The organism is Kitasatospora sp. NPDC001132 (assembly GCF_053598415.1).
In genome coordinates this window covers 57,672-166,907 of record NZ_JBSFKF010000016.1, presented here as the reverse complement: position 1 = coordinate 166,907, position 109,236 = coordinate 57,672, and the positions used below count along the sequence as shown (strand labels likewise).

Genomic DNA, 109,236 nt, shown 5'->3' with positions numbered 1-109,236 from the left:
GCGAGGACGGCGGTGAGCAGCACCTGCTCGGTCGCGCCGACCGAGGGGTACGGCAGCTCGATCTTGGTGCCGCGCAGCCGCTGCGGGGCGACCAGGTAGGTGCCTTGCGGGTGCTTCTCGATGGTGGCGCCGAACTGGCGCAGCACCTCGAAGTGGAAGTCGACGGGGCGGCCGCCGATGTCGCAGCCGCCGAGGCCGGGGATGAAGGCGTGGCCGAGGCGGTGCAGCAGCGGGCCGCAGAACAGGATCGGGATCCGCGAGGAGCCGGCGTGCGCGTCGATGTCGGCGACATTGGCGCTCTCGACGTGCGAGGGGTCGAGGATCAGCTCGCCGTCCTCGTCACCGGTGCGCACGGTCACGCCGTGCAGCTGCAGCAGGCCGCGGACCACCTTGACGTCGCGGATGTCCGGGACGTTGCGCAGTCTGCTGGGGCCCTGCCCGAGGAGGGCGGCGACCATGGCCTTGGGCACCAGGTTCTTCGCACCGCGGACGCGGATCTCGCCTTCGAGCGGGTTTCCGCCATGGACCAGCAGGACGTCGTCGGTCATCGTTCTCGCAATCCGGGGTGCCAGAGGAGTGGGGAAGGGGGCTCCGGGAGAGAGCCGGTGGTGGACCGGTCGTACGGGCGCGTTCGGACCCCCGGCGAAACCGAGTCGGCACCGTGAAGGGCGTCCACCAGACGTAGATGGTAGTAGGCGCGCCGTTGGTTCCCGTGAGCCTCTCCCGTGATGGTGCTCTCTCCGGGCCCGCGCCCGCCCCCCGGTACGGCCGTACGGGTGTTCGTCGCGGTGGCCGGTTTCCGGGCGTTGCGGTGTCCGAGCGGTGCCGTTCTGCGGGATCATGTGGGCATGACGGCGGCCCATTCGCACGGAGGCCGGTCCCACACCGGCAGTCTGCTCGTCGCGACGCCCCTGCTCACCGACCCGAACTTCGCGCGGGCGGTGGTGCTGCTCCTCGACCACGACGTCGAGGGGGCGCTCGGCGTGGTCCTCAACCGGCCGACACCGGTCGAGGTGGGAAGTGTGCTGGACGGCTGGAACAGACTCGTCGGACAGCCCGCCGTGGTGTTCCAGGGCGGCCCGGTGGCGCTGGACTCGGCGCTCGGCCTCGCGGTGGCCCCGGGGGAGCCCGGCACCGGCGAGCCGCTCGGCTGGCGCCGGGTGCACGGCGCGATCGGCCTGGTGGACCTGGAGGCGCCGCCCGAGGTGCTGGCCGGCGAGCTGGGCAGCCTGCGGATCTTCGCCGGGTACGCCGGCTGGTCGCCGGGGCAGCTGGAGGCGGAGCTGGAGACCGGCGCCTGGTACCTGGTGGACTGCGAGCCCGGGGACGTCTCCAGCCCCGAGCCGGAGCGGCTGTGGCGCTCGGTGCTGCGCCGCCAGCGGGGCCCGCTCGCCCTGCTGGCGACCTACCCGGACGACCCGACGATGAACTGAGCCGACCGGCCCGGTGCGGCGACACTGGCCGGGTTTCCGGGGGCGCCCATAGACTTGGCACCCATGAGCACTCTTGAGCCCGAGCGCGGCCTCGGCACCGGCACCCTGGTCGAGCCCGTCCCGCAGGTGTCCAACGGGGACGGCGACCACGAGCGCTTCGCGCACTACGTCCAGAAGGACAAGATCATGGAGAGCGCGCTCTCCGGGTCTCCCGTGGTGGCGCTCTGCGGCAAGGTGTGGGTGCCCGGTCGCGACCCGAAGAAGTACCCGGTCTGCCCGATGTGCAAGGAGATCTACGACGGCATCGGCAAGCCGCAGGGCGGCGACGGCGAAGGCAAGTAGTCCGCGGCGCTCCGCGCGACGCCGTTTTGCATAGCACCCGGTTTCCTGGGTGGTCTATGCCAATCGTTCCGGGCGTGGGCAGGATGTCGGAATGGACCTCATTCCCGCACCTTCGAGTGCCGCCCGCCGCCCGGACGAGGACTATCCGCTCGACGCCACCACGACGCTGACCGCACCCCCCGCGCTGGCCGACGCCGAGCGCTGGCTGCGGGCCGCCCTGTCCGCCGCCACCGGGCTGCCGCTCGGCCCGGGCCGGCCGGGCGCGGGCATCGAGCTGGTGCAGGACGCGACGCTCGCCGCCGAGGCGTACCGGCTCACGGTGCGCCCCGGCCACGCCCTGCTCACCGCGGGGGGGCCGGCGGGCGCGCTGTGGGGCGCGCAGACCCTGCGGCAGCTGCTCGGGCCGGACGCCTACCGGCGGTCGCCGCTGCGCCGCGAGGGCTGGGTGCTGCCCGGCGCCGACATCGAGGACGCCCCCCGGTTCGGCTGGCGCGGCGCGCTGCTCGACGTCGCCCGGCACTTCCTGCCCAAGTCGGACGTGCTGCGCTTCGTCGACCTGCTGGCCGCGCACAAGCTGAACGTGCTGCACCTGCACCTGACCGACGACCAGGGGTGGCGGGTCGAGATCAAGCGCTACCCGAGGCTGACCGAGCGCGGTGCCTGGCGGGACCGCTCGATGGTCGGCTACCGGGCCGGGCAGCGCCGCGACGACCGCCCGCACGGCGGCTACTACACCCAGGACGACCTGCGCGAGATCGTCGCCTACGCGGCCGCCCGCGGGGTCACCGTCGTCCCGGAGATCGACCTGCCCGGCCACACCCAGGCCGCCGTCGCCGCCTACCCCGAGCTGGGCAACACCGACGTGGTGGACACCGCCGCGCTCGGGGTCTGGACCGACTGGGGGGTGAGTCACAACGTGCTCAATGCCTCCGAGGAGACCCTGCGCTTCTTCGAGGGCGTGCTGGAGGAGGTCCTGGAGATCTTCCCGTCCGAGTTCGTCCACCTCGGCGGCGACGAGTGCCCCAAGGAGCAGTGGAAGGACAGCGCCGCCGCGCAGGCCCGGATCCGCGAGCTGGGCCTGGCCAACGAGGACGAGCTGCAGAGCCACCTCATCCGGCACTTCGACCGCTGGCTGGCCGAGCGCGGCCGCCGGCTGATCGGCTGGGACGAGATCCTGGAGGGCGGGCTCGCCCCGGGCGCCGCCGTCTCCTCCTGGCGCGGCTTCGGCGGCGGGATCGCCGCCGCGAAGGCCGGGCACGACGTGGTGATGTGCCCCGAGCAGCACGTCTACTTCGACCACCGGCAGGCGGACGGACCGGACGAGCCGATCCCGGTCGGCTTCGTGCGCACGCTGGAGGACGTCTACCGGTTCGAGCCGGTCCCCGCGCAGCTGGACGAGGCCGCCGCCCGGCACGTGATCGGCACCCAGGCCAACCTGTGGAGCGAGTTCATGGACAGCGCCAGGGACATCGACTACCGGGCCTTCCCCCGGCTGGTCGCCTTCGCCGAGGTCGCCTGGTCCGAGCTGCCCGCCGCGCCGGCCGAGCGGGACTACGCCGGTTTCGAGCAGCGGTTGACGGTCCACCTGAAGGTGTTGGACGCGCTCGGCGTCGAGTACCGCCCGGCGGACGGGCCGCACCCCTGGCAGCGCTGGCCCGGAGTGGCCGGCCGGCCGATCGAGGGCCCTCCGCCGGTGCGCTAGTCCTACTCACCGGGAACTTCTGAGCGGTCATCCGACGTCAAGAACTGATGAACATCTGCCCTGGCCCGGAGCGGGCCGGGGCAGATACCGCCCGGTATCGGTCCCAATCGGGCAGTCCCGTTCACCGGTCCCGAGATGATCATCGAGCATTGTGTGCCAGAGTTGCCCAACCCGGCCCGATCGCCCGTACCCTACGGGCCAGGCCGGGCTGCTGACGCAGGACGGCACGGCCGAAGGCCGGCGGGCGGCAGGCGATCGATGAGCAAGTGGAGCACGGTGGGACCCAGGTGAACCGGACGATCATGCTGCCGGCCTCCCTCGACGAGGCCGTCGACGCGCTGGCCGCCGCCCCGGCCGCGGTACCGGTGGCCGGAGCCACCGACCTGATGGAGGCCGTCAACGCCGGCCGCCTGCGCCCCGCCGCCCTGGTCGGCCTCGGCCGGATCACCGAACTGCGCGGCTGGCGCTACGAGGACGGCGGCACCGCCGTCCTCGGCGCCGGACTCACCCACGCCCGGATGGACCGCCCCGACTTCGCCGCGCTCATCCCCGCGCTCGCCGACGCGGCCCGCACGGCCGGCCCGCCGCAGGTCCGCAACGTCGGCACGCTCGGCGGGAACATCGTCACCGCCGCCGCCGCGGGCGACACCCTCCCGGTGCTCACCGCGCTGGAGGCCAGCGTCACCCTGGCCCGGGCCGGGGGCACCCGCGAGGTGCCGGTCAGTCACCTGCTCACCGGGCTCGACCCGGTGCGCCCTGGCGAACTGCTCACCTGGGTGCGCGTCCCGCTGCTGCACGCCCCACAGGTCTTCCTCAAGGCCACCGGCCGCAGCGGCCCGGCCCGCGCCACCGCCTCCGTCGCCCTCGTCCTCGACCCGGCCCGGCGCTCGGTGCGCTGCGCCGTCGGTGCCGTCGCGCCGGTGCCGCTGCGCCCGCTCGAGGCCGAGGCCTGGGTGGCCGGCTGCATCGACTGGGACGGCAGCCGGGAGATCGACCCGGCCGCGACCGCCGCCTTCGGCGAGTACGTGGCCGGCGCCTGCGTCCCCGACAACTACGGCGCCGAGGGCGCCTGGGAGGCCGTGACCGAGGGGCCGACCGCGGCCGCCGTTCGGCTGCGGCGTACCGTATCGGTGCTGGCCCGACGGGCACTGGGAAGGGCGCTGAAGTGACCACAGACCCCATCGAGACCCTCGACGCCGACCCGCTCGGCCTCTCCCCGCAGGTCAGCCGTGAGCTGCGCCCGTGCGCCTCGTACACGCTGCGGGTCAACGGTTTCGAACGGCCCGTCACCGACGCCTGGATCGGCGAGAGCCTGCTCTACGTGCTGCGCGAGCGGCTCGGCCTGGCCGGCGCCAAGGACGGCTGCGAGCAGGGCGAGTGCGGGGCCTGCTCGGTGCAGGTGGACGGCCAGCTGGTGGCCGGCTGCCTGGTGCCCGCGGCACTGGCCGCCGACAGCGAGATCAACACCGTCGAGGGCCTGTCGGCCGCCGGCGGCGCGAGCGACGTCCAGCAGGCGCTGGCCGCCTCCGGCGCCGTCCAGTGCGGCTACTGCACCCCGGGCATGGCGATGGCGGTGCACGACCTGCTCCAGCGCAACCACCGGCCCACCGAGGTGGAGGCCCGCCAGGCGCTGTGCGGCAACCTCTGCCGCTGCACCGGCTACCGGGGCGTGCTGGCCGCCGTCCAGACCGTCGCGGACGCCCGCGCGCTGGACACCGAGAAGGCCGAGGAGGCCGCGCAGGCGGTCGAGACCACCGCCGAGGCGCCGGTCGAGCCGGTCGCCGAGCCGTCCGCGGGGGCGCCCGTCGAACCCGGGCACGCCGTCGAGCCGCCGGTCTACGCCGACGCCGGGGCCTGGATCGAGCACGTCCCCCAGCAGGCCGCCCCCCAGCAGCCCGTCGAGCAGTCCCACCCGGTCGCCCACCCAGTGGAGCAGCACGCCGCGGAGCAGCACGCCGCGGAGCAGCACGCCGCGGCGCAGCACCTCGTCGGGCAGCAGCCCGTCGATCAGCACCCCGTCGACCGGGCCCCGGCCGGGATGCCCTACGGCGACCCCCAGGGCGGGTACGACAGCGGCGTGTACGACACCACCGTGCTGGCCCCGATCCGGGACGGCATCCCCGCCCAGGCCGCCGACGACCAGGTGTACTACCCGCCCCAGGGCTACCCCGAGCAGCCGTACCAGGCCACCCCCGCGCACGGCACCCACCTGCTCTTCCCGGACGGCCACCAGCAGCAGAGCGGCTACGACACCGGGTACGACGCCCCGGTCTACGAGTCCACCCCCGCGCACGGAACCCCGCTGCCCGGCGCCGTCTACGACGGCACGCCGCCGCACGGCACCCCGTACGCCGCCCCGCACCCGCACGGTGCCCCGGCCGAGGGCGGCGCCCCGGTCGGAGTCCCGTACGGCGCCACCCCCGCCCACGGCATCCGGCTCCCCGAGGACGACCACGCATCATGACGTCGCCTACCGACATCGGCGCAGCACTGCAGCAGGACGGCGGCGAGGGCGGCGCACCGGAGCCGATCGGCCTGGGCAGCTCCCCGCTGCGCAGCGACGCGCTGCCCAAGGCGCTCGGCATCTACCCGTACGCGGCCGACCTGTGGGCCGAGGGCCTGCTGTGGGGCGCGGTGCTGCGCTCGCCGCACCCGCACGCCCGGATCCGCGGCATCGACACCTCGGCCGCGCTGGCGCTGCCCGGGGTGCACGCCGTGGTCACCGCCGCCGACCTGCCCCCCGGCCCGGACGGCACCGCCGACGGCGCCCCGGCCGGGCCGATCGTCGCCGACCGGCCGGTGCTGGCCGCCGGTGTGGTGCGCCACCACGGCGAGCCGATCGCCGCGGTCGCCGCCGACCACCCGGACACCGCCCGGCTGGCGGTCGGTCTGATCGCGGTCGACTACGAGCCGCTGGAGGCCGTCACCGACCCGGAGCAGGCCTTCACCGCGCCGCCGCTGCACCCGGACGGCAACCTGTTCCGCCACCTGCCGCTGCGCACCGGGGACCCGGACGCGGTCGGCGAGATCGTCGTCGAGGGCCTCTACCAGGTCGGCCGGCAGGATCCGGCCCCGCTCGGCGCCGAGGCCGGGCTGGCCGTGCCGCGCCCGGACGGCGGCGTGGAGCTGCACCTGTCCTCCACCGACCCGCACGGCGACCGCGACCGCACCGCCGCCTGCCTCGGTCTGGAGCCGGACCGGGTCCGGCTGGTGGTCACCGGCGTGCCCGGCGCCACCACCGACCGCGAGGACCTCTCGTTCCAGGTCACCCTGGCCCTGCTGGCGCTGCGCACCGGCCGTCCGGTGAAGATGACGCTCACCCGCGAGGAGTCCTTCCACACCCACGCCTCACGCCACCCCGCGCTCCTGCGCTACCGCCACCACGCCGACGCCGAGGGCACGCTGGTGAAGGTCGAGGCGCAGATCCTGCTGGACGGCGGCGCCTACGCGGACGTCTCCGCCGAGGCGCTGGCCGCCGCGACGGCCTTCTCGGCCGGTCCGTACGTCTGCCCGAACGTCTTCGTGGACGCCTGGGCGGTGCGCACCAACAACCCGCCGGCCGGCCGGATGCGCGGCGAGGGCGCCCTGCAGGCCTGCTTCGCGTACGAGTCGCAGCTGGACCAGCTGGCCGCCCGGATCGGCGTGGACCCGGTGGAGATCCGCCGCCGCAACGCGATGTCCACCGGCGACCCGCTGCCCACCGGACAGGCCGTCACCTGCCCGGCGCCGGTGCGCGCCCTGTTGGACGCGGTGGCGGCCGAGCCGCTGCCGGCCCTGCCGGTGGACGACCCGGACGCCGAGTGGCTGCTGCCCGGCGGGCCCGGCGGCGCGGGCGACCCGGCGGCGGTGCGGCGCGGCATCGGCTACGCCGTCGGCATGGTGCACATGCTGGGCGCCGAGGGCGAGGACGAGGTCTCCACCGCGACCGTGCGGGTCAGCGGCGACCACGCCACCGTGATCTGCGCGGCGGTCGACGCCGGGCAGGGCTTCGCCACGCTGGCCCGGCAGATCGTGCAGACCGTACTGGGCGTCAGCGAGGTCTACATCGCGCCGGCCGACAGCGACCAGTCGATCGCCGGGCCGTCCGCCCGCGGCCGGCACACCTGGGTCTCCGGCGGCGCCGTCGAGCGGGCCGCGCTGATGGTCCGCCACCAGTTGCTGCAGCCGATCGCGGCGAACTTCGGGATGTCGGTGGAACTGCTCCAGATCGCCGACGGCAAGATCACCTCGTACGACGGGGTGCTCGGCATGCCGGTCGCCGAGGCGCTGGAGGGCAAGGAGCTGTGGGCCACCGCGCAGTGCCGCCCGCACCCCACCGAGCCGCTGGACGAGGCCGGGCAGGGCGACGCCTTCGTCTCCATCTCGTTCTGCGCGATGCGCGCCGTGGTGGACGTGGACATCGAGCTGGGCGCCGTGCGGGTGGTCGAGATGACGGTCGCCCAGGACGTCGGCCGGGCGCTGAACCCGCGCCAGATCGAGGACCGGATCGAGGCGGGGGTGGCCCAGGGCGTCGGCCTGGCGCTGCTGGAGGACCTGCGGACGGAGGGCGGGGTGCTGCAGAACCCCTCGCTCACCGGCTACCGGCTGCCCACCGCGCTGGACACCCCGGAGGTGCGGATCGCCGCGCTGCTGGAGGAGCGCGACGTGGTGGCCCCCTTCGGCGCCAAGGCGGTCGGCGCCGTCCCCGCGGTGGTCGCCCCGGCGGCCGTCGCCGCGGCCGTGCGCGCCGCCACCGGCCTGCCGGTCGGCCGGCTGCCGATCCGGGCGGAGGACGCCGTCACGGCCTGACCGGATTCCCCGGGAAATACCGGGAACGGCGAAAAGGAATTGCCGGCCGACTTTCGGAGTCGACCGGCAATTCCTTTTCCGCGGAGGCCATGGCGGGAATCGAACCCGCGTGTACCGCTTTGCAGACGGTTCCCTAAGCCACTCGGGCACACGGCCAGTGAATTCATGGTGGCCGATCCGGGGGAGCGGGGTCAATGCTCCTTTGTAAATTCTGTATGGCAGTGTGTGCTACCGTCGGAGACCGGTGGCGGCATTCCCGCCACCCCGGACGAGCGCGTCGTACCCGGTGACGACAAGACGGCGCAGTTCAGCGGCAATCCGGCCGCTGTGGACTGCGGAGGCATCACCGTCATGGCCTGGTTCGTTCTGATCGTCTCGGGTTTCCTGGAGACCGTGTGGGCGGTCGCCCTGGAATCGTCCAAGGGCTTCACCCGCCTCGTTCCCAGCGCCGTCTTCGGCGTCGCGCTGCTGGTCAGCATGGGCGGCTTGGCGTACGCGATGCGCACCATTCCGATCGGCACCGGCTACGCGGTCTGGGTCGGCATCGGCGCGGTCGGCACCGCGGTCTACGGCATGGCCGTCCTGGGGGACCCGGCGACGGTGGCCCGGATCGCCTGCCTGCTGCTGATCGTCTCCGGCGTGGTGGGCCTGAAGGTGCTCCACTGAGCCCGTCCCAGGCCTCGGGGCCGAGTCGTTCACCGACCGAGGTCAGGGGTCATCGAGGCAGACGCCACTTACGATGATACGTATGACCACTGCCTCCCCCACCTCGGTCGACCCCGTACCGATACCCCTCGACGACGACCCCGGCGGCGGGGTCCTCGGCGGCCGCTACCGCGCGCTGACGCTGGGGATCGTCTCGGTGGTCCTGGTGATCGCCTTCGAGGCGACGGCCGTCAACACCGCGATGCCGACCGCGGCCCGTGAGCTGCACGGGCTGGGGCTGTACGCCTTCGCCTTCTCCGGCTACTTCACCACCACGCTGTTCGCCCTGGTCGTCTCCGGCCAGTGGTGCGACCGGAGCGGCCCGCTGCGGCCGCTGTTCAGCGGCATCGCGGTGTTCGGCGTCGGACTGGTGGTGGCCGGGACGGCACCCGGGATGTGGGTGTTCGTGGCCGGGCGGGCCGTTCAGGGCCTGGGCGGCGGGCTGGTGATCGTCGCCCTGTACGTGGTGGTCGGCCGGGCCTACCCGGAGCGGCTGCGGCCTGCGGTGTTCGCGGCCTTCTCCTCGGCCTGGGTGCTGCCCTCGATCATCGGCCCGCTGGTCTCCGGGGCCGTCACCCAGCACCTGGGCTGGCGCTGGGTGTTCCTGGCCGTGCCGGTGCTGATCCTCCTGCCGCTGGCCGTGATGGGCCCGGCGCTGGCCCGCTCGGAGCGGGAGAACCCGGTGGTCAGGGGCGCGGCCTTCGACCGCCGTCGCACCCTGCTGGCCGCGATGGCGGCGGTCGGCGCGGGCCTGCTGCAGTACGCGGGCCAGCGGCGCGACCTGATCGGCCTGGCCCCCGGGATCGCCGGGGCGGCGCTGCTCGTGCCGGCCGTCCTGGGACTGCTGCCGGCGCGGACCCTGCGGGCCGGTCGCGGGCTGCCGGCCGTGATCCTGCTGCGCGGGGTGGCCGCGGGGGCGTTCTTCGCGGCCGAGGCGTTCATCCCGCTGATGATGACCACCCAGCGCGGGCTCTCGCCGACGCTGGCCGGCCTGACCCTGACCAGCGGCGGCCTCACCTGGGCGTTCGGCTCCTGGCTCCAGGGCCGGCCCGGGGCGGAGCGCTACCGCGCGGTGATGATCCGGGGCGGCTTCGTGCTGACGGCGGTGGCCATCTCGGGTGCCGCGCTGGTGCTGTTCCCGGCGGTGCCGGCCTGGGCCGCCGCGGCGGCCTGGGGCGTCGGCGGCGTCGGGATGGGGATGGCGGTCGCGAGCGTCAGCGTGCTGATGATGAAGCTCTCCACGCCGGAGGACGCCGGGGCCAACTCGGCGGCCCTGCAGGTGAGCGACGCGCTGGGCAACGTGCTGCTGACCGGCCTCGCCGGAGTGATGTTCGCGGCGCTGGGCGGCGGCTCGCTCGCCGCCGCCCACGAGGACGGCGGGGTGGCGGGCTCGCCCGGCGCCTTCGCGGTGATCCTGCTGTCGATGGCCGGGGTGGCGCTGGTCGGCGCGCTGCTCTCCGGCCGGGTGCGGACGAAGGCCTGAGGGTCAGCCGGCGGCGGGGGCTCCGGCCCCCGCCGGGGCGCCGAGGAAGGACTCCCAGCCGCCGGCCGGGGCCTGGCCAGGGGCGAGGGTCCGGAGCTTGCGCAGCACCGCCGGGTCCTGGGCGTCCAGCCAGTCGACCAGCTGTCGGAAGGAGACCAGCCGGACCTCGGGCTTGCTCGCGATGGCCCCGAGGACCTCCTCGACGGCGTTCATGTAGATGCCGCCGTTCCACTCCTCGAAGTGGTTGCCGATGACGTACGGCGCCCGGTTCCCGTTGTAGGTGCGGTCGAAGCCCATCATGTAGGCGTCGCGGGCCTGGGTCTGGAAGCCGGGGTGGAGCGCCGGGTCGGCCTTGGTGTTGGGGCCGCACTGGTTGTACATGATGTTGTAGTCCATCGAGAGCACCTGGAAGGTGTGCCCGGGGAACGGGATGGACTGCAGCGGGAGGTCCCACAGCGCGCCGCCCTGGATCTTCTGCGGCCACACCTGGGTGCCGTTGCCGCTGCTGTCGTAGCGCCAGCCGCGCCTGACCGCGGTGGGCAGCAGGTTGCGCTGGCCCTCCAGGCAGGGGGTGCGGCTGCCGATCAGCTCCTTGCGGTAGTCGAAGGGCAGCGCCGGCAGGTCGGTGAAGCCGGTGTTGGTGCGCCAGTTCATCACGAAGTCCATCGCCTGCTGGATCTCGCTGTCCCACTCCTCCGGGGACCACTTGCCGACGCCGGTGGAGCCGCAGAAGTGGCCGTTGAAGTGGGTCCCGATCTCGTGGCCCTCCAGCCAGGCCGCGCGCACGTTCTCCAGGGTGTCGCGGATGTGCTGGTCGCTCAGGTAGCCGATGTCGGAGGCGCCGGCCTTGTGCTGGGGCGGGCGGTAGAGCTCCTTCTTGGACTCGGGCAGCAGGTAGAGGCCGCTGAGGAAGAAGGTCATCTTCGCGTCGTGCTCCTGGGCCAGCCGGCGGAAGCGGGCGAACAGGCCGTTGTCGAGCTCGCCGGCGCCGTCCCAGGAGAAGACCACGAACTGCGGCGGCCGCCGGCCGGGCTCCAGCCGTTCGGGGACGGGCTGGTGCGGCTGGGCGCCGGTGTCCGAGGTGGAGCCGTCGCCGATCACGACGGTCCGCTGCTCGGGGGCCGGGGCCGGGACGGGAGTGGCGCCCTGCTCGTCGGCCGCGCCGGTGGCCGGGACGGCGGCGTCGGTCGCCCGCTCCCCGCCGGTGGCGTGGTTGCTGCCGCAGCCGGCCGCCAGGGCGGCGGCGGCGCCGGCGCCGGCCGCCAGCAGGGAGCGGCGGGAGAGGGCGTCCATGGTCACTCCGTTTCGTTGGGCGGTGGGCGGGAGTGCGCGGTCCCGTCGGACACGTGGGTGGGGAACCGTAACCGGGTCAGCATGGCACGAGGGCGGGGCCGTTCGGAGAGGCGCAGCGGGCGGTCGTGAGCGATCGCTCGAACGACGCAACCGATCGGGTCCGTTGAACCGTCGGTAGCTCGTGTCGGGTGTGTTCCCGGGGGGATCGTGTGTGGAAGGTGTCCGTCGCACTCCGCTACCGGATGCCCACGAGGCGCAGGGAAAGGGCGATCGCCCCTGCCGATCGGCGGGTGCCGGTACGACCGTCGTATGGACGTGCCTTACAGTCCGTTCCGGTTGAATTGTTCCCAGGAAACTCCCAGGAAGCGGGGTTCCGTCGGCAGAGGGGAGCGCCCGTGGGCGTCCAGCAGAGCGGGGGGCCCTGGCCGGGCACCCTGGCGGCGGGGGCCGCGCTGGTGCTCGGTGCCTGGCTGCTGCACGACGGAAGCCCGTCGCTGCCGCCCGCGCCGGGGGCCGGCCAGGCCCAGGCCGGGATCGCGCCGGTCTCGATCGTCCCGCCGCTTGGCCCGTCCGCGCCGACCCGGATCCGCATCCCCGCGGTGCGGTTGGACGCCCCGGTCACGGCGCTCGGACTGGACGCCGACGGCCACCTCCAGACCCCTCCCGAGGGGGACCGGAACCTGGCGGGGTGGTACCGCGGCGGGGCCAGCCCCGGCCAGCGCGGCACCGCGATCCTCGCGGGGCACGTCGACAACAAGGCCGGCCCCGCGGTCTTCTACCATCTGGGCGCGCTCCGTCGGGGGGACCGGATCGAGATCGCCCGGGCGGACGGCGCCACCGCCGTCTACCAGCTCTACGCCATCGAAGTGCACGACCGAAAGGACTTCCCGGACGATCGGGTCTACCGTCAGGCCACTGACGCGCAGCTGCGGGTGATCACCTGCGGCGGCTCGTACAGCGAGGAACACGGCTACGACGGCAACGTCGTCGCCTACGGTTTCCTGGCCGACACCACCCCGCCGGGCCGAGCCGCATGAGCACGTTGACCCTTGCCTCCCGCTGGAATCCGATCGACTGGCCGCTCACCGAGGGCCTGATCCCGCACGCCGTGCTGGCGGCCGGCTGGGCGGCGCTGTTCGCGCTCGCCGTCGGCCGCGGCCGGAGCTGGTGGCGGGTCCGCCTGCCCGCCGCGCTGGTCACCGCCGCGGCGCTCAGCTGGCTGCTGGACGTCGTGGTCGACGGCTGGTGGCACCCCTTCCCGGAGGGCACGCCCCGGTACGTCACCTGGTGGATAGCCGTCGCCCTGCTCGGGCTCTGCCTGGCCGGTTACCGGATGCGGCGGCTCACCTGGCGCCGCCGGGGCGGCGCGCTGGCCCTCAGCGGCCTGGTGCTGCTGATGTCCTCCTCCGAGGTCAACATCGGCTTCGGCCAGTTCCCGAGCGGGCGCGTGATGCTGGCGCCGTGGCTGACCAAGACCGACGGGCTGGTCGCCACCAAGGCGGGCCAGACCGTGACCGCCCCGCCGGGCAGGTCGCTGGAGGAGGTCTGGAAGCCCCCGGCGGACCTGCCCGCGAAGGGCACCGTCTCGGTGGTGCCGATCCCCGGTACCAGGTCGGGCTTCCAGGCCCGCGACGCGTACGTCTACCTCCCGCCCGCCTACCAGGCCACCCCGCGGCCGCTGCTGCCGGTGGTCGTGATGATCACCGGTCAGCCCGGAATCCCGGGGGACTGGGTGCTGTCCGCTCAGATCAACGAGACGCTCGACGCCTACGCCGCGGAACACGGCGGCCTCGCGCCGATCGTGGTGATGCCCGATCAGCTCGGCTCGACCTGGGCCAACACGCTCTGCCTCGACTCCAAGATCGCCAAGGCCCAGACCTACCTCGCGGTGGACGTCCCCGAGTGGGTCCACCAGAACCTCCAGACCGCCACCGGCCGCACCGCCTGGGCGATCGGGGGCGCCTCGATGGGCGGCACCTGCGCGCTCCAGCTCGGCGTCAACGCGCCCGATGTCTACGGCACCGTCCTCGACATGTCCGGGCAGGAGGAACCGACCCTGGGCAGCCGGGAGCAGACTGTCAAGGCCGCGTTCGGTGGTGACGAGAAGAAGTTCGACGAGGTCGATCCGCTCCAGGTGATGGCCCGCAAGAAGTTCCCGGACACCAACGTCGCGTTGGTCGTCGGCGAGACCGACGAGGAGTTCAGACCACAGATGGAGAAGGTCTACCACGCCGCTCAGGCGGCCGGAATGAAGGCCAAGTTCGATCTGATGCCGGGCGGCCACGGATGGGTCGTCTTCCGGCCCGGCATCGGCCAGCAGCTGCCGTGGCTCGCCCAACAGACCGGGCTGACCCGGTGACCGGGGCGACCGCGCTGGCCGCCGTCAGCGAGCAGCGCGGGTCCGGGCCGGAGCCGGAGCGCGCCGCCGAGCGGGGCGCCGACCGGGCCCCGGTCACCCGGACGCCGGAACCGGGTCCGCAGAAGCTCCGGCGGGCGGCCGGGGCGCTCGGCGACCGGCTGCGCTCGGCGCCGCTGACCCTGACCCTGCTGGCCGGGCTCTGGCTGCTCGGCGCGGCCACCGGCAGCCTGGACCACGGCCCGTCCGACCGGCTGCTCGAGCGGGCCGGGGTCGGGCTGTCCACGCTGGCCGAGGGCCACTGGTGGGCGCCGGTCACCTCGATGCTCTGGTGCTCGGGCACCGGCTCGTACGTGTTCACCAGCCTGCTGCTGCTCCTGGTCGGCCCGGCCGCCGAGCACCGGCTCGGGCGGCCGCGCACCCTCGCGGTGCTGGTCGGCGGGCAGGTCGTCGGCACCCTGCTGGGCACCGCCCTGGTCGCCTTCGGCTCCTCGGCGGGGGAGCAGTGGACCGCCTCGGTGGCCGACCAGATCTCGGTCGGCCCGGGCGTCGGCGTGTTCGCGCTGGCCGGGGTGCTCGGGTACCGGCTCACCGTGCTCTGGCGCCGCCGGCTGCACCTGCTGGTGCTGCTCGTCCCGCTGGTGATGACGCTGTACGTGGGCCACCTGCAGAGCGTCCAGCGGTGCGCCGGCGCGCTGGCCGGGCTCGCCCTGGGCGCCCTGGCCAGCCGGGGCCGCCCGCACCTGCGCACCCACCGCTCCTCGCACTCCGAGACCCGGGTGCTGGTCGCGCTCTGCCTGGTCGCCGCCGCCTTCGGGCCGCTGCTCGCCTCGCTGTACGACAACGCCAGCGGGCCCTTCAACACCTTCTCCGAGCTGTACTTCTCGCACCGGCTCAGCCCGGACGAGGTGGCCGACTTCTGCGCACTGTCGGCGCACGACTGCGCCCGGGCGCACGCCGTCGTCCGGATCTTCGACACCCCGGGCCGGATGATGGCCGCGCTGTTCCCGGCGCTGCTGCTGGTGCTCGCCGAGGGATTGCGCCGGGGGCTGCGGTTGGCCTGGCTGGTCACCGTGGCCACCGAGTTGCTCTGGGCGGCGCTGCTGTGCTGGCTGTACCTGGACGCCGGGCCGGTCAGCCGGGACGTGGTGCAGTACTTCGTCGAGGCGCTGCTGCTGCCGCTGCTGACCACCGTCCTGCTGGTCGCCACCCGCAAGCGGTTCCCGCTGCGGCTGTCCGGCCGCTCGGTGCGCCGGCTCGCCCTGGTGCTCGGCGGCGCGGCGCTCGCCTCCGCGGCCGCCTACGTGGGGGTCGGGCGGCTGGTCGCCGGGGAGTTCGAGCCGGGGGCGACTGCCCGCAGGCTGGTGGCCGGGCTGCCGGCCCAGTTCCTGCCGCCCGCGTACAACGACCTGCTGCCGGACTACCCGATCGCGGTCGGGCCGGTGGCGCGCCTGCTGGAGACGTACTGCGGGCTGGTGTTCTGGGTGGTCGCGCTGGCCGTGCTGCTGTCGGTGTTCCGCCGTCCGGTGCTGCACACCGACGCGGCGGCGGCCGGCCGGGCGCGGGCGCTGCTGGCCGAGCACGGCGGCGGGACGCTCTCGTTCATCGCCACCTGGGACGGCAACCACTACTGGTTCGACGAGGGCGGCCGGGCGGCCGTCGCCTACCGGGTGGTGGGCACCGTCGCGCTGACCACCGGCGACCCGTTCGGCGCCCCGGACGACCGGGCCCGGGCGGTGGCCGGCTTCGCCCGGTACTGCGACGCGCGCGGCTGGACGCCGTGCTTCTACAGCGTCTGCGGCGACACCAGGGCCGCCGCCGCGCAGCTCGGCTGGCGCTCGGTGCAGGTCGCCGAGGACACCGTGGTGCCGCTGCCCGAGCTGGCCTTCACCGGCCGCAAGTGGCAGGACATCCGCACCGCCCTCAACAAGGCCGGCAAGCAGGGCATCTCCGCGGAGTGGTGGGCGTACCACGAGGCGCCGCTCGCGCTGCGGGAGCAGATCCGGGCGATCTCCGAGGAGTGGGTCTCCGAGAAGGGCCTGCCGGAGATGGGCTTCACGCTCGGCGGGCTGGCGGAGCTGGACGACCCGGACGTGCGGGTGCTGGTCGCGGTGGACGAGCAGCGGGTGGTGCACGGGCTGACCAGCTGGATGCCGGTGTACGAGGACGGCGTTCCGGTCGGCTGGACGCTGGACTTCATGCGCCGGCGCTCGGACGGCTTCCGCGGGGTCAGCGAGTTCCTGATCGCCTCGGCCGCGCTCGGGTTCAAGGAGGAGGGCGCGCGCTTCCTGTCGCTGTCGGGCGCTCCGCTGGCCCGCACCGGGCAGGACGAGGAGCCCACCGGGCTGCAGCGGATGCTGGACTGGATGGGCAGGGTGCTGGAGCCGGTGTACGGCTTCCGCTCGCTGCTGGCGTTCAAGGCGAAGTTCCAGCCGGAGTACCGGCCGATGTACATGGCGTACCCCGACCCGGCCGCGCTGCCCGGCATCACCAGGGCGATCGGCAAGGCGTACCTGCCGCACCTGACGGCGGCCCAGGGCGTGCGGCTGATGCGCAGGCTGTCGGGCTGAGCGGAGGTCACAGTCCCCGGGCCCCGGACCCGGGAGACCGTGCGCCGCTGCCCCGGCCGTGGCGCCGGGCCGCCCGTCAGCCGAGCAGCTGGGCGAGCGCGCGGTCGGCGTCCAGGTGCAGGTGCTCCTCGCCCTCGGGGACGAGCAGCCGGCTGCGCCACAGGAAGCGGCGCAGGTCGGCGCTGTCGAAGCGGAGCAGCGCGGTGCCCTCGGGGGCCCGCAGCTCGACCATGGTGCGCCGGCCGACCGCGGGCCGGACGTGGACGTCGCCGACGCCGGCCGGCAGCTCGATGCCGGCCGACAGCAGCTGGCGCGCGAAGATCCAGACGATGTCCTCGGAGTCCCGGCGTTCGGCGGGGTCGTCCAGCGAGAACTCGGAGGGGAAGGCCATCCGGACGGCCAGCGGGTCCTCCGGCAGGTAGGAGAGCACCACCCGCAGTCGGACGGAGCGGTGGGTGGAGAGGATCAGGCGGGCCTGGACGGTCTCTTCGACGGTGCGCACGGGGGGATCCCTTCGGTTCGGTGCGAGGCCGCGCTTCGGCAGGTGGGGTTGGTGCGGCCTCACCCTGGTGAGAGTCACGGGGCGCCTGGTGCTTACCGGGTTTCACGGAGCATTCGATGTGATCCGGGTCACATCGATTTCCGGCCGCGCGGGCCCGACGTGGAGCCTCGCCTGGAGGCTCGAACGGCGTCGGGCCGGTACGCTGGGCGGGTTGTCCGATCGCCGCCCGACCGCGGGGCGAGGCCGCAAAACCGCCTCTGACCTGCGATGATCCCCCTCGGAGACCGTGAGTACTGCCGCCGCCTCCTCGATGCCGCTGTTCTCCGACGCACCGGAGTCGCAGGCCCCCGTCCGATCCGTCGGCCATGCCGCGCCCGCCGGCTCGCACCACCTCTCCCCGGCCTTCCCCGGCCGCGCCCCCTGGGGCACCGCGGGCAAGCTGCGGGCCTGGCAGCAGGGCGCGCTGGACAAGTACATCGAGACGCAGCCGCGTGACTTCCTCGCGGTCGCCACCCCGGGCGCAGGCAAGACCACCTTCGCGCTCACCCTGGCCTCGTACCTGCTGCACAACCACCTGGTGCAGCAGGTGACCGTCGTCGCGCCGACCGAGCACCTGAAGAAGCAGTGGGCCGAGGCCGCCGCGCGGATAGGCATCCGGCTGGACCCGGCGTACTCCTCCGGGCCGCTGTCCCGGGACTACCACGGCATCGTGGTCACCTACGCGGGCGTCGGGGTGAACCCGATGCTGCACCGCAACCGGACCGAGGCCCGCAAGACCCTCGTGATCATGGACGAGATCCACCACGCCGGTGACTCCAAGTCCTGGGGCGAGGCCTGCTTCGAGGCCTTCGAGCCGGCCACCCGCCGACTGGCGTTGACCGGTACGCCGTTCCGCTCGGACACCAACCCGATCCCGTTCGTGGCGTACGAGGCGGGCGGCGACGGCATCCGCAAGTCCGTCGCCGACTACACCTACGGCTACGGGCACGCGCTGGCCGACCACGTCGTCCGCCCGGTGATCTTCCTCAGCTACAGCGGCAACATGCGCTGGCGCACCAAGTCCGGCGACGAGCTGGAGGCCCGGCTCGGCGAGCCGATGACCAAGGACCTGATCGCCCAGGCCTGGCGCACCGCGCTGTCCCCGCAGGGCGAGTGGATCCCGGCGGTGCTCCAGGCCGCCGACCGGCGCCTCACCGAGGTCCGCAAGGCGATCCCGGACGCCGGCGGGCTGGTCATCGCCACCGACCAGAACGTCGCCCGGGCGTACGCCAAGATGCTGCGCGAGATCAGCGGCGAGAAGGTCACCCTGGTGCTCTCGGACGAGACCGAGGCGTCCAAGCGGATCTCCGACTACGCGGCGGGGACCTCGCGCTGGATGGTCGCGGTCCGCATGGTGTCCGAGGGCGTCGACGTGCCCCGGCTGTGCGTGGGCGTGTACGCGACCTCGATCTCCACCCCGCTGTTCTTCGCCCAGGCCGTCGGCCGCTTCGTGCGCGCCCGCAAGCGCGGCGAGACCGCCTCGGTGTTCCTGCCGACCATCCCGCTGCTGCTGGGCTTCGCCAACGAGATGGAGCTCCAGCGCGACCACGTGCTCGACCGGCCGAAGAAGGAGGGCGAGGGCCTCTTCGACGAGGAGGACCGGCTGCTCGCCGAGGCCGAGCGGGCCAACGACGGGCCGGACGGCGCCGGCGGCGAGGAGTTCTCGTACGAGGCGCTGGGCTCCGACGCGGTCTTCGACCGGGTGCTGTACAACGCCATGGAGTTCGGTATGCAGGCCCACCCGGGGAGCGAGGAGGAGGAGGACTACCTCGGCATCCCGGGCCTGCTGGAACCGGACCAGGTGCAGATGCTGCTGCAGAAGCGCCAGCACCGGCAGATCCAGCGCAGCAAGGCCAAGCCCGCCGAGGAGGCCGACCTGCTGGAGCTGCCGGCCGAGGAGCGGCCGGTGGTCACCCACCAGGAGCTGCGGGAGCTGCGCAAGGAGCTGAACGCGCTGGTCGCCGCCTGGCACCACCGCACCGACCAGCCGCACGGCACCATCCACAACGAGCTGCGCCGCCAGTGCGGCGGGCCGCTCACCGCGCAGGCCACCGCGAACCAGCTCAAGGCGCGGATCGCGAAGATCCGGGAGTGGGCCAGGTAGCGGGGCCGGAAGCGGGCGCGGCTCCGTCCGCCGCGCCCGCTCCGGGGCGCTCGCTCCGGCGTGTCCGGTCACCGGACCGGGGGCGCGGCCGCGGCCCTGCGCACCCGGCGAAATGCGGGGGTTCGTCCGGAATTCGAGACGGTGTTGAAGTCGATCACGCCCGAATTTTGGACAACCACTTCCGCCGCGTCATTTCCTTCACTACCTTTCCCCCACGCTCTTCCGTCGGGCAACCCCCGCGGGACGGCGTCGCAGGGCCGCACGCGTCAAGGACGACGCCGTACGGACCGAGCGCGGCCACCCCCACCTGCGCGCGACACCGACCTTGGAACGGCGCCGCCCGCCCCGCGAGCGCCGCGGAAAGGATTGCCCGTCGTGACTGCCGAGACCTCCCAGACCCTGGACCGCGGCGTCCGGGTCCTCAAGCTCCTCGCCGACTCCGAGCGCGGACTCACCGTGACCGAGCTGGCCGCCCGGCTGGCCGTCAACCGGACGGTGGTCTACCGCCTGCTGGCCACCCTGGAGCAGCACGGACTGGTCCGACGGGACATCGGCGGGCGCGCCCGGGTGGGCCTCGGCGTGCTGCGCCTCGCGCACCGGGTGCACCCGCTGCTGCGCGAGGCCGCCCTCCCGGCCCTGCGCAGCCTGGCCGAGGACCTCGGCGCCACCGCCCACCTGACCCTGGTGGACGGCAACGAGGCGCTGGCCGTCGCCGTGGTCGAGCCCAGCTGGACCGACTTCCACGTCGCCTACCGGACCGGCCTGCGCCACCCGCTCACCGAGAGCGCGGCCGGCCGGGCGATCCTGGAGGCGCGCACGTTCCCCAGCCAGCGCAGGCCCGAACAGGGCTTCGTCATCACCCGTGCGGAGGAGCAGTCCGGGGCGAGCGGGGCGGCCGCCGCACTGGTCGGACTCAGCGGCATCGAGGGCAGCGTCGGTGTGGTGATGCTGAACGGCATGGTGCCCGAGCGGGTCGGCCCCCGGGTGGTGGAGGCGGCGACCGAGGTGGCCGACGCCCTGAGGTAGCACCCGCGCGGGTCGTCGGGTGTGTTTGGATTTCCCTTGTGTCCGACACCAAGCTCACCAAGGCCCTCACCTCCCCGCGGACCCGCGCGCTCACGCTGTGCGGGGTGCTGGTCGCCGCGCTGTTCGGCGTGGCCGCCTTCGTGCCGCTGCCGTACACCGTCACCTGGCCGGGGCTGACCGCGGACACCCTGGGCACGTACGAGGACAAGCCGGTCCTCACCATCACCGGGGCGCCGCTGCGCACCACCGAGGGCGAGCTGCGGATGGTCACCATCACGGCGACCAACCCGGGGCAGAAGAACACCTTCTGGCGCTCGCTGCAGGCGTGGTTCGACCCGAAGGAGGCGGTCCGCCCGACCGAGACGGTCTACCCGGAGAGCAACCCGGCGAAGGCCGACGAGGCGACCGCCCAGCAGATGGCCGAGTCGCAGGACGCCGCCACCGCGGCCGCGCTGGACTACCTCCACCTGTCGCCGGACCAGGTGAAGGTCAAGGTCGACCTGGGGGCGGTCGGCGGCCCCAGCGCCGGCCAGATGCTGGCGCTGGGCATCGTCGACAAGCTGGCCGGCGACGGCAAGGGCGGCGACCTCACCGGCGGGCGCACCATCGCCGGCACCGGCACCATCGCCAAGGACGGCACCGTCGGTCCCGTCGGCGGCGTCCCCCTGAAGACGCAGGCGGCCGCCCGGGACGGCGCGACGGTGTTCCTGCTGCCCAAGGACGAGTGCACGGACGCCAAGGTGAACACCCCGGCGTCGCTGCGCCTGGTGCCGGTCGGCAACCTCGCCGAGTCGGTCTCCGCCCTCCAGGCGCTGAGGAGCGGCGGCACCGTCCCGTCCTGCTGACCGTCCCCCACTGCGCTGCCGGCCGTTCCCGCCGGGGCGCCGGGGCTGGCCGGCCCCGGCGCGGTCAGATCCCGAAGGCCACCGAGGCGAAGTCGTCGCCCAGCCGGGTGTGCAGCTGGGCGGCGATCCCGGCCAGCCGGTGGGCCTGGGCCATCGGCAGGGAGACCGAGATCGCGCCGATGCCGGTGCCCGCGACGATCGGCACCGCCGCACCGGCCGAGCCGATCTCGTACTCCTGGAACTGGGTGATCGGGACGACCCGGCGCGGGCCCTGGCGCGGCAGCAGCGGCAGGCACGCCGGGTCCCGAAGGGTGTACGGGGTGAACGGCACCATCGGGTAGCGGGCCAGGTGGTCCCGGCGCTCCTCGGCGGTCATCAGGGCCAGCACGGTCTTGCCGGCCGCGGTGGCGTGCGCGGCGGCCCGGAAGCCGGCCCGGTCGATCAGCGGCGCGCCGGGGGCCTCGGCGGCTTCGACCAGCTCCACCTCGCCGTGCCGGTACCAGGTGAAGTAGACGGCGGCGGACAGCTCGTCGGCGAGCATGCCCAGCAGCGCCTTGAGCCGGGCCCGGCCCGTCGCCGGGCCGTCGTACCGGATCAGCCCGGCGACCGCGGGGCCGGTCAGGTAGAGGCCGCTGTGGCGTTCCAGGTAGTGGTCGTGCACCAGGGTGCGCAGCAGGTGGTACGTGGTGCCCAGGGCCAGGCCGGTGTCCCGGGCGAGCTGCTTGGCGGTGGCGCCCTTGGGGTAGCCGGCGGCCGCCTGCAGCAGGCGCAGGGCGCGCTGGGCGGAGGCGATGAGGGTGGGGGCGGTTCCGTCGGCCGCGACCGCGTTCGTCATGCGGGGGCCGACCCGGGAGAGGGCTCGGTCGGCACGCGTTTCAGCGGATCGGAGGGCGGCGCGAGGGTTAGTAGAACGTTCATATATAAATCTTGCGGCCATCGACGCCTCACGGATGTGCCAAATCGGCGCGTCGGGCCGTGTCTCCCCTCCTACTCGGCGGCGGCCTGGTCCACCAGCGGCAGGATCCGGTACGGAACCGGGTTCTCCAGCACGATCGCGGTGGACGAGCGGACGATCCCGTCGAAGCCCAGCACCCGGTCGATCACCCGCTGCAGATCGGCGTTGGACCGGGCCACGATCCGCACCAGCATGTCCCCGATCCCGGTGATGGTGTGCAGCTCCAGCACCTCCGGAACGCTCGCCAGGTGCGCCCGCACGTCCGCGCCCTGGCCCTGGGAGATCTCCAGGGTGGCGAAGGCCGTCACCGGGTAGCCGATCGCCGCCGGGTCCACCTCCGGGCCGAAGCCGCCGATCACGCCCTTGGCCTGGAGCCGGTCCAGCCGGGCCTGCACGGTTCCCCGGGCGACCTGCAGCCGGCGCGAGCACTCCAGCACCCCGATCCGGGGCTCCTCGGCGAGCAGCCGGATCAGCCGGCCGTCCAGGGGGTCGATGGCGTCGTTGGTGCCGGCCGGCGGGGCGGCGGAAGCGCCTTGCGGGGCGGGGGAGTTGGGTGCGCCGGGGGAACCCGGGGAGTTCGGGGAGTGGGCGGGGGGCATTCGCGGCACCGTCCTGGGGTGGGCATTCTGTACAGCTGCGCGGCCGATTCTTCCGCTCCGGGGCACAGCTTGACCAGGAGGAAACGGAACAGTTGCGCGCGGGTCGGCCCGGCGCCACCCTCCAGCCACACCCCCCGCTCCCAGGGCCCCACCCCCGGGTGCCGGGGCGGCCAGGATGGTCCGTACGCCAACCGGGAGGGCAGTCATCATGACCGACACCGCCGCCGAACCAGCCCTGTTCGGGGCAGGCCTCGCACCGTTCGGGGCAGGCCTCGCAGCGGACCCGGCGGAGGCGGGGCCGCTGCCGATGGGCCGTGCGGACGCGGTGGTCTTCGCGGTCGCCGACGCCGAGCGGGCGGCCCGCCGCTACTGCGCCGCGCTCGGACTGCGCTGCACCGCGTACGCCGGGCCGGAGACCGGCGAGCCGGAGACGCTCTCGTACGTCCTCGCCGCACCGGGGACGCGGATCGTGCTCACCTCCCCGGTGCGGAGCACCGGCCCGCGCGGCCGGGAGCTGACCGCGCATCTGGACCGCCACGGGGACGGGGTGCTGGACCTCGCAGTGAGCGTGCCGGACGTCTACTACGCGTACGACTACGCGGTGGACCGGGGCGCGCTGTCGCTGGCCGAGCCGTACGAGGCGCGGGACGACTACGGCGCGGTGGTGCTGGCCACCATCGCGGTGCCGGGCGGGACCAGGCACACGCTGGTGGACCGGGCGGGGTACGCGGGGCCGTACCTGCCGGGATACGTGCCGTGCGAGGACTTCTGACGAACCGCGGCCTGACGGGGCGTCGAGAAGCGGGCCTCAGCGGATCACCGTCTCCACGATCGGCGGGTGGCCGTTCCAGGAGGCGATGACCGAGTTGGTCTCGGTGTCCCGGACGAAGTCGACCCGCAGCCACTGGCCGTCCGTCCACACCAGCATCTGCCAGCCCGGGTCCGGGGTGGCGGAGACCAGGGTGGCCCGGTCCGGCTTCAGGTCCAGTGCGACCTTGCCGCCCGGGATCGGATAGCTCTTCACCGTGGACGTCGTGGTGGCGGTGGGGGCGGGCCGGCGGGTCGGTGACGCCGCGGTGGTGGCGGGAGCCGGGCCGTGCGGGGTGGTGGCGGCGGTGGAAGTGGCGGCGGTGGTCGGTGAGGCCGCCGGGGAAGGGGGCGTCGACTGTGCGCCGGAGCGCGGCGGGTCCGGGGTGGCGGGCGCCGGGTGCGGCGTGCCGTCGGCCTTCGGGGAGGGCAGCGGCAGCGCCGTGGGCTGCTCGAACGCGGCGCCGGTCAGCACCGCGTGCACGCCGAGCCAGGACAGCGCCACCGCCGCCCCGGTGGCCGCCGCCCAGGCGCCGAGCTGTACCAGTCCGTTCCGCATCGTCCGCACATCCTGCCGTATTTCCATTCGGAAGGAGACCGGCACCCCCGGTATTCAGCAGGGCAGTTGCACAATGTCCGGACCCACCCCCGAGGTACAGACCACTCGCCGGCGATGGCGTACCGTGCAGGCCCATGGCAACAGTGCTCGTGGTCGAGGACGACCCCTTCGTACGTTCCGCCCTCATCCGCCACCTGACCGACACCGGTCACGCGGTCCGCAGCGTGGGCACGGCTCTGGAGGCGCTGCGGGAGGTCGCCCAGGTCGGCTGCGACCTGGTGATCCTCGACCTCGGCCTGCCCGACCTGGACGGCAGCGAGGCGCTCAAGATGATCCGGGGCCTGACCAACGTGCCGGTGATCGTCTCCACCGCCCGGGACGACGAGGCCGAGATCATCCGGCTGCTCAACGACGGCGCCGACGACTACCTGGTGAAACCTTTCTCAGGGGAGCATCTCAGCGCCCGGATGACCGCCGTGCTGCGCCGGTTCGGCGGCGGCGCCGCGCCCGTCGCCCAGGTGCTGCGGGTCGGCGGACTGGCCATCGACCTCCAGCGGCGGGAGGCCGCGCTGGACGGACGGCCGCTCGACCTGACCCGCCGTGAGTTCGACCTGCTGGCCTTCCTGGCCGCCCGGCCCGGCGTCGTGGTGCCCCGCAAGGAGATCCTCGCCGAGGTCTGGCAGCAGACCTACGGCGGCGACCAGACCATCGACGTCCACCTCTCCTGGCTGCGCCGCAAACTCGGCGAGACCGCCTCCAACCCCCGCTACCTGCACACCGTCCGGGGCGTCGGGGTCCGGCTGGAGGCCACCGGGGGCCTGGCGGAGCACCGGACATGAGGCGGTTCGGGCGCTCGCTGCGCTGGGCCCTGATCAAGGCCGCCGTGGCCGGCACCACCATGGTCGCGCTGGCCTTCCTGATCCCGCTCGGGATGATGGTCCAACAGACCGCGCGGGACCGGGCGTTCACCGCCGCCGAGCGGCAGGCCGCGGCGCTCGGACCGGCGCTGGCGATCACCACCGACGAGGACGCGATCACCCGGGCCCTGGCCAGCACGGACGCCGGCGGGCAGGGGCGGATGGCGGTCCACCTCCCGGCGGCCGGGCAGCCCGCCGGGGCGGGGGGCGGCGACGCGCTCCACGACGGCGGTGGCGGGGGCGCCGGGGCGGGTGGTGCTGTTACGGGTGGTGCCGGCGTGGGTGGTCCCGCCGCGAGTCCGGGCGCGGGGAGTCCTGGTGCGAGCGGTCCCGGTGTGGCGGCCGCCGCGATCGGCGGGCCCGGGGGGCCGATGCTGGGGGAGGGGCGCGCCGCGGCGGCCGACGTGGCCACGGCCGGCGGGCAGGGCCGCTCCTTCACCGTGCAGGTGGCCGGCGGGTACGCCCTGCTCCAGCCGGTCGCGGTGGACACCGGGCGGACCGCGGTGGTCGAGGTGTTCGTGGCCGAGAACGACCTCACCAGGGGCGTCGCCACGGCCTGGCAGGTGCTCTCCGCCGTGGCGCTCGGCCTGGTCGCCATCTCCGTGCTGGTCGCCGACCGGATGGGCAGCCGCATCGTCGCCTCCGCGCGCAAGCTCGCCGCCGCCGCCCGCTCGCTCGGCGCCGGGAACCTCTCGGTGCGGGTCCCGGTGGAGGGCAAGCAGGTCGAGGGCAGCCCCGAGGAACTGCGCGAGGCCGGCCAGGCGTTCAACACCATGGCCGACCGCGTGGCCCAACTCCTCGCCGCGGAAAGGGAACTGGCCGCCGACCTGTCGCACCGGCTGCGCACCCCGCTGACCGTGCTGCGGCTCAACGCCGCCTCGCTCGGCGAGGGCGACGCGGCCGAGGCCACCCGGCACGCGGTCGCCCAACTGGAGCGCGAGGTCGACCAGATCATCCGCTCGGCCCGCCGCGCCCCCGAGGACGCGCCCGCCGTCGCGGTCGGCTGCGACGCCGCCGAGGTGATCCGGGAGCGGGTCGCCTTCTGGTCGGCGCTGGCCGAGGACGAGGGACGCCGCTGGCAGCTGGCCGGCGCCGAGCAGGCGGCGCCGGTGCCCGTCCAGCGCGGGGACCTGGCGGCCGCCGTCGACGCACTGCTCGGCAACGTCTTCCGACACACCGCCGTCGGCACCGCCTTCTCGGTCGACGTGCTGGCCACCGGCTGCTCGGTGATCGTCCTGGTCGGCGACGCCGGACCGGGGTACAGCGACCCGGCAGCCGCCCTCAGACGCGGCGAGGGACACGGCGGCGAGGGCTCCACCGGCCTCGGCCTCGACATCGTCCGCAAGCTCGCCGAGTCCACCGGCGGGGACGTCGCGCTCGGCCGCTCCGCGGTGCTCGGCGGTGCCGAGACCCGGCTGCGGCTGCGCACCGGGCCGCAGGAGGCGCCGCCCGCGCGGGGCGGCCGGCGGCGGACCCGGGGCGTGCTGTTCCAGAAGTGACGGCAGGGCGCGGCGACGGCGGTGGCTTGAGCGGCCCGGGTGGTGGGGCGACGGGGCGACGGGACGGCTGGACGGCTGGGCGGCTGGGCACTTGGGGCGGCTGGGCGCGTCGGGCGGGTCCTTCTCGTACGGGCCCATCCTTAACGGCGACCTAAGGGAGTTCTACCCCTCGCTCAGCCCGGCGGTCGCGGCCCCGGGCCGCGGCTAGCGTCGGTCGTGCCGGCCACCCGACCACCCCGGCGCCGACCCGCACCCCGACCGTCACCCCCACGGCGACCGGTGTGCCCTTCCCCCAGGTCGGCGCCGGGGCCGGTCAGGGCCGACGCGTCACGCTGCGTAGTTGATCGTGTCCGATCCCAGTCGGGCGGCATCCGGTATCGTCGCTGGTTGGCCGAGCCGTGGACGGAGTGGACAGTGACAGCGGTGCAAGACGAGCGCAGCCCGGTGCGGACCGCACCCGACCCCTCGCCCGCCCCCCTGTCGGACCGGCTGCGCCGGGCCCTCGGCGCCCCTGTCCGGGCGCTGCGCGAAGCCCCCCGCCGCCCGCTGCTGGCCGCCTCCGCCGTGGCGCTGCTGTCCCTGCTGGTGTACGCGGTGGTCCGGCACTTCGTCCACACCTCGATGGTGGACATGATCGTCTACCGGGCGGAGGGCGCCGCCGTGGCCGACGGCACCGACCTGTACGCGCTGCGCGTCACCGAGTGGAACCTGCCCGCGACGTACCCGCCGTTCGCGGCGATGCTGTTCGTCCCGACCACCTGGTTCCCGGTCCCCTTCCTCCGAGTGGCGATCACTCTCGGCAACCTCGGGCTGCTCGCCCTGCTGACCCACCTGTCCTTCAAGCTGGTCGGCTGGCCGCGCCGCGAGCTGCGGCCGATCGGCGTGATCCTGGTGACCGGCCTCGGGGTCTGGCTCGAACCGGTCTTCACCACGCTTCGCTACGGCCAGATCAACCTCGCGCTGGCCTGCCTGATCCTCTGGGACCTCACCCGTGCGGACGGGCGGCGCAGCAAGGGCGTGGCGATCGGCATCGCCGCCGGCATCAAGCTCACCCCCGGCCTGTTCGCGGTCTACCTGCTGATCACCGGCCGGATCCGGGCCGCCTTCGTGGCCGGCCTCACCTTCCTCGGCACCTTCCTGCTCGGCGCCCTCGTCCTGCCCGATGCCACCTGGGGCTTCTGGACCAAGTACCTCTACGACTCCTCCCGGGTCGGCAAGACCTGGATCGTCGACAACCAGTCGATGCGCGGCGCCTTCGCCCGCCTGCTGCACTCGGCCGACCCCGGCACCGTCGCCACCGTCGGAGCCGGCCTGGTCGCGCTGGCCGGTCTCGGCGTCGCCGCCTGGGCCGCGCGCAGCGGCCGCTGGCTGCCCCGGTCCGAGGCCTGGGGCGTCTGCTGCGCCGCCGTCACCGCCGTGCTGATCTCGCCGATCAGCTGGACCCACCACTGGGTCTGGTGCGTGCCGATGCTCGTCCTGCTCGCCGCCGAGGCCTCGGTCGAGCACGCCCGCCCGGCCGGCGTCCGTCGGCTGCGCTGGCGGGCCGTCTTCTGGGCCACGCTGGTCGCCTTCCTGTCCTTCGCGATGTGGGCCGCGAAGCCGGTCGGCCTGGCCGTCCTCGATATGCCGCTCTGGCGCCAGCTGCCGACCTCGGTCTATCCGTGGGTCGGACTCTGCTTCCTGCTCGCCGCCGCCGTCCGGATAAGGGCACGACGGCTCTCGGCCGGCGCGCCGCTGGTCCGGCTGCCCGGACAGCGGGACGTCGGCGGCCCGGACGCCGCCCGCGGCCGTCAGCAGGCCCCCGCGGCCCGCTGAGCCGGCGGGGGCGCCGCTCCTGCTTCTTCCGGTCCTGCTTCTTCCGGTCGTTCCGGTCCTTCCGGTTGTTCCGGTCCTTCCGGTTTTTCCGCCGAGCCCGCCGCTCGTTCTCGCGCCCCGTGCTCGTGTTGCTGTACGTGCCGGTGCACGCCGCGGCGCACGCTAGGCGAGCAGCTCGGCGAGCGAGCCGTCCATGTCCAGCGCGGCCAGCTCGCTGCCCGGCGGGACGAGCCGGTGCGCCCGCTCCAGCCAGGCCGCGACGACCGGCAGCGGGGCCTCCAGCAGCGCGTCCCCGGCGGGCGAGCTCAGCGCCAGGCAGAGCACGCTGCGCCGGCCCGAACGGGTCGGCCAGATCCGCACGTCGCCCTGGCCGCACGGGCGGAAGGTGCCCTCGACGAGCAGCTCGCGGGCGAACACCCAGGTGACCGGGGAACCGGTGTCCAGGTGGAAGGTCATGTACACCGCGTACGGGTCGTGGCTGCCGTAGGACAGCCGGGCCGGGACGGGGACGCTGTGCTCCGGCGAGAGCACCAGGTTGAGCTCCAGCTCGTGCTCGACGACGCTGACGGGACGCTCCATGATCGTCTTCCTCTCTGCCTTCGGGTTGTGCCCGGCTTCGGGCCCCTGTGACCTTTGAGAGGGCGGTCCGCACCGGCTCTTACACACGTTTCCGGGATTTCTTCGGGAAGTCCGGTGAGGGGTGGTGAACAGCGGATGACACGGCGCGCGGGCAGTCGTCGTGCGCCTGGTTCCTTACCTTGAGCGACCCTCCGCTGTCCGGCGAATCGCGAACCTTCCGTCACGGCTTCGATGAGGTACTACCCTTTGTGACTGCCCGGCGACTTTCCGCCCACCGGCGGTGCCCCCACGCGCGCCGACCGCCGGGAGCGCGCCGGGTCGTGCGCGCGGGTGGACGCGTCTGCGGTGGTCGGGCCCGGTCGGCCCGCACCCTCCTCGTCAGGACCTGCCAGGAAAGAAGACCCCCATGACGGACCGCCCCTTCGTCGCCGACGGCGACCCGGCCGTCGCGCCCGAGCCCGGCTACTACCCCGACCCGTCCATCCCCGGCTACGTCCGGTACTGGGGCGGCGCGGCGTGGGTGCCCGGCACCAGCCGGCCCGCTCCCGCCGGGGGAGAGGTGCTGGAGCCGCCGCGGTACGTGACCCGGCGGCCCGCTCCGGGCGGTGCGGCGGCGCGGGTGGTGCCGCCACCGGTGGTGCCGGAGGCCGCGCTGCCGGGGGCGGTCGAGGTGCCGGAACCGGTGGTCGTGGAACCGGTGGTCCCGGGGCTGCCGGTCTCGGGGTCGGTGGCTCCCGGGTCGATGGCCTCGGAGGCGGTGGTCTCGGGGTCGGTGGCATCGGGGTCGATGGCGGAGGTGCGGGCCGGGCTGCCAGCGGGTGGGGGCGACACCGGGCCGGTGTACTTCGACCAGACCTCGGGTGGGGCGTCCTTCGTGCTCGGGCCCCGGGTGGCGGAGGTGATCGGCGGGCCGGTGTTCCGGACGGTCGACGGACCGGGGGCGTCGCCGGGAGTTTCGGCGGGGATGCCGGTCGCGGGAGAGCCGTCCGCGGGAGTGCCGTCGGGCTTCGCCGGCGTGGAGCCGCCCGGGGCCGTCCCGGTCCAGGCTTCGGCCGCTTTCTCGGCCCCGCCCCTGTCCCCGTCGCCGTCCCCGTCCCCTTCCCCGGCCCCGTTCCAGGGTGTCGGGGAGTCCGGCTGGCAGGCAGATCCTCGGGCGCAGCGGGGCCTGATGGACACGGGCGACGCACCGCGTTGGGTTTCCTGGGGGGTGCTTCCGGAGGCACTCGATGTGGAGGAGGGGCGCGCGGAGCCCGAGCGCACTCCGGCTGCCACGGAACTGGCCGCCGCCGGCGCTCCCGTCGTGGCGGTCACGGTGCGGGAGGCGCCGGTGCCGGCCGTCCTGGCCTCGGGGCCGGTGCCGGTGATCGGCGAAGAGGCGGTGGCGGCCGCCCCTCCGGGCCCGGGGTCGGGGCCGGGGCCGACCGCGGTCGCGGTCGCCTCGAAGTCCTTCGCCACGGCGGCGGTCGCGGCGACGGCGCCCGCCACTCCGCTGCCCGCCGTGCGGACGCTCCGCGAGACCGCCGTCCAGCCCCGCCCGTCCGCCTCGGCCTCCGCCGCCACCGTTCCCGCGTCCTCCGGGGCCGCGCGGGCCGCCGGGGCCGCCGGCAGCGCTCGGGTCGCTCGGGCTGGTCGGGCCGGTCGGACCGGCAGGAACGCCCGGGGCGCCGAGCCGGCCGGCCTCGGCCGCCGACTGGCGGCGCGGGCGGTGGACACCGCCATCCTGCTGGTGGTCGCGGTCGCCGCCGGGATCCCGCTCGGCCGCTCGGTGACCGACCACCTCCAGCGGAAGGTCGACCAGGCCCGGATGGCCAGCGTCCTCGCCCGGCACCAGGTCCAGGTCTGGCTGGTGGACGACGTGGTGCTGGGCAAGGCCGCCGTGCTGCTCGGCATCCTGCTGTTCGTCAGCCTGCTCTACGAGGTGCTGCCGGTCGCCCGCACCGGCCAGACCTTCGGCAAGCGACTGGCCCGGATCCGCGTGGTGGACGCCGCCGCCCCGGCCGCCCGGGCGGCGAGGCTGAGCCTCGGCCGCTCGCTGCTCCGGTGGGTCGTGCGGCAGTTGGGCACGGTGCTGCTGCTCGGACTGGTCTGGCCGGTGTTCGACCGGACGGCCCGGCGGGGCTGGCAGGACCGCGCGGCCCGTACTCGGGTGGTGCGCGGCTGAGGGCAGCCAGGGGCCAGTGCAAAACGGACAGAATGTCCCGAACATCGAGAATTCGTGATGTTCTACTCGGGGATATGAGCACCCACGACCCCTCAGGCTCCCAGCCGGAGGGGGGCGGCAAGCCCTCCTTCGACAAGCAGCCCCCGCAGCCGGGCGGCGGCACGCCGGAAGGCGAGCCGTCGGGCCCGACCCCGTCCAACAGCCAGTCCGGTGGCCAGTCCGGCGGCGAGTCCGGAGACCAGTCCGGCGGCCCCGGCGCCTACCGGGGAACCTACGGCGGCAGCCCGTACGGCGAACCGGCGCCCGGTCAGGCCCCCTACGGACAGTCCCCGTACGGCCAGCCCCCGTACGACCAGCCGCCGCCCGGTCACGGCACCGGCTACGGACCCGGCGCGTACGGCACACCCGGCGCCGGCCCCGTCCCCGGTATGCCGCCGCTCGGCACCTGGCCCAAACGGATCCTCGCCCGGCTGATCGACTACGTCCTGGTGCAGGTCATCGGGGTGATCGTCGTGGGGCCCTTCGTCGACCTCAGCACGCGCAACGGCTCCACCGAGGCGTTCTGGCTCGGCTGCGCCATCTACCTCGTCTACGAGGCCCTGATGCTCAGCCGGGACGGCCAGACCCTCGGCAAGAAGGCGATGAAGATCCGGGTCGCCATGCTCGTCGACGGGAACAAACCCACCCCGTCCGCCGCCTGGACCCGAGCCGCCGTCTTCATCCTCCCGGCCGTCATCTGCTGCGCCGCGCTCTGGTGGATCGTCGACGGATTCTTCGGCGTCTTCGACAAGCCCTACCGGCAGTGCCTGCACGACAAGGCCGCGAAGACCGTGGTGGTCACCACCGAGGTCTGAGCGGATCGGCAGGCCACACCCGCGCCCGGCGGCGGATCAGCGCTGCCGGGCGTACGCGTGCCCGGCGGCTGCGGTGCGGCCGGCCGCACCGGCCGGATCCGCGGGAGCGGCCGTCCCGGCCGCCGACCTGGCCGCGGCGGCCGACATCGAGAGCACCGTCACCACGGTGCCGAGCGCCAGCGCGAACCCCACCAGCACCGCGACCGCCAGAACGCCCGAGGCGCCCGAGACGGCCAGCAGTGCCACCGTGGAGGCGACGACGGTGAACGAGCCGAGGCAGGCCTGGGTGACGGAGGGGCGCGGCATGGCGGGGGGTCCTTCGCACGTCGGGGGGAACGGGCGGGAATGGTGCCGGATCCCGTGGTCCTACCCCGCGGGGAGACGGGTACGTCCAGGCTAGTCCCCGAACGCGGGGGCACAGGGGGCGCACGGGCTCACCCCGGGGTCGTCCGACCCGGTCGGTACGGTGAACCGGAACCCGTCGACACCACGCGTCACCGCACACGCCACCACCACCGGGGGAACCGACCATGCCCATCCCCGCCGACTGGCCCACCACCGAGGCCGAGGCACTCGCCGAACAGGAGCGGCTGCGCCCGCTCGTCCAGGCCCACGACGACCCTGGCCACGACCCCGCCGCCCCCGGCACGCTCATCGCCGGCGTCGACGTCGCCTACGACGACGACCGCGACCTCGTCGCCGCCGCCGCCGTCCTCCTCGACCGGGACACCCTGCAGGTGGTCGAACAGGCCACCGCCGTCGGCCGGATCGCCTTCCCGTACGTCCCCGGACTGCTCGCCTTCCGCGAACTCCCCGCCGTCCTCGACGCCCTGGCCGCACTCACCCACACCCCCGACACCGTCGTCTGCGACGGCTACGGCCTCGCCCACCCCCGCCGCCTCGGCCTCGCCAGCCACCTCGGCGTCCTCACCGGACTGCGCACCCTCGGCGTCGCCAAGACCCCCTTCACGTTCGACCACCACACACCCGACAAGGCCCGCGGCTCCTGGACCCCCCTCACCGACCCCGCCACCGGCGAGGAGGTCGGCCGCGCGGTGCGCACCAGGACCGGCGTGAAACCCGTCTTCGTCTCCGTCGGCCACCGGACCGGCCTCGACACCGCCGTCCGCACCACCCTCGACCTCGCCCGCCACTACCGCCTCCCCGAGACCACCCGGCACGCCGACTCCCTCTGCCGCCGCGCCCTCGCCGACGCCCAACGGACCGGGACGAACGCGAACTGACCAAGCCCCGGGCCGGATTCGGGCCCGGTGTGTTAGACATGAGACACCGGGGCCCGGCCCCGACCGCCAGGGACGGACGCACGGGGGGCGCCGAAATGGGAACAGGGAGCACCGGTACCGGCTCCACCGGCGGAGCCGGACAGGGCTACCGCATCGAAGTCGAACAGCTCCGCACCTTCGCCGGCCAAGTACGGCTCCTGCTCGCCGACTTCCAGAAGCACGCCGACGGGACCGACGCGCACGGCCGCAGCGCCATCGGCAAGAACGCCTTCGGGACCTTCGCCGAGGCCACCGAGATCCACAGTCGCTACGGCACCATGCGGGACGCGCTGCGCGACGTCCTCAACCAGCTCCAGGACGCCGTGAACGAGGCCCAGCAGAAGGCCGACCTCACCGCCGTCAACTACGAGGAGCAGGACCGGCACGCCGCCACCAAGCTCAAGGTCGGCGACGACGGCTGGTCCGTCGCCAACCCCTCCGCGAGCAGCCAGGCCGCGACCCAGCAGAACCCCACCCCGTCCACCCGCGGCAACGCCACCGTCTGACCCGCGCCCGCCCGGACCGAACGGAGGCCGACCGCCCGTGGTCTACACCGACTTCACCAAGTACAGCCACGCCCAACTCCGCACGATGGCACAGGCCCTCGACCCCGGCGCGGTGATGGCCGCCGGCGACCCCTGGCGCAAAGCCGCCGACACCCTCAAGCAGATCCGCCAGGCCCTCACCAAAGCCAGCACCGAAGCCGCCACCTCCTGGGAAGGCACCACCAGCGACGCCTTCCACACCCGCATGCTCACCCTGGCCGCCAGCATCAACAACGCCGCCGCCTACGCCAACGACGCGGCCAACATCCTCCACAACGCCTCCGAGGCCATGGCCAAGGCCAAACGCGACATGCCCGAGGAACCCGGCAACTGGGACAAGGTCAAGGACACCGTCGGCGACGCCCTCTTCGGCGACGACGACGAACACATCCCCCTCGCCGACCGCAAGAAGGCCGAAGCGGCCGCCATCATGCAGACCCTCGCCATGCACTACCGCATCGCCACCCCGGCCCTGAAGCCCCCACCGCCGTTGGACGCGAAGAGGCCACCTACGGATCCGGTTCGGGGCCAGGATCGCGATGCGCCCAACGCGGAGGACCCGAGTGGTTCGGCTGCGGCGGCAGGGGCTGTGATGGCCGGGATGATGGCTACCGGAGAACGGACAGCTCCTGCGGAAAAGGGCGGTTCCGGGGCCGCAGCCGGGAGACCGTCAGGTGGATCGATCGCTCCAAGGGCCAGCGTGGCGAGGGCGACCGCACCGACTGACTCGGGCATCAAGGGGGGAACCGTACAAGCGGCGCCCAAGCCGCTGCCCTCGGCAGTGTCGGTCGGCGCCGCACCCACGAACAAGTCGGTGACCGGGTCGGGGGTTGGTACCGGAGCTGGTACAGGGATCGACGGCACAGCTGTCACGACCTCTCCCTCTCCGAACACCTCGGTCACCACGCCTTCAAACAGTGGGCTTCCCGCCGGACCCGGTGGTGGTCCCGGCTCACCGAATGGGACCCCGGGACCGGTTGTCGGCATGCCGGGCCGCGCGGACGGTGAGACCGTTCGGGGCTCCGGACTCAAGAGCATGGCCGGCAGGGAGGCTGAGGTGGTCGGCCCGGCTCCGCGCTCGGGGCGGGCTTTCGGTGTGCAAGAGGCGGCGGGCGGTGGTTTCGAGCAGGGTGGCCGCATCGCGCCGGACGTGCGTGCCGGGGACGGTACGTCCGGGAAGACCGGTGGCGTTGTCGGAGGCAGCGGTCGCTCCGACGGTCGCGCGAGCGGCCGGCAGGCCTTCACTGAGGGCGGTTCGGGTCTCGGAGCCCGCAACCGGGTAAGGACGGAACCGATGCCCGGTTCGACGGGCGGGATGGGCCCTGTGATGGGCGCAGCGGGCACCCATCACAGGGGAAGCAACAAGAAGAATGAGGGGAAGCGCCCCGACTATCTAGTCGCGGATTCCGAGACCTGGGAGTCGGACAAGAAGGCCAACCCGAACGTGGTGGAATGATTGATCTCCGCCGCCGTGCGGACTGACGGATCTGTTGTCCCGCAGGACGGAGAGCCTAGGGGCGCAATGCTGACTGGGGTTGAACGTGTCGAGTGGCCGACTGGTACGCGTTGCTGGTGTGCTGACTACTGGAACCCTGCTCTGGGGGGTGGCTGCAACACCGGTAGTGGCTGATCAGGTGCGGGACTCGCAGTGGGCTCTCCGATCCTTTGACGTCGAGAACAAGATCTGGTCTCAGAGCCAGGGCGAAGGCGTCGTTGTCGCCGTGGTGGACAGCGGAGTGATGCAGGACCACCAGGACCTGACTGGACAGGTGCTGTCAGGCACCGACTTCTCCGGGGCGAAGACCGATGGCCGGGTGGACAATCTCGGTCACGGCACCGGAATCGCCAGCATCATTGCCGGGCATGGTCACGGAGACCGGGCCGGGGTGATGGGCCTCGCACCGAAGGCCAGGATTCTTCCGGTGCGTATCAGGACCAATGGGGAGTCTCCGAACCTCGACCAGTCGGACATTGCACTCGCTGTTCGGTATGCGGCCGACAAGGGCGCGAAGGTTATCAACATGTCGCTCGGTGGGTACTCGCGGCTTGATTCCCAGGCACGCGATGCGATCAAGTACGCGGTGTCCAAGGACGTCGTGCTTGTCGCGGCGGCCGGGAACGGTGATGGCACTTCGGTGGAGTACCCTGCCGCATTCCCGGGTGTCGTAGCGGTGACTGCGGTTGACGAACAGGGGAAGCTTTGGGCGAAGGCGACGCCAGGGCCCGAGACCACACTGGCAGCTCCCGGCGTTGAGATCTACCACTCGTCGGCGAAGTCCTCGTCGAGCTACGGAATCGGCAACGGCACGTCGGACGCCACCGCCTACGTGTCCGCCACCGCGGCGTTGATCAGGGCGAAGTACCCGAACCTGTCGGCCGGGCAGGTGGTCAATCGGCTGATCAAGACGGCCACTCCTCCGGCTGACGGGTCTGCGGTGCCGAGTGACCGGTACGGGTACGGGGTGTTGGCGCCGGGGAAGGCGCTGGAGGTGAATCCTGGGGTGGACGACGGGCCTCGGGGGAATCCGTTGGTGGGTCGGAAGGAGTCGCAGGGGGCGCCGCCGGCGGATGATCCGACGGATGGGGCGTCGGAGGAGGCTGTTGCCCCCGGGGCTGAGGGTGGGGGCAGCAGCGGGAACGGGATGGGTGCCGCCGTGGGGGTGGCGGCGGGTGGCCTGGCGCTGGTGGTCGGGCTCGTCGTGGTGTTCGTGGTGCGGGGGCGGCGGCGGGGTCAGTGAGTGGCGAGCCATTCGGTGCGTAGGGCGGCCATCTGGAGGACGTCCCAGTAGCGGCCGTCCCAGTGGTGGGCTTGGCGGGAGCGGCCTTCGAGGATGAAGCCGGACTTGCGGTAGGTGTGGGCGGCGCGTTCGTTGTACTCGAAGACTTCGAGGTGGACGCGGTGGAGGCGGATGGTCTCGAAGGCGTGGCGCAGGACCAGGAGGGTGGTTTCGGTGCCGATGCCGCGGCCGGTGGCGTCCGGGGTGAGGGCGATCCGGTAGCTGGCGGAGGAGTTGTCGGGGTCGACGTCGGTGAGGGCGGTGTCGCCGAGGAAGCGGCCGGTGGTGGGGTCTTCGACGGCGAGGTCGAGGCGGTCGGGTTGTTCGGCGCGGGTGGTGCACCAGTGGTGGATCCGGTCGCGGGTGAAGGTGGTGCGGGTGCCGGTGAGCCGGTTGGTCTCCTCGTCGGCGCAGAGTTCCCACATCGGGTCGGTGTGCCGTTCGTCGAGGGGGACGAGTCGGATGGTGGGGCCGTACAGGGTGGGTTTGACGGCGAGGGCGGCGAGATCGGCGGTCATGGTGCCCAGGATGGGTGGTCGGATTCCGGTTCGTCCACGCATTTATCCTGGAGCGCGCGCGGGGATGGGGGCGTGTGTCGGGCGAGTGCGCCGGGGTGGCAGTAATTCGGCGACGGCTGGCGTCAATGCCGCTGGTGGGGTCCTCCGGTGGCGGGGATGCTGGGCCCATGAGCACTTCTGAGAGCACGCCGGGGGCCACCGTCGACGCGGGCATCGTCCCGGACACCAAGGACTGGACCTGGGTGCTGGAACGCCCTTGCCCCGACTGTGGGTTGGACACCCCGCGGGTGGTGCGGGAGGACGTCGCCGGGATGGTTCGGGCCAATGCGGAGGGCTGGCTTGCGGTGCTGGCGGGGGACGGGGAGGGGCTGCGCCGGCGGCCGGCGCCGGGGGTGTGGTCGGCGTTGGAGTACGCGTGCCACGTCCGGGACGTCTTCCGGCTGTTCGACGTCCGGCTGGGTCTGATGCTGGACCGGGACGACCCGCTGTTCCCCAACTGGGACCAGGACGGGACGGCCGTCGCCGAGCGCTACGGGGAGCAGGATCCGCGGGTGGTGGCCGGGGAGTTGGGGCGGGCCGCGGAGACGCTCGCCGCGGCCTTCGGGCGGGTGGCCGGTACGCAGTGGGAGCGGACCGGGAACCGCAGCGACGGGGCGCGGTTCACGGTCGAGTCGTTCTCCCGGTACCTGATCCACGACCCGGTGCACCATCTGTTCGACGTGACGGGCGAGCGGGTCTGAAGCCGGGCGGGGGTTTGCGGAAGGGCCGCAGCCGGCGGCCGGGGCGCGGCGTCACCAGCCGGAGGCCTCACGCAGCATGGTGCGGCGCAGCCGCCCGGCCACGCTGGCGGCGTCGGTTCCGATGACGTCGGCGATCTCGGGGGCGGCGAGGCCGACGACGTAGTGCAGGATCGCGAGGTCGTCGTCGGCCGGGTGGCGGTCCGGGGCGGCGGGCATCCGGCGGCTGTGTTCGGCGACGGTGCCGCGCAGGATGTCCCAGGCGTGCGCGGTCGGGTTGGAGCTGCCCATCAACTCCCGCCAGAGCACCGCGATTTCCGCGAAGGCCTGCTGGACGGCGGCGGTCGCGGCGCTGTGCTCGGTCAGCCACACGTGCGCGTAGCTGAGGTACCGGGGGCGGTGGAGTTCGCAGAACGCGGTGAACTCCAGTGGTACGTCCGCCGGCTCGCCGGGCCCCGGGGGCGGCTCGGCGGAACTCTCGTGACGATTGGTCATCTCGGCTTCTCGAAAAGGGAGATGGGTTTCTGACGGTCGATCATCTGTGCTCACTCTACGGTAGGCCCTCGGTGCGCTGGGTGACCAATCCGATGGAATGCCCGGAACCCGTCGCCGCCAGGCCGGTTCCGGTGGAGGACGGGTGCGGCGAGGCGGCGGGACGGTCGGGCGGGGGGCCGGCGAGGGCCGGCGGGGCAGTGCTGCGCAGTGGCGTGGGGCTCGTAGGTGCGAGCGTGTCGCGGCTGGTCAGAGGGTGTGGACGGCGATGGCTGCAAGGCAGTTGATGTGCCACCGTAGGGCCTGGGGAGGCTGGCGTCCACGCCCAGGGCGCGAACCTGTGCGCGCACAACCACCCGCACAACCGCGCTCGCGATCAGCACGGAGATCGCCGTGAAGATCACCGCGGACGGGGGCATGGTCGTCACCGCGGTGACGGGGGGACGGCGCCCACCGGGGACGGCGGGCGCAGGGGCGGCGGGCCGGGGCTCGCCGCGCCCATCGACCGTGCCCCGGCGGTCTGGACGGGACCGGCCGGGGCGGTGGGGCGGGCGGATCGACTGCCCGTCAGGATGTGGTCCGGGTCTCCGTCGGGGAGATCCGGTCGGCGGCGGTGTCCCGTTCGACCTGGGTGGGGAAGGCTTCGACGGCCCGCCGCCGGGCCGCCTGTGCCGCCGTGGCGGCAGCGGCCGCAGCCGCCGCGGCCGCCCCGGCGGCGGCCTCCTCGCGTTCGCGCCGGTGCGCCGCACCCGAGGGGTGTCCACCCGCGCCATGAGTGCCCGGGGCGTGTCCGCCCGCGGCGTGCCCCCCGGGGGCGTGCCCGCCGCCGGTCAGCGTTCCGGGGGTGAGCCCGCCGGCCGCGAGGGTGCCGGCGGGCCGTCCCGCCGCCCGTCGTCGGCGGCCGAGCGCGGCCCGGGCGGCGTGTTCCTCGGCGGCCTGTCTAGCGGCCAGGTAGGCCTGCACGGCCGCCATGCCGTAGACGGGTTGGATGAGTTGGTGGCCCTTGAAGAAGGGCCTGGCCGGGGCGAACCCGGCGGCGACCACGAGGTCGCGGATCTCTGCTATCTCGGCCTCACTGCGGGCGGTGAAGCGGACCTCCCAGCCCTTCTTGTACGTATGGCCCTTCTCGCCGCTGCGGCGGGCGGGGTCCGGGCGGCGGACGTATCCGGGCAGACGGCCGAGGCGGAGCTGGGCCGCGCGGAGGCCGGCGGTCTCGTCACGTGACATGACGTAAGCCTAGGCAATCCCCGAGGCGGGATTGACGCCTTGGGGTTCCCTCGCCGTATGCCCTTGGTCACTCTGGGTCAGGCGACCAGGTGGGCGATCGTTTTCGATCACATATGACAACCTGATGAGCGTCAATTACTCCAAATGAGTGAGGGTATGAGGACTTTAGTGCGGGCTGATCCCGGTTTCGCGACGGTTGGGTAACAGTGCGTCAGGGTCCCGGTCGCAGGTCGTGGCGGTTGGGGATGGTGTCGGCATGAGCTACCGGATTCCGTCCCCGCCGCCGTCCCTGGAGGACCTGGCGAAGCGTCAGCAGAACGTCGTCACCGCGAGTCAGTTGCGCGCCCGGGGCGTGCCGGCCCGGATCATCACCGAGCACTGCCGCCGGGGCGGTCCCTGGCAGCGGATGCTGCCCAGGGTCTACCTGCTGCAGGCCGCCGAGCCCACCCCCGAGCAGCGGATGTGGGCCGCGCTGCTGTACGCCGCGCAGAACGGGCGCCAGGAGGGCCGCGGGGAGGGCGCGGTGATCACCGGCGCGGCCGCACTGGCGCTGTACGGCTTCACCGTCGTGCCCCGGCTGCCCGCGGTGACCGGGGTGGACGTCCTGGTGCCCCGGCAGCGCCGGCTGAAGGACGTCGGTGGGGTGCGGATCCGGCGCACCGAACGGGAGTTGGTGGCCCGCTCGGTGCACGGCCTGGCCTGCGCGCCGGTGGCCAGGGCGGTCGCCGACGCGCTGGTCGAGTGGACGGCGGAGCCGGGTGGCCCGGCGCCGGTGCGCGCGGTGCTGCGGGAGGCCGTCGCCGGGCCCGGGAACCGCTGCACGGTACAGGAGTTGGCGACCGAGCTCACCGACTCCGGGTTGACCCGCGAGCCCCGGGTGCGGGCTGCGCTGGACGAACTCCTCGCCGCCGAACGGGACGTGGCGCTGGAGCGACTGGGGCGGCTGGTGGACGAGTGGCGGCTGCCCGCCCCGCTGAACGCCCCGGAGCTGCGGATGGGCGGCGGCACCTACATCGCCGTCCCGGACCTCTACTGGCCGGAGCGGGGCGTCGCGGTGGAGGTGGACCCGGAGCTGCGCTGCGTGAGCGAGGGCGAAGCCGCCTGGGTGCGCGGCGGCCGGCAGCGGATGGAGTACCTGGGCGTCCGGGTGGTGTACGTCTGCGGGGCGCGGCTGGCCGCCGACCCGGACGCGGTCGGCGGCGAACTGCGCGAGGCGTACCGGGCCGGCGGGACGGACGTGGTGGACCTGCTGGTGGTCTGAGCGGACGGCGGCTCCGCGGGCACCGCGTCCGCGTCCACCGGAGCCGCTACGGACGCACCACCGGTTCGCCGACCAGCTCGACCCCGGCCGCCCGCAGCTCCGCCAGCGCGGCGGCGGTGGTCTCCGGGGCGACCCCGGCGGTGAGGTCCAGCAGCACGCGGGTGGTGAAGCCCGCCCGGGCGGCGTCCAGCGCGGTCGCCCGGACGCAGTGGTCGGTGGCGATGCCGACCACGTCGACCCGGTCGACCTGCCGCTCGCGCAGCCACTCCACCGGACCGCGGTTGTTCTCGTCCAGCCCCTCGAAGCCGCTGTACGCCGCCGAGTGGGCGCCCTTGTCGAAGACCGCCTCGACCGCGCCGGAGATGACGGCGGGTGCGAAGTTGGGGTGGAAGCCCACGCCCTCGGTGCCGGCCACGCAGTGCGGCGGCCAGGTGTCGACGTAGTCAGGCTCGGCGGAGAAGTGGGCGCCCGGGTCGATGTGGTGGTCGCGGGTGGCGAGGATGTGCCGGTAGCCGGGGGAGGACTCGGCGATCAGGTCGGTGATGGCGGCGGCCACCTCGGCGCCGCCGGCGACGGCCAGGCTGCCGCCCTCGCAGAAGTCGTTCTGCACGTCGACGACGATCAGTGCCCGGTACATGGCTCGCAACCTCGGATCTCGGGGGCCCGCGGGAGGCGGCGCCCCGGTGGGGGAGCCCTCGGGAGTGCGCGGCCCGGCCGTGCCGGGCGCGGGGGGTCCTCGGGGAGCTCCGGGGGAACTCGGGGAACTCTACGGCTGACTCTAGGGAGTGGCGCGCGGGGGCGGAAGCCCCGGGGCGGGTCCTGCGCCCGGGGCCGGAACGCCGGACCGGCCCCGGGCCCGGCTCAGCGGGCCGGCCCGGCGGGCAGCGCCAGTTCGGTCGGCAGCACCGGGTCGCCCTTGGACAACTGGGTGGCCGACAGCGGCAGCGCGGCGCGGGCGCGCACGTGCCGGTCGCGGGCGGCGCTCAGCGGCTCCCGCCCGACGGTCTCGCCGGCCAGCACCAGCGGCACCTGCACCAGGTGCGGCCGCAGCTCCTCCGGGACGGGCCCGGTGCCGACCACCTCGGCCTCGGCCACGCCGTCGGCGTCGGGCCGGCGGGCGGCCCACTTGCGGCCGCCGATGCTGGTCTTGCCGCCGGCCGCGCGCTTGGCCACCGGCACCAGCGGCCCGCCGTCGGCCTCGGCGCGGGCGACGAGCTTGTAGACCATCGCGCAGGTCGGGTGCCCGCTGCCGGTGACCAGGCTGGTGCCGACGCCGTAGCCGTCCACCGGGGCGGCGGCCAGGGCGGCGATGGCGTACTCGTCCAGGTCCGAGGTGACGATGATCCTGGTCCGGTCGGCGCCGAGGTCGTCCAGTTGGCGGCGGACCCGGTGGGCCAGCAGGGTGAGGTCGCCGGAGTCGATCCGGACGGCGCCCAGTTCGGGGCCGGCCACCTCGACCGCGGTGCGCACGGCCTCGCGCAGGTCGAAGGTGTCGACCAGCAGCGTGGTGCCCCGGCCCATGGACGCGATCTGCGCCTTGAAGGCGTCCCGCTCGCTGTCGTGCACCAGGGTGAAGGCGTGGGCGGCGGTGCCGGTGGTCGGGATGCCGTGGGTGAAGCCGGCCTCCAGGTCGGAGGTGGCGGCGAAGCCGGCCACGTAGGCGGCCCGGGCGGCGGAGACGGCGGCGTGCTCGTGGGCCCGGCGGGCGCCCATCTCGATCACCGGGCGGCCGCCGGCGGCGGCGGTCATCCGGGAGGCGGCCGCGGCGATGGCCGAGTCGTGGTTGAGGATCGAGAGGATGACCGTCTCCAGGATCACGGCCTCGGCGAAGCTGCCCTCGACGGTGAGCAGCGGCGATCCGGGGAAGTAGACCTCGCCCTCGGGGTAGCCGTGGACGTCGCCGCGGAAGCGGTAGTCGGCGAGGAAGCGCAGGGTGTCCTCGTCGACCACGTCCTGGTCGGCCAGCCAGTCCAGCTGGGGGGTGGTGAAGCGGAAGTTCTCGACGGCGTCCAGCACCCGGCCGGTGCCGGCCATGACGCCGTAGCGGCGACCGCTCGGCAGGCGGCGGGTGAACACCTCGAAGACGGAGCGGCGGTGCGCGGCCCCGCTGCGCAGGGCGGCCTGCAGCATGGTGAGCTCGTAGCGGTCGGTGAGCAGCGCGGTCGAGCCGGCCGCGCGCACTGAAGTGGCGTCCATACGGATGATGCTACTACCACTTAGCGTCAGAGTGACGATTTCTCATGGAGCATGCCGGGCCGGAATCGCCCGGCTGTCGCCCGGATGGCAGCATGGGGCTGAGGGGTTACGGACGACTGTGCAGCGAGGAGGACCCGGCGTGAGCGTCGCGCCCGTGGAGATCGAGCGCCCGGAGGTCGAAGGGGTACCGGTGACCGAGCCGGACACGCCCTGGGTGACCATCGTGCACAACGACCCGGTCAACCTGATGAGCTACGTCCAGTACGTCTTCCAGGCCTACTTCGGGTACCCGAAGGACAAGGCCAGGAAGCTGATGATGGACGTCCACACCAAGGGTCGGGCGGTGGTCTCCAGCGGCTCCCGCGAGGAGATGGAGCGCGACGTCCAGGCGATGCACGGCTACGGCCTCTGGGCGACGCTGCAGCACGACTGACGCCGGGCCGACCGGCGCCGGCGGGACGGGCGCCGGCGCGACCGGGCGCGGGCGGCCGGTACCGATTCGATCGGTGCCGGGCCGCCGGCCGTACGACCGAAGACGACGAAGACGGGCTGACCGATACAGATGGCTGGGTTGTTCGAGAGCACCGGCGGTGGCGGCGCGGCGATCGCGCTGGACGAGTGGGAGGCCTCCATCCTGCGCTCGCTGGAAGTGCAGTTGCTGGAGCTGATCGGCCCCGGCCCGGGCGGGGGCGGCGACGACCCGCTGGCCGCGCTGTTCGCCGAGGGGCCGACCGAGGCGCCCGCCGACCCGGTGCTGGCCCGGCTCTTCCCGGACGCCTACGGCGACCCGGAGAAGCCGAGCGACGAGGAGGCGAAGGTCGCGTCCGGGGAGTTCCGCCGCTTCACCGAGCTGGACCTGCGGGCCCGCAAGCGGGACGACGCGCTGTTCGTCGTCCGGGCGCTGGACGGCCTCGGCGACGGCGGCGGGGTGCTCAAGCTGTCCGTGCCCGACTGCCTGCGCTGGCTGGGCGCGCTGAACGACCTGCGGCTGGCCGTCGGCGTCCGGCTGGAGGTCACCGAGGACGACGAGGACGGCCTGTACGAACTGCCGGACGGTGACGAGCGCAAGCCGCTGGTGATGGCGTACCTGTGGCTGGGCGCCCTGCAGGAGTCGCTGCTGGAGGCCATGGCGGACTGATTCCGCGCGGGCTGACCCCCTTGGGGGAGCGATCCTGCCCGATTCCGGGCAAGCCCCGGCTGTTTTGTCCAGAGTGTGGACGATCAGCCGGGGCATTTCTTATGAAAATCGGGCAAACCATACCAGGTCATGCTCAAATAACGCTCAGATGGACACCGCTATCCGAACCCCGCGTGGTACGACTTCTCCACCCCCGAGACCGACCAGGACGGTGCATAGTGGCCGAGAAGTTGTACGACGAAATGGTCGACAATCCGCCGGATGCGGAGGGCTACGAGCGCGGGCTCGGCAGCCGCCAGATCCAGATGATCGCGATCGGCGGAGCCATCGGCACCGGCCTGTTCCTCGGTGCGGGCACCGCGATCTCCCGCTCCGGCCCGAGCCTGATCCTCTCCTACGCCGTCGCCGGCCTGGTGATCTTCGTGATCATGCGGGCGCTCGGCGAACTGCTCACCTACCGCCCGGTCTCGGGCAGCTTCGCCGAGTACGCCCGGGAGTTCCTCGGCCCCTTCGCCGGCTACGTGACCGGCTGGACGTACTGGCTGTTCTGGGTCGTCACCGGGATGGCCGAGACCACCGCCGCCGCCGTCTACGTGCGGTTCTGGGCGCCCGACATACCGCAGTGGATCAGCGCGCTGACCTTCCTGGTCGTGCTCTACGCGGCCAACCTGATCTCGGTGAAGCTGTTCGGCGAGATCGAGTTCTGGTTCTCCATGGTCAAGGTCACCGCCATCATCGGCATGATCCTGATCGGCGTCGGGGTGCTGACCCTCGGCTTCAGCAAGGCCGGTGACACCGCGTCACTCGGCCACCTCTGGCAGGACGGCGGCTTCTTCCCGCAGGGCATCGGCTCCACCGTGATGACCCTCCAGATCGTCATGTTCGCCTACCTGGGCGTCGAACTCGTCGGCGTCACCGCGGGCGAGAGCGAGAACCCCGAGAAGACCCTGCCGCGCGCCATCAACACGCTGCCCTGGCGGATCATGCTGTTCTACATCGGCGCCCTGGTGGTCATCCTCTCGCTCGTGCCGTGGACCGAATTCCAGCCCGGCGTCAGCCCGTTCGTCGCCGCCTTCGGCAAGATCGGCATCCCGGCGGCGGCCGGCATCATCAACTTCGTGGTGCTCACCGCGGCGCTCTCCTCCTGCAACTCCGGGATGTACTCCACCGGCCGCATGCTGCGCGACCTCGCGCTGAGCGGCCAGGCCCCGGGGCGGCTCACCAGGCTCAACTCCCGCCGCACCCCGGCCTTCGCGATCACCGTCTCCAGCCTGCTGATGGGCATCGGCGTGGTCCTCAACTACCTCGTCCCGGCGCGGGCGTTCGAGTACATCACCTCGGTCGCCACGGTCTGCGGCCTGTGGACCTGGGCGATGATCCTGATCTCCCAGATCCGCTACCGCCGGGCCTGGCAGGCCGGCCACCTGCCGCCGCCCACCTTCAAGGCGCCCGGCGGCGCCTGGGTCAGCGGGGCCGCGCTCGCCTTCCTCGCCCTGGTCGTGGTGCTGATCGGCCTGGACCGGGACAACCGGATCTCGCTGTTCGTCTTCCCGGGCTGGGCCCTGCTGCTGGTGGTCGGCTACCAGGTGCTCAAGCGCCGCGACCCGCGGGTCCTGCGCGGCGGCGCCCAGGACCCGGAGCCCGCCGCCGGCGCCGCCGCGGACGCCCGCGACGGGAACGCGGACACCCACTGACCGCGCCCCGGACGCCCCGGCGGCCATCCGCCGGGGCGTGGCTATCCTGAGCCGCATGCTGACCATCACCCGAGAACTCCGCGACCGGATCGTGGCCCACGCCCGCGCCGACCACCCGGACGAGGCCTGCGGCGTGGTCGCCGGACCGGCCGGCAGCGGCCGACCCGAGCGGTTCGTCCCGATGCTCAACGCCGCCCGCTCGCCCACCTTCTACGAGTTCGACTCGGGCGACCTGCTCAAGCTCTACCGCGAGATGGACGACCGCGACGAGGAGCCGGTGATCGTCTACCACTCGCACACCGCCACCGAGGCCTACCCCTCGCGCACCGACGTGAGCTACGCCTCCGAACCGTTCGCCCACTACGTCCTGGTCTCCACCGCCGAGGGCGACGGCGAGGGCGACCCCTACCAGTTCCGCTCGTTCCGCATCGTGGACGGCGAGATCACAGAGGAAGACGTTCAGGTCGTCGAGGCCTACCCGGCCTGACCGGCCCGCCCGCGGACCCGGCCCGCCGCCCCCTCCCGAGGGGTCGGCGGGCCGCCGTCGTCTCAGCCCTGGGAACAGGAACATCCGGATCCCGAGACGGGCATGTCGGAGCGGGCCCGGGAATCTATACGATGAGTTCATGCGTTCCGTCGATGTGAGCACTCAGGCCCCGGGCACCCGCCTCGTGGCGCGCCTGCACATCGACCTGTGCCGGCACGCCGGTGCGATCTGTCCCGGCACGCCCGCGCGCTCGCGCTGAGAGCCGCTTCACCACCTCACCCGGGCCCGCCGCCCACCGGCGACGCCGAGCCCCGGGCACCCCTCCGCCCTGCCGCGTCCGCAGCGGCCCACCCACTCCACGACCCGCACAGGAGCGCACTCATGGCCATCGAGGTCCGCATCCCGACCATCCTCCGCACCTACACCGACGGCGCCAAGGCCGTCGAGGGCAACGGCAGCAACCTCGGGGAGCTCTTCGCCGACCTCGACGCCCGCCACCCGGGCATCGCCGCCCGCCTGGTCGAGGGCGGCGAGCTGCGCCGCTTCGTCAACGTCTACCTGAACGACGAGGACGTCCGCTTCCTGGAGGGCATCTCCACCGCCCTCGCCGACGGCGACAGCGTCACCATCCTGCCCGCCGTGGCCGGCGGCGCCCGCTAGACCACCCGGTTCCCCCGCCGCGGCGGGGGAACCACCCCCGCCACCCTCACCGCCTTGGCCGGAGGCCTCCCTTGCGTTACGACAGTCCGCTCGAAGCCGTCGGCAACACCCCGCTGGTCCGCCTGCCGCGGCTGTCCGCCGCCGTCCCCGGCAACGCCGAGGGCCTGGTGAGCCTCTGGGCCAAGCTGGAGGACCGCAACCCCACCGGCTCGATCAAGGACCGCCCGGCCCTGCACATGATCGAGCGCGCCGAGGCCGACGGCCGGCTCACCCCCGGCTGCACCATCCTGGAGCCCACCAGCGGCAACACCGGCATCTCGCTGGCCATGGCCGCCAAGCTCAAGGGCTACCGGATGGTCTGCGTGATGCCCGAGAACACCAGCGAGGAACGGCGCGAGCTGCTCCGCATGTGGGGCGCCGAGATCATCTCCTCCCCGGCCGCCGGCGGCTCCAACACCGCCGTCCGGATCGCCAAGGAGACCGCCGCCGAGCACCCCGACTGGGTCATGCTCTACCAGTACGGCAACCCCGACAACGCGGGCGCCCACTACACCGGCACCGGCCCCGAGATCCTCGCCGACCTGCCGACCGTCACCCACTTCGTGGCCGGCCTCGGCACCACCGGCACCCTCATGGGCGTCGGCCGCTACCTGCGCGAGAAGGTCCCCGGCGTGAAGATCGTCGCCGCCGAGCCGCGCTACGACGACCTGGTGTACGGGCTGCGCAACCTGGACGAGGGCTTCGTCCCCGAGCTGTACGACGCCGAGGTGCTCACCACCCGCTTCTCCGTCGGCTCCGCGGACGCCGTCCGCCGCACCCGCGAACTCCTCCAGCAGGAGGGCATCTTCGCGGGCGTCTCGACCGGCGCCATCCTGCACGCGGCGATCGGCGTCGGCCGCAAGGCGGCGGCCGCGGGGGAGCGCGCGGACATCGTCTTCGTGGTCGCCGACGGCGGCTGGAAGTACCTGTCCACCGGCATCTACACCGCCGAGTCCACCGAGGCCGCGGTCGAGGCGCTGCAGGGCCAGCTCTGGGCCTGAGGCCCCAGCCTCAGCGGCTCTGAAGGGCCCGCTGGGTACGGGTCCAGACCTGCCGGTCCACCGCGCCGGCCCGGCGGCGGAACGCCGACAGCGGCACCTCGCGCAGCTCGTCGGTCTCCAGCCAGCTGGTCCGGCCCTGCCGGTCGCCCACCGAACCGGGCGGCAGCGCCAGCACGCCCGGGCGCTCGGCGTGGTGCCTGCTGGTGATCTTCGCGACGGTGGCGGTCCGGCCGTGCACCCGCAGCACCAGGCACGGGCGGTCCTTGGAGCCGGGGCCGTCCTCGAACGGCACCTGCGCCCACCAGATCTCCTGCGGCTGCGGGCCGGCCCCCGTCCGCGGACGCGGCTGCGGCCCGGCCGGCCCGGACGGGCGCGGGGCCGGACGGGCGCGCCGCACCAGCGCCGCCGCGGCGGCGGCCAGCAGCGCGACGCCGAGCAGCGACAGGACGAGCCAGGCAGCGGTCATGCCGTTCATGCGGCGAACCGTACCGGGCCGGGGGCGCACGCCACCACCGTGCGGTCCGTGACGGTCCGGTGGTCGGCCGCCGGACGTTCGTCCGCCCATTTGTCCGCGCACTGCTCCCGGTTCGTCACGGAACTGCCACAATGCCCGTTCTGTGCCCGGAGTTCCGCCCGGTCCGGCCAGGCTGCGTCACGAACGTCCGCCCCCGTCCCCCCGGAGGTGCCCCCGTGACCCGTGGCCCCGAGCTGTGGTCCTACGCCGAGATCGCCCGCCACCTCAACGTCCGGCGCGAGACCGTCCGCAGCTACCGCCGGCACCGGCTGCTGCCCGATCCGGATGTGATCGATGGCAGCGGCCACCCGCGCTGGTACCCGTTCACCATCCGCGCCTGGGCCCGCAACCGGCCCCGGCGGCGCTGATCCCCGGCCCGTCAACCGGCCCCGCTCCCGCCCCGGGCGTTCTGGTGATTCCGCCCACAGCCCGGCACGGGGACGGGGGCAAAGTGCCGCTCCGCCCTTACCCTCGACACACCAACGCAGTGCTACCGGCCGGTCCACCGGCCCCGGCCTGCCGTTTTCCATGCTGTTTTCCGTGGAGGACGGTGAAGCCGTTTTCCAGCAGCAGCCAGGACGTGTCGGGGCGGAGGGGCTCGGATGAAACTGACCGTGGTGGGGTGCTCGGGGAGCTTCCCGTCCGCCGACTCGCCCTGCTCCAGCTACCTGGTCGAGGCCGAGGGCTACCGCGTCGTCCTCGACCTCGGCAACGGGGCCCTCGGCGCCCTCCAGAAGTACGTCGGCCTCTACGACGTCGACGCCGTCCTGCTCAGCCACTTGCACGCCGACCACTGCGTCGACCTGTGCGCGTACTGGGTGGCCCGCAACTACCGCGCCGAGGGCTGCCCCGAACTGCTGCCCGTGTACGGCCCGGCCGGCACCGCCGAGCGGCTCGCCCGCGCCTACGACATGCCGGAGAACCCCGGGATGAAGGAGGTGTTCGAGTTCCGCACCCTCACCCCCGGCAGCTTCGAACTCGGCCCGTTCCGGGTCACCGTCGCCCAGGTCAACCACCCCGTCGACGCCTTCGCGTTCCGGCTGGAGCACGACGGCCGCTCGCTGGTCTACAGCGGGGACACCGGCGAGAGCGCCGAACTCGTCGAACTGGCCCGCGACACCGACCTCTTCCTCTGCGAGGCCGCGTACGTCGACGGGCGCGACACCTACCAGGCCGTCCACCTCAACGGCCGCGAGGCGGGCGAACACGCCGCCGCGGCCGGGGCCCGCCGGCTCGTCCTCACCCACATCCCGCCGTGGACCGACGCCGAACACAACCGGCGGGGCGCCGCGGCCGCCTACCCCGGGCCGGTCGAGGTCGCCCGGGCCGGCGCGGTGTACGAGGTCTGAGCAACTCGGCGCGGCGCCGGTGGGCGTGCCCGGCGTCGGCCCGCGGGTTCCCGGAAGAAACCCGGGAACCACCTGCAACCTCCGTGCATCCCGTACGTCTTGGCCGCACGCCTTGGCCGCACGGCATCTCCGCGTTCGGCGTCTTCGCGGGCGGCGCCGCGCCGGGCACGGAGCAGCCCGCCGCGGTCCGCTGACCGACGTGGACGGGAGCGCCGGCTGACCGTCCCTCCGTTCACGGCCCGCCCGGAACACCCGGGCGGGCCGTGCCCGTTCAGCGCCGCCCGGGCACCGGCAGTCCGAGGTGCTCCCGCAGGGTGGGGCCGGTGTAGTCGGTGCGGAACACCCCGCGCTCCTGGAGCAGCGGCACCACCCGGTCGACGAACTCGTCCAGGCCGCCCGGGGTGAGGTGCGGGACGAGGATGAAGCCGTCGGCCGCGTCGTTCTGCACGAAGTGGTCGATCTGCGCGGCGACGGTTGCCGGCGAGCCGATGAAGGACTGTCGGCCGGTCAGCTCGATCACCAGCTCGCGGCTGGTCAGCCTCTTCTCCGCGGCCACCGCCCGCCACCGTTCGGCGACGGCCACCGGGTCGACGTGCCGGACCCTGCCCTGGACCAGGTCGCTGTCCGGGTCGGGGTCGACGGTGGGCAGCGGTCCGTCCGGGTCGTGGTCGGACAGGTCGATGCCCCAGACCTGTTCCAGGAAGGCGATCGTGGTCTGCGCGCTGACCTGGGCCCGGCGGATCCCGTGGGCCCGTTCGGCCGCCTCGGCGTCGGTGTCGCCGAGGGCGAAGGTGGCCGCGGGCATGATCTTCAGCTCGTCCGGCTTGCGCCCGTACGCGCCGAGCCGGCGCTTGACGTCGGTGTGGAAGGCCTGGCCGTCGGCGAGGGTGGAGTGCCGGGAGAACACCACGTCGGCGGTGGCGGCGGCGAACTCCCGCCCCTCGTCGGAGTCCCCGGCCTGGATCACCACCGGGTGGCCCTGCGGCGGCCGTGGCAGCGAGAGCCGGCCCTCGACCTCGAACTGCGGCCCCGAGTGCCGGACGGTCTCCTCCCCGGCGTCCCAGAACTCCCGTGCCAGCTGGACGGATTCGGCGGCCCGGGTGTAGCGGTCGGCGCGGTCCAGGTAGCCGCCGCGGCGGAAGTTCTCCCCGGTGAAGGCGTCCGAGGAGGTGACCACGTTCCAGGCCGCGCGGCCGCCGGAGAGGTGGTCCAGCGAGGCGAAGCGGCGGGCGAGTTCGTACGGCTCGTTGAAGGTCGCGTTGACGGTGGCGGCCAGGCCGAGCCGTTCGGTGACGGCGGCCAGCGCGTTCAGCACGGTGATCGACTCGGGGCGGCCGACCACGTCCAGGTCGTGGATGCGGCCCTTGGACTCGCGCAGCCGCAGGCCCTCGGCGAGGAAGAAGAAGTCGAACTTCCCGCGCTCGGCGGTCTGCGCGAGGTGGCGGAAGGAGGAGAACTCGATGTGGCTGCCGGAGGCCGGATCGCTCCACACGGTGGTGTTGTTGACGCCGGGGAAGTGCGCGGCGAGGTGGATCTGCTTGAGCGGTCGGTCCGTCATCGGGTCACCTCGGCGAGGGCGGGGGAAGCGGTGGGGGCGTCCGTGGGGGCGTCGGCCGGGCGAGCGGCGTAGCGGCTGGCCGGGCGGGCCAGGCCGAGGTGGTCGCGCAGGGTGCGGCCGGTGTACTCGGCGCGCAGCAGTCCGGCGGCGCGCAGCGCGGGGGCGATCCGGTCGGCCAGCGCGGCCAGGTCGCGCGGGGGGTCGGCGGGGGAGAGGTGGAAGCCGTCGACGCCGGTGCCGGTCGCGGTGAGCTCGGCGAGCAGCCGCTCGTCGGCGGCGCGGTCGGCCAGGGCGGAGAGGCCGGCGTCGAGCCGGGCGAGGATGCGCAGGCCCTCGCCGGCCCGCAGCCGCAGTTCGGTGGCGGCGGTCAGCCGGGCGGCGCGGTCGGGGGCGTCGAGCAGGACGACGTCGGCGTGCCGGACCGCGGCGGCGACCCGGGCGCGCCCGCCCGGGGAGGCGTCCGGCGCGAGGTCGGCGGCGGAGAGGGGCACCGCGACCACCGGGCGGCCCTGGGGCGGGCGCGGGGTGATGGACGGGCCGCGGACCGAGAAGCGCGGGCCCGTGAAGTCGATGTAGTGCACCTTGTCGCGGTCGATGAACCGCCCGGTGGCGGTGTCGCGGATCTCCGCGTCGTCCTCCCAGCTGTCCCAGAGCCGGGCGGCCACCTCGACGGCGTCGGCGGCCTCGGCCCACAGCTCGTCCTCGGCGGCGACCGGTCGGCGGCCGAAGGCCCGGGCCTCGGCCTCGGTCGTGGAGACGCCGACCAGCCAGCCTGCCCGGCCCTCGCTCGCCCAGTCCAGGGTGTTGACCGAGATCGAGGTGTGGAAGGGCTCGGTGTGGGTGGTGGTGACGGTCGGCACCAGGCCGACCCGGCCGGTCAGCGGGGCGATCCGGGCGAGGGCGGCGAGCGCGTCGGGGCGGCTCGGCGCGGCGGCGAAGGAGTCGTCGAGGGTGACGAAGTCCAGGGTGGCCCGCTCGGCGAGACGGGCGAGGTAGGCGTAGTGCCCGGCGTCGAAGCGGCCGGGGCTGTCGAGGGCGGCGGACAGGTGCAACTGGCGGGGCATGGTGAGCCTGACTTCCTCGTGCGGACGCGTGCGCGCACCGGAGCGGCCCGTGCCGGGGCGCGGGTGCGCGGGGCGCGCGGGAGCGCGGTGGCGGCCCGCGGGCGGAGCCCGTACGGGCGGGGGAGGGAAGGACCGGCGCCGGGCGGGTCGTCAGCCGGGCGGCGGCGGGGGAACGGTCAGCTCAGCCGCGACACGCCGCGGACCACACGCGACCGAAGTCGATGTGGCTGCGGGTGACCAGCGGGCACGAGGCGTTCACCGCTTCAGTTGACCAGGGCCTCCGGCGATTCGTCAACCGCCGTTTCCGTCCGTGGACACGGCCGCTCGGCGGACCCGGGATCACGCGGGGCGGGCCCGGGTACGCCGAAGGCCCCGCCCGGCCGCTGGTGGGACAGCGGCGGGGCGGGGCCCTCGAGGCGTGCGGTGACGCGGGCGTCGGACTTCAGGCGTCGGGCCTCAGGCCTTGGTGACGTCCTCGATCTCGTCGTCGTCCTCGCGACCGGGGGTCTTGAGGTCGAACCTGGCGATCGCGAAGCGGAACAGGAAGTAGTAGATCGCGGCGAAGACCAGGCCGAGCGGGATGATCATCCACGGGTCGGTGGCCTTGTTCCAGGCCAGCAGGTAGTCGATCAGGCCACCGGAGAAGGTGAAGCCGTCGTGCACGCCGAGCGCCCAGGTGACGGTCATCGAGACGGCGGTGAGCAGCGCGTGGATGACGTACAGGACCGGGGCGATGAAGACGAAGGCGAACTCGATCGGCTCGGTGACACCGGTCACGAAGGAGGTCAGGGCCAGCGAGACCATCATGCCGGTGACGGCCTTGCGGCGGTGCGGCTTGGCGGCGTGGGCGATGGCGAGCGCGGCGGCGGGCAGCGCGAACATCATGATCGGGTAGAAGCCCGACATGAACTGTCCGGCGGTCGGGTCGCCGGCGAAGAAGCGGGTCAGGTCGCCGTGCACGACGGTGCCGTCGGGCTTGGTGAAGTCACCGGTCTGGAACCAGGCGTAGGAGTTCACGAACTGGTGCATGCCGACCGGCAGCAGACCGCGGTTGACCAGGCCGAACGCGCCCGCACCGAACGCGCCGGCGCCGATCAGGGTGTCGTTGAGGCTCTTGATGGCGTCGCCGATCGGGCCCCAGGCCAGACCGAAGAAGACGCCGACGGCGGTGCCGACGAAGGCCATGATGATCGGGACCAGGCGGCGGCCGTTGAAGAAGCCGAGCCAGTCGACCAGCCTGGTGCGGTGGTACTTCTGCCACAGCACCGCGGCCAGCAGGCCGATCACGATGCCGCCGAGCACACCCGGGTTCTGGTAGGTGGCGGCCTCGTCCTTGCCCGGGAGGATCTTGTACTCGGTGATCGGGAACGCGGTGAGCACGTTCTTGTAGACCAGGAAGCCGACCAGCGCGGCCAGAGCGGTGGAACCGTCGGCCTTCTTCGCGTAGCCGATCGCGATGCCCACCGCGAAGAGCATCGGGAGAGCGTCGAAGACCGAGGAGCCGGCGGTGTTGAACACCGCGGCGACCTTGTCCCAGCCGAGACCGTCCTTGCCGAACACGTCGTCCTGGCCGAGACGCATCAGCAGACCGGCGGCGGGGAGCACCGCGATGGGCAGCTGGAGGCTGCGGCCGATCTTCTGCAGACCCTGGAGGAGGTTCTGGCCGAACTGCTTGGCGGGGCTTGGCGAGGCCGGAGCCTTAGCGGGCGCCGGTGCCTGCTCAGACTGACTCATGGGGGTGGGTTCCTAACGGCATGGCGGTCGGTCGGGGGAGGCACAGGGGGCCAACCGCAAACTGGTCTACACCACACGTGGTGTAGACCAGTTTTGTAGCACGGGCCGGGAAGTCGAGGAACCCCGGAAAGCGCTACCGCCGGGAAGTGCTATGAAATCGAAACCTACTTACCGAATGGCGATCTTGGTCCCGGTCGCGATTGTGATTTTGGCCGACGGCGCAACAAAATCGATTTTGGATAATCGCGCAACAAAAGCACGGTGTGCCTGACGGGGCGTCCGGCCTGGGCCGGGCCTGGGACGTCCGCCACCGGTCCGGCCCTTTCGGGAAATGCCGAAGGCCCCCGGGCCGGTGCTCCGGAGGCCAATGCGGGGATAACCCGGGCGCCGCCCGGTTTCAGGCCTTGGTGACGTCCTCGACCTCCGCCTCGTCCTCCCGGCCGGGCGTTTTCAGGTCGAATTTGACGATGATGAATCGGAAGAGCGCGTAGTACACGGCGGCGAAGCAGAGCCCGATCGGGATGATCAGCCACGGTTTGGTGGCCAGCCCCCAGTTGATGACGTAGTCGATCAGGCCGGCCGAGAAGCTGAACCCGTCGTGCACCCCGAGCCCCCAGGTCACCGCCATCGACGCGCCGGTCAGCACCGCGTGCACGGCGTACAGGGCCGGGGCGATGTAGGCGAAGGAGTACTCGATCGGCTCGGTGACACCCGTCACGAAGGAGGTCAGGCCGACCGAGAGCATCAGGCCGTACATCTCCTTGCGCCGGTGCGGCTTCGCCGAGTGGGCGATCGCGAGCGCGGCGGCGGGCAGCGCGAACATCATGATCGGGAAGAAGCCGGACTGGAACTGGCCGGCCGTCGGGTCGCCCGCCAGGAAGCGCGGGATGTCGCCGTGCACGATCGTGCCGTCCGGCTTGACGAACTCCCCGAACTGGAACCAGACGAAGGTGTTCAGCAGCTGGTGCATGCCGATCAGCAGCAGTGCGCGGTTGAACAGGCCGAAGATGCCGGCGCCGCCCGCGCCCAGGTCGGCGAGGGTTTGCGAGAGGTCGTTCAGGCCGCGGCCGATCGGCGGCCAGATCCAGAGCGCCACCACGGCGGTGACCAGGCCCACCAGGGCGGTGATCATCGGCACCAGGCGGCGGCCGTTGAAGAAGCCGAGCCAGTCCACCAGCCTGGTGCGGTGGAACCGGACCCACAGCCAGGCCGACATCAGGCCGATCAGGATGCCGCCCAGCACGCCCGGGTTCTGGTACGTCGCGGCGGCGATCTTCGCCGACGAGTAGCTCACGCACTGGCCGGACCAGGCGTCCGGGATCAGCGTCGTCCCCGCCGGGCACTTCTCCGGGAAGGCGTGCAGGACCCGGAAGTAGACCAGGAAGCCGACCACGGCGGCCAGCGCCGTCGAGCCGTCCGCCTTCTTCGCCATGCCGATCGCGACGCCGACGCAGAACAGCATCGGCAGGCCGAAGGAGGAGTCGAGCAGCGCGCCGCCCGCGGCGGCGAACACCTTGGCGACGTCGTCCCAGCCCAGCCCGTCCTTGCCGAAGACGTCGGGCTGGCCGAGCCGGTTGAGGATGCCGGCGGCCGGGAGCACCGCGACCGGCAGCTGCAGGGAGCGCCCCATCTTCTGGAGGCCGCCGTAGAAGGTGTGCCACCAGGTGGCCTGCGAGGCCGCGGCGCCTGCCGAACTCATCCTTCGCCCTCCGGGAGCAGTTGCCGACCGCAGGGGCCCCGCGGGACCCTCGGGCGGGGGTCGGGAACCCCCGGGGCCGTTCCCGCGTTCCTCGGAGTACACATATATTGGTGTAGACCACTTGGACGCGGGCCGTCCTCCGAGGGCAGCAGCCCCGCTGATCGTCATCCTCGGGCGGCGATCGGGACCCTGCCCGCCGAGATGGGCCAAAAGTGGACTAACGTGGCGGACCGGACCGGCACGGGTGATGCTGGTCGCGCTGCTCGCCGGCCGACCGCAGCCGAACCCGCGTCAGCCACCGGCACGGACCTCACCACCCGACGGTCGAGGGACACCCCGGCACCAGCGCAGGACGGCACCCGGCAGAGCCGCCGAAGGGCCGAGACAGAGGGAGAAACCAGATGGCCAGCAAGGCTGAGAAGATCGTCGCCGGTCTGGGCGGCATCGACAACATCGAAGAGGTCGAGGGCTGCATCACCCGCCTGCGCACCGAGGTCAAGGACGCCTCCCTGGTCGACGAGGCCGCCCTCAAGGCCGCCGGCGCCCACGGCGTCGTGAAGATGGGCACCGCGATCCAGGTCGTCATCGGCACCGACGCCGACCCGATCGCCGCCGACATCGAGGACATGATGTGAGCTGACCCACCCGGGTTCAGTCCGCCCGGCCCGCCGACCCGCTCAGGGGGACGGCGGGCCGCGGCGCATCCGGAGCCGACCCGGGACCCGGCGGGGCCCGGCGCGGCGACGCATCGGGACCGGGCCTCCGGAGCGACTACGCTCAGTTCCTATGTCACGCATCGACGGCCGCACCCCCGAACAGCTCCGCCCGATCACCATCGAACGGGGCTGGAGCAAGCACGCCGAAGGCTCCGTCCTCATCTCCTACGGCGACACCAAGGTGCTGTGCACCGCCAGCGTCACCGAGGGCGTGCCCCGCTGGCGCAAGGGCAGCGGCGAGGGCTGGGTCACTGCCGAGTACTCCATGCTCCCGCGCGCCACCAACACCCGCGGCGACCGCGAGGCCGTCAAGGGCCGCATCGGCGGCCGCACCCACGAGATCAGCCGGCTCATCGGCCGCTCGCTGCGCGCCGTCGTGGACCACCGCGCGCTCGCCGAGAACACCATCGTCCTCGACTGCGACGTCCTCCAGGCCGACGGCGGCACCCGCACCGCCGCCATCACCGGCGCCTACGTCGCCCTGGTCGACGCCGTCGCCTGGGCCCGCGACAAGAAGCTGCTGCGCGCCAAGGGCCAGCCGATCACCGGTGGCGTCAGCGCCGTCAGCGTCGGCATCATCGACGGCGTCCCGATGCTCGACCTCCAGTACGAGGAGGACGTGCGCGCCGAGACCGACATGAACATCGTCTGCACCTCCGACGGCCGCTTCGTCGAGGTCCAGGGCACCGCCGAGGGCGCCCCGTTCGACCGCGAGCTGCTCGACCGGCTGCTCGACCTCGGCAGCCTCGGCTGCGCCGAACTGGACGAGATCCAGCGCAAGGCCCTGGAGGGCTGAACCGGCGCGGGCCCCGAAGCCGTCGACCGGATCGGACGCACGGTCAGCCCGCGGGCCCGGACGGCCGTTCGGGCCCGCGGGGCGAACGGCCCGCCGAACGGTCCGCCTGCTGTACAGGCCGGGCCCGGAGACCGTACGGTTCCCGCAGCACTCCCGCTGCGGGAACCGCGCACCTCCCGGCGCGCGTACCACCCCACGGAACCCGCGCCCCCCAGGAGGATCGGATGCCGTCGAGCATCGCCCGCCCCACCGCCCTCGCCGTGGCCGGCCTCATCGCGATCCTCCCGCTCAGCATGGTGAGCTGCTCCGCCGCCCAGAAGGCGCTCGACTGCGGCAACACCGCGGTGAAGATCACCGGCGACATCGCCGACGTCACCCAGGCCTACGACAACGCCAGCAACGACTCGGCGGCCGCCGGCCGGGCCCTGCAGAAGCTCAAGAACGACCTCGACCAGGTCGGGAAGAACTCCAAGAACACCGACGTCGCCAAGGCCGTGACCGACCTGCAGAAGCAGGTCGAGAACGTGCAGCGGGCGGCCGACAAGAACGAGGTCCCCGACCTCAAGCCGCTCGGCGACGCGGCGGGCAACCTCACCTCGGTCTGCACCGGCTGACCGTCCCCGGCCACTCGGTAGGGTGGGCGATATGTCCACCCGCCTGATCCTCGCCACCCGCAACCAGCACAAGGTCACCGAGCTCCGCGCCATCCTGACGGACGCCGGCCTGGACGTCGAACTCGTCGGCGCCGACGCCTACCCGGAGATCCCGGACGTCCCCGAGACCGGCGTCACCTTCGCCGAGAACGCCCTGCTGAAAGCCCACGCCCTGGCCCGCGCCACCGGCCTGCCCGCCGTCGCCGACGACTCCGGCCTCTGCGTGGACGTGCTGAACGGCGCGCCCGGCATCTTCTCCGCCCGCTGGTCCGGCAAGCACGGCGACGACCGCGCCAACCTCGACCTGCTGCTCGCCCAGCTCTCCGACATCGCCGAGCCGCACCGCGGCGCCCACTTCTTCTGCGCGGCCGCCCTCGCCCTCCCCGACGGCACCGAGCGCGTCGTCGAGGGCCGCCTCCTCGGCACCCTGCGCACCGCCCCCGCCGGCGACGGCGGCTTCGGCTACGACCCGATCCTCCAGCCCCTCGGCGAGACCCGCACCTGCGCGGAGCTCACGGCGGACGAGAAGAACGCCATCAGCCACCGCGGCCAGGCCTTCCGCGCCCTCGCCCCGGTGGTGAAGGACCTCCTCGGCTGACGCCCCGTCCGCTGGACGTCGAAGGCCCGCTCCGAGAGCTTCTCGGGGCGGGCCTTCGATTTCAAGGCTAGTGCGGCCTGAGGGACTCGAACCCTCACGGGATTTCTCCCACGGGCACCTAAAACCCGCGCGGCTGCCTGTTACGCCAAGGCCGCATGGCCTTCAGTCTAGGGCTTCGCTCTCGGTGGGAACACCGCGATTCAGTGCGGCGACGCGCGCCCGGTCCCGTTCCGTCCGCAGTGTCCGTCTGTGACGGAGCGGCAGGCGGAGCGGCGCGGTCGGAGGTCGTCCCGTCGGTCGTCGGCCGAGTCCGGTGCGGGCGCTGGGGACCGCGTGACGATCGAGGGTGGGTTCGGTTGCGGGTGGGGCGGGTTTTCGGCCATCGGCTGACTGATTGTCGTTGGGGCTGCGACCCGTGATGTTTGGTCGCCGATTACCAATTGGTACAGACCTATTGACCTATGTGGTTCAGACCACATAGCTTCTGCGCCAATTGCAATCCCCCACGTGCGTGCTCCCCCACAGGCACGCGCCGACACTCTCTCCTGGAGGACCGAGTGTTGATCCGAAACACGGCGGAGCGGCGTCCCACCGCTGCCCACCGCCGGAAGAGTCCGGCGGCTCGGGCCGGTGTGGCCTCGCTGGCGGCGGCCTCGTTGGCCGGGCTGCTGATGGCGACGCTGGGTGCGGCGCCCTCGCAGGCGTCGGCGGCGGTCGACAACGCGGCCTGTCGGCCGGACGGCCTGTACCAGACGCCCGGGGTGGACGTTCCGTACTGCTCCGTCTACGACACCAGCGGGCGCGAGAAGATGGGCGCGGACCACCAGCGCCGCATCATCGGGTACTTCACCGGCTGGCGCACCGGCAAGAACGGCGACGCCCCGTACCTGGTGAGCGACGTCCCCTGGGACAAGGTCAGCCACCTCAACTACGCCTTCGGCCACGTCGGCGGCGACAACAAGCTCTCGGTCGGCACCGACGGCCCGACCAACGAGGCCACCGGGATCTCCTTCCCCGGCGTCCCCGGTGCCGAGCTGGACCCGAGCCTGCCGTACAAGGGTCACTTCAATCTGCTGACGAAATACAAGAAGCAGTACCCGAACGTCAAGACCCTGATCTCGGTGGGTGGTTGGACCGAGACCGGCGGCTACTTCGGGGACGACGGCAAGCGCGTGAACTCCGGCGGCTTCTACTCGATGACCGTCAACGCGGACGGCAGCGTCAACCAGGCCGGCATCGACACCTTCGCCGCCTCCTCGGTCGACTTCATCCGCAAGTACGGTTTCAACGGCGTCGACATCGACTACGAGTACCCGACCTCGATGAAGGACGCCGGCAACCCGCTGGACTGGCAGCTCGCCAACGCCAAGCGCGGTTCGCTGGCCAAGGGCTACGCGGCGCTGATGAAGACCCTGCGCGAGAGCCTGGACAAGGCCGGCGCCGCCGACGGCAAGCACTACCTGCTGTCGGTCGCGGCCCCGTCCTCCGGCTACCTGCTGCGCGGCATGGAGACCTTCCAGGTGGCCAAGTACCTGGACTACGTCAACATCATGTCGTACGACCTGCACGGCGCCTGGAACAAGTACGTCGGCCCGAACGCCTCGCTGTTCGACGACGGCAAGGACGGCGAGCTGGCCGCCGCCAACGTCTACGGCACCGCGCAGTACGGCGGCATCGGCTACCTGAACGCCGACTGGTCGTACCACTACTTCCGCGGCTCGATGCCCGGCGGCCGGATCAACGTCGGCCTGCCGTACTACACCCGTGGTTTCAAGAACGTCCAGGGCGGCACCAACGGCCTCTGGGGCACCGCCTCGGCGACCACCTGCCCGCTCGGCTCCGGCCTGACCGCCTGCGGTGACGGCGCGGTCGGCATCGACAACATCTGGAACGACAAGGACGACGCGGGCAAGGAGTCCCCGGCCGGGTCGAACCCGATGTGGCACGCCAAGAACCTGGAGAAGGGCATCCTGCCCGACTACCTGGCCAAGTACGGCGTGTCCGACACCGCGCTGCAGGGCACCTACACCCGCAACTACAGCTCCACCCTGGTGGCGCCGTGGCTGTGGAACGACACCAAGAAGGTGTTCCTCTCCACCGAGGACGAGCAGTCGGTGGGCGCCAAGGCGGACTACATCGTCAACCAGGGCGCCGGCGGCGCGATGATCTGGGAGCTCGCCGGCGACTACCGCTGGGACGCCACCGCCAACGGCGGCAAGGGCCAGTACGTGCCCGGCAACACGCTGACCACGCTGATGTACGACAAGTTCAAGTCGGCGACCCCGTACGGCGCGATCCGTTCGACGACCGCGCTGCCGCAGCAGACCCTGCCGATCGACGTGTCGTTCAACAACTTCGCGCTGGGCGACTCGAACTACCCGATCAACCCGAAGCTGCACATCGTCAACAACTCGACGCTGACCCTGCCGGGCGGCACCGAGTTCCAGTTCGACTACGGCAACTCGGCCCCGGGCAACGCCAAGGACCAGTCCGGCTTCGGCCTGCAGGTCATCAAGCAGGACAACCCGGGCCCGGGCAACGTGGGCGGTCTGAAGGGCAACTACAACCGGGTGTCGGTCAAGCTGCCGGGCTGGCAGTCGCTGGCGCCGGGCGCCTCGATCGACATGGACTTCGTCTACTACCTGCCGGTGTCCACGCCGTCGAACTGGACGGTCAACGTGGGCGGCACGCTGTACGGGATCAAGGGCGACCTGACCCGTGGCGCGGTGGACGGCGGCACGCCGACCCCGACCCCGTCGCAGACGGCCACCCCGACGCCGACGCCGACCCCGACGGGCACCGCCTCGCCGACCCCGACGCCGACCCAGACCTCGGGCGCCTGCACGGCCGCCCCGAGCTGGGACGCGGGCACCACCTACGCGAGCCCCACCAAGGTCTCCTGGAAGGGCCACTACTACCAGAACAAGTGGTGGACCAAGGGCGACGACCCCGCGGCCGGCGGTGAGTGGGGCGTCTGGAGCGACCTCGGGGCCTGCTGATCAGGGCGGTCCGCTGAGGTGAGATGCGGCGGTGGCGGTGCACCCGGTCGGGGGGTGCGCCGCCACCGCTTCGTCGTGGGTCGGGCTCGGTACCTCAGGCTCTCAGCGCCTCAGTACCTCGGGCTCTCAGTGCCCAGGGCCCTCAGTTCCTCAGGCCCCGACCTTGAGGTCGCGCAACAGCTTGGCGACGTGACCGGTGGCCCGCACGTTGTAGAAGGCGTGCTCGACCTTGCCGTGCTCGTCCACGACGATCGTGGAGCGGATCACACCCAGGTAGGTGCGGCCGTAGTTCTGCTTCTCGCCGAAGGCGCCGTACGCCTCCAGCACCGTCTTCTCGACGTCGGACAGCAGGGTGACCTTCAGGTCCTCGGCCTCGCGGAACTTGCCGAGCTTCTCCGGCTTGTCCGGGGAGATGCCGATGACGTCGTAGCCGGCGCCCGCGAAGACCTCGAGGTTGTCGGTGAAGTCGCAGGCCTGCTTGGTGCAGCCGGGGGTCAGGGCGGCGGGGTAGAAGTAGACGATGACCTTGCGGCCCGCGTGGTCGGCGAGGGACACCTGGTTGCCGTCGGCGTCGGGCAGGCTGAAGGCGGGTGCGGTGTCGCCGGGCTGGAGACGCTCACTCACGGTCGTACTCTCCTGGAAGCTGGGGCGGGCGGTCGTACCACGGCAAACTTACCTCCGATGGTGGGTGGGGCCGCGCGACCGTTCCCGGCAGCTGACACACTGGGTCAGTCGCACCGATCGTACGGATCGGACGGAACAACATCGGCGAGTGAATGGGGTGGCCCGAGTGGGCGACGCGAGCACGCAGGACAAGTCGGCGAGGACGACCGCCCAGATCGAGGCGGACATCGAGCGGACGCGTGACCGGCTGGCGGGAACCCTCGACGAGCTGGCCGTCCGCGTCCACCCGAGCACCATCTCCGCCCAGGTCAAGGCCAAGGCGGCGGCCGCCGTCGAGGAGCGGACCGCCCGGGCCTACGTGGCCGCCAGCGGCGTGGTGGAGAAGGTCCGGTCGCAGTTCGTGGACGAGAAGGGGCAGCCGCGCCGCGAGCGGATCGTCCCGGCCGCGCTGGTGGGCGTGGGCCTGGTGCTGCTGGTCGCCTCGGCCCGCAAGCGCCGCAAGGGCTGAGCACCGCGGGACGGAAGGGCCGGGCGCAGCACGCGTGCCCGGCCTTCCGCATGTCCGGGCCCGGGCACCCGGCGTTCCGCGTGCCCGCGTTCCGCATGCCGGGCCAGCGTCACGCCCCGCGCCCGGGGGAGGTACCTTCGGGACCGTGAGTACGAACCACGAGAGCCACTCGGACCACCTGCAGGAGCACGCCCGCCACGACCGGCTCGGCGAGAAGCTGCCGATCCGGATGCTGCACGACCGCGTGCTGGTGCGCATCGAGGGCGGTGAGGGCGAGCGCCGTTCGACCGGCGGCATCCTGATCCCGGCCACGGCGGAGCTGTCCAAGCGCTGTACCTGGGCGGAGGCCGTCGCGGTGGGCCAGAGCGTGCGCTCGGTGGAGCCCGGCGACCGGGTGCTGTACGACCCGGAGGACAAGCTGGAGGTCGAGGTCCGCGGCGCCACCTACGTGCTGCTGCGCGAGCGCGATCTGCACGCCGTGGCCGCGACCCGGTTCGGCGACACGGAGGGCTCGACCGGCCTGTACCTCTGATCACGGGCATGCTGCCGTGAAATGCTTCGAGCCCTCCCCGAGTCTCGCTGTGCGTACACAGCGGATCGGGGAGGGCTCGACGGGGTTCGGCGTTGATCAGGCTGCGAGGATTTCAACGGCGGTAGGCCGCCCAAGCTCAGCTGCGACCTACCGCCTAATTGCCGAACTACCAGACGAAGCCGCCCGAGTTGCCACACGCGGCATTTTCAGGTGAGATTGCGTTCAGCCGCGTCTTCAGTCCGATCAGGACGTCGACCTCGATCGGGGAGAGCGAATTGATGGCATCCAGCTGCTCCTGCGTGGCGCAGTCGAATTTCAGGCCAGCCGCCTTCAGATGCTCAGCCGCTTGCTGCTTGTTCGCCACAGTAACCTCCTATCCTACTTGGTGGGTTGATGACGCTGTGCTGAGCGGCCCGTTGCCGCCAGCACTTCCTCGATGACATGAATCCCACTCTTGACTGTATGCAACGCGCTGAGTCCAAGAGCCGCGTGCAAACGGGAAGTGATAGGCAGATCATCGAGAGTCTTCATGAGTTCGTCACGATGGCGAACGTCCAGGGCTGAATGTCGCTCAAGGGTTCGGAAACCAGACAATGGATATCCGGTCCTCTCGGAGAGATAGGCGGAGAATCCGCGAGGAGGCGGGTAGCCTTCAAGGACCGCAATATGTCCGAGCAAACAAACCGGGTGGTAATGGCTCACCCAGTAGTATTGAGCACCCACCAGCGTGGCGACGGCATCCGAAGGTAGCCGGCGCAGCGGTTCATCCGGGTCGAAACCGATGGCAGCCAGATCTTCTCGCACCCACTCATCGTGCCCTTGTTCTTCCCGAATGTGACGCTCCAAATACTCGGCAACACCGCGCGCAACGGGGTCGCCATCCGAGAGCTGCAAGGCCACGTGCAGGGCATGCTGCATCAACGGCACTGTCGAGCGGATAGTGGCATGCAGCATGCATAGGTACTCGGGGTACAGGCCAACCAAAGAGGTTGATTCCCAAAGACGCCTAGAGACGGCCAGAAGGCCCGGAAGGGCGATTTCAATCTTTGCGCAGAGAAGCGACGAAGGACTACCTGTCATTATTGGGTCGATCCTCCAGTCTCTACAACGGGAAGTGGTCGGCATTCCGCCGTTTCTCGCCGCCGCCTCAGCATGCTCCAGCAGGCGCCACAGATGCTACTGAATTCCTTGTTTGCCAGGACCTGAAACTCTGGACGGTTGGCGGCCATTTCGCCAATTCCAATGGTCGAGGCGCCCTGGAAGAACGGATCGGTTCGAAATTCAGAAATGGCTTTCGACGTTTCAGCCCCGCTAAGGCATTCTCTGCGCAGATCTGGCGGACCACCCCCCATGATCACGGTTTCATTGCAGCATGCGGTGACCAGACCGTCGTAGCGCACGACCGGGGAAGTGGCCAGGTTGCATACGCCGAAGCTGTTGGCCGGGAAGCGATGTTTCCAGGAATAGATTCCGGCCCCGCGCCCATAAGGCAGAGGGAAGGTCGGAATGATTTCTGCGTGGCAACTCCAGTCACTCCCGAATGCTGCCACCAGGAGTTGTCGAGCCCGGTCAACCATCCCGTTTTCATCGATAACCTGCACGACAATCGGGATCCCATGACGTGCCAAGGCTCTGGCGGCGCTGGAAAATTGATCCGAAGATGTTCCAGCCTCGTGATAAGCATCGGTGCTGAGATAAACGCAGTCAATCCGTGCCAATACCTTGTCAATCCAGGGCGGTGGAGTTTCCTGGCCCGCCCAGAAGCCGCTGGTATAAATGGCAATGCGTTTGCCAGCACTGACCAGCCGATCAACAGCGAGCGACAGTGCTCGGCGCTCGACAAACGGCTCTCCCCCGGAGATGCCAACCAAATCAAGATTCGGCTGACTGCATAGTTGATCAATAATCTCGGCAAACAATTCGAAGTTGCTGATGCGAGGACTGTCCGGGCGGGAATCCACGGAGCAGTGCGCGCAGCCTACTGGGCATCTGTCGGTAATGAACAGGAGAATTGATGCCTCAGGAGTCCGTCGAATCCTGTTCACTTCAGCATGACTTAGGCGTCCCATTGCACATTCCGCTGGTTCGGAAGACCGAGCATGATCAGGTCGGCATATTTAGCAATCCCCCACTGTCGCGCAAAAGCCACTGGTCCCGCATCGGCCAGAATCTGGCCGGTCAAAGATTCGATTGCCTGGTTCTTCTGTGCGTCACCATCGAGCATTGCCGGTAGTTCCGACTTCTCAGAAAGTGCCCAACAGGTCTCGCAGTAACCCGAGCAGCTCCGAGCGCCGGCACGTTGAGAAAGATACAGTGGACCTAGCGCTCGTAGGACGCGGAGCGTCGAGGAGGCCAAGCAGCGCTCCTTGATAACTGCCCAGTCGTCAATGGCGATGTCTCCCAGCAGAAGATGATCAGGCATGGGCACCTTGCCGTCCATCACATCTTGATTACCGCATGTGGTGACTCGGCCATCGAATCCGACTACGGGCCAGCCGGCCACAGTGCAGGGGAGTGCCTGACCAGGGAAGTGCGGTTCTGGAGTGTTCTCGACCCAACTCCGGGCCCGTCCGTGGGAGACCACCGGCGCGACAAACATTGGAATCCGGTCCTCGAATGTACTTCTTACTTCGCTCACCAGGTCCGCAAGGTACTGATCATCCGGTCCCAGCCCGACCAGCTGCATGCTTACGTCTTTGCCTTCATCGAGCAGCTGTCGTAGGACTCTGAATGCCGCGGCGCGGGGGATTTCTCGCTCATGATAGGCATCAAAGCTTGCCGAGAAATGGTCTACCGCGTCGATTGCGGCCTTTACGGACCTTGGAATCCGAGGGCTGTTCGCGAAGAAGAGCCCAGACAAGACTTGTGACTTGGCCCCGATGCCCCGCGCATGGTCGGCAATTTGGCGAACCAGCTGTGGACGAAGCAATGCTTCGCCACCCGACATGAGCAGGAAATCTGGGCGGCTTTGCTCGGTCATTGTGTGCACAAACGCGAGCAATCTTTCAGCCGCGCTCTCATCGCTCGCGAGAGTCGAACTGGTGGCGCAATGAGCACAACTCAAAGGGCACCGGCGGGTGATGCCTAGGGAGATCGCAGATCCTGGGACGGTCCGACGAGCAAGGATGTCTGCCAGATGCATAGTGCACCAACCATTGCAGGAAGCTGTTTGATATCAGGACGGCGGCAGCGAGCCACCAGTGCCGTGACGGCGAGCGCCATCACCATAGCCCTCCGTGATGAGATGGAGACGAACCATCGCCGGTGTGTCGTACACGCGGTCTCTTCAGGGAGGATTGTCAAGCAGGTTCGAGCACGTGGTACTCGCGCTGGTCCACCGGCTCGGGCTACGGGTGCCCCTCCAGCCCGGGATGCTCGGACCGCACCATCCGCCGAAGACTCAAAGAATGGGCGAAGCGGGGCATTTCCGAGACCACGAACGCTCTCGCGCTCCAGGCCTACGGCCGCATGATCGGCCTGGAACTGGTCCGAGATATCCGGAGATCAGCGTGTCCGGCGAACCCGTCGGCGTCGTGGAGGGCGTGCGGGTGCACGTCACCGGCCTGACCGCCTTCTCGTGGCCATGGGGGACCGGCACGGCCTGTTCTTCCGCGCCGACGCCATCACCCCCGCCCCCGTTGCGGTCCTCGCGCGGCCGCTCGCGGGTGGGCGTGTCACCTGGTCGGTTCAGTTCCCGTTGTGCCTTCCGGCGCCGCGGCGGAGGGTGGGAGCGGCCGGATGCGGCCATCCGCCCGTGGGGCGCCCACGGTGATCGCGCGAGGGAAGCCATGACACCGACCAGAGAGAGCGGTTCGGTCGTGCGTGCCCGCGTTCGTGCCGCGGTGGTGCTCGGTACGGTCGCCGCCCTGTCGGCCGGCTGCTCCTCGCCGCCGAAGAGCGGCCCGACGCCGTCCGCCCCTGCCGGGGCCTCCGCCTCCGCGGGGGCCTCCGCCTCCGGGGCCGCGGAGGTGCGACAGAGTCTCGCGGCGTTCGAGAAGCCGCTCGGTGCGGAGGACGCTCAGCGGGCGTGGGAGGGGTTGGCGGCGGCCGTGGGCGCCGCCTCCGCCCAAGGGGTCGACCACGACACGATCAGCAGGGAGGTCCTGCTGTGGGAGTCGCGCCAGCTGAGTACGCCGGAGGGGCAGCAGACCTTCATGGCCAACGCCGCGGCGCTGAACGGGCGCGTGGTGTCGGTGGGTGGGACCTCGGGGGTGCCGACGCCGACGCTCGGCGCGGCCCCCGCGGGGGGACCGGGGCGGCCGGCCGCGTTCCGGCAGGCGTCGCCGGGCGCCGGGCTGTCCTTCTACTTCGTCAACGGGGTGCTGAACAACTTCGACTCCTCGACGGTGAACGCGAACCTGCTGTCCGCCACGCTGAGCGGGCAGCTGGGCTATCCGGTCCGCGTCAACCTCCAGTTCAACGCCTCCAGCGCCAGCATCGCGATGTACACGTACAGCGCCTGCCAGGAGGCGCAGCGCGCCACTGCGGACAACCCGATCCAGGAGAACCGGGACCTCGCGAAGGCCATCTGCGGGCTCAGCGCGGCCGGGGCGGTCGTCCTGCCGGAGGCGGTCATGGCGGACGTCAGCGGGACGATCACCCGGAAGCTGGCGGATCCGGACTTCGCGTTGGACGGGGTCAACGTGAACCTGCTGAAGAACGTGCAGGACGACCTGGGCAAGGGGCTGCGCGTGGTGCTGATCTCGCACAGCGAGGGCGGCCTCTACCTGCGCAACGTGCTGCCGCGGATCGGCGCCGGGAAGCCCGTCGGGGCGCTGTACATCGCCCCGCCGTTCGGCAGTGGGCAGGAGCTGAACGCCAATCCGACGCGCTATGTGATGTTCGAGTGGGACTGGTTGTTGATGGGCATCTCCAGCGTGGACTTCACGACCAAGGCCGTGGCCCCGCAGACCGTGTACGACGGCTCCACGGCGTCGCGGTTCAACCTCCACTACCTCTCCAACTATCTTCACTGCGGGTCGGATTCGGCCAAGCAGGTCGGTGACCGGACGCGTGAGCTGGTGGACTTCGTCAACTCGGTTCCGGCCTCCCGGGGCGGTGCTCGCCCGGGGGCGCCAGGGGGCGACGGGCTGCGGCCGGGGCAGGACGTGCAGGGTTGTCCGGTGCCGCAGCCGGAACAGACCCCGTCCGTGACGCCCACCGAGACCCCGTCCGAGACGCCCACCGAGACTCCGACGGGGACGCCGTCCGAGACGCCCACCGAGGCGACGCCCTCCGCATCGCCCTCTCCCTCGGCCGGTGCCTACTACGTCTTCCTGCTCACCAACGTCTCCGGCGGGAACGTCCTGGTGGGGTCGCTGGACGACGTCCAGGGCAAGCGCACGTGCGACTTCGCGGACGGTGGCCTGTGCGCCGATGCCGGCGGTCAGGACGTCCCGGTGCAGTACACCGCCGAGTTGGGCCCGTACCCGACGCTCGCGGATGCCCAGGCCGCGTACTGCGCGAACGCCACCAACCCACATCCGGGCCCGGGGGCCGCAGGTACCAAGGTCGACATCTTCGGCGGCAGTTACTGGGCCGACAACATCGGCTTCAGCTGTCCGGTGGCCCCGAGTCCCTGACGCGGGTGGGCCCGCGCCTCGGCCGGCCGGGCCTGTCGGTGGTGCGCGCTAGGGTCCCGGCATGAGTGTGCCGGTGATCGGGGTTCGGGAGCGTCGGGCCAGGCTGGGGCGGCGGCAGTTGCTGGCGCCGTCGGTGCGGGCGGCGCGGGTGGAGGACGTGGCCGACGGGGTGGTCGGGCTGCACGCGACGGACGCGGCCACGGTGTACCTGTCGGCCTGCGCGCGGTTGGCGGAGCCCGCGGCGGCGGAGGTGGACCGGGCGCTGTACGAGGACGTCTCGCTGGTGAAGCTGCTGTCGATGCGGCGGACGATCTTCGCGGTGACGGAGGGCTTCGCCCCGTACGTGAGTTCGGCGGCGGCGCGGGCGATCGCGGCGAAGGAGCGGGCGGGGCTGCTGAAGCACCTGCGGGACCACGCCGAGGGCTGGGACGAGGCCCGGTTGGCGCGGACGGAGCGCGAGGTGCTGGCGGCGCTGGCCGCGCGCGGTGAGGCGACGACCAAGGAACTCTCCGAGGACGTACCGCAGTTGCGCGAGACGATTCTGATGTCGGCGGGCAAGCCGTACGAGGCGAGGCAGAGCGTGGGCAGTCGGCTGCTGCGGCTGCTGGCCTCGGACGGGCACGTGCGCCGCTGCCGTCCGCGCGGGTCGTGGCTGAGCAGCAGTTACCCGTGGGCGCCGGTGCCGCAGTGGCCGGACGTGCCGGTGCGGGAGGCGAAGGCCGAGGTGGTGCGGCGCTGGCTGGCGGCGTACGGGCCGGGGACAGTGGAGGACGTGAAGTGGTGGACGGGCTGGACGCTGGGGGACGTCCGTAGGGCGCTGGCGGACCTCGGGGCGGTGGAGGTGGCGCTGGCCGACGGGGCGCCCGCCCTGGTGCTGCCGGGGGACGAGGCGCCGGTGGCGGAGCCGGAGCCGTGGGCGGCGCTGCTGCCGTCGTTGGACCCTGCGGTGATGGGCTGGCGCGGGCGGGACTGGTACCTGCGGCCGGAGGACGTGCCGGCGCTGTTCGACCGGGCGGGCAACTCCGGGCCGACGGTGTGGTGGTGCGGCGAGGTGGTGGGCGGCTGGGCGCAACGCGCCGACGGCGGTCTGGTGTGGCGGCTGTTCCGGGACGTCGGGGCGCAGGCGGAGCGGGCGGTCGCGGCGGAGGCGGAGCGGTTGGCGGGCTGGTTGGGTGAGGTGCGGGTGACGCCGCGGTTCCGCACCCCGTTGGAGCGCGAGCTGGTGGCTTAGCGCGGGTGGTGTGGCGCCGGGCGGCTCGGAGCCGGCTCAGGGCGTGGCCGGCGCCGCCGGGCGGCTGGCGGGGCCGCCGGTGGCGCTGGGCAGGCCGGTGGGGCGGGTCGGCTGGACCTGGCTGGGTTTGGGGGCGGGGCTGGGCTGGTCCGGGCCCGTCGTGGGCTGGGGGGCCTGGGGGCTGGGGGTGTTCGGCCCCGGGGCGGGTCGGTCGGTGGTGGCGGGGGCGCTGGGCGTGTGGTCCGGGGGAGTGCCGGGGGTCTGGCCGGTGCTGGTGGGTGCGGCGCCGGGCGGCGGGGTAGTCGGGGTGGTGGTGGCGCTGGGGCCGGTGCCGGGGGTGAGGTCGGGCCAGGGGGTGGTGGGGGCCTGTCCGGTTCTGAGGTCGAAGTCCTGGGTGGGGGTGCCGTCGAGGGCGGCGGCCGTGTAGGCGGTCCAGATCCGGGTGGGGAAGGCCCCGCCGTTGATCCGGGTGAGTCCTGCGGTGCCGGCCAGCGGTTCCTTGGCGTGGGTCTTCGGGTTCTCCCTGAACAGGCCGACGGTGGTGGCGAGTTCGGGGGTGTAGCCGGCGAACCAGGCGGAGAGGTTGGAGTCGGTGGTGCCGGTCTTGCCGGCGGCGGGGCGGTTCAGGTCGAGGGCGGCGGCGCCGGTGCCGCGGGGGCTGATGACGTCGCGCAGCACGTCGGTGACGGAGTCGGCGATCTCCCGGTCGAGGGCGTCGGTGGGGTTGTGTTCGGGCATCTTGGGGACGTCGACGGCGCCGCCGGCTTTGACGCGTTCGAGTTTGAGGACGGACCAGGGGGTGTGGGCCTGGCCGTGGTTGGCGAAGGTGGCGTAGGCGCCGGCCAGGTCGAGGGCGCTGGGGGTGGCGGTGCCGAGGGTCATCGAGGTGTTGGCCGGGTCCATGCCGCGGACGCTGTCGGGGATGCCGAGTCTGACGGCGGTCTCGCGGACGCGGGCGAGTCCGGCGTCGACGCCCTCCTGGGCGTACACGGAGTTGACGGACTTCACCATGGCGTAGCGCAGGGTGATGTTGCCGTAGGAGATGTCGTCCTCGTTGGGCGGGGCGTAGGGGGTGGGGCCGCCGGTGACGGGGCGTTCGCTGGTGCCGTCGTAGCGGGATTCGGTGGTGATCGGGCGGCCGTCGACGGTGTGTTGGGCGACGAGGCCGGCGGCGAGGTCGATCGGTTTGAAGGTGGAGCCGATCTGGTTGTCCTGGCGCAGCGCGTCGTTGTAGGGCTGCTTGGCGTAGTCGGGGCCGCCGTAGACGGCGACGACCCGGCCGGTGGCGGGTTCGACGGAGGCGCCGGCGACCCGGACGTCGGTGTCGGTGGTGGGGCGGGCCTGGGGGTCGAGTTCGCCGGTGAGTTCGTCCTGGACGGCCTTGGTGAAGGCGTCCTGGCGGGGCTTGTCGAAGGTGGTGGTGATGCGCCAGCCGCCGGCCTTGAGGGTGGCGGCGTCGAGGGTGCCGGAGGAGACGAGGTAGTCGTCGGCGACGCCGACCAGGTAGCCGGCCTGGCCGGCGAGGCCGGTGGCGGGCTGGGGGTCGATCGGGTCGGGGAAGGTGGTGGCGGCGCGGTCGGCGGGAGTGAGGAAGCCGAGTTGGACCATGCCGTCGAGGGTGTAGTTCCAGCGGGCGACGGCCTTCTCGCGGTTGGCGGGGGTGGCGGTCTTGACGTCGTAGAGGCTGGGGGCCTGGAGCAGTGAGGCGAGGTAGGCGCCCTGGGGGAGGGTGAGCCGGGAGACGTCGACGCCGTAGTAGGCGTGGGCGGCGCTCTGGATGCCGTAGGCGCCGCGGCCGAAGTAGCTGCTGTTGAGGTAGCCGGCGAGGATCTCTCGCTTGTCGCGCTGCTGGTCGACCTTGAGGGCGATGAGCAGTTCGCGGCCCTTGCGCTCGATGGTCTGGTCCTGGGTGAGGTAGTAGTTCTTGACGTACTGCTGGGTGATGGTGGAGCCGCCCTGCATGCCCTTGCCGAGCAGGGTGTTCCAGCCGGCCCGGAGCATGCCCTTCAGGTCGATGCCGCGGTTCTGGTAGAAGGTGCGGTCCTCGGCGGAGACGACGGCCTGCTGGGTGGGGAGCGGGATCTGGTCGATGGTGACGTCGGTGCGGTTGACGGCGCCGGTGCGGGCGATCTCGGTGGTGCCGTCGGCGTAGAGGTAGATGTTGTTCTGGGCGACGGCGTGGGCGTTGGGATCGGGCACCGGGACGATGACGTAGAGCACGGCGAAGCCGCCGACGGCGAGCAGGAACAGCGTGGTGAGGGTGCCGAGGGTGACCCGCCAGGTGGGCAGGAACCGGCGCCAGAGCGGGAGGGCGCGGCGGGCCTCGCGGCGGGCGGCCCGTTTGGCCTGGCGGCGGGTGCTCAAGGTCATGCCGAGATTATCTGCTATTTGACGCGCGATCAGGCCGGAAAAACCGGGTGCGGGTGGGGTCGTCCGGAGGTACGGTGAAAGGTGAAAACCACATAGCGCACCCGCTTTCGCAGCTCCGCCCGCCCGCCCGGCACCCCCCGGGTACGGCCGGTCGGGGCCGTTGGGGCGTGCGCGGATGTCGAGGGGCGCCTCTCTCTGCTCGTATTTGTCGACAAGGAGACAATATGCTCTACGCCGCCGTTGCCCGCGGCGCCTTCCGCCGCTACTCCACCTACCGGGCCGCCACCGTGGCCGGCACCTTCACCAACACCGTCTTCGGCATCATCCTGGCCTACACCTTCCTCGCCCTCTGGCAGGCCCGCCCCGGCCTCGGCGGCTACGACCAGAGCCAGGCCGTCACGTACATCTGGGTCAGCCAGAGCCTGCTGGTCACCGTCGCGGTCTGGGGCGGCGGCTTCCAGGACGACCTCCAGGACCGCTTCCGCAGCGGCGACATCGCCGTCGACCTCTACCGCCCGGTCGACTTCCAGGGATGGTGGCTGGCCTCCGACCTCGGACGGGCCGGCTTCCAGGCGCTGGTGCGCGGCACCGTGCCGATGCTGATCGGCGCCCTGGTGTTCCGCATCCGACTGCCCGAACACCCGCTGACCTGGGCGTTCTTCCTGCTCTCCGGGCTGCTGGCGGTGGTCGTCAGCTTCGGGCTGCGCTTCCTGGTCTCGATCACCGGCTTCTGGCTGCACGACTCGGAAGGGGTGCGCTCGGCGATGCTGGTGGTCTCGATGTTCTTCTCCGGGATGCTGCTGCCGATCGCCCTGTTCCCCGGCTGGCTGGGCGCGCTCGGCCGGGTGCTGCCCTGGTCCGCGCTGGTGAACGTGCCCACCGACGTCTTCCTCGAGCGGACGCGGGGCACCGCCGTGCTCGGGGCGCTCGGCTTCCAGCTCGGCTGGGCGGCGGTGCTGGTCGCCGCCGGGCGGGGCGCCCAGCGGCTCGCCACCCGCAGGGTGGTGGTGCAGGGTGGCTGAGCAGCTGGTGAGGCTCCGCCGGGAGCCCTGCCCGGCCCGCACCGCCTGGGCGCTGCGCTCCTGGTGGCTCTGCGCCCGGATGTGGATGCGCTCGATGATGGCCTACCGGGCCTCCTTCGCCCTGAACCTGGCGGCGAGCGCGGTCATCCACGCCCTCGACTTCGTGGTGCTGGTGGTCATGTTCCTGCACACCGACCGGCTCGGCGGCTGGAGCCTGCCGGAGATCGCCTTCCTGTACGCCACCGCCGCCTTCTCGCTCGGCGTCGCCAACCTGCTGGTCGGCTCGGCCGAGTCGCTCGGCGCGCGGATCGTCAGCGGCTCGCTGGACACCATGCTGATCCGGCCCGCGCCCGCGCTCTCCCAGCTGTGCGCGGAACGCTTCTCGCTGCGCCGGCTCGGCCGCCCGCTGCAGGCCGTGGCGGTGCTGGTCTGGTCGCTGGCCGCGCTGGACGTGCACTGGACCTGGGACCGGGTGCTGCTGGTGCCCGTCCTGCTGGTCTGCGGCACCGTCATCTTCGGCGCGATCTACATCGGCGGCGCCACCGTCCAGTTCTGGTGGGGCGAATCCAAGGAGATCCAGAACTCCTTCACCTACGGCGGCGCGACGCTGCTGCACTACCCGCCGACGGTCTTCGCCAAGGAACTGGTCGCCGGGGTCGTCTTCGGCGTCCCGCTGGCCTTCGTCAACTGGCTGCCCGCGCTGCGCATCCTCGGCCGGCCCGACCCGCTCGGCCTGCCCACCGCCTTCCAGTTCGCCTCCCCGGTCGCCGCCGCGGTCTGCGTCCTCGCCGCCGGGCTCGCCTGGCGGGCCGGGCTGCGCGCCTACCGCGGCACCGGCAGCTGAACCCCCTGACCAGAAGGAGCCCACCATGGCACTGATCGAACTCCAGGACGTCCGCCGCAGCTTCACCGTGCGCACCCGCACCGGCCGGTTCAGCCGGGCCAAACGCGAGGTCCACGCGGTGGACGGGCTCAGCTTCACCGTCGAGGCCGGCGAGTGCGTCGGCTACATCGGGCCCAACGGGGCCGGCAAGTCCACCACCATCAAGATGCTCACCGGCATCCTCGTCCCCAGCTCCGGGCGGCTGCGGGTGGCCGGGGTCGACCCGGCCCGCGAACGCGTCGCGCTGGCCCGCCGGATCGGCGTCGTCTTCGGACAGCGCACCACCCTCTGGTGGGACCTGCCGCTGCGGGACTCCTTCGAACTCGCCCGCCGGATCTACCGCGTCCCCGACGCCCGGTACCGCGAGAACCTCGAGCGCTGCGTCGAACTGCTCGACCTCGGCGGCCTGCTGGACACCCCGGTGCGCCAGCTCTCGCTCGGCCAGCGGATGCGCGGCGACCTCGCGGCGGCGCTGCTGCACGACCCCCAGGTGCTCTACCTGGACGAGCCGACCATCGGCCTGGACGTGATCAGCAAGGGCCGGGTGCGCGAGTTCCTGCGCGAGGTCAACCGGGACCGGGGCACCACCGTGCTGCTCACCACCCACGACCTGACCGACATCGAGCAGCTCTGCGGCCGGGTGATGGTGATCGACCACGGCCGGGTGGTGTACGACGGCGGGCTGGAGGGCCTGCACGCCGCCGGCCGCAGCGAGCGGACGCTGGTGGTGGACCTCGCGCAGGAACTCGCCCACCCGGTCGAGGTGCCCGGGGCCAGGGTCACCAGGGTCGAGGGGCCGCGCCAGTGGCTGGCCTTCCCGGCCGAGGAGAGCGCCGCGCCGATCGTGGCGGCGGTCGCCGCGCGCTACCCGCTGGTGGACCTGTCCGTGCGCGAGCCGGCCATCGAGGACGTGATCGCCCGGATGTACGCGGAGGTCGCGATCGGCTGACGGGGACGGGCGCGGAGCCCGAAGGGGCGGGCGCGGACGCCGGGAGGGGCGGGCGCGGACGCCGGGAGGGGCGGGCGCGCACGGCTGGAGGGGCGGTCGTACGGCGGCCGGATGCCGTACGACCGTTCGTTGTTCGGCGGTGTGTTCGGCTCTCCTTCACCGATGTGGGTGATCACCGTGACCCCCGGCCGCTGACGCGAGTTGACCGGATGTCACCCGCCGATGCCGGAACCGGAGGCTCCCCGCCCGATGGCCCTACCCGACGTGACCGTGGTGGTCGCGGTCCGCAACACCATGCCGCACCTCACCGCCTGCCTGGACTCGCTGGTCGGGCAGTCCCTGGCACCGGGGCGGCTGGAGGTGGTGGCCGTGGACGACGGTTCCACGGACGGCGGCGGGGAACTGCTCGACGAGTACGCCGCCCGCCACCCCGGGCTGTTCACGGTGGTGCACCAGGCCGACTCGGGCGGCCCGGCGGGCCCGGCCAACCGCGGCATGCAGCTGGCCCGCGGCCGCTACGTGCTGTTCCTCCGCGCGGACGACCGGCTCGGCGAGGAGGCGCTGGAGCGGCTGGTCACGGCCGCCGACGCCTGGGGCTCGGACGTGGTGGTGCCCCAACAGGCCGGGGTGAACGGGCGGCCGGTGCCTCAGGGGACCTTCCCCGCCGACGCCGAGTCGGTGGACTTCACCGACTCGGCGCTGGCCTGGGCGCTGGCCGACACCAAGCTCTTCCGGCTCGACCTCCTCCGGCGCCACCGGCTGCGCCGCGACGAACGGCTGAAGGTCCTCTCGGACCAGCCGTTCACCCTGGAGGCCTGCCTGCGGGCGGCCAGGGTGTCCGTCCTCGCCTCCTACGACTGCTACTTCCCGGTGCCGCGCGAGGACCGGGGCGACCTCACCGAGCGGGCCGGGGTGCTGGACCGGCTGCGCGGGATCACCGCGCTCCAGCAGGTGGCCGCCGAACTGGCCAGGCCGGGCGAGGAGTTGGACGCCATCCGGGTGCGCGGCTTCGGCCGGGACGTGCCGCGCCTGCTGCAGGACGGCTTCCTGCTGCTGGCCGACGACATGCAGGAGCGGGTGTGCGTCGAGGTCGCCCGGCTGATCGAGCGCTTCGGCGCCCGCGAGGTGTACCGCCGGCTGCCGGTCGCCGAGCGGGTGCGGCTCGAGCTCGCCTGCGCGGTGAGGCCGGAGGCCCTGCGCCACCAGATCCGCTACGAGGCGGCGCACGGCGATCCACCCGTGGTGGTGGACGGGCGGCGGCGGTTCGCGGGCTACCCGGCCTTCCGGGACGCCCGGCTCGGGCTGCCGGACGCGCTGTTCCTGCTGCCGGAGGAGGACTCGGGCGCGGCCGTGGCGCAGGCCGCGCCGCGGCTCGACCTGGCGCGGCAGCTGTGGCGCGGACTCGTCCCGGAGCAACTGCGCCGCGGGCTGCGGCGCCACCCGGCATGGCGCTGGCTGGCCGACTCGGTGAACGGAGGACGGGAATGAGCCTGGACGTCTGCGTGGTCGGGCTGGGCAGGCTGGGCCTGCCCCTGGCGGTGCAGTTCGCGCTGAAGGGCCACCGGGTCACCGGTGCGGACATCGCGCCGGGTGTGGTGGAGAGCGTCAACCTGGGCGTGCCGCCGTCCCCCCGGGAGGCGGGCCTGGAGCAGGCGCTCAAGCGGGTCGTCGCCGAGGGCCTGCTGCGTGCCACCACCGACACCACGGGCGCGGTGGCCGGGGCCGGGGCCGTGGTGCTGGTCGTCCCGCTGGTCACCGCCGCCGACGGCAGTCCGGACTTCACCGCGCTCGACGCGGCCACCGACGCCGTCGCGGCCGGGCTGCGCCGGGGCACCCTGGTCAGCTACGAGACCACCCTGCCGGTCGGCACCACCAGGGAGCGCTGGGCGCCCCGGCTGTCGTCCGGCTCGGGCCTCGCCGCCGGGACGGACTTCGCGCTGGTGTTCAGCCCGGAGCGGGTCCGCACCGGACGGGTCCTCGCCGGCCTGCGGCGCCACCCCAAGCTGGTCGGCGGCCTGGACGCCGCCTCGACCCGGCGCGGCGCCGAGTTCTACCGGGCGGTGCTGGACTTCGACCCGCGCCCTGACCTGCCCCGGCCCAACGGTGTCTGGGAGCTGGCCTCGGTGGAGGCTGCCGAGTTCAGCAAGCTCGCCGAGGCCACGTACCGGGACGTCAACATCGCGCTGGCCAACCAGTTCGCCCGGTACGCGGACGAGGTCGGGGTGGACTTCGCGGAGATCGCCGACGCCTGCAACTCGCAGCCGCACAGCCACCTGCACCGGCCGGGCATCGCGGTCGGCGGGCACTGCCTCCCGGTGTACCCGCGGCTGTACCTGTGGAACGACCCGGGCGCGACGGTGGTCCGGGCGGCGCGCGAGGCCAACCTGGCGGTGCCGGGGTACGCGGTGGGCGTGCTGGCGGGGGCGGTGCCGGGCGGGATCGCCGGGCAGGGCGTGCTGGTGCTCGGGGCCTCCTACCGGGGCGGGGTCAAGGAGACGGCGCACTCCGGGGTGTTCCCGCTGGTCGAGGCGGTGCGGTCGGCCGGCGGGCGGCCGTACGTCAGTGACCCGCTGTACGAGGCCGAGGAGTTGGCGGCGCTCGGGCTGCCGCCGTACGGCGGGGAGCCGGTGGTGGCGGCGGTGCTGCAGGCGGACCACCCGGAGTACCGGGACCTGTCGCCGGTGGACCTGCCGGGGGTGCGGGTGCTGCTGGACGGGCGGCGGTGCACGGACCCGAAGCGCTGGGCGGGCGCGGAGGTGCGGCGGATGGTGCTGGGCGGGGGGTGAAAGCGGGTCGGTGTCGGTCCCGTATCCGTCCCGGGACCGGTCTCGGGCCCGTTCTCGCCGCGTCCGTTCGGCGCGTGACGCCTGGCGGGGGCGCGTGATCGCGAGGCGGGCCCCCGTCCGCACCGGGCACCGGGCAGACTGGCGGGGTGAGTGACGATGCCTTCAGCGGGACCGGCCACGGGGTCCGGTTCACCGCGGCCGACGAGCAGAAGAGACGCGGCGTCCGCCGGATGAAGACCATCGCGACCGGCCTGCTGGCCTTCGCGACCCTGGTCTTCGCCCTGTCAACCTGGGCCAGGGCGGCCGGTGCCGGGGCCTGGGCGGGGTACGTGGCGGCCGCCGCCGAGGCGGGCATGGTCGGCGCGCTGGCCGACTGGTTCGCGGTGACCGCGCTGTTCCGCCGCCCCTTCGGCCTGCCGATCCCGCACACTGCGATCATCCCGACCAAGAAGGACGCCTTCGGCCGCTCGCTCGGCGAGTTCGTCGGCGAGAACTTCCTCTCCGGCCACGTGGTCCGCGTCCGCCTGGCGGCGCTCGGCATCGGCCGCCGGCTGGGGGAGTGGCTGGCCGCGCCGGGCAGCGCCGAGCGGGTCACCAAGGAGGCCTCGGCGGCGCTGCGCGGCCTGCTCGCGGTGCTTCGCGACGACGACGTGCGGGCGGTGGTCGCCGAGGCGGTGACCAGGCGGGCCGCGGCCACCTCGGTGGCCGAGCCGATGGGCCGGATGCTCGGCAAGGTGGTCGCCGACGGCGGGCACCACGGGGTGGTGGACCTGGTCGCCGTCCGGGCGCACGGCTGGCTGACCGCCAACCACGAGGACGTGGTCCGGAAGGTCACCCAGAAGACCCCGGGCTGGACGCCCCGGTTCATCGACCACCAGGTCGGCGAGCGGGTCTACAAGGAGCTGCTGCGCTTCGTCACCGAGATCCGGGACGACCCGGACCACCCGGCGCGCGGCGCGATCGACAACTTCCTCGCCGACTTCGCGACCGAGCTGCAGACCGACCCGGAGACCATCGCCAGGGTCGAGCGGGCCAAGGGCGAGCTGCTGGCCCGCCCCGAGGTGCAGGACCTGATCAACTCCACCTGGGCGGCCGTGCGCACCCTGGTGATGGGCGCGGCCGAGGACGAGGACAGCGAACTGCGCCGGCGCATCCGCGACGGCGTGCGCGGCTTCGGCGAGCGCCTGGCCACCGACCCCAAGCTGCAGGCCAAGGTGGACGGCTGGCTCCAGGACGCCGCCCAGTACCTGGTCGACACCTACCGCACCGAGATCACCTCGCTGATCTCCGAGACGGTGGCGAGCTGGGACGCCGACGACGCCTCCCGCAAGATCGAGGCCAACGTCGGCCGCGACCTCCAGTTCATCCGGATCAACGGCACCGTGGTCGGCGCCCTGGCCGGGCTGCTGATCCACACCGTGGCGGTCGCGCTCGGGGGCTGATCCCGGGGACGGCGGTGCTCGGGGCCGATCCCGGGAACGGCGGTGCTCGAGGCCGATCCCGGGAACGGCGGCGCCGACTCGGGCCTATCCTGGGCCGAAATTACGCGATACGCGCGTAGAGGCACGGAGCAGGAAGAAGGGAACCACCGTGGTCCAGCCGGACGGAAGTCGGATCGGCCCCAGTGACACTCGTGACGGCGACAGCCGGACCGAGCCCGCGGACCGGAGCATCGAGGCGTTCATCGCCGGGATGCCCAAGGCGGAACTGCACGTCCACCACGTCGGCTCGGCCTCGCCGCGCGTCGTCGCGGAGCTCGCCGCCCGGCACGCCGGGAACTCCAAGGTGCCGACCGACCCGGCGGCGCTCGCCGAGTACTTCACCTTCACCGACTTCGCGCACTTCATCGAGGTCTACCTGAGCGTCGTGGACCTGGTCCGGGACGCCGAGGACGTCCGCTCGCTCACCTACGGCGTGGCCGAGGACATGGCCCGGCAGAACATCCGGTACGCCGAGCTGACCATAACCCCGTACTCCTCGGTCCGCCGGGGCATCCCCGAGGCCGCCTTCATGGAGGCGATCGAGGACGCCCGGCTGCGGGCCGAGAAGGAGCTCGGCGTGGTGCTGCGCTGGTGCTTCGACATCCCGGGCGAGGCGGGGCTGGAGTCGGCCGAGGTGACCGCCCGGCTGGCCACCGAGCTGGCCCCCGAGGGCCTGGTCAGCTTCGGCCTGGGCGGCCCGGAGATCGGCGTGCCGCGCCCCCAGTTCAAGCCGTACTTCGACCGGGCCCGGGCGGCGGGCCTGCGCAGCGTCCCGCACGCGGGCGAGACCACCGGGCCGGAGACGGTCTGGGACGCGATCCGGGTGCTCGGCGCCGAGCGCATCGGACACGGCACCCAGGCGGTGAAGGACCCGGCCCTGGTCGACTACCTGGGCGAGCACCGCATCCCGCTGGAGGTCTGCCCGACCTCCAACATCGCCACCCGGGCGGTGGAGCGGATCGAGGACCACCCGATCAAGCGGATGGTCGACGCCGGGCTGCTGGTGACGGTCAACAGCGACGACCCGCCGATGTTCGGCACCGACCTCAACACCGAGTACGCGGTGGCGGCGCGGCTGCTGGGCCTGGACGAGGCCGGGGTGGCCGGGCTGGCCCGCAACGCGGTCGAGGCCTCCTTCCTGGACCGGACTGGCAAGACCCGGCTGGCCGGGGAGATCGACGCCTACCTGGCGGGCTGGCAGCGGTCGTAGCCCCTCGCGCCCGCGTTTCCCCTGGTGAACCGCCCCGTCGACCTCCGGTCGGCGGGGCGGTTCCGTTGTCGGCGCCGGTCGGCGCCGACTCCGTTCCGGCGATGGCGCCATAATGGTGCCACAAATGGCTCGACATGGCGCCACGGCTGTGCCATGCTTACGGCCATGGACCTCACGCCGTACGTGGAAAACCTCCGGAACGAGCTCGCGGTGGCCGCCGCCACCGGCGGGGACGAAGCCCGCGCGCTGGCCGAGCGGCTGACCCTCCCGCTGGAGTCGGCCGTGCGGCTCACCCTGCTCAACGCGCTCTCGGCCGCCATGGGTGAGGTCACCCGGGATCTCGCCCCCGGCTCGGTGGATGTGCGCCTGCGCGGCGTCGATCCCGAGTTCGTGGTGACGGCGCCGCCCGGCTCGGACGCCTTCCACGGCGACACGGCGCCGCCGATGGCGCCGCAGTCGGCGCCGGTGGTGCCATCCGTGGCGCCGGTGGCACCTTCGGTGGTGCCGGAGTCGGACGAGTCGGGTACGGCCCGGATCAACTTCCGTCTGCCCGCGCACCTCAAGACCCGGGCGGAGGAGGCCGCCGCGGAGGCCGGCCTCTCGCTCAACGCCTGGCTGGTCCGGGCCCTGGCCGGTGCGCTGGAGGGCGGCGAGCCCGTCCGCAGGCCGGTGGCCGATCCGGGCAGCCGGGTCGCGCGCAGCGTCGGCGGCCAGGGCTTCACCGGCTGGGTCCACTGAGGCCTCCGCAGTAACCCGAACATCCGCACGACCTCTCGCACCACCTCCCGCACCACCTTCTGCACCTTCGACGTCACTCCCGCTCCGACCAGCGGGAACACCTACACGAGTCAAGAGGACGGGACAGCCATGCCTACGTACGAGATCGACGGACCGATTTCCGCCATCCTCGAGTTCGACATCGGCTCGGTCTGGATCAAGGCGAGCAAGCGGACCGACGCCGTGGTCGAGGTCCGGCCGGCCAACCCGGCCAAGGAGGCGGACGTCAAGGCCGCCGAGCAGACCCAGGTCGACTTCTCCGGCGGCCGTCTGGGCATCAAGGCCCCCAAGCAGCGCTCCGTCTTCACCAGCAAGAAGGGCGCGATCGAGGTCCTGGTCGAGCTGCCGATCGGGTCCGAGGTCCACAGTGAGTCCCCGATGGCCGAGTTCGTCACCGAGGGCCCGCTCGGCGCCTGCCGGCTGAAGACCTCGCTCGGCCGGATCCAGGTCGAGCAGGCCGACAGCGTGCGGCTCGACAGCGGCTTCGGCGACATCCGGCTCGGCGGGACGGCCTGGGACGCCGAGGTGACGGGCGCCGGCCGGATCGAGATCGGCTCCGTCGGGGGCCGGCTGACGGTCAAGAACAGCAACGGCGACACCGAGATCGACGAGGTGCGCGGCGAGCTGAGGGCCAACGCCTCCAACGGCCGGATCCACATCGGCGCCGCCGAGGGCAACGTGGACGCCAAGTCGGCGCACGGCCACATCCGGGTCGGCCGGGTGGTCCGCGGCCAGGTCACCCTCCAGACCAGCGTGGGGGACGTCGAGGTCGGCATCGCGGAAGGCACCGCGGCCTGGCTCGACGTGCACAGCAAGGTCGGCGGCGTCCGCAACGACCTCGGCCCCACCCAGGGCCCGGGCGACGCCGTGGAGACGGTCGAGGTCCGCGGCCGCACCCAGGTCGGCAACGTCGTCGTCCGGCGGGCGTGATGGCGGCCCACGCCACGACCCCGGCGATCTCGGCGACGGCGCTCACCAAGTCCTACGGGGACAAGGCGGTCCTGAAGGGCGTCGACCTGGAGATCCCGGCGGGCAGCGTGTTCGCCCTGCTCGGGCCCAACGGCGCCGGCAAGACCACCACCGTGCAGATCCTCTCCACCCTGATCCCCTCCGACGGCGGCTCGGCCCGGGTGGCCGGGCACGACGTGGAACGCGAGGCCGACGCGGTGCGCAGGGTGATCGGGGTGACGGGCCAGTTCTCGGCGGTGGACAACCTGCTCACCGCCGAGGAGAACCTGATGCTGATGGCCGACCTCAACCACCTCCGCCGTCGGGAGGGGCGGAGGCGGGCGGAGGAGCTGCTGCGGCGCTTCGATCTCACCGAGGCCTCCCGCAAGGCCGTCACCACCTTCTCCGGCGGCATGCGGCGCAAGCTCGACCTCGCGATGACCCTGGTCGGCGACCCGAAGGTGATCTTCCTGGACGAGCCGACCACCGGGCTGGACCCGCGCAGCCGGCGCACCATGCGGGAGATCATCCGGGGCCTGGTCGCCGACCACGGGGTGACGATCTTCCTCACCACCCAGTACCTGGAGGAGGCCGACCAACTCGCCGACCGGATAGCCGTCCTGGACGGCGGCCGGATCGTCGCCGAGGGCACGGCCGAGGAGCTGAAGCGGGTCGCCCCCGGCGGGCGGATCCGGCTCCGGTTCGCGGACGCCGGCTCGCTGGCCACCGCCGCCGCACTGTTCGACTACGCCACGGCCGACATCGAGGCGTTGCGGCTGGAGATCCCGGGGGACAACTCCGTCCTCACGGTGAAGGCCGTGCTGGACGCGCTCGACAACGCGTCCGTGCAGGCCGAGTCGCTGGTCGTGGAGACGGCCGACCTGGACGACGCGTTCCTCCAACTGACCGGGGAGGGCGTGCGATGAGCATGGCCACGAGCACGGCCGGCCACGCGGTCAGCGACTCGCTGACCATGCTGCGCCGCAACCTCAAGCACGCGCTGCGGTACCCGTCCCTGACCTTCGCGGTCGTGGTGACGCCGGTCATGATGCTGCTGCTCTTCAACTACGCCTACGGCAGCACGCTGGGCGCCGGCATCGGCGGCGGCCACTACATCGACTACGTGACGCCCGGCATCGTGCTGATGGCGGCCACGTCCGGGTCGCTGGTCACCGCGATCGGCATCTGCACCGACATGACCGAGGGCATCGTCAACCGCTTCCGCACGATGGCCATATCGCGCTCCGCCTTCCTGGCGGGGCACGTGGTCGGCAGTGTCATCCAGACCATGATCGGGCTGGTGCTGGTGATCGGCGCGGCCCTCGCGATGGGCTTCCGGCCGAACGCCGGGCCGGTGGAGTGGCTGGCCGCGATGGGCCTGCTGCTCTTCCTCACCATCGCCCTGACCTGGATATCCGCCGGCATCGGCCTGGTAGCCAAGACGGTCGAGAGCGCCAGCAACATGCCGATGCCGCTGCAGTTCCTGCCCTTCATCGGCAGCGCCATCGTGCCGACCGACTCCATGCCGACGGCGATGCGCTGGTTCGCCGAGTACCAGCCCTTCACCCCCATGATCGAGACCCTGCGCGGGTTGCTGATGGGCACCGGGATCGGCACCAGCGCCTGGAGCGCCCTGGCCTGGTGCACGGTGCTGACGCTGGTCGGCTACTTCTGGTCGAGGAGCGTCTTCTACCGGCGGTGACGGGGGGGCGGCCGGTGGGCCGGGCGGCCCGGACGACGGAGCACCCGTCATCCGGGCCGACCGGCAGTTCCGTGTAAAGTCCCGGCAAAGGACAACTCCGGGGGGAGCAAATGACGGTGGCGCGCCGCAGGCAGGTCGTCTGGTGGCTCAGGGGCATCGCGCTGGCGTCCGTCCTCGTCTACCTGCCGGGCTACTTCTCCTCCCGCCAGGGCGGGTTGGTCGAGGTCGAGCGCTGGCTGAACCACCCGGTGCTGCTGCTCGGGGCGGCGATCACGCTGGCCGTGGCCTCGGTGGTGGTCCAGTTCGAGTTCCGCAGCAGGTGGGCGCAGATCGGCTGTGCGGCTGTCCTGTCGCCGCTCCTCGTCATCGGGGCGGGGGTCGGAGCCGTGGCGTACATCTTCGGTGGCGACGGCCGACTGGTCGTCCGCAAGCCCGACCCGAGCCGCTCCGACCACGTGCTGAGAGTCACCGACATCGCCTTCTCGATCGATCCGGTCTACCGGGTGGAGCTGCTGACCGGTAGCGGCTGGTCGGCCCGCCACTGGGGCCTCGGCACCTGGGACGAGGGCGCCGGCTTCGTCAGGGCCGAGTGGTCCGGTCCGGGCCGGATCACGGTGACCTTGGAGAAGGAGATCGAGGTCTTCACCGTGGGCGAGGACGGCGCGTTGGGCGGCCCCTCGGTGACGCCGAGGCCCCGGTAGGTCCTGCCGGTCCCAACTGCCCCAAGAGTCCCTGTAGTAGCGTCCGCGCCAAAGATCGGCAAAGAAGCCGTCGGGGGCGAGAGATGACAACGGTGCGCCGCAGGCAGATCGCGTGGGGACTCAGAGCGGTGGCGCTGCCGGCGTTGCTGGCGTGCGTGGCGGGCTGGCGCGAGTCCCGTTCGGGCGGGTTGGTGGTGGTCGCGGAGTGGTTCGACCACCCGGTCCTGCTGATCGGGTCGGTGCTCGTGCTGCTCGTGGCCTCGCTCGTCGTCGAGCTGGGGTTCGGCACCGGGACGGGGCAGCTCGTCTGCGGCCTCGGCCTGGGGGCGCTGGTCTTCTGCGTGCCGTTCGCCTTCCTGGCGAACCTGTTTCCCCCATGGACCCGCCGCGTCGGGAGGCGGCCCCGGGCCGCCCGGACCGGGTGATCGTCATCACGGACCTGGGCGGCTTCGATCCGGTCTACCGGAGTGAGCTGGTGTCCGGTTCCGGCTGGTCGGCCCGCCACTGGGAACTGGACTCCTCGAGGTACGACAGCAGCGTCAACTGGTCAGGTCCGGACCGGATAACGATCGACAGGGGTATCGCGCTCACGGTCTTCGACGTCCTCCCGGACGGCAGTCTGAGCGAGTCGCGGGAAGAGCCCCGGCCTCCGGAAAACTGAAGCCGTCCGGCTCTCCTCCGGAAAGCGGAGGAGAGCCGGGCCGTGCGTCCTGGTGGGGAAGGCGTCACCAGGTGTCGATGCCCATGGTCCTGGCCGCGCTGTGGATGGCGTTGTAGTGCGGGATCGACATGTCGGACTTCTTCTGGTTGGCCGGCAGGTTCCGGTCGGCGGTGCGGAACTCGTCGCGGGCCTCGGCCAACAGGCTGGTGCCGTGGGAGACCGGGACGTCCTTGGTGCCGTGGGCCGGGTGGGACTTGGCGGCGGTCTTGCTGCCCGCGTTGATCAGGGTGTTGCGGGCCTGGTTGTAGTCCGCGACCTTGACCGTCTTCGGGTTGCGGAGCTCCGCCCGCACCCCGGCCGTCGACGGCGCCTGCTCGGCGGCCAGGGCGGCCGGAGCGGCAGCGGCGGTGAGCGCGCCCGTCACGATGACGGTCGCGAGGGCGTTCCGAAGGGTCCTGTGCATGAGGGTGTCCTTCCGAGAAAGAAAAGCGTCACGGATTCGCCCCCTCCTGAGCAGCGAAACGGTCGGGGTGCGAACGCTTCGGCACTACCCCGGCCCTCGATGGCGGAAAACCGGCTTCCGCTCAGGAAGTTCGCCGACGATGAGATCAGGCCGTTTTCCGATATTGCTCCAATATGATTGGCATGATGGAGAGATGGGGCAATCACCTACCCCGGTGTCGCTCCTTGGCCTGCCGTTGAGCGGCGGCCCGCCGTTCGAGCACGGCTTCGGCGGCACGGCGCTTGGCAGCAGCGCGGTCGAGCGCGCCGCGCGGACCCCTCGCGGGCCCGCGATCTCCAGCACCCCGACCCAGAACGGGCCTTCGAAGAACACGGTGAACGTGCTCGGCATGCTGCGGGTTCCTCCCATGGTTGTCATGCCGTGTCCCGCGCACGCGGCCGCGCGCCGGGAGGGAACGCACCGGACACCCTGGGAGGGAGGTTACTGACCGCCGGCCACCGCCGACGGCGCCCGGACTACCGACCGGGAACCGTGATTTCGTGTGCTCCGTACGGGATCGTACGGGTACCCCCGGCCCGGGCGCACACGGATTTGCGAAGCCCGCGGCCTGACGCGGAGTCGCTGCTGTGGGGTGGGAAACGCGGAAGGGGTCCGGCACCTGTGTTGGTGCCGGACCCCTTCCGACTGTGGAGCGCCAGGCCCGGGTTGCACGGACTCTTCCTACTGAAAGTAGGACGTGCTCTGGTAGCACCGCTGACGCCTGACGAGGCTTCATGTACCTCGCGACATCAGGAACATTAGCAGGTCAGCGCCCGTGCGCCGAATCGTGATCCCGGGGCAGTCAGGCCGGGACGTGTACGGGCGGGCCGGCCACGCCGACACACGCCTCGTTCCCCTCGGGGTCGGCCAGCACCCAGTTCGACGGCGCGTCCGCGTCGTTCAGCAGGCGGCCGCCGGCCGCGAGAGCGGCGGCGATCCGGGCCTCGGCCTGGTCGTAGGGCACCCAGACATCGACGTGGACCCGGTTGCGCTGCGGGCGCGGTGAATCCATCCGCTGGAAGTAGAACGGCGCCCCGCGGCGGTGCGGGTCGATCAGGTCCTCGCCACTGCCCGCGCGCTCCTGGTAGCCGAGCAGAGCGCGCCAGAACGCCACCACGTCGGGACCGGCGAGGGCGTCGACGGTGACCTGGACGGTCTGCACGGCGGACGGGTCGGCGGGCACGTCCAGCGCCTGGGCCACCGCCGAGATCCGGCGGGCCAGTTCGATGTGCCGTTCGGTCAGTCCGTAGTAGTCGTCCGTGATCGTGATCAGCCGCACGAGCACGCCCGCCGGCCGCACGTCGACGTCCGGGTGGTCGTCCCCGACGCTCGGAATCTCACTGATCGCCTGCACGAACCGGGCGCCGACCGCGAACGACCCGGTGCGGAAGTACGCACACGCCCCCTCGCCCACCACGCGCCAGTCCTCCAGGCCGACGGCCTCGTGGAACCGCTGCGGCCTGATGCGCTCCATCGTGCTCTCCCCGTAGGTCATGCGCCCCGACAAGCGTGCGGATTCGATCGCCCCGGTCGATCATTCGGCACTGCGGAAGCGTTTGTCCAGGCTTCGTGATCACGTACGAGAGTTGGGACGTGCTGCCGGACGGCGAGCGCGAGCAGTGGATGCTGGAGCCGTTCGAGAGCGTGGGGCCGCTGCGGTTCGGGATGCTGATCGACGAGGTGTCCGACATCCTGAGCCGCCGCGCCGACGACCTTCAGCGGTACTCGGGGCCGTGCCTGGCCGAGGACCCGTACGGGCTGGTGACCGGCCGCTACCGGAGCTTCGGGTTCACGCTCTACTACTGGGGCGAGCGGCTGTGGGGTGGGAAACGCGGAAGGGGTCCGGCACCTGGGTAGGTGCCGGACCCCTTCCGACTGTGGAGCGCCAGGCCCGGGTTGCACGGACTCTTCCTACTGAAAGTAGGACGTGCTCTGGTAGCACCGCTGACGCCTGACGAGAGATCATCTCTCTCGCGACGTCAGGAACATTAGCAGGTCAGCGCCCGTGCACCGAATCGGGGGAGTCAGGCGTCGAACTCGCCGGCGCGGATGGCGGAGACGAGGTCCCGCCACTCGCTGACGTCGAGCTGGGCGATGGCGTCGGGCCGGAGGCTGCTGCGGACGTAGACGGCGTCGGGGCCTATGGCCACCTCAGGGCATGCGTTGGCATCTGCGCACGCCTTGGGTCGCTTCCAGTGAGTGGTTTCCATGGATTAGAGCTCTTTCTTGATAAGCCTGATGGCGTCGCGGGATTTGCTCTCGGACAGGGACCGCTTGGTCATCGTTTCGATGATGTGGCGATAGTTCTCCAACTGCTTCTGCTCATGCAAGAACGCGGGGCCGCCTACGGCGTCGAGCTGCACAGTGTCCAAGCGGGGCACTGGGCCCTTCGCGTAGAAGACGCCTTGACCTGCGCCGATGAATCCATTGGAGCTGAAGCTGATGACCCGGAGCGTGACATGCGGTAGCTCCGAGAACTCAAGCAGCTTGTCGAGCTGTTGCTTCGCGGCGTCTCGACCGCCGAACAGCATGCGCAGGGCTGCTTCGTGAACCAGTGCCGAGTATGGCGGCGCTCCGTCGCGCATCAGGACTTCCGCGCGCTTGAGTCGGTGTTCAAGTCGGGCTTCGAGAAGGCGCGGCGGCAAAGGCGGGTAGACCTCGCCGAAGATGGCCCTCGAGTAGGCCTCCGTCTGCATGGCTCCGGGGCAATGTGAGACCTGGTAGGTGAGCATCCCCTGGGAGAAGTACTCCATCTCCGCGATGTCGAGGAAGCCGACTGGAACCGAACCGCGGAAGTCCTCCCACCAGCCTCTGTGACGCTCCTCGGCCATGGCGGCGAGCGCCTCGATGTAGGCGGTGTCGCCCTCCTGGAAATCGGAGGCGAGCATCCTCACGCGCTCGGCACTGATGGGGTACTGCGCCTTCTCGATCTGCGTGATCTTCGTTCGAGAGAACCCAAACAGTGCGGCAGCCTCGGCAGTTGTGCGTCCGGCGCAGTCGCGCATCTTCCGCAGCTCGATGCCGACTCGTTCCTGTCGGGCAGACGGGGTGGTTCCAGGTGGCATGCCCCAAGCATCCATCGCAATCCCGCGAGGGGTCTAGCAATCCATCGATCGAGTGAAGGGTTAGGTAGAAGTGCCGGTACATGTGCCAGTGATGCCCTACAGTCAGTGACGCACCGATCACCGATGCGGGCGTCAGTAACGCTGCCTCGCACCGAAGAGCACCCATGCCCGGGCTGGCTCACGGCGACAGCTCGCTCGGCTCACCCTTCCATCCCCCTGGGAGACGCTGTGCGTAACCTCAACTCCCCCTCCCTCACCCTCTCCCGCGACGCCCTGCGCGACGGGATGACCAGCGCCGGCTGGCCGCCCTCCCTCATCGCGGACGCCGAACTCGCGATGGTCGAACTCATCGTCAACGCCTGGCGCCACGGCGAGACGACCTCCCCGGTCATCCTGATCCACCACCGCGCCAACACCCTCCGCGTCGCGGTCTCCGACCGCAGTCCGCTCCCCCCGGAGAAGGGCCCCCTCTCCCTCCTCTCCGAGACCGGCCGGGGCCTCCAGCTCGTCGCCGGCCTCACCCACCGCTGGGGCGTCGACCCCCAACACCTCGGCAAGACCGTCTGGTTCGAGCTCCACCAGGACGGTGCTCTGTGAGCGCCCACCACCCCATCCACCCCGCCGACCCGGCGCTCCTCCACCTCACCTCGCGCCAGGTCACCGAACTCATCGTCGAACTCCGCACCGAGGGCCGCGAATTCGGCCTCCTCTGGCCCTCGGTGACCCCGGGTGGAACCAACCTCCACGGCCGTCCGCTGGTCGACATCGGCAACGTCCCGGCCAGCACTCTGATCAACCTCCTCGCGCTCATCCGCGAGTTCAGGCGCAACCGCGACGTCCACCACCGGGCGGAGGCTACGTAGAGCCACCGCCCGCACCCGAGCCTGCGACCTCGGAAGGCCCCGGTCCCGGGAGGGTGCTTGCATGGAATTCGGGTGATCCGGACCCCGATGGCCTGCTCAGTTCACCGGCCCGGCGTAGGTCCCGGCGTAGGTGTTGAACCGCAGGTAGAGCCCGATGTGCGCCGGAATCCCCGGCGCGATGGTGCGGTAGCTGCACAGCTCCTGCACACCGGTGTCGCCTTCCTCGACCCCGGCCGTCAGTCGCCTCAGCATCTCGGCGTGCGGGCGCGGGTCGACCCCCTCGATCCGCATCAGCTCCGCGATCCGCGCGGCCGCCTCGGCATCGCTCCGGGCGTTCCCCGGCAGCCGCAGGTAGACGTTGGCCTCCTCGGGCCCCGTCGCACCCTCGCGGAACGCCAGGCAGGTCATCGGCTCGTTGTCCACCGTGCCGCCGTCCCGCCCGTAGATCACGGCACGGGCCCGCGCCGCCCGCGCCGAGTCGTGGCGGTGGGACAGTGCGGCCACCGTGTCCAACTCGTCCATCATCATCGGGAGATGGCGGAAGTAGACCTTCACCCGGGAGGCGCTGCCGCCGTCCAGATCGAGTGCGAAGAACTCCACCTCGTGCCCGCGCAGCGCGAGTTCCTCGCACCGTCGACCCACCGGCTCCCAGGCCTTCTCCAGCCCCAGTCGGTGCATGGCCTCGGCCATGATCTCGTGCGTCCGGTCCAGGCCGTGCGCCTGGGGGTTGAGGTAGACCTTGTAGTGCGGCCGCTCGCCGGGCTGCCAGGCCAGGGAGTGCCAGATGGTGGGCCGGTTGTGGTCGGGAGCGGTCGTGACGAACAGGTCCTCGACGTCGAGGTACCGTTCGATGCTCACCCCCGGCCGCTCGGCGAGCCGGAGCGTCAACTCCCGTCCGGCTTCCTGGTATCCGAGTGGGGTGCGATCGCTGCTCAGCGACTCGAACAGGATGCGGACCTCCGGCTCTCCCGCCTTCCAGCTGACGGAGAGCTCGGCGGGGAAGCCGTCGGACGACACGAAGGAAGGAGGATCGCACCTGGTCCCGATGGCGCGGTCGCCCCACGGGCTGAGCACGTCCCGAAGCTCCCGCAGGATGCGCGCCGTCTCCGACTCGCCTGTCCCCAGGCCTCGGCAGACGGCTGTCCACTTCTCTTCCAGGAACTGCCCGAACGTCTTCTCCGGGTCCCGGAAGGGGGCCGGGGCGGATAACGCGTCGCGAAGCAGCGGGCTGGTCACTGGCCCGACTGGTTGGGCTCGTTCCACTGGACCACGACGTCCTGGTTGGGCTCGTTCCACTGGCCGGCGACGGTGGTGACCGAGGCGCCGCCGAGCAGGGCCGTACCGGCGGCGATCCCAACTGCCAGTGCTGCCAATGCCTTGCGCATCATTGCCCCTCTCCATGATCGGTGATCAGATTGATCATAGGCACGAGATCATTGCCAAAGGTATGTATCTTTCGAACATGTCTTTGGCTTGATCCACCCCCTGCCCCGCCGTCGCAGCCCCGGGAGTCGCCATGTCCGCACCGCAGCAGCCCACCGACCCGTACGCGGCGACCGGCGTCGTGGGCCCGGCCCCGGAAGGGGTGACCCTGCCGCTGCCGCCGGTCTTCGACACCGTCGAGGAGGAGCGCCAGTACCGGAAGGAGCAACTCGCGGCAGGCTTCCGCCTGTTCGGCCGGTTCGGCTTCTCGGAGGGCGTCGCCGGGCACATCACCGTCCGTGACCCGGAGAACCCGAACTGGTTCTGGGTGAACCCGTTCGGCATGAGCTTCAACCAGATCAAGGCCTCCGACCTGGTCCTGGTCGACCACGACGGAGCCCTGCTGCGCGGCACCCGGCCGGTGAACCGGGCCGCGTTCGCGATCCACTCCCAGGTGCACGCGGCCCGCCCGGACGCCGTCGCCGCCGCGCACTCCCACTCGCTGTACGGCAAGGCCTTCTCCAGCCTCGGCATCCCGCTCGACCCGATCACCCAGGACGCCTGCGCCTTCTTCGAGGACCACGGGCTGTACAGCGACTACCGGGGCGTGGTGACCGAGACCGAGGAGGGCAAGCGGGTCGCCGCCGCGCTGGCCGACCACAAGGCCGTGATCCTGCAGAACCACGGCCTGCTGACGGTCGGCGGGACGGTGGCCGAGGCGGTCTGGTGGTTCGTCACCATGGAGCGCTCCTGCCAGGCGCAGCTGCTCGCGATGGCGGCCGGCACGCCGAAGCTGATCGACCGGGAGACCGCGCTGAAGACCCGCGACCAGCTGGGGAGTTCGCTGGCCGGCTGGTTCCAGGCCCGCCCGCTGTGGGACCAGATCACCCTCTCCGACCCCGACCACTTCGACTGACCGGCCGGCCCCACACCCCCGTTCCTCCTCCTCGTCGTCCTCGCCTTCGTTCTGGAGCCGCACCGTGCCCACCACCCCCGCCCAGCGCAGGCTCCGGATCGCCGTGTTCGGCGCCGGGTCCATCGGCTGCCACCTCGGCGGCATGCTCGCCTCGACCGCCGAGGTCACCCTGGTCGGCCGCCCCGCCGCGATGGCGGCGATCGACGCGGACGGGCTGACCCTCACCGGCCCGGGCGAGGCCCGCCGCGAGGTACGGGAGCTGACCGCCGCCGCCGGCCCGGAGGCCGTGGCCGGCGCCGACTACGTCCTGGTCACGGTGAAGTCCGCCGACACCGGGACCGCCGCCCGGGAACTCGCCCCGCACCTGGGCCCCGACACGGTGGTGGTCAGCTTCCAGAACGGGCTGCGCAACACCGAGGTGCTCGCGGCCGCGCTGCCGTCCCACCGGGTGCTGGCGGGCATGGTCCCGTACAACGTGGTGCGGACCGGCCCCGCCGCCTTCCACCAGGGCAGCGGCGGCTCGTTGATGCTGGCGGGAGAGCAGGGCGCGGACGCCCTCGCCGACGCGGCCAGGGAGAGCGGCCTGCTGCTGGAACTGCGGTCGGACATGCCGGCCGTCCAGGCGGCGAAGCTGCTGATGAACCTGAACAACGCCGTCAACGCGCTCTCCGGGCTGCCGCTGCGCGAGCAGGTCGGGCAGCTGGCGTACCGGCGGTGCGTGGCACGCTGCCAGCTGGAGGCGCTGGCGGTGTTCCGGGCCGCCGGAGTGGAGCCGGCCCAGCTCGGCCCGGTGCCGCCGGAGGTGATGCCGCAGGTGCTCGAACTGTCGGACGCGCAGTTCCACGAGCTGGCCGGGGCCAGCCTGCAGATCGACGCCACCGCCCGCTCCTCGATGTGGGAGGACCTCCAGCGCGGACGCCCCACCGAGATCGACTCGCTCCAGGGCGAGATCGTCGCCCTCGCCGAGCGTCACGGCCTCACCGCCCCGGCCAACGCCCGTCTGATCGCCCTCGTCCGCGAGGCCGAGGCGGCCGGCCCCGGCGCGGCGCCCGGCTGGGCCGGCCCCGCCCTGCTCGCCGAAGTCGCCCCGGTCGGCTGACGGTCGGGCCCCGGTGATCGCGCCGCCGTCGACGGTGCGTCCGGCTCGAGCGCAGGACTCGGCCAGGGCCGACTCCCGCGCGCGGCTCCGCGCTCCCGCGTAGGCTTCCGCCCGCCCCGGCCGGGGGACGGTCCTCCGGTGTCACAGGGCGTCAACCACTCGGAGGGGAAAACGTGATACTCGAGATCCGCACCTACCGCCTCAAGCCGGGTACGCGTGCCGACTTCGTCCGGGTGATGGGCGAGGAGGCCGTCCCGCTGCTGCGGGCGGCCGGCATCCGGGTCGTCGACCACGGGGCGTCGCTCGTGGACGAGGACGGGCACGAGGAGGCGTACCTGATCCGGGCGTTCGACTCGATCGAGCAGCACCGCGCGCAGGAGGACGCCTTCTACGGCAGCGAGGTCTGGCGGCAGGGCCCGCGGGAGGCGATCGTCTCCCGCATCGAGAGCCTGCACTCGATCGTGGTGGAGGCCGCCGACGACGCGGTCGAGGTCTTCAAGCGCTCCTGAACCGCCCCTGACCGACCCTGGCCGCCCCTGACCGCTCCCGCTCCACCCGTCCGGCTTCACCGTCCGAGCCCCCGGTGGGCCTCGGGGCCGAAGCCGGCACCCTCAACCCCGGGGCCAGGGGCGGCCGTCGATCCGTTCGATGCCGGTGTTGAAACGGCGCAGGTACGCCGCGAAGGTGGCGATGTCCTCCTCCGGCCAGTCCGCCATCACCAGGTCGAGCGCCCGGACGTGCGCCTCGCGCTCGTCGTCCAGTCGGCGCCGGCCCTCCTCGGTCAGGCGGAACTTGCGGGCGATGCCGCCGTCCGGATCCGGGATGCGGTCGAGGAGCCCGGCGGCGGTGAGCGCCGCGGTCTGGCGATTGAGCGTGGAGACGTCCAGCCCGAAGGCGTCGCTGAGCTGCCCGATCGACATGGGCCCCTGGGCCGCGACGCGGCTGAGCAGGATGTAGGCGCTGCGTTCGAGCTGGCTGCCCTCGGGGCGGCGGTCGTCGACCTGGTTGAGGTCGCGGTGCCGGGCGAACACCAGGAACTCGAGGGCTACCTCGTGCGTGGGGCCGGCCATGTCGAAGTCCCTTCATCACCGCGTTGACCTGCGGGTTCTTCGTCGATCACGTCCAGTATGCCAGAGATGTGCGCATCCCACACGATGTGCATGATGCACATCATGTGTAGCCTGAGCAGCCTGTGCTATCTGCACATGATGTGCGAACTGCACACGCCTGCGTCCCCCGAATGCCCGAGGAGGCCCGTCATCAACGGCCCCGCCCCCACCGCCCGTACCGGTCCGATCGTGGCGACGCTCGCCTTCACCGGCACCGTCGCCGCGATCATGCAGACCCTGGTCACCCCGCTGATCAGCGAACTCCCGCAACTCCTGCGCACCACCGCGTCCAACGCCTCCTGGGTCATCACCGCGACCCTGCTCTCCGCCGCCGTCTTCGTCCCGATCAGCGGCCGCCTCGGCGACCTGCTGGGCAAGCGGACGATGCTCATCGGCTCCTGCGTCCCGCTGCTGTTCGGCTCGGTGCTGTGCGCGGTGGCCGACTCCGTGCTGCCGATGATCACCGGCCGGGCGCTGCAGGGCATGGGCATGGGCCTGGTGCCGATCGGCATCAGCCTGCTGCGCGACGTCCTGCCGCCCGAGCGGCTCGGCTCGGCGATCGCGCTGGTCAGCGCCTCCATGGGGATCGGCGGCGGCCTCGGCCTGCCGATCGCGGCCGGCGTCGCCGACTACGCCAGCTGGCGCGTGCTGTTCTGGGGCACCGCCGTGCTGACCGTCGTCATCATCGGCATGCTCTGGACCGTCATCCCGGCCTCACCGGCCTCACCGGCCTCACCGGCCTCACCCACCGTGGCCTCGCCCGCCGAGGGTGGCCGCTCCACCGCGGGCGGCCGCTCCGCCGGCCGCCGGTTCGACTTCGTCGGCGCGATCGGCCTGAGCACCGGTCTGGTCTGCCTGCTGCTGCCCGTCTCCAAGGGCGGCGACTGGGGCTGGGGCGGCACCCGCACCCTCGGCCTGTTCACCGCCTCCGCCGCGATCCTGATGCTCTGGGCCCGCTGGGAGCTGCGCGTGACCGAGCCGCTCGTCGACCTGCGGGTCACCGCGCGCCCGCGGGTGCTGCTGACCAACGCCGCCTCCGTGCTGGTCGGCTTCGGCATGTACGCCCAGGCGCTGATCATCCCGCAGCTGCTCCAGCTGCCGGAGGCCACCGGCTACGGGCTGGGGCAGTCGATGCTGGCGATGGGCCTGTGGATGGCGCCCGGCGGGCTGATGATGATGGTCGTCTCCCCGCTCGGCGGCAAGCTGTCGGCCGCCCGCGGACCCAAGTTCACCCTGGTCGCCGGGGCGCTGACGATCGCCGTCGGGTACGGGCTGGCGCTGCCGCTGATGGGCTCCACCTGGGGCGTGCTGGTCGTCACGATCGTCTGCAACAGCGGTGTGGGCCTCGCCTACGGCGCAATGCCCGCGCTGATCATGAGCGCGGTGCCGCTGACCGCGACGGCCTCGGCGAACAGCTTCAACACTCTGATGCGCTCGCTGGGCACCTCGGTGTCCGCCGCCGTGATGGGTGTGGTGCTGTCGCAGCTGACCGTCACCCTCGGCGGGCACACCCTGCCCTCGGAGGGCGGCTTCCGGGTCGGCCTGGTGATCGGCTGCGCCGTCGCGCTGATCGCGGCCGCCGTCGCCGCCGCCATCCCCGCGCCGCCGGGGCCGCAGCTGCGCGCCGTCCCGGCCCAGGAGGCGGCGGGCGCCGACGCGGCGGCCGCCGACGCGGGGAAGCCGGCCACCGCCTGAGCCCCGCGCCCGGGGTCCCGTCCGGGCCCGGCGGGTCCCGTCCGGCTCCGGTCGGGCCGCCTCCGGCTCCGGTCGGGCCGCCTCCGCGCGGGGCGGCCCACTCGGACGGGTCAGGAGCTGTCGCTGTGGAGCGGGATGTTGCCAAGCATGGGGACGTACGGGCCCCTCGGCCGCCGAACACCGACCAGGAGAGGGATCCTCGGTGCGTGAACTCCACAGTCCCCCCAGCCACGGCCGAACCGGCCACCGTCCGCCGCCCGGCCGTCGCGCGGGCGGTGACGGGCGAGCGGGCCGGAGCTGGACACCGCAGCGCACGGTCGCGCTGATCGTGGCGGCGTCCGGCGCCGTGGTGCTCGCGGCCTGCGGCAGCAGCCCGTCGGGCACGGCGGCCGGCTCGCCGACGGCCACCGCGCCCAACACGAGCGCCTTCTCCGGCGAGCCGCCCTCAGCCGTCGCCTCCGCCGCGCAGTCGCTGCTGGCCTCGGCGTCGGCCGCGGCCGCCTCGGCCTCGGCGGCCGCCTCCGAGGCCGCCGCCTCGCTCTCCGCGAGGGCGTCCGCCTTCGGGGCGTCCGTGTCGGCCCAGCAGTCCGCGACCCAGGAGAAGGCCGCCTCGGTGCTCAGCGGGGTCACGGACGGCGGCAACGCGCAGGGCGACATCACCATCACCGGAGTCCCGCGGCAGAACACCGGGGGCCTGCACGCCGTGGTCGTCACGATCCAGAACCCGGGGCCCAACGCGGCCTCCTACGCGGTCCAGGTCGACTTCACCGACGCCGGCGGCAAGGCCGTGGACAGCGCCGTCGTCGGAGCCGAGAACGTCCCGGCGAACGGCAAGGCCCAGCCCGTCGCCTTCAGCCGGCAGCCGGCCGACAAGACCCTGATCCCGGTGGTGGTCAAGGCCGTCCGCTACTGACGCGGGCCCGTCCGTCGTCCGCCGCGCGATCCCGCACCCGACTGTGGGCGTCGCGCGGCGGGCGCCCGAGCACCTCCCGCACGGTGCCGGTCACCCACTCGGTTCCGAACGTCCTCCGGGCCTGCGCCGCGGTGAAGCCCTGCGCCGCGGTGAGGCCCCGCGCGTCCCCGGTGGCCCGGGGCCGCCCGGCCGGCGCCACGAGTCGGAGCGACCCGCGCCGGTGAGCCCGCGCTCGCGCCGACTCGCCGTGGACGCCCGCGGTCCCGCCGCCCACGCCCGGGTTACGTCACGCCGTCGCCGGGTTACGTGACGCCGGCGGCTCGCTGCTCAGGTGACGCCGCCCGCCTGTTCCCGTCGGCGGGTCCGGTAGGCGCGGGAGCGGCAGCGGGGCGAGCAGTAGCGGGGCGGTCGGCCGCCCGGGTGCCGGCCGTCGGGGGAGGGGGCGGGTGCCGGGAGTGGCCCGTCACAGGCGGGGCAGGCCGCCGTCGGTGCAGGCTCGGTCGGTGCGGGGGTCTGCGGTGTGGGCGTCTCCGGCGCGGGTTCGTCGGTTCCTGCGGTGGGGGTGGCGGGTGCCGGGTGCGAGGTCAGGCCCAGTCGCTCCGCGACCACGCCGGCCTCGAAGCGACTGTGGGCGCCGAGGCTGTCCAGCAGGTCCGAGACGTGCCGGCGGCAGGTGCGCAGGGAGATGCCGAGGCGGCGGGCGATGGACTCGTCCTTGAGGCCCTTCGCGAGCAGCACCAGGATGCTCTGCTTCATCGTCCTGGTGACGTCGTGCGCGGCCTGCGGGCCGCTGGCGAACGGGGTCGCGTTCTCCCAGTCCCGTTCGAAGACCGTCAGCAGGTAGCTGATCAGGTCGGGCTCCCGGATGATCAGCGCGCCGCCGGAGCTGGCGGGCAGTAGGGCCAGGGTGCCGTCGACGATGATCAGCTGCGGCAGCACCTCCGGCAGCGTCCGGATCTCCGCGCCGGCCTCGATGAGCTGCTCCGCGTGCACCCGGGTGGGCTGGTCGAAGCGGGTCGCGTGCTGGTAGAGGCTCCGCATCCGGACGCCCCGGTCGAGCAGCTCCAGGTCGCGCGGAAGCGCCTCGCGCAGGGCGGCGGGGGAGAACGCGCCGCCGTGCTTGGAGACCAGCACCTCGCTGCGGCAGGAGTCGATCACGTCGGCGAGCATCGAGCGCACCGCGAACTTGTCCGGCAGGCGGTCGATGGTGCCCTGCGGGAAGGCGTGCTGGCGGGCCTGGACGTAGACGGGCACCAGCGCCGCGAGGCCGTCGCGCTGCCGCTGGACGAGCCGCCGCTGCTCGCGCAGGGCCTCCTCCCGGGCGCGCAGGGCGGTGTCACGGGCGGAGAGCAGCTGCGCGGTCGCGGCCTGGGGGCTGACGGGCCGCCAGGCGATCGGGCCGCCGCGGGCGGGGGCCTCGCCGGAGGGGGTCTCGCCCGCGGGGGTGTCGCCCGCGGGGCCGTCGGGTGAGCGCAGCTCCTGGAAGAGGCAGGCCCCGGTGAGCTGCCGGACGGCCGCCTCGCACTCCGCCAGGCTCAGGTCGGTCTCCGATGCCGCCCGCGCCAGGGTCGCCGGGGTGAGCTGCTCGTTCACCACCGTCCAGCGGTAGAGGGTGACGGCGGTGCTGTCGAGTGCGGGTACGTCGACGGTCGGATCGGGGCCGGTCTCGGGGTCCATCGCATGCCTCCTAAAGCTGCCAGGCAGGCTCATGATCCCTTGCGGGGGATGCCGTGGCCATCCGCCGCCTGGCAGGGTGGCGAGCACGGGCCGGGCGCTGCGGCGGGAACCGCGGAGAGGCCCGGAACGTGTGGAACTGTCCCCGAAGTGATGGGAGTTGTCGGCATGCGAGGAATCGTGACGCGGACCCTGGCCGCGGTCGCGCTGGGCGCCGCCGCCTGGTTGGGCGGGGTGTCCCCGGCCGGTGCCTCCGTGTTCGACGATGCGACGCCGACGGGCTCGAGCGCGGGTGCGAGCTACGGGCAGGGCGGCCACAACTGCGTCGCGACGACGGCCTGGGGCGACGCCTGGTGCACCGGCAAGCCGCTGAGCTGACCGGCCGCGGCGCGACTTCCGTCTCCTCGGCCCTCCTCGGCCCTCCCTCGGCTCCCCCTCCCGGAAAGGGATCCTGTCATGCATATGGCCCTGAAGCGTTCCGTCCGTACCGCCACCACCGCCACCGGCCGGGCCGGCTTGACTGCCTCGTCCTCTGCGTCCGCCGCCGGGTCCTCCGCGTCCGCGAGCCGCTCCGGCCGCTGAGCCTCCTCCCGGCGAAGTGGCGCGCCCTGCAAGGGAAGTCGGCAGAGTCGACCTCCCTGCAGGGCGCGTTGCCGATTCCGGCGGTCCCTTCGTTCGTCCGTCCGTTCGCCCGTCCGCCCGCGCGCTCAGCGCAGTCGCGAGGAGGACAGGATCGATGCCAGGTGCGCGACCACCATGCCCCAGGTGATCACCGTGATGCCCGCGAGCGTCCACCGCGTCGCGTCCAGGTTGCCGAGCCCCGCGTCCACCGCGGCCGCCGCCAGCAGCACCAGCGAGGCCTCGATGCCGTTCGTCACCCGGTGGATCTTGAACACCGAGGCGAGCCTGCGGGCCGTCGCGATGCCCTGGGAACGCGGCTGCGTCGACTCCTCGGTCGCCGGGAGCTGCCCGCTGCGGGCCCGGGCCACGTCCACCAGGTCGGTCGAGGCCTTGAGCAGCACCACGCCCAGCGCGGCCGCCAGCCCCGCCGACACCCACAGCTCCGACCCGCCGCGCGCCGCCCGTACGCCCGCGCCGATCATCAGCGCGGCGTCCGCCAGATAGGCGCCGAGCCGGTCCACGTACACCCCGGCCATGCTGAACCGGCGCTTCCAGCGCGCCACTTCGCCGTCCACGCAGTCGAACAGCAGGAACAGCTGGAACAGCACGGCGGCCAGCACCGCGCCGGTCAGACCCGGGATCAGCAGGGCCGCGCCGCCGCCGATCCCGCACACCACCATCACCCAGGTGAGGGTGTTCGGCGACACCGAGGTGCGCACCAGCTGCCGGGTCGTCCGCAGCGAGATCGCCCGCATGTACATCCGGCCCGCCCAGTGCTCGCCGTTGCGGCTCTGAAGCTTGGCCTGCGGCTGGCACACCTCGCGCAGCTCGGCGAGTGCCGGAGCAGCCACCATGACGACTTCCCTCCACCTGTCCTGAAACGATCACCACAGGCTACGGCCTCCGGGGGAACGCCCCGACCGGGTGGGGCGCCGGTGGTGGTACGGGAGGTGTCCACCGGTGGAACGTCTGTCGCGGACGGCTGTCGGAGGGGTGCGGGGCGGTGTGCGGGGCGGTGCGGGCGGCGGTCTGTACGGCGGGTGGGCGGTGGAGTGGGCGGTGAAAACCGGTGGGCCGCCCGAGCGGGCCGGGCTAGGCTGCGCGGGTTCGCCGGAACCCGAAGCCCCGGGGCCGACCGCTCGCCCCCGACCGCGCGGTCCCGGAGCGGAACGAGGAGCGCAGATCCATGGTGACCACGGGCGGCCCGTCCCAGAGCCCCGACCTGGCCCGACTGCTGGCGGACCACCGCCCGCACGGGCCGGTGGAGACCGCCGACCACGAGCGGGCCCGCCGGCTCCTCGACGTCGCCGACGCCTGGAACAGGGACACCTTCCCGCTCCACTTCACCGCCTCCGCGCTGATCGTCCACCCGCCCACCCGCCGCGTCCTGCTGCGCTGGCACGTCCGCCAGCAGGCCTGGCTGCACGTCGGCGGCCACGGCGACCCGGGGGAGACCCGGCCGCTGGACATCGCCCTGCGCGAGGGCCTGGAGGAGACCGGCCTGACCGACCTCACCCCCTGGCCCGGCCCGGCCCTCGTCCACCTCGCCGTGGTGCCCGTCCCCGCCTCGCCCGCCGAACCCGCGCACCAGCACGCAGACCTGCGCTTCCTGCTGGCCACCGGCACCCCGGAGTCGGCCCGGCCGGAGAACCCGGCCGCCCCGCTGGAGTGGCTCACCGTCGAGGAGGCCGGGCGACGGACCACCGAGGAGAACCTCCGCGAGACCCTCGACCGCGCCGCCCGCCTGCTGCCGCCCGCCTGACCGACTCCCGCCGCTGCCCGCCCGACTGCCCCCTGCCGCCCGAGCGATGTCCCCTGGAGACCACCGGATGCACACCGACCAGACCCTGATCTTCGACGCCGACGACACCCTCTGGGAGAACAACGTCCTCTTCGAGCGGGTCATCGACGGCTTCCTGAACTGGGTCGCCGCCCCGGCCGAGCACGTGCGCACCAGGGCCCTGCTGAACGAGATCGAGGCCGCCAACTCCGCCACCCTCGGCTACGGCGCCACCGTCTTCCGGCAGAGCCTCGCCGACTGCCTGCAGCAGCTCAACAGCCGCACCCCCACGGCCGAGGAGCAGGCCCGCATCGACGACCTGCTCACCCCGCTGACCAGCCGCGACGTCGAACTGATCCCCGGCGTCGCCGACACCCTGGCCGCCCTCGCCGACCGCCACCACCTGCTCCTGCTCACCAAGGGCGACCAGGACGAACAGCGGCGCAAGGTGACCGAGTCCACCATCGACCACCACTTCCGGGGCGTCCACATCGTCGCCGAGAAGTCGGTCGACACCTACCGGCAGCTCACCACCGACCTCGGCCTCGACCCGGGCCGGACCTGGATGATCGGCAACTCGCCCAAGTCCGACATCGCCCCCGCCCGCCGGGCCGGCCTGCGCACCGTCTTCATCCCGCACGAGCACACCTGGGTGCTGGAGCACACGGAACTCGGCCCCGACGAGGCGACGCTGCAGCTCGGGACCTTCCCCGAGCTGCTGCACCACTTCTGATGGACCGTCAGCCCATCGCCGAGGCCGCCGGGACGGGCGTCCCGTCCCGGTGCAGCCACGCCCGCTCGGCGGCCGACCAGACGCCGGTCGTCAGCAGGTAGAGCACGGCGGCCACCGGCACCAGCGCCGCGAACAGCACCGACCCGAACGACAGATACGGCAGCAGCGCCGCCCCCGGCCGGGCCGGAGCCTTCGCCGTCGATGCCGCTGCCGCCGCCGCGGCCGCGCGCCGGGCCCGGCGGAAGTTGACGACCCCGACCGCCGCCAGCCCGGCGAACAGCACCCCGAACACCACCCACTGCCCGGCGCCGTGCGCACCCGTGACGCGCAGGCCCAGCGGCACGCCGAACAGGGTGCGGTCCAGCAGGTCGTTCGGGGTGGTGAACAGGCGGTACATCACGGAGAAGAACGGGATCTGCACCAGCAGCGGCAGGCACCCCGCGAACGGCGACACCTGCTCCTTGCGGTACATCTCGGCCATCGCCTCCCGCAGCTTCTCCGGCCGGGCCCGGTGCTTGTGCTGCAGCGCGGCGACCTTCGGCGCCAGCCGCGCCCTGGCCTTCTCCCCGCGCGCCGCCGCCCGCGCCAGCGGGTGCAGCGCCAGCCGGACGGCGACGGTGAACAGGACGATGGCCGGCGCGGTCGGCACCAGGTGGGCGACGGCGGCGACGACGGCGTGCGCCACGGCGACGGCCGGGTCGAGAACGGCGAGTACGGACATGGTGAAGCGAGCCCTCCGGGGTCTCAGGACATGAGTGATCGGCGGAGGACGGCCACGGAGAACGTCTTACGGTCTTACGGTCCTGCGGAAGACTCGCGGAAGACCGGCGGAAGAGGGTTCACGCGGCCGCCGGGGCCGCTCCCGGCGCCCTGGGGCGTCGCCTGCCCCGGGCGTCCGGATCACGCTGCGGAAGGAACGCCGTACCGAACGCCCGACGCCGCAGCACCCCGCTGCGCACCGCCGCCGGTGCCCGTGCCCCCAGCAGCCGCGCCCCGGCCAGTGCCCCGGCGACCGCCCCGGCCACCAGCACCACGGCCGCCACGGCGGCAACCGACGCCAGCGTCCCGCTGTCGGCCACCGACTCCCCGGTCAACACCCGGAGCAGGCCCAGCAGCATCGCGACCACGGCCACGGCGCCCTCCCCCTCCCGGTGTCCTCGGCTCCCTGACGTACCAGCACGACGATCCTCCGAGCCGCAGGGTTCCCGCCCGTCGGGGATTTCCCCGGCGGTGCGTCCCCGCCCGCGCCCGCGCCCGTCGTCGCTCCGTTTCCGTTCGTGCTCGAAGGTGCCCTTCCCGGCCGAGGGGGCGGGACGTGCGGGGGGTGTAGCCGGCGGTGCTACGCGGGGCTACCGTGGAAGGGTGAAGACGATTACCCAGCGGGAGTTCCGGAACAACTCCGCCGCGGTGATGGACGCGGTGGAGGCGGGGGAGACCTTCCACATCACCAGGAACGGGGTCGAGGTCGCCGAGCTGCGGCCGGTGTCCGGGCGCCGGCGGCTCACGGCGGAGGAGCTGGTGGCGCGGCACGTGAAGCTGCCGCGGGTGGACTACCAGCAGATGCGCAAGGAGGCCGAGGAGCACTTCGGGCCCGAGGAACTGGTGGGGGACGAGGGCGACGACCCGTTCGAGCGGCGGCGTGGCTGAGCGCCGCAGGGCGCCCCGACGAAGGCCGGCCGGGGTGCTGGACACCTGCGTGTACATCGATCTGGCGCTGCTCAGCCCGTCCGACCTGCCGGCCGTACCGGAGCTGACCGCCATCACCTTCGCCGAGTTGCAGCAGGGCGTGTCGATGGCCAGGGACCCGGCCAGCCGGGCGGCCCGGCTGGAGGTGCTGGGCGCGGCGATGGCGGACTTCGACCCACTGCCCTTCGACGCGGCCGCCGCCGCCCGCTACGGGACGCTGGTCACCCTCACCATCGCCGCGGGGCGGCAGCCGCGCCCGCGGCGGATAGACCTGATGATCGCCGCGGTGGCCTCGGCCCACGGGCTGCCGCTGTACACCCGCAACGTGGCGGACTTCCGGGGGCTGGGCCCGGCGGTGGAGGTCATCGGGGTGTGAGGGCGGCGGTCCCGCTGCGATCCACCTCGTCCGCCAGGGCCGTCGCGGCCTTGATCGCGGCAGGGCGCCGCCGGGTCCTGGTGACCACCTGCTCGTCACCACCCCCCTCAGGGCGGGCGGTGACCACGAAGTGCGGGCGGCCGGTCAGCTCGATGAACAGCCAGCGGAACGTCAGGAACAGCACGACGACCGCAACGGCGACGATCTCCATGAAGGGGATGACGGCGAGGACGTTCAGCAGCTTCTCGACGAAGCTGCCCTTCGCGGGCTCCCGGTACCCGTACGGCCGCTCGATCGCGATCAGGACCGGTCGGCCGTCCGGCCCGGTCGCCTTCACGCACCCGCCGAAGTCGGTCCGGTCCCCGCGGGCCCAGGCCTTCCGCTGCAGCGCCAACGCTCCGGCGCTCTCGCGCGCGCTGAACCGCCGGTCCCGCTCCTGGTCCTGGCGGATCCGCTCCTCGTCCGCGGCCTTGCGTGCGGCCCGCCGCTCCCCCCGGGTGCTCATGGCGATCATCGTAGGAGCTCGGTTCAAGGGAGGGCGCAGCGGGCCGGCGGAGCGGCCGTCCGTCAGCCCAGGCGGACCGCCGTCCCGGTCGCGGCGGAGGCGCGGGCGGCCTCCAGGACGGCCAGGGCGGCCACCGCGTCGCGCGGGTCGACCGGGGGCGGGGTGCCCGGGGTGGCCAGGGTGGCGGCGACGCCCCGGTAGAAGGCGGGGTAGTCGCCCGGGTCGGTCGGCAGCGAGATCGCGGACTCGTCGGTCCCGAGGGTGCCGTAGTGCGCGGGCTGGTCGGCGCCCCACGGGCGGGTGCCGTCCGGCCGCAGCCCCGCCCGCAGGTCGGCCTCCTGCGGGTCCATGCCGGGCTTGACGTAGCCGGCGGTGTCGCCGAGCACCCGCAGCCGCGGGCCGATCAGCGGGGTGACGGCGCTGGTCCACAGGTGGGAGCGGGTGCCGGAGGCGTGGGTGAGGGCCAGGAACGCGTCGTCGTCCACCACCGCGCCGTCGCGCCGCACGTCGATCTCCGCGTACACCGTCTCGACCGGCCCGAACAGGGTGAGCGCCTGGTCGACCAGGTGGCTGCCCAGGTCGTACAGGGTGCCGCCGACCTCGGCCGGATCGGCCAGCTCCCGCCAGCCCGGCTTGGGCTTGGGACGGAAGCGCTCGAACCGGGACTCGAAGCGGTGCACCCGGCCGAGCGCGCCGCCCCGCACCAGGCGGCTCGCGGTGAGGAAGTCGCCGTCCCAGCGCCGGTTGTGGAAGACGGAGAGCAGGACGCCCCGCTCCTCGGCGAGCCGGCACAGCTCCAGCGCCTCGGCGGCGGTGCCCGCCAGCGGCTTGTCCACCACGGTGGCCAGGCCGGCCCGCAGGGCGGCGCGGGCGAGCGGCGCGTGGGTGCGGTTGGGCGAGGCGATGACGACCAGGTCGAGCGCGTCCGGGTCGGCGAGCAGCTGCTCGGGCGTGTCCACGGCACGGGCGCCCGGGTGCTCACGCGCCAGCTGGGCACGCCGCTCGGGATTGGCGGTGACCACGGCATCCAGCCGCAGGCCCGGCGTGGTGGCGATCAGAGGCGCGTGGAACGCGGAACCGGCCAGGCCGTAGCCGACCAGGCCGACGCGGAACGGACCGGAGCTCGTCTTCGGGGTCATGCGCCTACTCAATCACGGGGCGCCCGCTTGCTCCCGGTTTGGTGCACGGGGGCCGGGGTGCGCGGGGCCGGGGTGCGCGGGTGGGGAGTGCGGGCGGGGTGCGCGGGCGGGGTGCGCGGGTGGGGAGTGCCGGGGAGGTTCCGGTGGGCGGGACGTTCTGTCCCCGGACACCCGGGCGGATTAGGCTGTGCCGCGTCAGGGCCCTCGTACTACGCATGACGTTGCAACACTTCGGGAGACACGCACGTGGCAGACCGCAAGCCCATCGAGTCCTGGCTGACCGACATGGACGGGGTCCTCATCCACGAGGGCACCCCGATCCCCGGGGCGGAGGAGTTCCTGCGCAAGCTGCGGGAGTCCGGCAAGCCCTTCCTGGTCCTCACCAACAACTCCATCTACACCCCGCGCGACCTCAGCGCCCGGCTCGCGGGAATGGGGCTGGAGGTGCCCGAGGAGTGCATCTGGACCTCCGCCCTGGCCACCGCCAAGTTCCTCAAGAGCCAGCGGCCGAACGGGACCGCGTACGTGATCGGCGAGGCGGGGCTGACCACCGCGCTGTACCAGGCCGGTTACGTGCTCACCGACAACAACCCCGACTACGTGGTGCTCGGCGAGACCCGCACCTACTCCTTCGAGGCGCTCACCAAGGCGATCCGCCTGATCAACCAGGGCGCCCGGTTCATCTGCACCAACCCGGACGAGACCGGCCCCTCCACCGAGGGCGTGCTGCCGGCCACCGGCTCGGTCGCGGCCCTGATCACCAAGGCGACCGGGGTCGAGCCGTACTTCGTCGGCAAGCCCAACCCGCTGATGATGCGCGAGGCGCTGAACACCGCCGGGGCCCACTCCGAGACGGCGGTGATGATCGGCGACCGGATGGACACCGACATCGTCGCGGGCATGGAGGCCGGCATGGAGACCGTCCTGGTGCTCACCGGGCTGACCTCCGCCGCCGACGTGGAGCGCTTCCCGTACCGTCCGGGCCGTGTGGTCCAGTCGATCGCCGACCTGATCGAGCTGATCTAGGGACGTCCCCGCGCCGGCAGCCCTCCGGCCGCCGCGGTTCTGTCGTGGGCCCCGTTCCGGCCGGTCGCCGGGGCGGGGCCGTTTCGTACCCGCTGGTAGGGGCCGGCGGCGGCCGCCCATCCGGGCCCGGGACCGGCTCCGGGGACGTGAGTTGTCGGTGGGGCTGTGTAGCGTTCGGGGTGAAAGAGGGCGTGCGGCGCAGCAGCCGCGGTGTGGGAGGTAGATGTCGTGACGGACACGGTCGAGGCGGGCGTGGTCGAGGCCGGCGCGGGCGGCGGGCTGGAGCTGCCCGAGTCCTGGCGCGAGGTGCTCGGCGCCGAGACGGAGAAGCCGTACTTCGCCGAGCTGGCGGCCTTCGTGGCGGCCCAGCGCGCGGAGCACGAGGTGTTCCCGCCGAGCGGCCAGGAGTTCGCCGCGCTGGAGGCCACCCCGTACGACAAGGTCCGGGTGCTCGTGCTCGGCCAGGACCCGTACCACGACAACGGCCAGGCCCACGGCATGAGCTTCTCGGTGCTCCCGGGCACCAAGACGCCGCCGTCGCTGCGCAACATCTTCAAGGAGCTGGACGCCGACCTGGGCATCCCCGCCCCGGACAACGGCTATCTGATGCACTGGGCCGAGCAGGGTGTGCTGCTGCTCAACGCGGTGCTCACGGTCCGCGCGCACGAGGCCAACTCGCACAAGGCGAAGGGCTGGGAGAAGTTCACCGACGCCGTGATCAAGGCGGTGAGCGACCGCGAGGAGCCGGTCGTCTTCGTGCTGTGGGGCAACTACGCGAAGAAGAAGCTGCCGCTGATCGACACCACCAAGCACGTGGTGGTGCAGGGGGCGCACCCGTCGCCGCTGTCGGCCAAGCTGTTCTTCGGCAGCCGCCCGTTCTCCCAGATCAACACCGCGCTGGACTCCTTCGGCGCCGAGGCGATCGACTGGCAGGTGCCGAACCTGAAGGAGGCGTGAGCCCGGCCTCGAGCACCTCGGTGTGAGCGCCCTGGTTCGAGCATCTCGGTTCGAGCACCTCGGTTCGAGTGTCGGTGGCCGTGGGCCGGACGGGTTCGATGTCCCGTTCGTCCACGGCCACTTGGCGTTCAGCGACGGTGGCCGTCGGCCGGTACCGGGTGTGCTTAGCTGGTGCCGACCGGTCGCCGGACCGGTCCGGGGAGGGGCGTCACGTGCACGGGCTGGGGCGGACGGGGACGTTGCGGTGGGCCGTGGGGGCGCTGCTGGCCGGGGTGATGGCCGTCGTTTCCGGCTGTAGCGGGTCGGACGGCGGCACGCCGGGCGCCGTCGCGAGTTCGGGTCCGGGCGGTGGCGGTGGCGGGGGCGTCGGCGCGGGGCGGGTCGGGGAGCTCGCCCAGCCCCCCGGGCAGGCCTTCTACGTCTCCGACCGGACCAACGCCGCCCGCCAGGTGACCGCGCTGCGCGGCCAGGGCCGGACGGCGGAGGCCGACGAGCTGCTGCGGATCGCCACCCAGCCGTCCTCGCAGTGGCTCGGCGAACAGGGCGCCCGGGAGATCGCCGAGCAGGTGAGCCGGCAGGCCACCGAGGCGGGCCGGACGGCGGTCTTCGTCGCGTACGACATCCCGCACCGCGACTGCGGCCAGTACTCCGCCGGCGGCGCCCCCGACGCGGCCGCCTACCGGGCCTGGATCACCGGCGTCGCGCAGGCCCTCGGGGACCGCAGGGCCTGGGTGGTGCTGGAGCCGGACGCCGTCGCGCACACCCTGGACGGCTGCGGGATCAAGGGCGACCTCGCCGCCGAGCGGTACGGCCTGCTGGCCTTCGCCGTCCAGGAGTTGAAGAAGAACCCGAACGCGCGGGTCTACCTGGACGCCGGCAACCCGGGCTGGGCGCAAGACCCGGCGGAACTGGCCACCGCCCTGCGCAAGTCGGGCATCGCGGCGGCGGACGGCTTCGCCGTGAACGTCGCCAACTTCTACGACACCGACCGGAACGCGGCGTACGGCGCCAGTCTCTCCGCGGCCCTCGGCGGGAAGAACTTCGTCATCGACACCAGCCGCAGCGGCAACGGGGCGCTCGGCGGCGCCTCCTGGTGCAACCCGCCCGGGCGCGCGCTCGGCGAGCGGCCGACCACCGAGACCGGCCGGCCCGGGGTGGACGCCTACCTGTGGATCAAGAACCCGGGGGAGTCGGACGGCGACTGCGGCCGGGGCGAGCCCAGGGCGGGCGAGTTCTGGCTGCCGTACGCGCTCGGGCTGGCGCGGGCGGCGCGCTGAGGGCGCTCGCTCCGCCGGGGCCGCCCGCGCCGTTTCTCGGGCGTCAGCCGGTGACCTGGATCCAGCGGGCGACCGACGGGGTGCCGGCGGCGTCCGTCAGGAACAGCATGTACCAGCCCGGCGGCAGCAGGTCGGCGTTGCCGGGAAGGGCGAGCGAGACGCCGTCCGCCGTCCGCCCGGTGACGTCCAGGGCCACCGAGCGCTGCTCGACGTCCGTCACGTGGGTCACCGAACTCGGCCGGA

Annotated in this window: 112 protein-coding genes, 2 tRNA genes, 2 pseudogenes and 1 riboswitch (2 of these 117 running past the window's edge); of the genes and pseudogenes, 75 read left to right on the top strand and 41 right to left on the bottom strand. The window is 72.5% G+C overall.

Annotation, left to right across the window (positions count from 1 at the left end):
- On the bottom strand, positions 1–548 hold the 5' portion of the coding sequence (gene murA / locus ACWDBE_RS22230) for a UDP-N-acetylglucosamine 1-carboxyvinyltransferase (protein ID WP_449792195.1). It extends 793 nt beyond the left edge of the window; the window shows 548 of its 1,341 coding nt (coding positions 1–548); the start codon lies at positions 546–548; its stop codon lies beyond the left edge, outside the window.
- Between the two features lie 300 nt (positions 549–848).
- Between murA and ACWDBE_RS22225 the strand changes: the two genes are divergently transcribed.
- The 6 genes and pseudogenes from ACWDBE_RS22225 (at position 849) to ACWDBE_RS22200 (ending at position 8,265) form a co-directional block, all read left to right on the top strand.
- The gene (locus ACWDBE_RS22225) at positions 849–1,433 is read left to right on the top strand and encodes a YqgE/AlgH family protein (protein WP_449792194.1); all 585 of its coding nucleotides are present in this window, start codon (positions 849–851) and stop codon (positions 1,431–1,433) included.
- 63 nt (positions 1,434–1,496) lie between these two features.
- On the top strand, positions 1,497–1,775 hold the full coding sequence (locus ACWDBE_RS22220; RefSeq protein ID WP_449792193.1) for a DUF3039 domain-containing protein: 279 nt from the start codon (positions 1,497–1,499) through the stop codon (positions 1,773–1,775).
- Between the two features lie 91 nt (positions 1,776–1,866).
- Entirely contained in the window at positions 1,867–3,477 is a 1,611-nt protein-coding gene (locus ACWDBE_RS22215; RefSeq protein WP_449792192.1) for a beta-N-acetylhexosaminidase, read from the top strand.
- A 302-nt stretch (positions 3,478–3,779) separates the two neighbouring features.
- The gene (locus ACWDBE_RS22210; RefSeq protein WP_392881353.1) at positions 3,780–4,646 is read left to right on the top strand and encodes an FAD binding domain-containing protein; all 867 of its coding nucleotides are present in this window, start codon (positions 3,780–3,782) and stop codon (positions 4,644–4,646) included.
- A 71-nt stretch (positions 4,647–4,717) separates the two neighbouring features.
- Positions 4,718–5,278: pseudogene (locus ACWDBE_RS22205) on the top strand ((2Fe-2S)-binding protein); the annotation flags it as partial.
- Positions 5,279–5,937: 659 nt separating this feature from the next.
- On the top strand, positions 5,938–8,265 hold the full coding sequence (locus tag ACWDBE_RS22200; RefSeq protein WP_449808853.1) for a xanthine dehydrogenase family protein molybdopterin-binding subunit: 2,328 nt from the start codon (positions 5,938–5,940) through the stop codon (positions 8,263–8,265).
- An 84-nt stretch (positions 8,266–8,349) separates the two neighbouring features.
- Here ACWDBE_RS22200 and ACWDBE_RS22195 read toward each other — a convergent pair.
- Positions 8,350–8,421: transfer RNA gene (locus ACWDBE_RS22195), tRNA-Cys, on the bottom strand.
- 85 nt (positions 8,422–8,506) lie between these two features.
- A riboswitch (guanidine-III (ykkC-III) riboswitch) is annotated at positions 8,507–8,572 on the top strand.
- 44 nt (positions 8,573–8,616) lie between these two features.
- Between ACWDBE_RS22195 and ACWDBE_RS22190 the strand changes: the two genes are divergently transcribed.
- Together ACWDBE_RS22190 and ACWDBE_RS22185 are read left to right on the top strand one after the other, a co-directional pair.
- Positions 8,617–8,931, top strand: coding sequence for a DMT family transporter (locus tag ACWDBE_RS22190; protein WP_449808852.1), 315 nt, complete (start codon positions 8,617–8,619; stop codon positions 8,929–8,931).
- Between the two features lie 82 nt (positions 8,932–9,013).
- Positions 9,014–10,453, top strand: a complete 1,440-nt coding sequence (locus ACWDBE_RS22185) for an MFS transporter (protein ID WP_449792190.1) — start codon at positions 9,014–9,016, stop codon at positions 10,451–10,453.
- A gap of 3 nt (positions 10,454–10,456) precedes the next feature.
- Here the strand turns inward: ACWDBE_RS22185 and ACWDBE_RS22180 are convergent, their stop codons facing one another.
- A complete protein-coding gene (locus tag ACWDBE_RS22180) occupies positions 10,457–11,746 on the bottom strand; it encodes a hypothetical protein (RefSeq protein WP_449792189.1) in 1,290 nt (429 codons plus the stop codon).
- Between the two features lie 395 nt (positions 11,747–12,141).
- On the opposite strand from ACWDBE_RS22180, the gene ACWDBE_RS22175 reads away from it, so the two are divergent.
- The 3 genes from ACWDBE_RS22175 to ACWDBE_RS22165 are packed head-to-tail and all read left to right on the top strand — an operon-like array spanning position 12,142 to position 16,672.
- Positions 12,142–12,783 carry a class F sortase gene (locus ACWDBE_RS22175; protein ID WP_449792188.1) on the top strand — a complete coding sequence of 214 codons (642 nt, stop codon included), beginning with the start codon at positions 12,142–12,144 and terminating at the stop codon, positions 12,781–12,783.
- Positions 12,780–14,105 (top strand): alpha/beta hydrolase, encoded by a 1,326-nt coding sequence (locus ACWDBE_RS22170; RefSeq protein ID WP_449792187.1) that lies wholly within the window; start codon positions 12,780–12,782, stop codon positions 14,103–14,105. Before ACWDBE_RS22175 ends, ACWDBE_RS22170 begins: the two co-directional genes overlap by 4 nt.
- Positions 14,102–16,672, top strand: coding sequence for a rhomboid family intramembrane serine protease (locus tag ACWDBE_RS22165; RefSeq protein WP_449808851.1), 2,571 nt, complete (start codon positions 14,102–14,104; stop codon positions 16,670–16,672). Before ACWDBE_RS22170 ends, ACWDBE_RS22165 begins: the two co-directional genes overlap by 4 nt.
- 76 nt (positions 16,673–16,748) lie before the next feature.
- Here ACWDBE_RS22165 and ACWDBE_RS22160 read toward each other — a convergent pair whose 3' ends face one another.
- The gene (locus ACWDBE_RS22160; protein ID WP_449792185.1) at positions 16,749–17,174 is read right to left on the bottom strand and encodes an SsgA family sporulation/cell division regulator; all 426 of its coding nucleotides are present in this window, start codon (positions 17,172–17,174) and stop codon (positions 16,749–16,751) included.
- Positions 17,175–17,484: 310 nt separating this feature from the next.
- Here ACWDBE_RS22160 and ACWDBE_RS22155 point away from each other — a divergent pair, with 310 nt between their 5' ends.
- The 3 genes from ACWDBE_RS22155 (at position 17,485) to ACWDBE_RS22145 (ending at position 21,188) form a co-directional block, all read left to right on the top strand.
- Positions 17,485–19,317 carry a DEAD/DEAH box helicase gene (locus ACWDBE_RS22155; protein ID WP_449792205.1) on the top strand — a complete coding sequence of 611 codons (1,833 nt, stop codon included), beginning with the start codon at positions 17,485–17,487 and terminating at the stop codon, positions 19,315–19,317.
- Between the two features lie 375 nt (positions 19,318–19,692).
- Positions 19,693–20,343, top strand: coding sequence for an IclR family transcriptional regulator (locus tag ACWDBE_RS22150; protein WP_049654777.1), 651 nt, complete (start codon positions 19,693–19,695; stop codon positions 20,341–20,343).
- Positions 20,344–20,381: 38 nt separating this feature from the next.
- A complete protein-coding gene (locus ACWDBE_RS22145) occupies positions 20,382–21,188 on the top strand; it encodes a S16 family serine protease (protein ID WP_449792184.1) in 807 nt (268 codons plus the stop codon).
- Between the two features lie 64 nt (positions 21,189–21,252).
- On the opposite strand, the gene ACWDBE_RS22140 is transcribed toward ACWDBE_RS22145, so the two are convergent.
- The gene (locus ACWDBE_RS22140; protein ID WP_449792183.1) at positions 21,253–22,023 is read right to left on the bottom strand and encodes an IclR family transcriptional regulator; all 771 of its coding nucleotides are present in this window, start codon (positions 22,021–22,023) and stop codon (positions 21,253–21,255) included.
- 152 nt (positions 22,024–22,175) lie between these two features.
- Positions 22,176–22,742 (bottom strand): Lrp/AsnC family transcriptional regulator, encoded by a 567-nt coding sequence (locus ACWDBE_RS22135; RefSeq protein ID WP_449792182.1) that lies wholly within the window; start codon positions 22,740–22,742, stop codon positions 22,176–22,178.
- 208 nt (positions 22,743–22,950) lie between these two features.
- On the opposite strand from ACWDBE_RS22135, the gene ACWDBE_RS22130 reads away from it, so the two are divergent.
- Positions 22,951–23,514, top strand: a complete 564-nt coding sequence (locus ACWDBE_RS22130; protein WP_449792181.1) for a VOC family protein — start codon at positions 22,951–22,953, stop codon at positions 23,512–23,514.
- Between the two features lie 36 nt (positions 23,515–23,550).
- On the opposite strand, the gene ACWDBE_RS22125 is transcribed toward ACWDBE_RS22130, so the two are convergent.
- Positions 23,551–24,108, bottom strand: a complete 558-nt coding sequence (locus ACWDBE_RS22125) for a hypothetical protein (protein WP_449792180.1) — start codon at positions 24,106–24,108, stop codon at positions 23,551–23,553.
- A 134-nt stretch (positions 24,109–24,242) separates the two neighbouring features.
- Here ACWDBE_RS22125 and ACWDBE_RS22120 point away from each other — a divergent pair, with 134 nt between their 5' ends.
- The 3 genes from ACWDBE_RS22120 (at position 24,243) to ACWDBE_RS22110 (ending at position 28,339) form a co-directional block, all read left to right on the top strand.
- The gene (locus ACWDBE_RS22120) at positions 24,243–24,947 is read left to right on the top strand and encodes a response regulator transcription factor (RefSeq protein ID WP_449808850.1); all 705 of its coding nucleotides are present in this window, start codon (positions 24,243–24,245) and stop codon (positions 24,945–24,947) included.
- Entirely contained in the window at positions 24,944–26,524 is a 1,581-nt protein-coding gene (locus tag ACWDBE_RS22115) for a sensor histidine kinase (protein WP_449808849.1), read from the top strand. The genes ACWDBE_RS22120 and ACWDBE_RS22115 overlap by 4 nt, the downstream gene beginning before the upstream one ends.
- A gap of 414 nt (positions 26,525–26,938) precedes the next feature.
- Complete coding sequence (locus ACWDBE_RS22110; RefSeq protein WP_449808848.1) at positions 26,939–28,339, top strand: glycosyltransferase 87 family protein; 1,401 nt, start codon at positions 26,939–26,941, stop codon at positions 28,337–28,339.
- A 162-nt stretch (positions 28,340–28,501) separates the two neighbouring features.
- On the opposite strand, the gene ACWDBE_RS22105 is transcribed toward ACWDBE_RS22110, so the two are convergent.
- Positions 28,502–28,918: an SsgA family sporulation/cell division regulator gene (locus tag ACWDBE_RS22105; RefSeq protein WP_188298732.1), complete on the bottom strand. Its 417-nt coding sequence runs from the start codon at positions 28,916–28,918 to the stop codon at positions 28,502–28,504.
- A gap of 406 nt (positions 28,919–29,324) precedes the next feature.
- Between ACWDBE_RS22105 and ACWDBE_RS22100 the strand changes: the two genes are divergently transcribed.
- On the top strand, positions 29,325–31,079 hold the full coding sequence (locus ACWDBE_RS22100; protein WP_449808847.1) for an RDD family protein: 1,755 nt from the start codon (positions 29,325–29,327) through the stop codon (positions 31,077–31,079).
- Positions 31,080–31,153: 74 nt separating this feature from the next.
- Complete coding sequence (locus ACWDBE_RS22095; protein ID WP_449808846.1) at positions 31,154–31,933, top strand: RDD family protein; 780 nt, start codon at positions 31,154–31,156, stop codon at positions 31,931–31,933.
- Between the two features lie 36 nt (positions 31,934–31,969).
- On the opposite strand, the gene ACWDBE_RS22090 is transcribed toward ACWDBE_RS22095, so the two are convergent.
- On the bottom strand, positions 31,970–32,239 hold the full coding sequence (locus ACWDBE_RS22090) for a hypothetical protein (protein WP_449808845.1): 270 nt from the start codon (positions 32,237–32,239) through the stop codon (positions 31,970–31,972).
- A gap of 224 nt (positions 32,240–32,463) precedes the next feature.
- Here ACWDBE_RS22090 and ACWDBE_RS22085 point away from each other — a divergent pair, with 224 nt between their 5' ends.
- From ACWDBE_RS22085 to mycP, 4 genes are all read left to right on the top strand, one after another.
- On the top strand, positions 32,464–33,177 hold the full coding sequence (locus tag ACWDBE_RS22085) for an endonuclease V (RefSeq protein ID WP_449808844.1): 714 nt from the start codon (positions 32,464–32,466) through the stop codon (positions 33,175–33,177).
- Between the two features lie 95 nt (positions 33,178–33,272).
- Positions 33,273–33,722: a hypothetical protein gene (locus ACWDBE_RS22080; protein ID WP_449808843.1), complete on the top strand. Its 450-nt coding sequence runs from the start codon at positions 33,273–33,275 to the stop codon at positions 33,720–33,722.
- 37 nt (positions 33,723–33,759) lie between these two features.
- Positions 33,760–35,217: a WXG100 family type VII secretion target gene (locus tag ACWDBE_RS22075; protein WP_449808842.1), complete on the top strand. Its 1,458-nt coding sequence runs from the start codon at positions 33,760–33,762 to the stop codon at positions 35,215–35,217.
- 148 nt (positions 35,218–35,365) lie between these two features.
- Positions 35,366–36,499 carry a type VII secretion-associated serine protease mycosin gene (gene mycP / locus ACWDBE_RS22070; RefSeq protein WP_449808841.1) on the top strand — a complete coding sequence of 378 codons (1,134 nt, stop codon included), beginning with the start codon at positions 35,366–35,368 and terminating at the stop codon, positions 36,497–36,499.
- Here the strand turns inward: mycP and ACWDBE_RS22065 are convergent.
- Positions 36,493–37,056, bottom strand: coding sequence for a GNAT family N-acetyltransferase (locus ACWDBE_RS22065; protein ID WP_449792171.1), 564 nt, complete (start codon positions 37,054–37,056; stop codon positions 36,493–36,495). The genes mycP and ACWDBE_RS22065 overlap by 7 nt on opposite strands.
- Positions 37,057–37,223: 167 nt before the next feature.
- Between ACWDBE_RS22065 and ACWDBE_RS22060 the strand changes: the two genes are divergently transcribed.
- Positions 37,224–37,796 carry a DinB family protein gene (locus ACWDBE_RS22060; protein ID WP_449792170.1) on the top strand — a complete coding sequence of 191 codons (573 nt, stop codon included), beginning with the start codon at positions 37,224–37,226 and terminating at the stop codon, positions 37,794–37,796.
- A 51-nt stretch (positions 37,797–37,847) separates the two neighbouring features.
- On the opposite strand, the gene ACWDBE_RS22055 is transcribed toward ACWDBE_RS22060, so the two are convergent.
- The gene (locus ACWDBE_RS22055) at positions 37,848–38,288 is read right to left on the bottom strand and encodes a hypothetical protein (RefSeq protein ID WP_449792169.1); all 441 of its coding nucleotides are present in this window, start codon (positions 38,286–38,288) and stop codon (positions 37,848–37,850) included.
- Between the two features lie 564 nt (positions 38,289–38,852).
- Positions 38,853–39,512, bottom strand: coding sequence for a hypothetical protein (locus tag ACWDBE_RS22050; protein WP_449792168.1), 660 nt, complete (start codon positions 39,510–39,512; stop codon positions 38,853–38,855).
- 256 nt (positions 39,513–39,768) lie between these two features.
- Between ACWDBE_RS22050 and ACWDBE_RS22045 the strand changes: the two genes are divergently transcribed.
- On the top strand, positions 39,769–40,773 hold the full coding sequence (locus ACWDBE_RS22045) for a hypothetical protein (protein WP_449792167.1): 1,005 nt from the start codon (positions 39,769–39,771) through the stop codon (positions 40,771–40,773).
- Between the two features lie 46 nt (positions 40,774–40,819).
- Here the strand turns inward: ACWDBE_RS22045 and ACWDBE_RS22040 are convergent, their stop codons facing one another.
- Both ACWDBE_RS22040 and ACWDBE_RS22035 read right to left on the bottom strand, forming a co-directional pair.
- Positions 40,820–41,410, bottom strand: a complete 591-nt coding sequence (locus tag ACWDBE_RS22040) for an isochorismatase family protein (protein WP_449808840.1) — start codon at positions 41,408–41,410, stop codon at positions 40,820–40,822.
- A 224-nt stretch (positions 41,411–41,634) separates the two neighbouring features.
- Positions 41,635–42,969: a nicotinate phosphoribosyltransferase gene (locus tag ACWDBE_RS22035; protein WP_449792166.1), complete on the bottom strand. Its 1,335-nt coding sequence runs from the start codon at positions 42,967–42,969 to the stop codon at positions 41,635–41,637.
- Positions 42,970–43,108: 139 nt separating this feature from the next.
- On the opposite strand from ACWDBE_RS22035, the gene clpS reads away from it, so the two are divergent.
- The 7 genes from clpS to ACWDBE_RS22000 all read left to right on the top strand — a co-directional run bounded on the left by clpS (position 43,109) and on the right by ACWDBE_RS22000 (position 47,988).
- Entirely contained in the window at positions 43,109–43,402 is a 294-nt protein-coding gene (gene clpS, locus ACWDBE_RS22030; protein WP_049654313.1) for an ATP-dependent Clp protease adapter ClpS, read from the top strand.
- 129 nt (positions 43,403–43,531) lie between these two features.
- Entirely contained in the window at positions 43,532–44,107 is a 576-nt protein-coding gene (locus ACWDBE_RS22025) for a DUF2017 domain-containing protein (protein WP_449792165.1), read from the top strand.
- 242 nt (positions 44,108–44,349) lie between these two features.
- A complete protein-coding gene (locus ACWDBE_RS22020) occupies positions 44,350–45,801 on the top strand; it encodes an amino acid permease (RefSeq protein WP_449792203.1) in 1,452 nt (483 codons plus the stop codon).
- A 55-nt stretch (positions 45,802–45,856) separates the two neighbouring features.
- Entirely contained in the window at positions 45,857–46,288 is a 432-nt protein-coding gene (locus tag ACWDBE_RS22015) for a Mov34/MPN/PAD-1 family protein (protein ID WP_449808839.1), read from the top strand.
- Between the two features lie 139 nt (positions 46,289–46,427).
- Positions 46,428–46,547, top strand: coding sequence for a putative leader peptide (locus ACWDBE_RS22010; protein ID WP_310593142.1), 120 nt, complete (start codon positions 46,428–46,430; stop codon positions 46,545–46,547).
- 122 nt (positions 46,548–46,669) lie between these two features.
- Positions 46,670–46,948 carry a MoaD/ThiS family protein gene (locus ACWDBE_RS22005; RefSeq protein ID WP_030257420.1) on the top strand — a complete coding sequence of 93 codons (279 nt, stop codon included), beginning with the start codon at positions 46,670–46,672 and terminating at the stop codon, positions 46,946–46,948.
- 71 nt (positions 46,949–47,019) lie between these two features.
- Positions 47,020–47,988 carry a PLP-dependent cysteine synthase family protein gene (locus ACWDBE_RS22000; RefSeq protein WP_402407145.1) on the top strand — a complete coding sequence of 323 codons (969 nt, stop codon included), beginning with the start codon at positions 47,020–47,022 and terminating at the stop codon, positions 47,986–47,988.
- Between the two features lie 10 nt (positions 47,989–47,998).
- Here ACWDBE_RS22000 and ACWDBE_RS21995 read toward each other — a convergent pair whose 3' ends face one another.
- Positions 47,999–48,463: a type II toxin-antitoxin system PemK/MazF family toxin gene (locus tag ACWDBE_RS21995; protein ID WP_449808838.1), complete on the bottom strand. Its 465-nt coding sequence runs from the start codon at positions 48,461–48,463 to the stop codon at positions 47,999–48,001.
- 215 nt (positions 48,464–48,678) lie between these two features.
- On the opposite strand from ACWDBE_RS21995, the gene ACWDBE_RS21990 reads away from it, so the two are divergent.
- On the top strand, positions 48,679–48,870 hold the full coding sequence (locus ACWDBE_RS21990) for a MarR family transcriptional regulator (protein ID WP_449808837.1): 192 nt from the start codon (positions 48,679–48,681) through the stop codon (positions 48,868–48,870).
- Between the two features lie 234 nt (positions 48,871–49,104).
- Complete coding sequence (locus ACWDBE_RS21985; RefSeq protein WP_449789727.1) at positions 49,105–49,851, top strand: MBL fold metallo-hydrolase; 747 nt, start codon at positions 49,105–49,107, stop codon at positions 49,849–49,851.
- 271 nt (positions 49,852–50,122) lie between these two features.
- Here ACWDBE_RS21985 and ACWDBE_RS21980 read toward each other — a convergent pair whose 3' ends face one another.
- The 4 genes from ACWDBE_RS21980 to ACWDBE_RS21965 all read right to left on the bottom strand — a co-directional run bounded on the left by ACWDBE_RS21980 (position 50,123) and on the right by ACWDBE_RS21965 (position 55,906).
- Entirely contained in the window at positions 50,123–51,409 is a 1,287-nt protein-coding gene (locus ACWDBE_RS21980; RefSeq protein WP_449808836.1) for an LLM class flavin-dependent oxidoreductase, read from the bottom strand.
- Positions 51,406–52,473, bottom strand: a complete 1,068-nt coding sequence (locus ACWDBE_RS21975) for an LLM class flavin-dependent oxidoreductase (protein WP_449789725.1) — start codon at positions 52,471–52,473, stop codon at positions 51,406–51,408. Before ACWDBE_RS21975 ends, ACWDBE_RS21980 begins: the two co-directional genes overlap by 4 nt.
- Before the next feature lie 456 nt (positions 52,474–52,929).
- A complete protein-coding gene (locus ACWDBE_RS21970) occupies positions 52,930–54,207 on the bottom strand; it encodes a PTS transporter subunit EIIC (RefSeq protein WP_449789724.1) in 1,278 nt (425 codons plus the stop codon).
- Between the two features lie 397 nt (positions 54,208–54,604).
- Complete coding sequence (locus ACWDBE_RS21965) at positions 54,605–55,906, bottom strand: PTS transporter subunit EIIC (RefSeq protein WP_449808835.1); 1,302 nt, start codon at positions 55,904–55,906, stop codon at positions 54,605–54,607.
- 401 nt (positions 55,907–56,307) lie between these two features.
- On the opposite strand from ACWDBE_RS21965, the gene ACWDBE_RS21960 reads away from it, so the two are divergent.
- The 4 genes from ACWDBE_RS21960 to rdgB all read left to right on the top strand — a co-directional run bounded on the left by ACWDBE_RS21960 (position 56,308) and on the right by rdgB (position 58,669).
- Complete coding sequence (locus ACWDBE_RS21960; protein ID WP_030060521.1) at positions 56,308–56,541, top strand: glucose PTS transporter subunit EIIB; 234 nt, start codon at positions 56,308–56,310, stop codon at positions 56,539–56,541.
- Positions 56,542–56,692: 151 nt separating this feature from the next.
- On the top strand, positions 56,693–57,418 hold the full coding sequence (gene rph, locus ACWDBE_RS21955; protein ID WP_360356381.1) for a ribonuclease PH: 726 nt from the start codon (positions 56,693–56,695) through the stop codon (positions 57,416–57,418).
- Positions 57,419–57,642: 224 nt separating this feature from the next.
- Complete coding sequence (locus tag ACWDBE_RS21950; protein WP_449789722.1) at positions 57,643–58,032, top strand: hypothetical protein; 390 nt, start codon at positions 57,643–57,645, stop codon at positions 58,030–58,032.
- A 31-nt stretch (positions 58,033–58,063) separates the two neighbouring features.
- Positions 58,064–58,669: an RdgB/HAM1 family non-canonical purine NTP pyrophosphatase gene (rdgB, locus tag ACWDBE_RS21945; protein WP_449789721.1), complete on the top strand. Its 606-nt coding sequence runs from the start codon at positions 58,064–58,066 to the stop codon at positions 58,667–58,669.
- A gap of 71 nt (positions 58,670–58,740) precedes the next feature.
- On the opposite strand, the gene ACWDBE_RS21940 is transcribed toward rdgB, so the two are convergent.
- Positions 58,741–58,824 (bottom strand) — tRNA-Leu (locus tag ACWDBE_RS21940).
- Between the two features lie 516 nt (positions 58,825–59,340).
- Between ACWDBE_RS21940 and ACWDBE_RS21935 the strand changes: the two genes are divergently transcribed.
- A complete protein-coding gene (locus tag ACWDBE_RS21935) occupies positions 59,341–61,668 on the top strand; it encodes a chitinase C-terminal domain-containing protein (RefSeq protein ID WP_449808858.1) in 2,328 nt (775 codons plus the stop codon).
- 150 nt (positions 61,669–61,818) lie between these two features.
- Here ACWDBE_RS21935 and bcp read toward each other — a convergent pair whose 3' ends face one another.
- Positions 61,819–62,292 (bottom strand): thioredoxin-dependent thiol peroxidase, encoded by a 474-nt coding sequence (gene bcp / locus ACWDBE_RS21930; RefSeq protein ID WP_449789720.1) that lies wholly within the window; start codon positions 62,290–62,292, stop codon positions 61,819–61,821.
- Between the two features lie 166 nt (positions 62,293–62,458).
- On the opposite strand from bcp, the gene ACWDBE_RS21925 reads away from it, so the two are divergent.
- Complete coding sequence (locus ACWDBE_RS21925) at positions 62,459–62,800, top strand: DUF3618 domain-containing protein (protein WP_449789719.1); 342 nt, start codon at positions 62,459–62,461, stop codon at positions 62,798–62,800.
- Positions 62,801–63,029: 229 nt separating this feature from the next.
- Positions 63,030–63,332: a GroES family chaperonin gene (locus ACWDBE_RS21920; protein WP_049655715.1), complete on the top strand. Its 303-nt coding sequence runs from the start codon at positions 63,030–63,032 to the stop codon at positions 63,330–63,332.
- A gap of 166 nt (positions 63,333–63,498) precedes the next feature.
- Here ACWDBE_RS21920 and ACWDBE_RS21915 read toward each other — a convergent pair whose 3' ends face one another.
- From ACWDBE_RS21915 to ACWDBE_RS21900, 4 genes are all read right to left on the bottom strand, one after another.
- A complete protein-coding gene (locus ACWDBE_RS21915) occupies positions 63,499–63,696 on the bottom strand; it encodes an aroma-sacti cluster domain-containing protein (protein ID WP_449789718.1) in 198 nt (65 codons plus the stop codon).
- Positions 63,697–63,710: 14 nt separating this feature from the next.
- Positions 63,711–64,250 (bottom strand): iron-containing redox enzyme family protein, encoded by a 540-nt coding sequence (locus ACWDBE_RS21910; protein WP_449789717.1) that lies wholly within the window; start codon positions 64,248–64,250, stop codon positions 63,711–63,713.
- 161 nt (positions 64,251–64,411) lie between these two features.
- Complete coding sequence (locus ACWDBE_RS21905) at positions 64,412–65,401, bottom strand: radical SAM protein (protein ID WP_449789716.1); 990 nt, start codon at positions 65,399–65,401, stop codon at positions 64,412–64,414.
- Positions 65,389–66,474 (bottom strand): radical SAM protein, encoded by a 1,086-nt coding sequence (locus tag ACWDBE_RS21900; RefSeq protein ID WP_449789715.1) that lies wholly within the window; start codon positions 66,472–66,474, stop codon positions 65,389–65,391. Before ACWDBE_RS21900 ends, ACWDBE_RS21905 begins: the two co-directional genes overlap by 13 nt.
- Before the next feature lie 166 nt (positions 66,475–66,640).
- On the opposite strand from ACWDBE_RS21900, the pseudogene ACWDBE_RS21895 reads away from it, so the two are divergent.
- The 3 genes and pseudogenes from ACWDBE_RS21895 to ACWDBE_RS21885 all read left to right on the top strand — a co-directional run.
- Positions 66,641–66,818 (top strand): annotated as a pseudogene (locus tag ACWDBE_RS21895) (IS5/IS1182 family transposase); the annotation flags it as partial.
- Between the two features lie 302 nt (positions 66,819–67,120).
- Positions 67,121–68,914: a hypothetical protein gene (locus ACWDBE_RS21890; RefSeq protein ID WP_449808834.1), complete on the top strand. Its 1,794-nt coding sequence runs from the start codon at positions 67,121–67,123 to the stop codon at positions 68,912–68,914.
- Positions 68,915–68,975: 61 nt separating this feature from the next.
- Positions 68,976–70,145, top strand: a complete 1,170-nt coding sequence (locus tag ACWDBE_RS21885) for a winged helix DNA-binding domain-containing protein (protein ID WP_449789713.1) — start codon at positions 68,976–68,978, stop codon at positions 70,143–70,145.
- Between the two features lie 36 nt (positions 70,146–70,181).
- On the opposite strand, the gene ACWDBE_RS21880 is transcribed toward ACWDBE_RS21885, so the two are convergent.
- The gene (locus tag ACWDBE_RS21880; protein ID WP_449808833.1) at positions 70,182–72,515 is read right to left on the bottom strand and encodes a transglycosylase domain-containing protein; all 2,334 of its coding nucleotides are present in this window, start codon (positions 72,513–72,515) and stop codon (positions 70,182–70,184) included.
- Positions 72,516–72,739: 224 nt separating this feature from the next.
- On the opposite strand from ACWDBE_RS21880, the gene ACWDBE_RS21875 reads away from it, so the two are divergent.
- The 14 genes from ACWDBE_RS21875 (at position 72,740) to ACWDBE_RS21810 (ending at position 85,635) form a co-directional block, all read left to right on the top strand.
- Complete coding sequence (locus tag ACWDBE_RS21875) at positions 72,740–73,537, top strand: ABC transporter permease (protein WP_449808832.1); 798 nt, start codon at positions 72,740–72,742, stop codon at positions 73,535–73,537.
- Positions 73,530–74,381, top strand: a complete 852-nt coding sequence (locus ACWDBE_RS21870) for an ABC transporter permease (protein ID WP_449789710.1) — start codon at positions 73,530–73,532, stop codon at positions 74,379–74,381. The genes ACWDBE_RS21875 and ACWDBE_RS21870 overlap by 8 nt, the downstream gene beginning before the upstream one ends.
- Positions 74,382–74,406: 25 nt before the next feature.
- Positions 74,407–75,369, top strand: a complete 963-nt coding sequence (locus ACWDBE_RS21865; RefSeq protein WP_449789709.1) for an ABC transporter ATP-binding protein — start codon at positions 74,407–74,409, stop codon at positions 75,367–75,369.
- 249 nt (positions 75,370–75,618) lie between these two features.
- The gene (locus ACWDBE_RS21860) at positions 75,619–76,857 is read left to right on the top strand and encodes a glycosyltransferase (RefSeq protein ID WP_449808831.1); all 1,239 of its coding nucleotides are present in this window, start codon (positions 75,619–75,621) and stop codon (positions 76,855–76,857) included.
- 2 nt (positions 76,858–76,859) lie between these two features.
- On the top strand, positions 76,860–78,155 hold the full coding sequence (locus ACWDBE_RS21855) for a nucleotide sugar dehydrogenase (RefSeq protein ID WP_449789743.1): 1,296 nt from the start codon (positions 76,860–76,862) through the stop codon (positions 78,153–78,155).
- 146 nt (positions 78,156–78,301) lie between these two features.
- The gene (locus tag ACWDBE_RS21850; RefSeq protein ID WP_449789707.1) at positions 78,302–79,597 is read left to right on the top strand and encodes a DUF445 domain-containing protein; all 1,296 of its coding nucleotides are present in this window, start codon (positions 78,302–78,304) and stop codon (positions 79,595–79,597) included.
- Positions 79,598–79,826: 229 nt separating this feature from the next.
- Positions 79,827–80,846, top strand: a complete 1,020-nt coding sequence (locus ACWDBE_RS21845; protein WP_449789742.1) for an adenosine deaminase — start codon at positions 79,827–79,829, stop codon at positions 80,844–80,846.
- Positions 80,847–81,011: 165 nt separating this feature from the next.
- Positions 81,012–81,584: a toxin-antitoxin system HicB family antitoxin gene (locus ACWDBE_RS21840; protein WP_449789706.1), complete on the top strand. Its 573-nt coding sequence runs from the start codon at positions 81,012–81,014 to the stop codon at positions 81,582–81,584.
- Positions 81,585–81,713: 129 nt separating this feature from the next.
- Complete coding sequence (locus ACWDBE_RS21835; protein ID WP_449789705.1) at positions 81,714–82,553, top strand: DUF4097 family beta strand repeat-containing protein; 840 nt, start codon at positions 81,714–81,716, stop codon at positions 82,551–82,553.
- The gene (locus ACWDBE_RS21830) at positions 82,553–83,497 is read left to right on the top strand and encodes an ATP-binding cassette domain-containing protein (RefSeq protein WP_449789704.1); all 945 of its coding nucleotides are present in this window, start codon (positions 82,553–82,555) and stop codon (positions 83,495–83,497) included. The genes ACWDBE_RS21835 and ACWDBE_RS21830 overlap by 1 nt, the downstream gene beginning before the upstream one ends.
- The gene (locus ACWDBE_RS21825; protein WP_449789703.1) at positions 83,494–84,273 is read left to right on the top strand and encodes an ABC transporter permease; all 780 of its coding nucleotides are present in this window, start codon (positions 83,494–83,496) and stop codon (positions 84,271–84,273) included. Before ACWDBE_RS21830 ends, ACWDBE_RS21825 begins: the two co-directional genes overlap by 4 nt.
- A 110-nt stretch (positions 84,274–84,383) precedes the next feature.
- Positions 84,384–84,974, top strand: coding sequence for a hypothetical protein (locus tag ACWDBE_RS21820; RefSeq protein ID WP_449808830.1), 591 nt, complete (start codon positions 84,384–84,386; stop codon positions 84,972–84,974).
- 83 nt (positions 84,975–85,057) lie between these two features.
- Positions 85,058–85,399, top strand: a complete 342-nt coding sequence (locus ACWDBE_RS21815; RefSeq protein WP_449789701.1) for a hypothetical protein — start codon at positions 85,058–85,060, stop codon at positions 85,397–85,399.
- Positions 85,396–85,635: a hypothetical protein gene (locus tag ACWDBE_RS21810; protein WP_449789700.1), complete on the top strand. Its 240-nt coding sequence runs from the start codon at positions 85,396–85,398 to the stop codon at positions 85,633–85,635. The genes ACWDBE_RS21815 and ACWDBE_RS21810 overlap by 4 nt, the downstream gene beginning before the upstream one ends.
- A gap of 64 nt (positions 85,636–85,699) precedes the next feature.
- Here the strand turns inward: ACWDBE_RS21810 and ACWDBE_RS21805 are convergent, their stop codons facing one another.
- From ACWDBE_RS21805 to ACWDBE_RS21795, 3 genes are all read right to left on the bottom strand, one after another.
- A complete protein-coding gene (locus ACWDBE_RS21805) occupies positions 85,700–86,098 on the bottom strand; it encodes a hypothetical protein (protein ID WP_449808829.1) in 399 nt (132 codons plus the stop codon).
- Positions 86,099–86,182: 84 nt separating this feature from the next.
- A complete protein-coding gene (locus tag ACWDBE_RS21800; protein ID WP_449808828.1) occupies positions 86,183–86,488 on the bottom strand; it encodes a DUF2992 family protein in 306 nt (101 codons plus the stop codon).
- Between the two features lie 451 nt (positions 86,489–86,939).
- The gene (locus ACWDBE_RS21795) at positions 86,940–87,632 is read right to left on the bottom strand and encodes a VOC family protein (RefSeq protein WP_449789741.1); all 693 of its coding nucleotides are present in this window, start codon (positions 87,630–87,632) and stop codon (positions 86,940–86,942) included.
- A 74-nt stretch (positions 87,633–87,706) separates the two neighbouring features.
- Here ACWDBE_RS21795 and ACWDBE_RS21790 point away from each other — a divergent pair, with 74 nt between their 5' ends.
- Positions 87,707–87,994 (top strand): hypothetical protein, encoded by a 288-nt coding sequence (locus tag ACWDBE_RS21790; RefSeq protein WP_449808827.1) that lies wholly within the window; start codon positions 87,707–87,709, stop codon positions 87,992–87,994.
- 167 nt (positions 87,995–88,161) lie between these two features.
- Here ACWDBE_RS21790 and ACWDBE_RS21785 read toward each other — a convergent pair whose 3' ends face one another.
- The gene (locus ACWDBE_RS21785) at positions 88,162–88,347 is read right to left on the bottom strand and encodes a DUF397 domain-containing protein (protein ID WP_449808826.1); all 186 of its coding nucleotides are present in this window, start codon (positions 88,345–88,347) and stop codon (positions 88,162–88,164) included.
- A 3-nt stretch (positions 88,348–88,350) separates the two neighbouring features.
- On the bottom strand, positions 88,351–89,202 hold the full coding sequence (locus tag ACWDBE_RS21780; RefSeq protein ID WP_449808825.1) for a helix-turn-helix domain-containing protein: 852 nt from the start codon (positions 89,200–89,202) through the stop codon (positions 88,351–88,353).
- A 228-nt stretch (positions 89,203–89,430) separates the two neighbouring features.
- Between ACWDBE_RS21780 and ACWDBE_RS21775 the strand changes: the two genes are divergently transcribed.
- Together ACWDBE_RS21775 and ACWDBE_RS21770 are read left to right on the top strand one after the other, a co-directional pair.
- On the top strand, positions 89,431–89,799 hold the full coding sequence (locus tag ACWDBE_RS21775) for an ATP-binding protein (protein WP_449808824.1): 369 nt from the start codon (positions 89,431–89,433) through the stop codon (positions 89,797–89,799).
- Entirely contained in the window at positions 89,796–90,065 is a 270-nt protein-coding gene (locus tag ACWDBE_RS21770; RefSeq protein WP_449789694.1) for a hypothetical protein, read from the top strand. The genes ACWDBE_RS21775 and ACWDBE_RS21770 overlap by 4 nt, the downstream gene beginning before the upstream one ends.
- Positions 90,066–90,161: 96 nt before the next feature.
- Here ACWDBE_RS21770 and ACWDBE_RS21765 read toward each other — a convergent pair whose 3' ends face one another.
- Together ACWDBE_RS21765 and ACWDBE_RS21760 are read right to left on the bottom strand one after the other, a co-directional pair.
- Positions 90,162–91,082, bottom strand: a complete 921-nt coding sequence (locus tag ACWDBE_RS21765) for a tryptophan dimethylallyltransferase family protein (protein WP_449808823.1) — start codon at positions 91,080–91,082, stop codon at positions 90,162–90,164.
- Between the two features lie 215 nt (positions 91,083–91,297).
- Positions 91,298–91,453 carry a hypothetical protein gene (locus ACWDBE_RS21760; protein WP_449808822.1) on the bottom strand — a complete coding sequence of 52 codons (156 nt, stop codon included), beginning with the start codon at positions 91,451–91,453 and terminating at the stop codon, positions 91,298–91,300.
- Positions 91,454–91,581: 128 nt separating this feature from the next.
- Here ACWDBE_RS21760 and ACWDBE_RS21755 point away from each other — a divergent pair, with 128 nt between their 5' ends.
- From ACWDBE_RS21755 to ACWDBE_RS21745, 3 genes are all read left to right on the top strand, one after another.
- Complete coding sequence (locus ACWDBE_RS21755) at positions 91,582–92,403, top strand: class II aldolase/adducin family protein (RefSeq protein ID WP_449808821.1); 822 nt, start codon at positions 91,582–91,584, stop codon at positions 92,401–92,403.
- 64 nt (positions 92,404–92,467) lie between these two features.
- Entirely contained in the window at positions 92,468–93,502 is a 1,035-nt protein-coding gene (locus ACWDBE_RS21750; protein ID WP_449789690.1) for a 2-dehydropantoate 2-reductase, read from the top strand.
- A 173-nt stretch (positions 93,503–93,675) separates the two neighbouring features.
- A complete protein-coding gene (locus ACWDBE_RS21745) occupies positions 93,676–94,011 on the top strand; it encodes an NIPSNAP family protein (protein WP_449789689.1) in 336 nt (111 codons plus the stop codon).
- A 102-nt stretch (positions 94,012–94,113) separates the two neighbouring features.
- Here the strand turns inward: ACWDBE_RS21745 and ACWDBE_RS21740 are convergent, their stop codons facing one another.
- On the bottom strand, positions 94,114–94,572 hold the full coding sequence (locus ACWDBE_RS21740) for a MarR family winged helix-turn-helix transcriptional regulator (protein WP_449789688.1): 459 nt from the start codon (positions 94,570–94,572) through the stop codon (positions 94,114–94,116).
- Positions 94,573–94,761: 189 nt separating this feature from the next.
- Here ACWDBE_RS21740 and ACWDBE_RS21735 point away from each other — a divergent pair, with 189 nt between their 5' ends.
- Positions 94,762–96,306: an MFS transporter gene (locus tag ACWDBE_RS21735; protein ID WP_449808857.1), complete on the top strand. Its 1,545-nt coding sequence runs from the start codon at positions 94,762–94,764 to the stop codon at positions 96,304–96,306.
- A 328-nt stretch (positions 96,307–96,634) separates the two neighbouring features.
- Positions 96,635–97,219, top strand: coding sequence for a hypothetical protein (locus ACWDBE_RS21730; protein WP_449789687.1), 585 nt, complete (start codon positions 96,635–96,637; stop codon positions 97,217–97,219).
- Between the two features lie 327 nt (positions 97,220–97,546).
- Here ACWDBE_RS21730 and ACWDBE_RS21725 read toward each other — a convergent pair whose 3' ends face one another.
- Complete coding sequence (locus ACWDBE_RS21725; RefSeq protein WP_449808820.1) at positions 97,547–98,896, bottom strand: helix-turn-helix transcriptional regulator; 1,350 nt, start codon at positions 98,894–98,896, stop codon at positions 97,547–97,549.
- A gap of 165 nt (positions 98,897–99,061) precedes the next feature.
- Here ACWDBE_RS21725 and ACWDBE_RS21720 point away from each other — a divergent pair, with 165 nt between their 5' ends.
- Positions 99,062–99,271 (top strand): hypothetical protein, encoded by a 210-nt coding sequence (locus ACWDBE_RS21720; protein WP_449789685.1) that lies wholly within the window; start codon positions 99,062–99,064, stop codon positions 99,269–99,271.
- Positions 99,272–99,600: 329 nt separating this feature from the next.
- On the opposite strand, the gene ACWDBE_RS21715 is transcribed toward ACWDBE_RS21720, so the two are convergent.
- Complete coding sequence (locus ACWDBE_RS21715; RefSeq protein ID WP_449789684.1) at positions 99,601–100,368, bottom strand: CDP-alcohol phosphatidyltransferase family protein; 768 nt, start codon at positions 100,366–100,368, stop codon at positions 99,601–99,603.
- 332 nt (positions 100,369–100,700) lie between these two features.
- On the opposite strand from ACWDBE_RS21715, the gene ACWDBE_RS21710 reads away from it, so the two are divergent.
- The gene (locus ACWDBE_RS21710; RefSeq protein WP_449808819.1) at positions 100,701–101,276 is read left to right on the top strand and encodes an NUDIX hydrolase; all 576 of its coding nucleotides are present in this window, start codon (positions 100,701–100,703) and stop codon (positions 101,274–101,276) included.
- Positions 101,277–101,343: 67 nt separating this feature from the next.
- Positions 101,344–102,027 carry an HAD family hydrolase gene (locus ACWDBE_RS21705; protein WP_449808818.1) on the top strand — a complete coding sequence of 228 codons (684 nt, stop codon included), beginning with the start codon at positions 101,344–101,346 and terminating at the stop codon, positions 102,025–102,027.
- 7 nt (positions 102,028–102,034) lie between these two features.
- Here ACWDBE_RS21705 and ACWDBE_RS21700 read toward each other — a convergent pair whose 3' ends face one another.
- Positions 102,035–102,748 (bottom strand): YidC/Oxa1 family membrane protein insertase, encoded by a 714-nt coding sequence (locus ACWDBE_RS21700; protein WP_449808817.1) that lies wholly within the window; start codon positions 102,746–102,748, stop codon positions 102,035–102,037.
- 118 nt (positions 102,749–102,866) lie between these two features.
- The gene (locus ACWDBE_RS21695) at positions 102,867–103,160 is read right to left on the bottom strand and encodes a DUF6412 domain-containing protein (protein ID WP_449789680.1); all 294 of its coding nucleotides are present in this window, start codon (positions 103,158–103,160) and stop codon (positions 102,867–102,869) included.
- Positions 103,161–103,389: 229 nt separating this feature from the next.
- Between ACWDBE_RS21695 and ACWDBE_RS21690 the strand changes: the two genes are divergently transcribed.
- Both ACWDBE_RS21690 and ACWDBE_RS21685 read left to right on the top strand, forming a co-directional pair.
- On the top strand, positions 103,390–103,674 hold the full coding sequence (locus ACWDBE_RS21690) for a type II toxin-antitoxin system Phd/YefM family antitoxin (protein WP_449808816.1): 285 nt from the start codon (positions 103,390–103,392) through the stop codon (positions 103,672–103,674).
- Between the two features lie 49 nt (positions 103,675–103,723).
- A complete protein-coding gene (locus ACWDBE_RS21685) occupies positions 103,724–104,089 on the top strand; it encodes a PIN domain-containing protein (RefSeq protein WP_449789679.1) in 366 nt (121 codons plus the stop codon).
- Here ACWDBE_RS21685 and ACWDBE_RS21680 read toward each other — a convergent pair.
- A complete protein-coding gene (locus ACWDBE_RS21680; RefSeq protein WP_449808815.1) occupies positions 104,076–104,594 on the bottom strand; it encodes a hypothetical protein in 519 nt (172 codons plus the stop codon). The genes ACWDBE_RS21685 and ACWDBE_RS21680 overlap by 14 nt on opposite strands.
- 62 nt (positions 104,595–104,656) lie before the next feature.
- Positions 104,657–105,733 (bottom strand): Gfo/Idh/MocA family oxidoreductase, encoded by a 1,077-nt coding sequence (locus ACWDBE_RS21675; RefSeq protein ID WP_449789677.1) that lies wholly within the window; start codon positions 105,731–105,733, stop codon positions 104,657–104,659.
- Positions 105,734–105,979: 246 nt separating this feature from the next.
- Here ACWDBE_RS21675 and ACWDBE_RS21670 point away from each other — a divergent pair, with 246 nt between their 5' ends.
- The 3 genes from ACWDBE_RS21670 to ACWDBE_RS21660 all read left to right on the top strand — a co-directional run bounded on the left by ACWDBE_RS21670 (position 105,980) and on the right by ACWDBE_RS21660 (position 108,993).
- Entirely contained in the window at positions 105,980–106,759 is a 780-nt protein-coding gene (locus ACWDBE_RS21670; RefSeq protein WP_449789676.1) for an HAD-IIA family hydrolase, read from the top strand.
- Positions 106,760–106,987: 228 nt separating this feature from the next.
- Positions 106,988–107,716, top strand: coding sequence for a uracil-DNA glycosylase (locus ACWDBE_RS21665; RefSeq protein WP_449789675.1), 729 nt, complete (start codon positions 106,988–106,990; stop codon positions 107,714–107,716).
- A gap of 275 nt (positions 107,717–107,991) precedes the next feature.
- The gene (locus ACWDBE_RS21660) at positions 107,992–108,993 is read left to right on the top strand and encodes a glycoside hydrolase family 6 protein (protein ID WP_449789739.1); all 1,002 of its coding nucleotides are present in this window, start codon (positions 107,992–107,994) and stop codon (positions 108,991–108,993) included.
- 43 nt (positions 108,994–109,036) lie between these two features.
- Here ACWDBE_RS21660 and ACWDBE_RS21655 read toward each other — a convergent pair whose 3' ends face one another.
- On the bottom strand, positions 109,037–109,236 hold the end of the coding sequence (locus tag ACWDBE_RS21655; RefSeq protein ID WP_449808814.1) for a galactose oxidase-like domain-containing protein. Its footprint extends 1,732 nt past the window's final position; the window shows 200 of its 1,932 coding nt (coding positions 1,733–1,932); the start codon falls outside the window, past its right edge — the gene reads right to left on this strand; it ends in the stop codon at positions 109,037–109,039.

Bases quoted from the DNA above. Each gene is read 5' to 3' on its own strand.
- ACWDBE_RS22015 (WP_449808839.1), top strand. From the start codon at position 45,857: ATGCTGACCATCACCCGAGAACTCCGCGACCGGATCGTGGCCCACGCC.
- ACWDBE_RS21860 (WP_449808831.1), top strand. From the start codon at position 75,619: ATGGCCCTACCCGACGTGACCGTGGTGGTCGCGGTCCGCAACACCATG.
- ACWDBE_RS21960 (WP_030060521.1), top strand. From the start codon at position 56,308: ATGGCCAGCAAGGCTGAGAAGATCGTCGCCGGTCTGGGCGGCATCGAC.
- ACWDBE_RS21800 (WP_449808828.1), bottom strand. From the start codon at position 86,488: ATGCCGAGCACGTTCACCGTGTTCTTCGAAGGCCCGTTCTGGGTCGGG.
- ACWDBE_RS22040 (WP_449808840.1), bottom strand. From the start codon at position 41,410: ATGTACCGGGCACTGATCGTCGTCGACGTGCAGAACGACTTCTGCGAG.
- ACWDBE_RS22090 (WP_449808845.1), bottom strand. From the start codon at position 32,239: ATGCCGCGCCCCTCCGTCACCCAGGCCTGCCTCGGCTCGTTCACCGTC.
- ACWDBE_RS21805 (WP_449808829.1), bottom strand. From the start codon at position 86,098: ATGCACAGGACCCTTCGGAACGCCCTCGCGACCGTCATCGTGACGGGC.
- ACWDBE_RS21725 (WP_449808820.1), bottom strand. From the start codon at position 98,896: ATGGACCCCGAGACCGGCCCCGATCCGACCGTCGACGTACCCGCACTC.
- ACWDBE_RS22080 (WP_449808843.1), top strand. From the start codon at position 33,273: ATGGGAACAGGGAGCACCGGTACCGGCTCCACCGGCGGAGCCGGACAG.
- ACWDBE_RS22215 (WP_449792192.1), top strand. From the start codon at position 1,867: ATGGACCTCATTCCCGCACCTTCGAGTGCCGCCCGCCGCCCGGACGAG.
- ACWDBE_RS21900 (WP_449789715.1), bottom strand. From the start codon at position 66,474: ATGCATCTGGCAGACATCCTTGCTCGTCGGACCGTCCCAGGATCTGCG.
- ACWDBE_RS21675 (WP_449789677.1), bottom strand. From the start codon at position 105,733: ATGACCCCGAAGACGAGCTCCGGTCCGTTCCGCGTCGGCCTGGTCGGC.
- ACWDBE_RS21825 (WP_449789703.1), top strand. From the start codon at position 83,494: ATGAGCATGGCCACGAGCACGGCCGGCCACGCGGTCAGCGACTCGCTG.
- ACWDBE_RS21660 (WP_449789739.1), top strand. From the start codon at position 107,992: ATGGCCGTCGTTTCCGGCTGTAGCGGGTCGGACGGCGGCACGCCGGGC.
- ACWDBE_RS21720 (WP_449789685.1), top strand. From the start codon at position 99,062: ATGCGAGGAATCGTGACGCGGACCCTGGCCGCGGTCGCGCTGGGCGCC.
- ACWDBE_RS21905 (WP_449789716.1), bottom strand. From the start codon at position 65,401: ATGGGACGCCTAAGTCATGCTGAAGTGAACAGGATTCGACGGACTCCT.
- ACWDBE_RS21815 (WP_449789701.1), top strand. From the start codon at position 85,058: ATGACAACGGTGCGCCGCAGGCAGATCGCGTGGGGACTCAGAGCGGTG.
- ACWDBE_RS21840 (WP_449789706.1), top strand. From the start codon at position 81,012: ATGGACCTCACGCCGTACGTGGAAAACCTCCGGAACGAGCTCGCGGTG.
- rdgB (WP_449789721.1), top strand. From the start codon at position 58,064: ATGTCCACCCGCCTGATCCTCGCCACCCGCAACCAGCACAAGGTCACC.
- ACWDBE_RS21740 (WP_449789688.1), bottom strand. From the start codon at position 94,572: ATGGCCGGCCCCACGCACGAGGTAGCCCTCGAGTTCCTGGTGTTCGCC.
- ACWDBE_RS21830 (WP_449789704.1), top strand. From the start codon at position 82,553: ATGGCGGCCCACGCCACGACCCCGGCGATCTCGGCGACGGCGCTCACC.
- ACWDBE_RS22100 (WP_449808847.1), top strand. From the start codon at position 29,325: ATGACGGACCGCCCCTTCGTCGCCGACGGCGACCCGGCCGTCGCGCCC.
- ACWDBE_RS21985 (WP_449789727.1), top strand. From the start codon at position 49,105: ATGAAACTGACCGTGGTGGGGTGCTCGGGGAGCTTCCCGTCCGCCGAC.
- ACWDBE_RS22180 (WP_449792189.1), bottom strand. From the start codon at position 11,746: ATGGACGCCCTCTCCCGCCGCTCCCTGCTGGCGGCCGGCGCCGGCGCC.
- ACWDBE_RS21865 (WP_449789709.1), top strand. From the start codon at position 74,407: ATGGCACTGATCGAACTCCAGGACGTCCGCCGCAGCTTCACCGTGCGC.
- ACWDBE_RS21785 (WP_449808826.1), bottom strand. From the start codon at position 88,347: ATGGAAACCACTCACTGGAAGCGACCCAAGGCGTGCGCAGATGCCAAC.
- ACWDBE_RS22045 (WP_449792167.1), top strand. From the start codon at position 39,769: ATGAGCTACCGGATTCCGTCCCCGCCGCCGTCCCTGGAGGACCTGGCG.
- ACWDBE_RS22020 (WP_449792203.1), top strand. From the start codon at position 44,350: ATGGTCGACAATCCGCCGGATGCGGAGGGCTACGAGCGCGGGCTCGGC.
- ACWDBE_RS22055 (WP_449792169.1), bottom strand. From the start codon at position 38,288: ATGACCAATCGTCACGAGAGTTCCGCCGAGCCGCCCCCGGGGCCCGGC.
- ACWDBE_RS21835 (WP_449789705.1), top strand. From the start codon at position 81,714: ATGCCTACGTACGAGATCGACGGACCGATTTCCGCCATCCTCGAGTTC.
- ACWDBE_RS21760 (WP_449808822.1), bottom strand. From the start codon at position 91,453: ATGATGCGCAAGGCATTGGCAGCACTGGCAGTTGGGATCGCCGCCGGT.
- ACWDBE_RS21920 (WP_049655715.1), top strand. From the start codon at position 63,030: ATGCTGCACGACCGCGTGCTGGTGCGCATCGAGGGCGGTGAGGGCGAG.
- ACWDBE_RS22200 (WP_449808853.1), top strand. From the start codon at position 5,938: ATGACGTCGCCTACCGACATCGGCGCAGCACTGCAGCAGGACGGCGGC.
- ACWDBE_RS22130 (WP_449792181.1), top strand. From the start codon at position 22,951: ATGACCGACACCGCCGCCGAACCAGCCCTGTTCGGGGCAGGCCTCGCA.
- ACWDBE_RS21910 (WP_449789717.1), bottom strand. From the start codon at position 64,250: ATGCAGCATGCCCTGCACGTGGCCTTGCAGCTCTCGGATGGCGACCCC.
- ACWDBE_RS21700 (WP_449808817.1), bottom strand. From the start codon at position 102,748: ATGTCCGTACTCGCCGTTCTCGACCCGGCCGTCGCCGTGGCGCACGCC.
- ACWDBE_RS21995 (WP_449808838.1), bottom strand. From the start codon at position 48,463: ATGAACGGCATGACCGCTGCCTGGCTCGTCCTGTCGCTGCTCGGCGTC.
- ACWDBE_RS22170 (WP_449792187.1), top strand. From the start codon at position 12,780: ATGAGCACGTTGACCCTTGCCTCCCGCTGGAATCCGATCGACTGGCCG.
- ACWDBE_RS22035 (WP_449792166.1), bottom strand. From the start codon at position 42,969: ATGGACGCCACTTCAGTGCGCGCGGCCGGCTCGACCGCGCTGCTCACC.
- ACWDBE_RS22050 (WP_449792168.1), bottom strand. From the start codon at position 39,512: ATGTCACGTGACGAGACCGCCGGCCTCCGCGCGGCCCAGCTCCGCCTC.
- ACWDBE_RS22155 (WP_449792205.1), top strand. From the start codon at position 17,485: ATGCCGCTGTTCTCCGACGCACCGGAGTCGCAGGCCCCCGTCCGATCC.
- ACWDBE_RS22025 (WP_449792165.1), top strand. From the start codon at position 43,532: ATGGCTGGGTTGTTCGAGAGCACCGGCGGTGGCGGCGCGGCGATCGCG.
- ACWDBE_RS22135 (WP_449792182.1), bottom strand. From the start codon at position 22,742: ATGCCCCCCGCCCACTCCCCGAACTCCCCGGGTTCCCCCGGCGCACCC.
- ACWDBE_RS22220 (WP_449792193.1), top strand. From the start codon at position 1,497: ATGAGCACTCTTGAGCCCGAGCGCGGCCTCGGCACCGGCACCCTGGTC.
- ACWDBE_RS21875 (WP_449808832.1), top strand. From the start codon at position 72,740: ATGCTCTACGCCGCCGTTGCCCGCGGCGCCTTCCGCCGCTACTCCACC.
- ACWDBE_RS21935 (WP_449808858.1), top strand. From the start codon at position 59,341: ATGGCGACGCTGGGTGCGGCGCCCTCGCAGGCGTCGGCGGCGGTCGAC.
- ACWDBE_RS21880 (WP_449808833.1), bottom strand. From the start codon at position 72,515: ATGACCTTGAGCACCCGCCGCCAGGCCAAACGGGCCGCCCGCCGCGAG.
- ACWDBE_RS22125 (WP_449792180.1), bottom strand. From the start codon at position 24,108: ATGCGGAACGGACTGGTACAGCTCGGCGCCTGGGCGGCGGCCACCGGG.
- ACWDBE_RS21820 (WP_449808830.1), top strand. From the start codon at position 84,384: ATGACGGTGGCGCGCCGCAGGCAGGTCGTCTGGTGGCTCAGGGGCATC.
- ACWDBE_RS21965 (WP_449808835.1), bottom strand. From the start codon at position 55,906: ATGAGTTCGGCAGGCGCCGCGGCCTCGCAGGCCACCTGGTGGCACACC.
- ACWDBE_RS22060 (WP_449792170.1), top strand. From the start codon at position 37,224: ATGAGCACTTCTGAGAGCACGCCGGGGGCCACCGTCGACGCGGGCATC.
- ACWDBE_RS22095 (WP_449808846.1), top strand. From the start codon at position 31,154: ATGAGCACCCACGACCCCTCAGGCTCCCAGCCGGAGGGGGGCGGCAAG.
- ACWDBE_RS22105 (WP_188298732.1), bottom strand. From the start codon at position 28,918: ATGGAGCGTCCCGTCAGCGTCGTCGAGCACGAGCTGGAGCTCAACCTG.
- ACWDBE_RS21780 (WP_449808825.1), bottom strand. From the start codon at position 89,202: ATGCCACCTGGAACCACCCCGTCTGCCCGACAGGAACGAGTCGGCATC.
- ACWDBE_RS21890 (WP_449808834.1), top strand. From the start codon at position 67,121: ATGACACCGACCAGAGAGAGCGGTTCGGTCGTGCGTGCCCGCGTTCGT.
- ACWDBE_RS21755 (WP_449808821.1), top strand. From the start codon at position 91,582: ATGTCCGCACCGCAGCAGCCCACCGACCCGTACGCGGCGACCGGCGTC.
- ACWDBE_RS22065 (WP_449792171.1), bottom strand. From the start codon at position 37,056: ATGACCGCCGATCTCGCCGCCCTCGCCGTCAAACCCACCCTGTACGGC.
- ACWDBE_RS22120 (WP_449808850.1), top strand. From the start codon at position 24,243: ATGGCAACAGTGCTCGTGGTCGAGGACGACCCCTTCGTACGTTCCGCC.
- ACWDBE_RS22010 (WP_310593142.1), top strand. From the start codon at position 46,428: ATGCGTTCCGTCGATGTGAGCACTCAGGCCCCGGGCACCCGCCTCGTG.
- ACWDBE_RS21705 (WP_449808818.1), top strand. From the start codon at position 101,344: ATGCACACCGACCAGACCCTGATCTTCGACGCCGACGACACCCTCTGG.
- ACWDBE_RS21710 (WP_449808819.1), top strand. From the start codon at position 100,701: ATGGTGACCACGGGCGGCCCGTCCCAGAGCCCCGACCTGGCCCGACTG.
- ACWDBE_RS21950 (WP_449789722.1), top strand. From the start codon at position 57,643: ATGCCGTCGAGCATCGCCCGCCCCACCGCCCTCGCCGTGGCCGGCCTC.
- ACWDBE_RS22210 (WP_392881353.1), top strand. From the start codon at position 3,780: ATGCTGCCGGCCTCCCTCGACGAGGCCGTCGACGCGCTGGCCGCCGCC.
- ACWDBE_RS22005 (WP_030257420.1), top strand. From the start codon at position 46,670: ATGGCCATCGAGGTCCGCATCCCGACCATCCTCCGCACCTACACCGAC.
- ACWDBE_RS22225 (WP_449792194.1), top strand. From the start codon at position 849: ATGACGGCGGCCCATTCGCACGGAGGCCGGTCCCACACCGGCAGTCTG.
- ACWDBE_RS21680 (WP_449808815.1), bottom strand. From the start codon at position 104,594: ATGAGCACCCGGGGGGAGCGGCGGGCCGCACGCAAGGCCGCGGACGAG.
- ACWDBE_RS22115 (WP_449808849.1), top strand. From the start codon at position 24,944: ATGAGGCGGTTCGGGCGCTCGCTGCGCTGGGCCCTGATCAAGGCCGCC.
- ACWDBE_RS21980 (WP_449808836.1), bottom strand. From the start codon at position 51,409: ATGACGGACCGACCGCTCAAGCAGATCCACCTCGCCGCGCACTTCCCC.
- ACWDBE_RS21970 (WP_449789724.1), bottom strand. From the start codon at position 54,207: ATGAGTCAGTCTGAGCAGGCACCGGCGCCCGCTAAGGCTCCGGCCTCG.
- ACWDBE_RS21975 (WP_449789725.1), bottom strand. From the start codon at position 52,473: ATGCCCCGCCAGTTGCACCTGTCCGCCGCCCTCGACAGCCCCGGCCGC.
- ACWDBE_RS22185 (WP_449792190.1), top strand. From the start codon at position 9,014: ATGACCACTGCCTCCCCCACCTCGGTCGACCCCGTACCGATACCCCTC.
- ACWDBE_RS21885 (WP_449789713.1), top strand. From the start codon at position 68,976: ATGAGTGTGCCGGTGATCGGGGTTCGGGAGCGTCGGGCCAGGCTGGGG.
- rph (WP_360356381.1), top strand. From the start codon at position 56,693: ATGTCACGCATCGACGGCCGCACCCCCGAACAGCTCCGCCCGATCACC.
- ACWDBE_RS21715 (WP_449789684.1), bottom strand. From the start codon at position 100,368: ATGGTGGCTGCTCCGGCACTCGCCGAGCTGCGCGAGGTGTGCCAGCCG.
- ACWDBE_RS22190 (WP_449808852.1), top strand. From the start codon at position 8,617: ATGGCCTGGTTCGTTCTGATCGTCTCGGGTTTCCTGGAGACCGTGTGG.
- ACWDBE_RS22140 (WP_449792183.1), bottom strand. From the start codon at position 22,023: ATGACGAACGCGGTCGCGGCCGACGGAACCGCCCCCACCCTCATCGCC.
- ACWDBE_RS22085 (WP_449808844.1), top strand. From the start codon at position 32,464: ATGCCCATCCCCGCCGACTGGCCCACCACCGAGGCCGAGGCACTCGCC.
- ACWDBE_RS21795 (WP_449789741.1), bottom strand. From the start codon at position 87,632: ATGACCTACGGGGAGAGCACGATGGAGCGCATCAGGCCGCAGCGGTTC.